Here is a 115,343-nt window from a genome sequence, read left to right as displayed (position 1 = left end):
ACAGGCCCCCATTCCACAGCGTGAGGCGAGCTTTGCAGCCTGCCAGCTTTCGGCGTTTTGCACGTCGCCACAACGAATATCCTCACAACGGCAGAGTAGCGTATCCGCGGTGGTCGCGGCTTTTAGCGACTCCGGCAGCGCAAACGTCGTATGCAACGCCTGGGCAAAACGCTGCCAGCGGGTGCGCGCGGAGATGGCGCTTTGGGCCTTTTGCGGACAATTTGCGGCGGCGTAGCCGGCAATTTCTCCCTCGGCTAACGCCAGCTCGCTGCCGCCAAAGCCGGTGCATTCTCCTGCCGCATAGATATCCTGCACGCTGGTGCGTTGCTCCGCGTCGACCCAAATAGCCTGATTTTCTGTTTTGCAGCCAAAGATTGCGGCAGGTTCTATATTCGGTACCAGCCCATAGCCAATGGCCAGCCTGTCGCAGACGATCTCCCGGGTTTGCCCCTGGTGGCGCACGGTCACTGACTGCAGACAGGTATCACCCTGCGCTTGGATGACCTGGCTTGCCGGATGATAGCGGGCTGGAAAGAGCTCGCCGAACTGACGCAATTTTTCAGGCCAGCGCCATAGCCCGGTTGCGAAACGGGCCAGTGCGCTCATCGGGGCCTGTTCGATGATGGCGACAATATTCCCGCCAGCGCGTTTCACTGTACTGGCGACCGCCAGCAGAAGAGGACCGCTGCCTGCAATGACCACGCGTTCCCCCTTGAGTTGCAGGCCATGTTTTATCTGCGCCTGCAGGCCTCCGGCCCCCGTCACATTGGGTAGCGTCCAGCCGGGAAAAGGCAGCGAGAGTTCTCTGGCGCCGCAGCATAAAATCAGCCGCTGCCAGCGGATTTCGCCGCAGTCGCCTGCGGTTTCAAAGACTACGGAATGTGGGGTGGGGCGGGCAATTAGCCGGGCACCGCTCAGCAGTGTGATGTTGGGATGTTCAGCTACCGCCTGACGAAGCCGCCTGGCGTGCCGGGGGAGCGAAACCTGCGGCCCGTCGCGCCAGATTTGCCCGCCGGGGCGCGGGTTATCATCAAGGATTATCACCAATTTTCCACAGCGTGCGGCAGCCAGTGCCGCCGACAATCCGGCAGGCCCTGCGCCAAGGATCAGGATCTCACTGTCAACGCTTTGCATGATGGCTCCTTTCAATCACCATTTCGGGCTGGCATTCCGTCTGGCAGGCCAGTACCCGGTGCCCGTTCACCGTGACGCGGCACTCCTGACACACCCCCATTCCGCAGAAGGGCGCGCGCAGTTGACCACTCACCGAACGACGGGTCACGCCGTTGCCCACCAGGACCAGTGCTGCTGCAATACTCATTCCGACGGGAACCTCACAGGTCTGGCCGTCGATAATTACGTTCAGGGTTGTCATGCGATGGCCTCCTGCTTGTGCAGGCGAGCGGGGAGCCAGGCATCCGGGGACACCGCCGGGCGCTCGCCAAGGATCTGGGCGCAAAGTAACTCGGCGGTTGCTGGCGCGGTTGTGACGCCCAGTCCTTCATGTCCCAGCGCCAGCCAGATACCCGGACGCGCAGGATGTGGGCCAATCAGCGGGTTGCCGTCAGCCGATGCCGCGCGAAAACCACTCCAGCAACGGATGATATTTAGCGTCTCCAGAGAGGGTAAAAAATGGCGCGCTCGCGCCAGCATCTGTGCCAGCAGGGGGAGGTCAACCTCGCGGTCGGTGTTATCAAACTGGCGGGAGGAGCCAATCAGCAACTGTCCGGTGGGGCGTGGCTGAATGTTAAATGCCACTGAGGTGCCGCCTGCATGGGCGCTGGCACCGTATCCCAACTCTACCAGCTGGTGGCTGAGCAAGGGGCCGTAGCGGTCGGTGATCGCCAACTGACCTTTTTTGGGTCTGAGCCAGTTTTCACCCAGCAGCGTGTTGGCACCCAGACCGCTGGCGATGACGATGGCGCGCGCGCGCAGTCGTTTGCCGCTGTGTAGGGTGACGTAAGGGGCATCAACAGTGAGGGCGCTATCCCGAAGGTGCGTTAGATCGGCATCGTTAATAAACCAGCGGGCGACGTTTGGGGCGTAAACTATCCCGTCGCCGGGGACCCACAGCCCGCCAGTGAGTCCGGTGGTGAGCAGCGGTTCGCGCGCGGCAAGCCGATCGCGGGTCTGCATTTCGCTGACAACCTGGTATTGTGCCATTCGTTGTTTTTTTTCTTCTGCCAGCGCAAGCTCTTGCGGCGTTTCCGCCAGCCACAGCGTGCCGCATCCGCGCCAGGCACAGCTTTCCGGCATCCGGGGTGTCAGTTTGCGCCAGCTTGCCAGAGACCAGGCGGAGAGTGCGAGCTCCGCAGGATCGTCATCCATGCACACCAGGTGACCCATACCCGCCGCCGTCGCGCCCGCATTGCCGTCATCGACCAGCGTGACTCTCTGTCCGCGAGCGGCCAGTTGCCAGGCGCAGGCGGCCCCGATAATCCCGGCACCGATGACGATGACGTCACTTTCGATCACAGCGAGATCCCCCAGCAGAACGGATCTTCAGGATTGAGGATCAGCTTGTTATCACCACAGACCCATGCCTCTCCGCGGATCGTCGGGACGATCTTGTCGCCATGCGGCACGAAATGCGCCGTAAATTCGCTGCCGATGATGCTCGCCTGCCGCCAGGATTCTCCGGATTTGAGTTTTCCGTCCTCTGCCAGACAGGCCAGCTTAGCGCTGGTGCCGGTGCCGCAGGGCGATCGATCCCAGGCTTTACCGGGGCAGAGTACAAAGCTGCGGCTGTCCGCGCGATCATCTTCTGCAAACAGTTCGATGTGATCGATAATGCCGTCATGTTCGCCACGGATGCCTGCACGATCTAACCCTTCACGGATTGCCCATGCGTACTCCGTCAATTCAGGGATCTTTTCCGGCGAGACCGCGAACGGATGATCGTTGACGAGGAAGAACCAGTTGCCGCCCCAGGCGATATCACCCGTTACCGTACCGTGGATGGTTTCAACCTGTACCTGCTTACGCCAGCGGTAGGCCGGCACGTTTTCGACCGAGACGCTGCCGTCTTCGTGCAGCGCGGCGGTCACATCGCCCACCGGCGTTTCAATCAGATGTTTACCGGGTTGAATGCGTCCAAGCCATGCCAGCGAGGCAATCAGCCCGATGGTGCCGTGACCGCACATGTTCAGAAAGCCGCAGTTGTTAAAGAAGATAACTCCCGCCGTGGCCTGTGGCGAAACCGGTTCACAGAGCAATGCACCGACCAGAACGTCGTTACCGCGTGGCTCAAGAATAATGGCTTTACGCCAGTCGTCGTAGTCGCGGGAAAAGCGCTCGCGACGCTCGCTCATGTTCCCCGTTCCCAGATCCGGAAAGCCGTCGATGACCAGGCGAGTGGGTTCACCGCCGGTGTGAGAATCAATCACTCTCAGTTCACTGTACTGTGCTGTCATAGGATCTCCGGAAAGTTAATATTATGTTGCTAAATGCTGACGCAAGCTTTGCATCCCTGCTTGATCGCTTTCGTCACCGTAAATGACGAAATCAGCATAATGGCCGCTGTCATCGTTAAGGCGATATCATATTTATTTGTTATTAATCATTTTGTTAGTGGTGTGGTAAACCAAAAAAGGCAACCACGCCAGTGGCTGGAAAAGGGGAAATTATAAATCTACGGCAGGATCGCAAAACGCAGTAAGGATGCTTGCTGAGTTAACGAAAAGTTAATAAATATTCAGATCACTAATCGGGAGGAAGCGTGATGTCCTGTGTGATTAATGATGTGCGGGCCCCGTCGCCGGTGCCTGAAGTGGCTGAACTTAGCCAGATATGTGAGGGGTTGGCGCGTCAGCGTCCGGACAATATCCAGACGTTGCTCCATGCGATGGCATTGATTGCGCCGCTGCTCAATGCTATTCCGAATGTGGTCTTTTTTATCAAAGATGTGCAGGCCCGCTATTTGATGGTCAATATGACCCTGGCACGTCGCTGCGGGTTTAAGACGGTGGTTTCTCTGCTGGGTAAAACCTCTGCCGATGTTTTCCCTTCAGCGCTTGGGCTGGGCTATACCGAGCAGGATATGCGGGTGCTGCGCGAAGGGGTAACGCTGCGCGATCAGCTGGAAATGCATCTCTACAACGGTCGTGAACGCGGCTGGTGTTTGACCCAGAAGCTGGCGCTGCGGGATGCGCAGGGCCAGGTCATCGGTATGGCGGGGATTTCACACGATCTGCAGGAAGCGCAGGCGCGTCACCCGGCGTGGCAGCGGCTGGCGATCGTCGACGATCATATCCGCAACCATTATCACCGTCCCATCGCGATGGAGGAGTTAACCGCCCTGAGCGGCATGTCGGTGGCGCAAATTGAGCGCTACTGTAAGCGTATTTTTCATCTCACGCCGCGCCAGATGATCCACAAAGTTCGGCTGGAAAAAGCCACCGAACTGCTGGCGGGCGATACGCCGATTACCGATATTGCGTTGCAGTGCGGTTATACCGATCACAGCGCGTTTAGCCGCCAGTTTAAGGCGATGACGGGCTCTACGCCGCGTGATTTTCGCATTACGCTTGCCGGGTAAGACACACTCACTGTGCTAATTTCGTCATCAAAGAGGAAGAAAACCACCAAGCAGTCGGTCGCCTGAAACGTCAATCTGTCAGTGAATATTCACCATTCATTCACTTTAAATTAACAAATTGACGACAAGGAACCGAACATGAGCAAGAAAGCCATTCACTGGAGCGGTGTATTCCCGGCAGTCAGCACCCAGTTTCGTAGCGATTATTCCCTGGATCTGGATGCCACCCATACGGTGATGAAAAACCTGGTCAAGGATGGTGTTTCTGGCCTGGTGGTGTGCGGCAGCGTGGGGGAGAACACCTCTCTGACCACGCAGGAAAAGCTGCAGATCATCGAAGTAGCGAAAGATGCAGCGGGCGGTCAGATCCCAGTCATTGCGGGGGTGGCCGAATTCACCACCGCGTTTGCACAGAAGATGGCGAAAGAGGCAGAGCGCGTAGGCGTCGACGGTATTATGGTGATGCCTGCGCTGGTGTATTCCTCAAAACCGCATGAAACAGCGGCCCACTTCCGCAGTGTGGCTACGGCTACCGACCTGCCTATCATGGTGTACAACAACCCGCCGATTTACAAAAACGACGTGACGCCGGATATCCTGGCGACGCTTGCCGACTGCGACAACATCGTCTGTTTCAAAGACTCCTCCGGCGATACCCGCCGTTTTATCGACCTGCGTAACTCTGTTGGCGACCGCTTTGTGCTGTTCGCTGGGCTGGATGATGTGGTGGTCGAGAGCATTGCCGTTGGGGCGGAAGGCTGGATCTCCGGAATGTCGAACGCCTTCCCGCGTGAAGGGGAGACGTTGTTCCGCCTGGCGAAACAACAGCGTTATGAGGAAGCGATGGCGCTTTACCGCTGGTTTATGCCGTTGCTGCATCTGGATGCGCGCCCGGATCTGGTGCAGTGCATCAAGCTCTGTGAAGAATTGCTGGGGCGTGGCAGCGCCATTACCCGTCCACCGCGTCTGGCGCTGGAAGGGGATACCCGTGCGCAAGTGGTGGCGATTGTTGAGAAGGCGCTGGCGACCCGTCCACAGCTGCCGGATGTTGGCCTTTAAGTAAAGGAGTGATGATGACGCGACCTCTCTCTGTTTCGGGTCAGCAGTTTATCGCCGGACGCCGCGTGGCAAGCGGTGAGGCGACGCTGCCAAGCCTGCGTGCCGCTGACGGCAAGCTGACCGGATACCATTTTTACCCGGCCTCTCATGAGGAGGCCGCCGCCGCGGCGGAGGCGGCTGACCAGGCGTTTCCTGTCTATTCACAGACAGCGCCAGACGTGCGTGCCCGCTTTCTCGACACCCTTGCCGACGAGCTGGATTTGCTCGGTGAGGATTTTTTCGCCATAGCCCACCAGGAAACGGCGCTGCCGCTGGCGCGGTTACAGGGAGAGCGCACCCGTACCAGTAATCAGCTGCGCATGTTTGCCGGGGTGCTGCGTCGGGGCGATGCCTTTGGCGTACGCATTGATACCGCACTCCCTGACCGCCAGCCGCTGCCGCGCCCGGACCTGCGTCAGTATCTGACCGCGCTTGGCCCGGTGGCGGTGTTCGGGGCCAGCAATTTTCCGCTGGCCTTTTCTACGGCGGGAGGCGATACCGCATCCGCGCTGGCGGCGGGTTGTCCGGTGGTGGTGAAAGCCCATCCCGGACATATGGCGACGGCGGAATTGACTGCCCAGGCGATTGTGCGTGCGGTCGCGGCATCTGGCCTGCCTGCGGGCGTTTTTAACATGATTTTCGGCACCGATATTGGCGCGGATCTGGTTCGCCATCCGGCGATTCAGGCGGTGGGTTTTACCGGTTCGCTGCGCGGCGGTAAGGCGCTCTGGCAGCTGGCGCAGCAGCGTCCGCAGCCGATCCCCGTCTTTGCGGAAATGTCGGCCATTAACCCGCTGATTATTCTGCCGCAGGCCGTCGCCACGCGGGCAGAAACGCTGGCCAATGAGCTGGTGTCCTCTTTCACTTTGGGATGTGGGCAGTTTTGTACCAAGCCGGGGCTGATCCTTGTCTTACGCGGCGAGGGTATGTCCCGCTTCACGCAGGCGCTGAAGGTCGCGGTTGACCAGGCACCGGCACAGATCATGCTGAATGCCCCGACGCTTGCCCATTATGAAGAGGGTATCAGCGCGCTTGAGGCACATCCGCATATTCAGCGTCTGGCTGGGTCTGATGAATCGGTTATCGGCCGCGCGCAGGCCCGGTTGTATCAGGCTCCGGCTTCGCTGCTGCTGGCACAGGATCCGCTGCTACAGCAGGAGGTGTTTGGCCCGCTGGCGGTGTTGGTCGAGGTGGCCGATGAGGCGGAGTTGCAGTCCATTTTGCGTGTGATTCCGGGCCAACTGACGGCTACTGTGCACGCTGAATCTGATGATGGGCCGCTGGCGCAGCGCCTGCTGCCAGCCCTCACTGAAAAAGCGGGACGCGTTTTGTTTAACGGTTATCCAACCGGTGTCGAGGTTTGTGATGCCATGGTGCACGGTGGTCCGTGGCCTGCCACCACCGATGCTCGCGGTACCTCGGTAGGGACGCAATCCATCGACCGTTTTTTACGCCCGGTATGCCTGCAAAATGTGCCTGCCGCGCTGCTTCCGCCTGCTGTCCAGGATGACAACCCTCTGAACCTGCTGCGCCTGATTAACGGGCAGTGGACCCGGGAAGCCATTTCCCCCTCTGTTGACTGAAGGGCATGACCATGACGATTCACTCTACGCACCAAACACAGGCCCGCGTTGCTGAGGTGGGTAAATTTAAAAAGCAGCTAACGCTAACCGACCTAACGTTTATTGGGCTTGGGGCTATCTTCGGTTCCGGCTGGCTGTTTGCCGCAAGCCATGTGGCATCGATTGCCGGACCTGCGGGCATTGCCTCGTGGGTCATCGGCGGGATTGCCGTTCTGCTGTTAGGGATTGTCTATTGTGAGCTGGGCGCGGCACTGCCTCGTGCCGGGGGGATTATCCGTTATCCGGTCTTTTCCCACGGTGAGTTGATGGGGTATCTGCTTGGATTTATTACGCTGATTGCGTTTTCAAGCCTCATCTCCATAGAGATTGTTGCTGCGCGGCAGTATGCGGCAGCATGGTTCCCGATGCTGACTCAAACTGGTTCAAGCGACCCAACGTTGCTGGGATGGGTGGTGCAGTTTTTGCTGCTGTGTTTGTTCTTCGGGCTGAATTACTACAGTGTAAAAACGTTTGCCCGTTCCAATAACATCATCAGTATTCTGAAATTTTTGGTGCCGCTAGCGGTCGTTGTGACGCTATTTACCTTTTTCAAACCTGAGAACCTGCACGTTCAGGGGATTGCACCCTTTGGTATGTCGGGCGTTGAGGCTGCGATTAGCGCCGGTGGGATCATCTTCGCCTACCTGGGGTTGACGCCAATTATTTCTGTAGCGAGTGAAGTAAAGAATCCGCAGCGTACCATCCCGGTGGCGCTGATTTTATCCGTGGTGCTGTCGACGATTATTTACGTGCTGTTGCAGCTGGCATTTCTTGGCAGTATTCCGACCGAAATGCTGGGTGGCGGCTGGGCGGAGATCAGCAAGCAATTTTCGCTGCCGTACCGGGATATCGCCATTACGCTCGGTATGGGCTGGCTGGCGTTTATGGTGGTGTGCGACGCGATTGTCTCCCCAAGTGGTACCGGCAATATCTACATGAACGCCACGCCGCGCGTGATTTATGGCTGGGCGAAAGCAGGCACCTTCTTTAAGACGTTTACTCACATCGATAAAGAGTCTGGCATTCCGCGTCCGGCGCTGTGGCTGACCTTTGCATTGTCTATCTTCTGGACATTGCCGTTCCCGTCATGGGAACAGCTGATAAGCGTGGTGTCGGCGGCGCTGGTACTGAGCTACGCCATTGCCCCGGTCACGGCGGCGGGGCTACGTCGTAATGCACCGGATTTGCCGCGCCCATTCCGCGTGCGTGCCTTCGGGATTATCGGTCCGGTGTCGTTTGTGATTTCGGCACTGATTGTATTCTGGTCTGGCTGGGGCACGCTGTCATGGCTGCTGGGACTGCAGATTGTGATGTTTGTCGTCTATGTGCTTTGCAAATCAAAAGTGCCGGTACACACCGTGAGTCTGGCGCAGCAGGTGAAATCGTCTCTGTGGCTTATCGCCTTCTACGCGCTGATTATGCTCTTCTCCTGGCTGGGTAGTTTTGGGGGCACAGGGGTGATTGGTCATCCGTGGGATACGGTGGTGGTAGCGGTGATGTCGCTGGGAATTTACTACTGGGGTGAGCGAACCTGTCTGCCGCGGGCTAACTTTACCGGTGATGAAGAAGAGTAAAGGAGTCGGTCATGGAGATGGTAAACCTCTCGTTAACAGAGGCTTATGCGCTGGCATATAAGGTGCTGCGCGGGAACGGATTCAGTGAAGCGCATGCCGTGGCGATCGCGACAAACGTGACCCACGGTGAGCGTGATGGCTGTGCCTCGCATGGTTTGTGGCGGTTGCTGGGGATTGTGGCGACGCGACGTAAAGGAAAGGTGTCACCTGACGCTGAGCCGGTTATCACCGATACCGCGCCGGCCATTGTGAAGGTGGACGCCGGTGGGGCATTTTCCCTGCTGGCATTCGAGCGCGCGCTTCCACTGCTGATAGAAAAGGCGCGCCACAGCGGTATTGCAGCCCTGGCGATTAACCGCTGTGTGCACTTTTCGGCGCTGTTTGCCGACGTTGAGCCGCTCACGGAGGCGGGGCTGGTGGCGCTGGCGACGACGCCCAGCCATGCGTGGGTTGCTCCCGCAGGCGGGACGCAGCCGCTTTTTGGCACTAACCCGATAGCATTTGGCTGGCCGCGTGAAGAAAAATCCCCGTTTATCTTCGACATGGCCACCAGTGCGGCGGCACGGGGAGAGATCCAACTCCATCAACGGGCGGGAAAAGCGGTGCCGGAAGGGTGGGGGATTGACGGTGACGGTCAGGCCACTACCGACGCGCAGGCGATTCTCGACGGCGCGATGTTGACGTTTGGCGGGCATAAAGGGTCGGCACTGGCGGCAATGGTGGAACTGCTTGCCGGACCGCTCATCGGCGATATGACCAGCGCGGAATCGCTGGCGTGGGATAAGGGGGCTGGCGGGTTGCCCTATGGTGGCGAGCTGATTCTGGCCCTGGACCCGGCCCGCTTTCTGGGACAGGAGGCTCCGCAGCATCTGGCACGTGCCGAGAGACTCTTTGCAGATATGCAGCGGCAAGGAGCGCGTTTGCCGGGCGAGCGTCGCTATCATTCCCGTACGCGTACAACTCGTGACGGTGTGGAAATAGCCCATTCGCTGTTCAAGGATATATCTGCGTTAGTGAAATAATTATTGGTATTATCGCGATAACAGGAGGGATGATGTCCCTCCTGTTATACGTTTATATAAATAGTTACTGTGATTAGCGATGCGCAGGTGTTGGCGAACCTTCGTATCGCGCTAATAAAACCCCTGTAAATTTCCCCAGTAATCTTCGGTAAGTCCAGATGTAAATAAGATGAAATAAGCGCGAATAGCATGCTTTTGGAATAAATAGAAAACGCCTTCATCCCAATAAATCCGGTATTATTCATCGTATTTATTCATTATCTTTCACGCGCCTGAATATCCCCACGCTCCAGAAAACAACGCCTGTCGGTATCAGACCAAAAATGCGATCTAACTCACTGAAGCAAATAGCAAACTCTGAAACAACGCTTAATTGTACACTTTGCTTTACACTTTTAGTGATGTGAATCACAAATTTAAACCCGCGAAGTGATCCGACTCTCACAAATTGGGGTGTACTCATTGAGCAATACATTATGAGAACAGCCTGGAAAGTTAAGTTTTCAGTATTTTCCCTCTCCAGTGATATGCAACGGTCAAGGGCAAATCAACACGCAAAAAAAACTTGTTGAATATGAACGGGTAAAAAAATGACGTGTGATTTGCATCACTCACATTTACAGCTTTTTAAATTATTGCCAGTGATTAATGTTGACCGGGCTATTTCCATAATCAATCAAATCTTGCATAGTGCCTCCACATTATTTCTCCCCCTGGCTCAGGAGGCGAATAGTTATATTTCATCAGACTTTATTGATGAACCAGGTATGATTTACTTCACATTAATACGTACATGACCACTGTTACTGGAGAAACAAAATGAATTATCCGGCAGAACCCTTCCGTATTAAAAGCGTTGAAACTGTATCTATGATCCCGCGTGATGAGCGCCTTAAGAAAATGCAGGAAGCGGGTTACAATACTTTCCTGTTAAATTCGAAAGATATTTATATTGACCTGCTGACCGACAGTGGCACCAACGCAATGAGCGACAAGCAGTGGGCCGGAATGATGATGGGTGATGAAGCGTACGCGGGCAGCGAAAACTTCTATCATCTGGAAAGAACCGTGCAGGAACTGTTCGGCTTTAAACATATTGTTCCGACTCACCAGGGCCGCGGCGCAGAAAACTTATTATCACAACTAGCTATTAAACCAGGGCAATATGTTGCCGGGAATATGTATTTCACTACCACTCGTTATCACCAGGAAAAAAATGGTGCGGTGTTTGTCGATATCGTTCGTGACGAAGCGCACGATGCCGGTCTGAATATTGCGTTTAAAGGTGATATCGATCTTAAAAAATTACAAAAACTGATTGATGAAAAAGGCGCAGAGAATATTGCGTATATCTGCCTGGCGGTGACGGTTAACCTCGCGGGCGGCCAGCCGGTCTCGATGGCGAACATGCGTGCGGTGCGTGAACTGACGGCAGCACACGGCATTAAAGTGTTCTACGACGCTACCCGCTGCGTAGAAAACGCCTATTTTATCAAAGAGCAAGAGCAGGGCTTTGAGAACAAGAGCATCGCCGAGATCGTGCATGAGATGTTCAGCTACGCCGACGGTTGTACCATGAGTGGTAAAAAAGACTGTCTGGTGAACATCGGCGGTTTCCTGTGCATGAACGATGACGAAATGTTCTCTTCTGCCAAAGAGTTAGTCGTAGTTTACGAAGGTATGCCATCCTACGGCGGCCTGGCCGGACGCGACATGGAAGCGATGGCGATTGGCCTGCGCGAAGCCATGCAGTACGAGTACATCGAGCACCGCGTGAAGCAGGTTCGCTACCTGGGCGATAAGCTGAAAGCCGCTGGCGTACCGATTGTTGAACCGGTGGGTGGTCACGCGGTATTCCTCGATGCGCGCCGCTTCTGCGAGCATCTGACGCAGGACGAGTTCCCGGCACAAAGTCTGGCCGCCAGCATCTATGTGGAAACCGGCGTACGTAGTATGGAACGCGGAATTATCTCTGCGGGCCGTAATAACGTGACCGGTGAACACCACAGACCGAAACTGGAAACCGTGCGTCTGACTATTCCACGCCGTGTTTATACCTACGCACATATGGATGTCGTGGCTGACGGTATTATTAAACTTTACCAGCACAAAGAAGATATTCGCGGGCTGAAGTTTATTTACGAGCCGAAGCAGTTGCGTTTCTTTACTGCACGCTTTGATTACATCTAAAAAATAGTTATGGCCCCATCACGTGATGGGGCTTTTTTGTATTCCTTTTCCATGAACAGGAAGCCTTTGCGGTGCCCGTTACCGTGACATAACTAAAAAAAGTAAACCCTGACTCCGACATTTTTATTATCCGCATGATGTACAAATGACAGCTGTAATTATAACGAATAGTCTACAGGAACATTTATCATGGATATTAATGCCATTGAGCGACAGAGTAGTACCCCCGGACTGATTAGCGGAACCATGTTGGTTATCGCGACCGTAGTGGGTGGCGGGATGTTCTCCCTGCCGATTGCGATGGCCGGCGTATGGTTCCCCGGTGCGTCTGTTATTCTTCTGTTTATCGCCATCATGATGTTATTAACCGGTCTGATGCTGGTTGAAGTCAACCTGCATTATGGCGCCGGTGCCAGTTTTAATACCTTTACTCAGGATTTATTAGGCCGTAAGTGGAATATCGTTGTCGGTATCGCTTTCGGCTTTGTGCTGTATATTCTGACTTATGCCTATATTTCCGGATCGTCAGCGGTGATGGCGCAAACCGTGTTCAAATACAGCGGTGTGCGCTTTCCGGCGAATATCTCGGTGGTGATCGTCAGTATGCTGGTCGGCGCGATTGCCTGGTACAGCTCCTTGCTGGTCGGACGCATCACTACCGTGTTGATTATCGGTAAGTTTATCGCGTTCTTTGCTACTTTCTCCGGGCTGGTTGGTCATATTGAAGTGGCGAAACTTGTCGACAGCGTGGCGGTGGCGCTGCCCAACTCACAGTACCTGCCTTACATTCTGATGACGCTGCCGTTCTGTATTATCTCGTTTGGTTTTCACGGTAACGTGCCGAGCCTGGTCAAGCTGTATGGCAAGAGTGGGGTCTCGAATATCACGCGTTCGATTATCATCGGTACGCTGTTTGCCCTGCTGCTGTACATCTTCTGGCTGGGCGTCACGATGGGTAACATCAGCCGTTCCGCGTTCCCGCCAATTATCGCCAAAGGCGGCAATATCGACGTGTTTGTTGAAGCCATCAGCGAGCTGTTCACCAGCAGGTATATGGATCTGATCCTGACCTTCTTCGGCAACTTCGCAGTAGCCAGTTCACTGCTGGCGGCGACGCTTGGCTTGTTCGATTATATCGCCGACCTGTTTCACTTCCCGGATGACGGCATGGGCCGCCTGAAAACCGCGCTGGTGACCTACTTCCCGCCAGCCGCAGTATGCTTCTTCTTCCCGAACGGTTTTGTGCACGCGATTGGCTACGCCGGTCTGGCCTTTACCATCTGGAGCGTGATCCTGCCGCCGTTCCTGGTGAAAGCCGCGCGGAAACGTTTTCCGACCGCCAGCTATACCGCGCCCTGTAATAACACCGTGCTTAACCTGGTGATTGTCTGTGGAGCGGTTGTCTATCTGACGGTTGTTCTGGACGTATTTGGTCTGCTGCCAACGTTTCGTTAGACGGAGTCAAAATGAAAAACGTGTTGTCTGTTCAGTCGTCAGTCGTTTATGGCTATGCCGGAAATAAAGCCGCTGTGCTGCCGATGCAGCTTTCGGGGATCGATGTCTGGCCGTTTTACACCGTACAGTTTTCCAACCACACCCAGTACGGGATGTGGCAGGGCATGGCGATGCCGCACGGCGAGCTGAGTGCCATCATCAGCGGGCTGGATGACCTGCAAAAGCTGGCGCAATGCGATGCCGTGCTGTCCGGGTATCTTGGAGATAAACGTCATTGTGAAGAGGTGAAGCACGCTGTCACCACCATTCGTCAGCGTAATCCGCAGGCGCTCTATTTTTGCGATCCGGTGATGGGCGATCCGCAAAAAGGCTGCATTGTCGCGCAGGGCGTAGAGTCCTTTTTTGTCGATGATGCCATTCAACTGGCCGACATCATGGGACCGAATCTCTATGAGCTGGGCGTGCTGACGGGCAGACAACTGCGTGGTTTTGACGAGGTGGTGGAAGCTGCGCAGCAACTGGTGTCGTGGGGTGTGAAGAAGGTGCTGGTGAAGCATCTCGGCGACTGTTCGCGGGACAAACAAGCGTTTGAAATGCTGCTGGTGACGCCGGAACAGACGTTACACATTGCCCGGCCGCTGTATACCTTTGCCAAAATGCCGGTGGGCGTTGGGGATCTGATTTGCAGCGTGATGCTGGCCTCACTGCTCAATGGTTATGAGGACAAGCAGGCGCTGGAGCGGACCACCAGTGTCGTCGATGCGGTGATGCGACTGACGAAAGAGCATGATTCGTATGAACTGCGACTGATAGATGCGCGTCACCAGATAATGGATCCGCAAATTCGCTATCGGGCAGCGGTACTGTAGCGCCACGAGGGGGCTCTATGTTTCTGACATTGCTGCGGCTTCAGCATCCTCTGGTCTACCGTTTCGCGTGGCTTCGTCTGTGGGTGGCGGTGTTAAGAGCATGCGGTCTGCGTAAGAGGAAGGGGTGAGCATTTTACGCTGCTGTCGCTGCCGGAAGCGGCTCGCGCCTTATCCGGCCTACAAATGAGCGTGAAACGCAGGCCTACAAATGAGTGTGAAACGCAGGCCTACAAATGAGTGTGAAATGTAGGCCTGATAAGCGATGCGCCATCAGGCATAAGTGCCAGGTATTACACGCGGAAGTAGCGTGGTGGAATCAACGCGGAAAAGGCGTCGAACTTCTTCACCATCTTTTTCCAGTACAACATAACAACAATCCTCGATTTGAAACATCGGCGCTATTTTAGTCAGCGCCGACAAATCGTAAAGCCTGTCGCCTTGTTCCGTTCCTGGGACGGTGTAAACCTTTTTGGTCACTGTGTCGTCAAATACGATTGCCGCGAATTTGACGGGGTTGACAATGGCTTACGCCATAAACCAGTAATAAAAGAGACCGACTTTCAGGCCGAGGATCACAATGTAGGCGCAGCAGTATTTCATGGTGCCAGACATAATCTGGTTGGCCTGACCGTCCATTTTGGTGGCAGAAACCGCGATGGCGATGCTTTGCGGCGAAATCATTTTCCCCCCCGTAGCGCCAGAGGTATTGGCCGCCGCCAGCCAGTTAGGATCGATATGCAACTTGCTGGCAGCAATGGTTTGCAGCTTGCCGAACAGAATGTTCGAGTTAGTATCGCTGCCGGTAACGAACGTGCCCAGCGCGCCAATCACCGGGGCGAGGAAGACGTACGAACTGCCGGTCAGATCGACAATCGACTGCGCCAGCGTGGAGATAATCCCGCTGAGATCCATCACCGTGGCCAGCGCGACGATCGCCATAATTGCGACGATAGAGTTTTTAAGCTGGAAAATCGTTTTGATAAATACTTCCAGCATCCCGCGTGCGGACGCCCCCTGAATAAAACCGCCGATAATGGTCGCAAAGATGATCAGCATCCCTGGTGTGGTCACCCATTCAACTTTCAGTGCCATCGTTTTGCCGTCAGCCAACGTGAAATGCAGCACCGAAGCCAGTTGGGACGCCGCGCCTTTTATTGTCGGGAACAGCGGCGAACACAGCAGGATAAACACAAAAATAAACAGATAGATAGAGCCCACGCGGAACAGCACTTTTGCCGAGCGCGGCGTGGTTTCGCGGGTATGGCTGACCTCAATGCGCCACTCTGGATCGGTTTTCCCTTTGCGCAGGCGACTGACCATCGCCACGGCAAACAGGCTGACCAGGCTACCGGCAAAAGCGGGTAATTCCGCGCCAAGATGGATGGCGACAAAATATTGCGGAATCAGCGTGGAAATGCCGCAAATCAACGTGATCAGAAATACGCCACGAATGGCTTTCAGGCCGCCGCCAATAATGCAGACAATCACAAACGGCAGCAGGATATTAAACAGCGCGAGCTGCAAAATAATGGTTCCGCCTAAGGTATAAACCGGCAGATTAACCTGTTCAGCCAGAATAGAAACCGGGATCCCGACCGCGCCGAATGCGGTGGGAACGGTATTCGCCACGAGAGAAGCAATCGCTGCTTTCAGCGGGTTGAATCCCAGCGCAATGAGAATGCCGATCGGAATAGCGACCGCCGTGCCATAGCCCGCTGCGGCTTCAAGAAATCCACCAAAACACCATGAAATCAGCAGCACCTGAATACGCTTATCTTCGCTAATGCTGGCGAGAATATCGCGCAAAATATCCAGTGCTTTGGTCGCTTGCATGACGTTATAACTGAAAATAGCGCCGAGGATCACAATCACGATCGGCCATAGTCCCTTCAGTGCGCCATAGCCTATCGCGGCTTTCAGATTTTGTACGGGCATTTCCCAGAATATTGCCGATAGTGCAGCGGTGAATATCAAAGAAATCAGTACGGAATAATGGATGGGCATTTTTAATTTCAGTATTAAAAATACCATAAGTAGTAAAGGAGATAGTGCCAGGGCAAACATAAAATATTCGTTCATTGCTATTCCTGATTGGTTCATTAAACCTGATTTATATTTATGGCGGGAAGGCTACATTGCCGTGTAAATAAAATATGTAAACTGAATCGCTTCAGTGAATAAAGTAATTATGATTTGTGGTTTTGTAACTATTGTAATCTTTTAATTAAAATTCAATGCCAGATAAATATACTTAAGAGCAAGGTAAATACCTATAAGTGGTTATTTAATAACATTTTTAATAATGGTAGTGACGAAGGTAGTAATCATTCGAAACTATTTTATAAGGTGTTAATAACACTGTCGTTTTCAATATAAAAATGTGAGCAAGTCCGAAATAAATAAACATGGGTATTGCATATGCATGTTGATTAGGGGATTATTTGATTTTGTCATACAAATGAAAATACAGACATTTGCGATTGTCCTGATATAAGAGGAGGAGAGTCGCTATCAAAGGAAAACGATCCGTGCATCATAATGAACCCAGACATTAGTAAAACAAGCAAATACAAAAACTGGGCGTGAAATACAGCTGAATCTTTGCTTGATATCGCGATATCAAGCGCAATAAACAGAAATGAAGCAATGGAGTAGTTATTGTGAATGTAAATTTCTTTGTTACCTGCATTGGTGACGCACTGAAATCACGGATGGCACGAGACTCCGTATTGCTGCTGGAAAAACTGGGTTGTCGCGTGAATTTCCCCGAGAAGCAAGGGTGTTGCGGTCAGCCAGCCATCAACAGCGGATACATCAAAGAGGCGATCCCCGGGATGAAAAACCTGATCGCCGCGCTGGAAGACAACGACTACCCGATTATCTCTCCGGCAGGCTCCTGCACCTACGCGGTAAAAAGCTACCCGACGTATCTGGCCGATGAACCGGAATGGGCTCTGCGTGCTGAAAAAGTTTCCGCGCGTATGCAGGATCTCACCTCCTTTATCGTCAACAAACTGGGCGTGGTGGACGTTGGTGCCAGCCTCCAGGGCCGCGCTGTGTATCATCCTTCCTGTAGCTTGACCCGCAAACTGGGAGTGAAGGAAGAGCCGCTTACGCTGCTGAAAAACGTGCGCGGACTGGAGCTGTTGACGTTTGCCGATCAGGATACCTGTTGCGGCTTTGGCGGGACGTTCTCGGTCAAGATGGCCGAAATATCCGGTGAGATGGTGAAAGAGAAAGTCTTACATCTGATGGATGCAAAGCCGGAATATTTGATTGGCGCAGACGTTAGCTGCCTGCTGAACATTGGCGGCCGACTGCAACGGGAAGGCCAGCCGGTCAAAGTGATGCATATTGCTGAAGTGCTGATGAGCCGCTGAGGGGAAAGAGATGTCGATAAAAACCAGCGATGTAGAATTTAAACTGCGTATTCGTCAGCAGATAGAAGATCCGATCATGCGCAAAGCCGTGGCTAATGCGCAGGAGCGTATCGGCGCGAATCGGCAAAAAATGGTCGATGAGTTAGGCCACTGGGAAGACTGGCGCGATCGTGCCAGCCAGATCCGCGATCACGTTCTGAGCAACCTCGACGCTTACCTGTACCAACTCTCCGAGAAAGTGACGGAAAACGGCGGACACGTCTATTTCGCCAAAACCAAAGAAGACGCCACTCGCTACATTTTGCAGGTCGCGCAGAGTAAAAATGCGAAGAAGGTGGTGAAGTCCAAGTCGATGGTGACCGAAGAAATCGGCGTCAACCACGTGCTGCAGGATGCCGGAATCCAGGTGATCGAAACCGATCTCGGGGAATATATTCTGCAGTTGGATCAGGATCCGCCTTCGCACGTCGTGGTTCCGGCGATTCATAAAGATCGCTACCAGATCCGCCGCGTGCTGAACGAACGTCTGGGGTATGACGGCCCGGAAACCCCGGAAGCTATGACTTTGTTCATTCGTCAGAAGATCCGCGAGGATTTCCTCAGTGCCGAAATCGGTATTACTGGCTGTAACTTTGCCGTGGCGGAAACCGGCTCGGTGTGTCTGGTGACCAACGAAGGCAACGCGCGCATGTGCACCACGCTGCCGAAAACGCACATTGCGGTGATGGGCATGGAGCGTATCGCGCCGACCTTTGCCGAGGTGGATGTGCTGATCACCATGCTGGCGCGCAGCGCCGTGGGCGCACGTCTGACGGGCTACAACACCTGGCTGACCGGCCCGCGTGAGGCGGATAACGTTGACGGACCGGAAGAGTTCCATCTGGTGATTGTCGATAACGGTCGCTCGCAGGTGCTGGGCTCAGAGTTTCGCGATGTGCTGCGCTGCATCCGCTGCGGAGCCTGTATGAATACCTGTCCGGCGTACCGCCACATCGGCGGACACGGCTATGGCTCTATCTATCCTGGACCTATCGGCGCGGTGATTTCTCCGCTGCTCGGTGGCTATAAAGATTTTAAAGACCTGCCGTACGCCTGTTCTTTATGCACGGCCTGTGACAGCGTCTGCCCGGTGCGTATTCCGTTGTCAAAACTGATCCTGCGTCATCGCCGGGTGATGGCCGAGGAGGGCATTACGCCGAAAGCCGAGCGACGGGCGATCAAGATGTTCGCCTATGCCAATAGCCATCCGGGGCTGTGGAAAGTCGGGATGATGGCGGGCGCGCATGCGGCGAGCTGGTTTATCAATGGCGGCAAAACCCCGCTCAAGGTTGGCGCGATTGGTGACTGGATGGAGGCGCGCGATCTGCCTGATGCTGACGGCGAGAGCTTCCGTAGCTGGTTTAAGAAACATCAGGCGCAGGAGAAAAAGAATGGATAACCGTACCGCGTTTTTAAACACCATCGCCCAGGCGCTGGGTCGCCCGCTGCGCTTCGAGCCGCAAGCAGATGCCGCGCCGGTTAACAACTATGCCAACGAGCGCCTGACCGAGCTTAGCCCCAAGCAGCGCTGCTCTGCGTTTATCCAGTTTGCCAGCGAAGTGATGCTGGCCCGCTGCGAACTGACCAGCGAGGACCAGGCCGCAGACGCGGCGCTGCGCCTGTGTAAAGAATTGGGTCAGCAGCCTGTGGTGCTGAGCGGCGACAGTCGGCTGGTGGATCTGGGTATCACCGAACGCTTACAGCAGGAATGCCACGCTGTGGTCTGGGACCCAGCGCGTGGTAGCGAAAATATTACTCAGGCCGAGCAGGCGAAAGTGGGCGTGGTGTATGCCGAGTATGGCCTGACCGAGTCCGGCGGCGTGGTACTGTTTTCCGCACCAGAGCGCGGGCGCTCCCTGAGCCTGTTGCCGGAGTCCTCGATTTTCGTGCTGCGTAAAAGCACCATTCTGCCGCGCGTGGCGCAGCTGGCAGAAAAACTGCATCAGAAAGCGCAGGCCGGTGAGCGTATGCCATCGTGCATTAATATCATCAGTGGACCCAGCTCGACGGCGGATATTGAGCTTATCAAGGTGGTTGGGGTGCATGGCCCGGTGAAAGCGGTGTATCTGATTATTGAGGATTGTTGAGGCAGGATGGAAAACCGCTCTGGCGCTATAGGCCAGAGCGGTATCGACGTTATGCAATCATGCTGATGATCAACACGATAATCAGGCCAACCACGGAGTTTACCAGCTCCAGCAGACCCCAGGTTTTCAGCGTATCCTTCACCGACAGGTCAAAGTAGCCTTTGAACAGCCAGAACGAAGCATCGTTGATATGGGTCAGGGTGTTGGAGCCGGCCGCTGTTGCCAGCACCAGCAACGCCGGGTCGACGCCCACCAGTTGACCGGTTGCCGGGTCGAGGATCGCTGCGCTAATAATCCCCGCCGCCGTCATGGCTGAGACCACGCCCTGACCCGTTGCCAGACGAATCAGCACGGTTATCAACCACGCCATGATGTAGGGAGAAATATTGCCGTGCGACATCAGCATGCCGATGGTATCGCCGATGCCGGTATCGATAATGGTTTGCTTCAGTACGCCGCCCGCGCCGATGATCAGGATCACCATGGCGATGCTTTTCACCGCGTTTTCAAAGGCGTTCATTACCCACTGCATGTCGTGACCGCGCGCGGTACCAAACAGCACGAAGGCGACAACCATGGCGATAAACATTGCAATCGGCGAGGAGCCTAAGAAGTTGACCACTTCCCACGCCTGCGTCCCTTTCACCAGCCAGATGTTGGCGATGGTGGTGGAGATCATGATGATCGCCGGGATCAGCGGCACCAGAATAGACACGCCGAAGGACGGCAGGTTGTTCTGGTCAACCGGTACGTCGGCCTTCATGAATGACGGCGTTGGACGATCGAGGTTGCCGAGGAATTTCGGCAGGATAAGTCCGGCGCAGATCACGCTCGGAATGGTCACCAGGATACCGTAGATGTAAACCATGCCCATGTCAGCGCCGTAGGCGTTAACCAGCGCGACCGGACCCGGCTGCGGTGGGAACAGTGAGTGGGCGGTGGTGGCGGCGGCAACCGCAGGAATCGCCAACTTAAGGAACGGGATCTTCGCTTCCGCGGCAATGACGATCACCAGCGGTGCCAGCATAATAAACGCCACTTCATAGAACATCGCCAGGCCGAAGATCAGACCAATAATGATCACCGACAGCTGCACGTAACGTAGACCGAGTCGCGCCAGCAGCGTATGGGCAATCTGATGCGCCGCCCCGGAATCAACCATCAGCTTACCGATGACTGCCCCGAATACCACGATAATCGCCAGCTCACCCAGCGTGCTGCCAAAACCGGATTTCATGGTATGCAGCAGTTCCATTAAATCCATTCCCGCCAGCATACCGACCGAGAGTGCCGCCAGCAGCAGGGCGACCATCGAGTTTATTTTGAATCTTAAATTGAGCACCAGCATCAGGCCGATGCCGAATACAACCCACAGAATATTGAGAACGTGCATATAACGTCTACCTTACTTTGGTTGAACTATTATGATTTTGGTTGAGATGTTACATATATTGGTCAACCTATGATGCGATGGATGTCACATTGCGTTACATGTTTACATTAATACTGGGTTGTATGGCCGTTCATTAGCGGTATGGTCAGCAGATATCGTGATTTGGTTAACCAATTTATTGCTTCAGGTTGACATGTAATACCAAAAGGAGGAATTTATGTGCCATATCGTCGAGTCCATAACGTAAACGAGGAATAAAACATGGAACAGACATGGCGCTGGTATGGTCCTAACGATCCGGTCACCTTAGCGGATGTGCGTCAGGCGGGTGCAACGGGCGTTGTCACTGCCTTGCACCATATCCCGAACGGGGAAGTGTGGACGGTTGATGAGATCCTGAAACGCAAAGCCATTATTGAGCAGGCGGGCCTGGTATGGTCGGTCGTCGAAAGCGTACCGATCCACGAAGACATTAAAACCCGTTCCGGCAACTATCAGCAGTGGATTGCCAACTACCAGCAAAGCCTGCGTAACCTGGCCGAGTGCGGCATTCGTACCGTGTGCTACAACTTTATGCCGGTTCTCGACTGGACCCGTACCGACCTGGAATACGTCCTGCCGGACGGCTCCAAAGCGCTGCGTTTCGATCAAATTGAATTTGCCGCCTTTGAGCTGCATATCCTTAAACGCCCGGGCGCGGAAGCGGACTACACCGCCGAAGAGATTGCGCTGGCGCATGAACGCTTCACCACTATGAGCGAAGAAGACAAAGCACGTCTGACCCGCAATATCATCGCCGGTTTGCCGGGCGCGGAAGAGGGCTACACGCTCGAACAGTTCCGCCAGCATCTTGAACGCTATAAGGATATCGATAAAGCTGCGCTGCGTGAGAATTTTGCCGTCTTCCTGAAGGCGATTATTCCGGTAGCAGAAGAGGTCGGTGTGCGTATGGCGGTACATCCTGACGATCCGCCGCGCCCAATCCTTGGCCTGCCACGCATTGTTTCCACCGTGGAAGACATGCAGTGGATGGTCGATACGGTCAACAGCATGGCGAACGGTTTCACCATGTGTACCGGCTCCTACGGCGTTCGTGCGGATAACGACCTGGTCGACATGATCAAACAGTTTGGCCCGCGCATTTACTTCACCCATTTGCGCTCCACGCTGCGTGAAGATAACCCGAAAACCTTCCATGAAGCGGCGCATCTAAATGGCGACGTTGACATGTACGAAGTGGTGAAAGCGATCGTTGAGGAAGAACAGCGCCGTAAAGCCGAGGGCAAAGAAGATCTGATCCCTATGCGCCCGGACCACGGTCACCAGATGCTTGACGACCTGAAAAAGAAAACCAACCCAGGTTACTCCGCGATTGGTCGCCTGAAAGGCCTGGCGGAAGTGCGTGGCGTTGAGATGGCTATCCAGCGCGCTTTCTTTAGCCGCTAAAGCAGTGTTGCCGGTCGCCTGTCTGGCCGGCTTTTTTCTTTTCTCTCCGTTGGTATTTCCGACGGGATCTGGAGTTCACAATGACAACGACAATTGCCAATAGCAACCTGCCGGTTGCACGCCCTGCATGGGACAGCTCTCGTCTGCAATCCCGCATTGTTCACCTGGGATGCGGCGCTTTTCACCGCGCGCATCAGGCGCTGTACACCCACCATCTGCTGGAAACCACCGACAGCGACTGGGGTATCTGTGAAGTTAACCTGATGCCGGGTAATGACTGCATACTGATTGAAAACCTGCGCAAGCAGCAATTGCTGTATACCGTGGCGGAAAAAGGCGCGGACAACACCGTGCTGAAAGTGATCGGCTCGATGAAAGAAGCGCTGCACCCGGAGCTTGACGGCTGTGATGGTATTTTACAGGCCATGGCACGCCCGCAGACGGCAATTGTCTCGCTGACGGTCACGGAAAAAGGCTACTGCACCGATGCTGCCAGCGGCCAGTTAGATCTCAATAACCCGCTGATTAAACACGATCTGGCAAATCCAGCCGCGCCGAAATCGGCGATTGGTTACATCGTACAGGCACTGCATCTGCGTCGTGAGCAGGGGCTGGCGGCCTTTACCGTGATGTCCTGCGATAACGTGCGTGAAAATGGGCATGTGGCGAAAGTCGCGGTGCTGGGCCTGGCGCAGGCGCGTGACCCGCAGCTGGCGCAGTGGATTGAAGCAAACGCCACTTTCCCGTGCACCATGGTAGACCGCATTGTTCCGGCGGCAACGCCAGAAACGTTGCAGGAGATTGCCGACCAGTTGGGCGTTTACGATCCGTGCGCTATCGCCTGCGAACCGTTCCGCCAGTGGGTGATTGAAGACAACTTTGTTAACGGTCGCCCTGACTGGGACAAAGTCGGCGCACAGTTTGTTGCCGACGTAGTACCGTTTGAAATGATGAAACTGCGCATGCTCAACGGCAGCCACTCTTTCCTCGCTTATCTGGGCTATCTCGGCGGTTATGAAACCATCGCTGACACCATGACCAATCCAGCATACCGCAAAGCGGCGTTTGCACTGATGATGCAGGAGCAAGCGCCGACGCTTTCGATGCCGGAAGGTACCGATCTCAACGCCTACGCGATGCTGCTGATCGAGCGTTTCAGCAACCCGTCTCTGCGCCACCGTACCTGGCAGATTGCGATGGACGGCAGCCAGAAGCTGCCGCAGCGCCTGCTGGATCCGGTGCGTCTGCATCTGCAAAACGGCAGCTGCTGGCGTCATCTGGCACTGGGCATCGCGGGCTGGATGCGCTACACCCACGGTGTGGATGAACAGGGGCAGGTCATTGATGTTGTCGACCCAATGCAGGCCGAATTCCAGCGCATTAACCAACAGTTCCAGGGAGCCGAACGCGTGACGGCGCTGCTGGGGTTGAGCGGCATTTTTGGTCATGATCTGGCGGAAAACGCCGACTTTGTTGCGACGGTTACCGCGGCGTATCAACAGCTGTGTGAACACGGCGCACGCGAGTGCGTTGCAGCGTTAAGCGCTGACGCATAACCTCCCAGTTATGACGGGTCAATCAAAATACTAATTTGGTTGACCCGTTTTCTGTTTTTGGCTTCCCGCAAATGCTATAGTTCAGGCGAAAAAACGTTATTGGTAGGCCGGATAAGGTGTGCGCAGTCATCCAGCCTCCGGATTCTGAATTGACGCATCTGACGGACATAACACGATGAAATCAAACACTTCTCAGCAAAGACCCTACCAGGAAGTGGGTGCAATGATCCGCGATCTGATTGTCCAGACGCCGTACCAGCCTGGTGAGCGCTTGCCGCCGGAGCGTGAAATCGCCGAGAGACTCAATGTCACTCGCACGGTGGTGCGCGAAGCGTTAATCATGCTGGAAATTAAAGGTCTGGTGGACGTGCGTCGTGGCGCCGGGATCTACGTACTCGACAATGCAGAAGCTCAGACCATCGACAGTTCGGATGTGAATCATTGCAATGATGCAGGCCCGTTTGAGCTGCTCCAGGCGCGACAGCTGCTGGAAAGCAACATCGCCGAATTTGCCGCGCTGCAGGCCACCCGCGAAGATATCGTCAAAATGCGCCAGGCGTTGCAACTGGAAGAGCGGGAGCTGGCCTCCAGCGAACCGAACGGTTCTGAAAGCGGTGACATGCAGTTCCATCTCGCTATCGCCGAGGCCACGCATAACAGCATGCTGGTGGAGCTGTTTCGCCAGTCATGGCAGTGGCGCGAGAACAACCCGATGTGGATCCAGCTTCATAGCCATCTCGATGATACCCACTATCGTAAAGAGTGGATGGGCGACCATAAACAGATCCTGGCGGCGTTAATCAAAAAGGATGCCCGCGCGGCCAAGCTGGCGATGTGGCAGCATCTGGAAAACGTCAAACAGCGCCTGCTGGAGTTTTCAAATGTTGATGACATCGACTTCGATGGCTATCTGTTTGACTCCTGGCCGCTGGATAAAGTTAACGCTTGATTTTACCACCTCTCATGCGGGCTGTTCCGGCCCGCTCGGCATTGCATAGCAACCTTTCTTTTCACGTCTTAAACCTCATGTAAAAAATGGTTTCCATAGTCTTCAGTGATCATTTTTTTCGCCGCCCTGTGTGATGTAAATTGATTTTCATCAATTAAAAACAACTTATTTTTGCTTGCGAAAAAATGCACTATTTACCTTATTTTTACCTTTTCGTGCGTATTTTTAGACAAAACTGGTCTGTATTAAGTGAGAATCAAAGTGATTTCCGCTGCGGTTAGGGCAGGGCCGCCTGGCATAGCAGCGCATAAAAACACGTGGTTTGCGTAAAAGTAGACATTAATAACGATATGTAACCTATTGGCAGCAATGATGTTTTGAATGCATGTCATTTTACATGTGAATGATTCATGCCTTTTTAATCAAATGAATAAAAACGAATATGTGTAAAGCTAACATTACACATTATTCTATAATCAAGTTATCTTTCATTTGAAATAGCGTTCCAGTTTTTCTTTGTTTATTAACAGTTTCATTACTATTGTGACTTTATTTTGCCGTTGACATGTTTTTACACTGACTGCATATTTCATCGCCATAAGCGTGTTTGCGTTCAGGAGATGACTATGCCCTCTCGAGATTACCCTGATATCCGAAAAGCCAGGGGAACCCGATCAAAAGATATGGTTCTATTAAGTGCCCGTGTCGATACTTCTCTATGGGAATATGTTCGGACGCTGGCATTTGAAACCCGTAAAAGTAAACAAGACATTATTGCCGAGGCATTAATGTTGCATCGCTCTATTAATGAGAGCGCAAGCGAAGAATCTAAGTAATTACTCTCTGTTCGGGTTTTATTTAAAACCCAAAATTGAAATAGGTCTTGCCACTTCATTATTGCCTTTATTGGTATATTTTTTCGGTGTGTTATTGGTGTTTCCCCTTATCTGGAGGGGACTTTTTTATGTGGGCATTCCGCCTTCATAACAAAGTTGATAGCAAAATTCACAATTAAAAGTGAGTAATAACATGAAAAAGTCAGTAGTGGCATTAGCTGTAATAGCATTAGGGGTAACCTCCGTTCATGCAGCGGAAATTTATAATAAAGATGGCAACAAACTGGATCTGTACGGCAAAGTCAAAGCGGTCCATTCCTGGAGTGACGGCACTAATGCCGATGGTACCTACGCGCGTCTGGGTTTTCGCGGTGAGACACAAATCAACGATCAACTGACCGGTTATGGCCAATTTGAGAGTCAGTTTGATGCCTCTAAAGCAGAAGGTTCTCAGAATGGCGTTAACACACGTCTGGCGTTTGCTGGCCTGGATTACGGCCATGACGTTAGCTTTGACTACGGTCGTAACTACGGTATCGCTTACGACGTGGGAGCTTACACTGACACTCTCTCAGAGTTCGGCGGTGACTCCTTTGAAAATACTGACCGCTTCCTTACTACACGCACTTCTGGCGTTGCAACACTCCGTACCAAAAATCTGTTTGGTGCCGTTGATGGCCTGAACGTTGGCGCGCAATATCAGGGGCAGGACGATACCAATACGGATCCGACGAAACAGCACGGCAATGGCTACGGCTTCTCCCTGGGTTATGACAATATCGCGGATTCCGGCGTATCTGCCATTGCAGCCTACACCAACAGTTCTGTGACTGCTCAGCAGAAACAAAATGGTTGGGATGGCGAAAACGCAGAATTCTGGGGTGCTGGCCTGAAATATGATGCAAACGCTATCTACGTTGCGACCATGTACGGTGAATCCCATAACCTGATTCAGGATGCGGACAAAGCTGAGCACTTTGAAGCGATGGCGGCGTATGTGTTTGATTTTGGTCTGCGTCCGAACGTGGCATACGTTCATGCACGCGACAACAACAATAACGATCTGACCGAATACGTTGCGCTGGGCACAGACTACTACTTCAACAAAAACATGGTTGCTGATGTGGGTTACAAAATTAACCTGCTCGATGGCAAAGACGGCGACAATCAGGTTGTTGCGGGTCTGACCTATCAGTTCTAAGTAGTTATACTAGTACAAAAAAGGCGTCTTGGTTAAGACGCCTTTTTTACATCTGTTGGAGTTTAAACCGGCTGACTTTCTTTCATCTGTACACCGCTAAACAGCCATTGCCAGATGCCCACTTTTACCCATGCGACCACACAGAGGATCAGATAAAAAAGCGGATTATGGGTAATGGTAACGCGCATGACTTCCATTAAATCCACATGCAAATTTCCGGCAATTGCCATATTGATAACAAAAATAGAGGCTACCGCGCTGGCCAGTAAAATAAGTATGGCATGTAACTTTGTTATCTCTGGTAACTTGCCAGAGGCCCATTGCCATAAGAATGTTGTTGATAACAGGAAGATAATAAACAATCCCAGTGCGCCAAACAGGCCAAAGTCTTTATAATCCTTTAGCGTGCCAATTAAACCCGCCAAAATAATTAACCCCAGTAGTATTTTTTTAAACCACGACATGTGCCTTTCCCGAAGATGGTGTTGATGTTGAATTAATATGTCCATTTTTACGCATTTTAAATTGAGTTTATAAATGAACAGCTGGGAATTATAAATTGTCTGGCGGGTAATTGCCGATTATTTGCGGTTTATTAAATGCTGACATTTAATTGCGGACTAATCCGAATATATCTTCTTTAGACGTTAGCCGGTTATACCCTTTTGGGCGAGGCGAAACACTGTTTGTATAATTGCGTGAGGCTGATAAGTGCCGCAATAAACAACGCGACCGCGCCGCACACCGTGGCGTTAACGATCGCCTGTGCGCCGCTTCCCAGCAGGCTGGTTAATAGCGGACCAAGTATTTGCCCAATGCCGTAAGTCAGAGTGACCAGGCCCAGCAGATTAATATTGCGCGGTACGCTTAGTTGACGGGCAAGCGGCATCACCAGTGAGGTGGTTCCCATAAACGTTGCGCCAAACCCCATGCTGCTTATCACCAGCAGCGGCAAGGAGCCGCTGGCGAGCGTCATGACCACGCAGGCGCTTTGAATCAGCAAATTCGCCGTCAGGCATTGCAATACTCCCCAGCGTCGGGCGGCCCACAGCCAGGCGAAACACCCCGGAATTATCGATATGCCGACCAGCGACCAGAGATGGGCAGTCAACAGCGGCGAACCGGCACTTTTCGCCATTAGCGGCAGGTAGGTGGCGACAATGATGTAGCCAAATCCGGCCAGCCCGTACAGTAGAGCCAGCAGCCACCAGGACATAGGCTGATGCTCTGTTTTTACCGGGGCCGCAGCGGGGAGCACGTGGTTGCGAGATGGCAGGAGTATAACCAGTAGCACGAAGAACAGAGCCGAGGCTGCCGCTGCACCCAGCCAGAGCGTGTGCGATGAAAGCGCAAAATGCAGACCGCTAATGACATATTCATTGCCCAGCAAAATACCTGCACCAACGCCGGAGAACAACGCCGCGATCACGAAGGGATGCCGGGTATGATGCAGAACGATCATTGAGCCAAAGATCATCATACCTGCACTGGCGACGCCCGCCAGAAAGCGGATCAGCATCACCAGCGCGGGCTGCGTAAAGCTGGCCATCGCCAGTATCAGTCCTGCGGTAGCGAGCGCGGACGTTAGCAACATCGGGCGTAAGCGAGAGGGAAGATGGAAGAGCCCGAAGGAGAAGAGCAGGCTTCCCGCCAGATACCCGGCGTAGTTGGCGCTGGCAATCCAGGAGAGTTGGTCAAATGTAAATTGACCTTCCGACAGCAGCACCGGCAGCATTGGCGTATACAGAAAGCGCCCAATTCCCATACCCAGTGTTAAGACCAGCATGCCAAAAAGCGCGACGCTGATGGCATGACGATTTGAATCTGGGCTTCCCTGGGACATACGGACTCTCATTTCGCGCTGTTAGCTGATAATTGTTATATTACATGTGTAAATGATAATGAAAAGTAAAATAAAAATAAGTCCCCTGGCACGTTCAGGAAGGAGGAAAAGTGGCAAGGCAGCGCCAGTCTCCGTTTTCAAGACGGTAGATAGATTCGGTATGACCCGCAATTATCCACTCATCCTCCTTGCCAGCAACACAGTCGATGTAAATGCACAGCCCGCAGCCACCGCGTAGCTCGCGGGGAATATCTGCCACCCGAAAGCACATACCCGCAGCCTGTAGCGCTTTACGCGTTTTGATGACGCCGAGGGTAGTATGAAACAAGAACAGTGTTTCCTTCACTCACGTTTCCCCTGACGCTGACCAATTAACGCGGCCCCAATCGCCCCAGCAAACTGCGCGTCGGGATGCGTGTGTACGGGAATGCCAATGTGGCCTTCAAGCATACGAGCAAAGGCGTGACAGTGGCTTACTCCCCCGGTAAATAACAGTGGAGCCTGCCCTGAAAGCCGTCCGATGAAATTCGCGCTGCGTCGGGCCATCGCGTTGATCACACCCGCTAAAATGGTCTCCGGCGCGACACCCGCAGAGCGCAGGCTGATAACCTCTGACTCGGCAAAAACCGTGCACATGCTGGTGATGGCATGTGGTTCGACGCCAGCGGTAATCGCATCTAACTGCTCTACGCTGGCGCCGAGCGTGCGTGAGATGACTTCCAGAAATCGTCCGGTCCCAGCCGCACATTTGTCGTTCATCAAGAAATCGCTGAGGTTACCATCATCATCTAGCTGGATGACTTTACTGTCCTGACCGCCGATATCAATCACTGTGCGGGTACCGGGAGCCAGAAAGCGTGCCCCCAGTCCGTGGCAGGAAATTTCAGTGACCTGTTTGTCAGCATAATCCACGAGCTGCCGTCCGTAGCCAGTGAGGGTTAAAAATGGTCTAACGTCCAGCCCCGCCTGCAGTGTTTCCCATGCCTGCGCGATTGCTTCGGCAGGGCGAAAAGGTGTTGGGCAGAGAAAGCGACGTCTGATGACGTTACTTTCCAGCAAAATACCTTTAGTCGCTGTGGAGCCGGAATCGATCCCTATTGAGTATGTCATCCCTGTTCCTCACAACATTTCAATGAACGCGGCGACACGAGTGCTAAGCTGGCCGATATCCGCGCTGGAGTAGTCAGTTTCAATGGCGATGTAGGGAATGTTGTGCTGTTGGCGGACGTGGCGTTTGATGGCGAGTGATTCAACGGCGTAAGTGTGGCAAGCCTGTAAAATGACATCGACGACGCCGTCAGCCTGGTACTCTTCAACCATTTGGCTGAGCATTTTCAGACGTTGATCGTTAGGGGAAATACATGAGCAGCCGATGGCGAGGTATTTATCGGTCAGTGCGTCGTAGACGTCGCCAGTTTCCTCCACGCACTGTTCAGTGGCTTTCGCGCCGGTGCAGTTTTCATAACCCACCACCCAACCGCCGTTTTCTTCAATGGCACGAACCACTTTTTCTGCCGCGCCGCCGATGGGGCAGCCGGTTATCAGTATGCGTGGACGCGATGCCAGACGTTTCCCGGCCTGCCATTCCTGATGTACCCGCTCGGCCATGCTATTAAGCTCGTCGATCAGTGCTGCTTTATCAAAGCGAAAGGTTGCACCGTAGACGACTTTCAGAATGTCACTGCCGCTGAGTGCGGGTGGGTTGAGCTGACCAACGCGGTAGAAGTTTGCCAGTGCACGACGTTCCTGGTTTTTTAGAATGACGGCTTCACGTAGCGCGGCTTCGGTAATCGGGGTGCCAAAACGGGCTTCGATAACATGCTGCAAACGCAGGATCTCGGCTTTCCACAGCGCCCGTGAAGCCGCATCACTGGTGCTGTTGGGCAGTTGCATCACATGTACCGCTTTAAATTCAGCCATGTACTCGTACATCTTCTTTTTACCATCGCAGGTCGTTTCGCCCACCACCAGGTCAGAGAAGTAGAAGTACGGACATTTATCCGTTTTACCAAACCCGTAGCTGCTTTTGATCAGCGGACACAGGTTACGTGGCAGATCTTTTTCGGCCTCTTCAATGGTTTCATCAGAGGTTGAGCATAGCGAAACGACGACCGCACCTGCCGCCATCGCTATCTCCTGTGGCATAAAGGTGCAATAGGTTCCAACGAGCGGGATACCCTGCTCTTTAAGATCCATTACGGTGAGAAAACCTTTCTGACGGGCGTCGGAGAATTGATTAAAAATGGCGGGTAAATCGGTGATTAGCGACATGATTTTCCTTCCCCGTAACACGGGAGACAGTAAAAAGACGTCGCATTATAACCCTGCAATTTATCTGGCTTTATTGATGTACAACAATTGCGCGCTTACAGATTACGGCTGTAGACCCGTGAGACTTCCCCCCACGGATGATAGCCCGGCCCGTCAAAGTAAAATCCCGCTTTCTCGTATAAACCTTCCAGTTCAGTACACAAATGGAGCCGCATAAAGCCTAACTGTCTGGCCTGCTGCGCAATATGTTCAATCAGGCGAAACGCCAGACCGTGACCACGATAGCGAGGATCGATATAGAGTGCGCATAGCCACGGCCACAGTTCGCCGCGACTGATAAAATCATTGGTGATCAATCCGGCGCAGCCAACAATGCTGTCGCCGTCCTGCATCCAGTACCACTGCGGTAGCGGGTTCTTTGCGCCAATACAACGATGCAGTGCATCCTCGTAAACTCTCATGGAGTCTTCTGAGGCCCATTGTTGCTGAAAGTAAGCGGTGACCTCGTGCAGTTTTTCCGGTGTTTCGCGCAGGGAAAAAATGCGGATGTTCATCGTCATTGAATTTTTCTCCTTAAAAATTCGCCAGCGTCAGCAGGGAAGAAATTTGCGACAACAGATATAACACCAGCCCAATAGAACCGCCAACCAACGTGCCGTTGACGCGGATAAACTGCAAATCTTTACCGATGTTCAGCTCGATTTGCTGCGACATATCGCGTGCATCCCAGCTTTTCACCGTGTCGCTAATGTGGCGCGTCAGGAAGGTGGCGAACTCTGGCGCTACTTTATGTGCGGCCTGCTCAAGATGCTCATTCAGTGAGGCGCGCAGGGCGCTGTCGGCTACCAGCGTTTCGCCGAACCACTGCCCGGCGCTGACGATGCGCTGCTTTACGCGGGAATCATCGGCGTTAATGTCGGTTTTCACCCACTGACGCAGGTCTGCCCACAGCTCGCCAAGATAACGGTTGAAGGCTTCATCTTCCTTCAGATAGCTTTTCAGGCTTTCGGCCCGCACGGCCATCTCCGGATCGTGTTTGAGCTTATCGATGAGCTTAAACGTGGCGCGATCGAAGGCATGGCGGATCTGATGTGCGCGATCGTGGCTGATGTCATCCAGCAAGGAGTTAACGGCATCAGACACCAGCTCGGCGCTGTGCTCGCCCAGCCATTCGGTTGGCAGGATCTTCGCTTTCAGCGGATGCTCGGTTTCCAGCCAGTGCACGACCTGTCTGGCGATAAACGCTCGCGAGCTGTCGCGCTGGAGCAGGGCGATCAGTTGGGCGATCAGCGTGTCGAGTAGCACCTGATGGCGATTGTTTTTGGTCATGCTTTCCAGCATCAGCGCACTGGTACTTGAGAGATCGACCTTGTCGATGGCCTTGTGCACCGCCCGCTTGATCAGCCGCTGAATGCGCGAGTCGTCGGTCAGTTCGAGAAAACCGCTCATGATCTGCAGCAGATGCTGGCCAATACGCTGGGCGTTTTCCGGCTGGCTGAACCAGTTGCCGATCAACAGCGCCGGTTCATGGCGGCGGATCAGCGCGACCAGCGACTGGGTATCGAGAAATTTTTCCTGGACAAATTGCCCGAGATTTTCGCCGATCCGATCCTTATTGCGCGGGATAATCGCCGTGTGCTGCGAGATAAACGGGATCGGCACCCGGCGAAAAAGCGCCACCACGGCAAACCAGTCCGACAGTGCGCCGACCATCGCCGCTTCGGCGATCGCTTTGATCCCCAGTACCCAAAAGTTAGGCGGTAGAAACAGCGTGATGACGAAGGTGGCAGCGGCAATCAGCAGCAATGAGAGTGCCAGTCGCTTGGCGCGTTTGAGTTCAGCAATTTTATTCATAGGCTTAAGGATAGAGCCAGACGGGGGGATCGCGCAAAAAATGTGGAGCGCCTCCCATTTTCAGGTGGGCTGGGCTTACTCCGGGATCCAGTTGTCCCAGGCGGGCAAGGGGCCGAGTTCCGCCACCAGAAAATCGATAAACGATCGCACCTTAGGATTGCTGTACTTGCTGGGAAAGTACAGCGCATACAGGGCGTGAGTTTCACAGGTGATAGTGCCGTCGAGCATCAGCGGCGTTATCTCTTCTTTTTGAATATGATCGCCAATCAGATAGGTGGGCAAATACGCCACTCCCTGATCTTCTAACACTGACTTCAGCAATACCAGACTGCTGTTGGCCTGGATCGGCATATGCAGTTTCAACTGATGCAGACGATCCTGTTCATCCGCCACCTTCAGCACCGGTGTGAGGCCTGGATAAACCAGACAATCATGATCCACCAGATCGCTTCGACGCTGGGGCATGCCTTTTTTGGCGAGGTAGCCGGGTGAGGCACAGTACGCCCAGCGAACAGGCACCAGCTTGCGCATCGCATAGTTTTGCGGCGGTGCGGTGGAGATGCGCAGGGCGATGTCGAAATCTGTTTCGTTCAGATTCACAAAGTTATCGTTGAGATCGATATACAGATTTACATCCGGGAACTGGGAGCGATATTTATCCACCAGGTTCACCAGCCGGGAATAACCAAACGCAATTGAGCAGGTTATTCGTAATTCACCCTGCGGGCTGTGGTAATAACCGGAAGTGGTATTCAGCGTTTCATCGAATTCTTTCAAAAGCTTATTAGCGCGGTTGAAGAGATATTGCCCGGCGTCGGTCAGGGTAATACTGCGGGTGGTGCGTTTAATTAATGTCGTGCCCAGCGTGTCTTCCATCGCGGCCAGACTTTTGCTGACCGCAGACGGCGATACGTTGAGTTGCGCCGCGGCTTCTGACAATCCTCCGCAGTCGACGATTTTAGTAAAAAACTCCAGATGCTTGAGTGAAATCGGCGTACTCATAGTTTCCTTTAATTCACAAGTGATTTGCAAAAACGGTACGAATAGGCCGTTACATTCGCGTTTTAAACATGCAACTATTGAATCACAGGAAACAACTTGCTGGCAAAATGAAAAAATAACAACTTAGGTGAGTTACGTCACAAAATAAAAGGAGGCGAAACGGAAACTCATCACATTGTGAATTTAATCTCATTAATTATTATTCTAAAGGTACCGATTATGTGGTCACGACTCGAACCCTACAAATCGTCGATTATTTTATTAGTTGCTCTGGTGATTGGCGGCTTATTAGGTATTTATGCCCCATCGTTTGCAAGTAAACTCCAGCCAATAGGCCAGATATTCTTAAACCTGTTATTTATGATTATTGTGCCGCTGGTGGGGATCAGCGTTATGTCTTCGATCGCCAGTATGACCGACCTGAAAAGGCTGGGACGCATTATGGCGATTATCTTTATTGTTTCGATCGCCATGGCCTTTATTCCAGCCGCCGGGATCGTCGCGCTGGCGCTCTGGTATAACCCGGCGCAGGGCGTCACTATCGATCTCTCGCAGTCGGTGCAGGCGGGCAGCGGTAAGATGGATTTTGTCAGTATGATCACCACCAGCGACTTTATCGGACTGTTTTCTAAGTCCAATATTCTGGCGCTGATCGTAATGGCGATCATCGCCGGTGTCGCAATTGGCCAGTCGGATCAGGCCGGTAAACGTATTGCGTCGCTGCTGGAAGACGCCAATACCGTGATCATGAAGATCGTTTCAATCATTATGAAGGTCGCGCCGATTGGTCTGGGCTGCTACTTCGCCGCCACCATGGCCAGTCAGGACTCTGCACTACTGTTAACCTTTGCCCGCGCCATCGGCCTGTTTATGGTTGCCACGCTGGTCTACTTTGTCTTTGGCTCGATTCTCTATTCGTATATTGGCGGCGGTATTCCGGCGGTCAAAGCCTTCTGGCGTAACGCAATTGAACCGTCTGCGACCGCGCTGGGTACCTGCTCTTCACTGGGGACGCTCCCGGTGACGCTGCGTGCCGGTAAGGCGATGGGGATCAACCCGGAAATCGTTGATGTCTCCATTCCGCTGCTGGTTAACCTCAACAAGGGCGGCGTGGCGATGATTGCCGCGCTAAAAATTGTCTTTATCTATTCCGTATTGGGCATGGAATTCACCACCGAAACCTTCTTCCTGACGATGCTGATTGCGGTGCTCTCCGCCATTATCGTTGGTGGCGTGCCGGGCGGGGCGTTCCTGGGTGAAATCTTTATCGTCACAACGCTCGGCCTGCCGATGGAAGCAATCCCGATGCTGGTGGTGCTGGGCACCATTACCGATGCGCCGGCCACACTGATTAACGTTATCCATGATTTGAATGCGGCGCAGATTGTTGAACGGTTCGCTGGAAAAAAGCAGACCAACACTGAAATAAACTCTACTGCTGCGGTGGTATAGGTTTCACACGGATTAAGAACAGGAGATGTTATGAAAGACGCAATGAAGCTTGAAACGCACCTGGTTGTTGCTGGTCGCGACAAACGCTACACCCAGGGAGCGGTGAATCCGGTTATCCAACGCGCCTCTTCACTGGTATTTGATACCGTGAAGGACAAGAAATTTGCCACCGCCAATCGCGCGAACGGCGAGCTGTTTTATGGTCGTCGCGGAACCTATACCCACTTTGCCTTCCAGAAGGCAATGAGCGAACTGGAGGGCGGCGTTGGCTGCGCGCTGTACCCATGTGGTGCTGCGGCGGTGACCAATGCGATTCTGGCGTTTGTTCAGGGTGGCGATCATATTCTGATGACGGGTGCGGCCTATGAACCAACCCAGGATTTTTGCAATAAGATCCTGAGTAAATTCAACGTGGAAACAACGTATTACGATCCGCTGATTGGTGCAGGTATCGTCGATCTTCTGCGTCCGGAAACAAAGGTTGTATTCCTTGAGTCACCAAGTTCTATCACCATGGAAGTCCAGGACGTGCCGGGGATGGTGAAGGCTATCCGCGCGGTGAATCCGGAGATTGTCATTATGATCGACAACACTTGGGCGGCGGGCGTGCTGTTCAAAGCGCTGGATTATGGCGTGGATATTTCCATTCAGGCGGGAACGAAGTACACCATCGGCCATTCGGACGCCATGCTGGGCACGGCGGTGTCGAACGCCCGTTGTTGGGATCGTTTACGCGAGAACTCCTATCTGATGGGGCAAACGCTGGATGCCGATACGGCCTACAACGGCAGCCGCGGATTGCGCACCCTGGCGGTACGCCTTAAGCAGCATCAGGAGAGCAGCATCCATATTGCCCGCTGGCTGTCGGCAAGGCCGGAAGTGGCACGGGTGAATCATCCGGCATTACCGGAATGTCCGGGCCATGAGTATTTTCAGCGTGATTTTATCGGAAGCTCAGGCCTGTTCTCGTTTGTGCTGAAAAAGAGACTGACCGACGAACAGATGGCGAATTTCCTCGATAACTTCTCGCTGTTCCATATGGCCTATTCGTGGGGCGGATTTGAGTCGCTCATTCTGGCGAACCAGCCGGAAGAGCTGAACAGCATTCGCCCGGCTGGAGAGGTAGATTTCAGCGGCACGCTGGTCAGGGTGCATATTGGCCTTGAGGATATCGACGACCTGATTGCCGATCTGGAAGCGGGATTTGCACGCATTGCGTAAGGTGAGGTGAGCGTAGCCGGATGGCGCTGATGCTTATCCGGCCTACGTAACCCAGTAGGCCGGATAAAACGCCTGTACGACATTCGCGATGACGCTATATTCACAATCAAATTAACTCACAAGTAGTCATTTAAGATCATTTTTTATCAAAAGTAATCTTTGTCACAATTTTCAGCATCCCTCCTGGGTAGCATAGACACTGGTTTTAAGTGTTATGGCATATAAGGGATGATGAGTTATGAAGCTGAAAGATTTATTCTCAAGGACACCGACGGAACGCCGCCATTATGGCGTTGCCGTGTTAGTCGGTATCGTTTCTGGCGTACTTTCTGCATTTGTTAAGTGGGGAGCCGAAGTTCCGCTTCCACCCAGGACATTTTCCCTGGGAAGAAATGAGTTTAATCCTCCGTACCTTTTTCTCCGAGACTATTTAGGGATTGACCCCACGCAAACGGTCTATACCTTTTCTGAACATGTGATTAATCCGGTTATGGTCACGCACATCATATTTTCATTAGTGTTTGCAGTCGGATATTGCGTTGCCGCTGAAATTTTTCCAAAAGTTAAACTTTGGCAGGGGGTACTGGCAGGTTTAATCGTGACGGTGGCAGTTCATGGCATCTTCATTCCCGCCCTTCATCTTTCGCCGCCCTTGTCTCAGCTACCATTTGATGAATATGTGTCGGAAATTATTGGACATATTTTCTGGTTTTGGGTCATTGAAATGATTCGTCGTGACCTGCGTAATCGGATCACGCATGAACCCGATGCGGAAGTTCCGTTATCTCTCGTCAGATGATTAAAAGTTGATGCACTATGATGGATTGCCCCCGACCGCTAAACACAAAACCAGTGTTCGCGAATGGGGGCGGTTCATAGGAGGTTAACTCTCTGTGACTAATGCGGTGGCCTCATGCTGACGTACGCGCTTTAGTAAGCCTGCCAGCGTGAACACGACGGCAATACCAGCCATCACCGCCAGCAGATGAAACGAAATCCTGCCGCCGTTGAACCATAACCAACGCCCAATTTCGACAGAAACCGCCATCACCGTCAGGATCACCATATTCAACGACGCCGAAACCGTACCCTTCGGTAAGTTGTTGGAAAATAGTGTAAAGCGGAATAACGTTGGGAAGATCATTCCAATGCCAAACGCATACAGGCTGGTCCCCAGCACCGACCACAGCCAGACGTGCGGCCACAGTAAATTGCCGACAATCAGCACCGCCAGCCCGCTCAGCTGTATAGGTGCGGCCCGCCAGATGAAGTGCGGTCGGGTCGGATCTTTCACGAAACGAACCACCACCATATTGGCGACGATCACTGCGCCGAACACCGGGGCCTGTGCCCAGGCAAACTCCGATGTGGTCATGCCGCCAGCATCGATCAGAATAACCGGTGAGACCGCCACCCAGCTCATCATCGGAATATAGCTTAACGACAGCGTGGCTGCGCCAAACAGGAACACCCGGTTGCGGAAAACGTCGCGGAAATCACGCACTACGCCGCGGGCACTGAACGGCACCGCGCCGCGCTGGACGGTTTCCGGCATGGCTAACATTAACCCAATCAGGGCGATAAGCCCCATGACGGCAATGATGGCAAACAGGATCTTCCAGTGTACAAAGTGCATTAGCGCCGCTCCGGAGAGCGGGCCGATAACCGGTGCAACCAACACAATGGAAGTGATTATCGCCATTAACTTAATGGCCTTCGTTTGCCCAAACGCCTCCTGCACCGTGACATAGCCAACGGTGGCGATAAAGCAGATGCTGGTGCCCTGCACAAATCGGGCTACCAGAAACTGCGTCATTGAGGTCGTGAACAGCGTGGCAGCGCAGGCGAGGGTAAAGATTAACGCCCCCGCAATCAGCACGGGTCGACGGCCAATTCGGTCGGAAAGCGGCCCCAGCAGCCATTGCAGCGCCATGCCGCCCGCCAGATAGAGGCTCACCGCAGCGGGTGCCAGGCTAACATCGGCGTTGAAATCACGTACCACATTGATGATGCCAGGCTGGATCAGGTCCGTCGACAGATAGGCGGCGAAGTCATATAAAATCAATGCGACAGGAAAAAAAAGCGTTGTGGCGCGTTGGGAGAAAAACGCGAGAATCCGTTGCATAAAACAGCTCCTTGTCGGGAGAAAACCCTCAACGGGAATAGCGAAATTCAATACCGTCTTTGAGACGTCAGACCGATGACAGAAAAAAGCAGACTGCAAATGTACTGAATTTCATGTAATCAAAAACGCTGTCTGCGCGAAGCGCAAACAGAAGATACGCTCACTGACGCTGGGTCAGAAAACGTAACGATTACAGGTAACAATCAGCACATCGCACCTCAGGAAGAGTAAGTTGAACGGGTAATAACCATCCGCAGTTTAATGCGGATTGGATATTAATTAAACGAGTTTATCCTGTTTATGTGCAGAAAATCGCCCTGCAAATCAGACTGCGATGCTCTGCAAAAACCGCAGAGCGATGGCACAACCGAAGATAATCAATACACCGCCAGCGATACGTTCTACCCATAATATCCCTCTGGATAACCGTCGCTGGATCTGCGGTAAACCGATGAACATCACGATCAGCAGATCCCAGCACAGCACTACGCTGGTCATCCAGATCCCGCTCATGGTTTGTTGCAGCAGCGTCACCGACGGGCCGAGCAGGGCGGTCATTAGCGCCAGATAGAACAGCGCATTTTTTGGGTTGAGCAGTGACGAACCCAATCCCAGCAGTAGCTGTTTGCCAAATCCTGGACAGGTAGACTGGGCGTCTGTTCCGGTCAGCGTTTGCGGGCGGCTGCGTACCAGCAGGCTGCCAATCCACAATAAATAGAGCGCGCCCAGCAGCTCAATAACCGTAAACAACAGGGGAAGCTGGCGCAGGATCCCCCAACCGATAATTGCCAGCAGAATATACAGCCCGTTGCCGAAAGCGATCCCCACGCACAACCCGGCGCTGCCGCGCATCCGGTATCGTGCGGCGTAACCGACCAGTAAAAAGAAGTCCGGCCCGGGGCTAAGCAATGCGACGAAATGCGCCAGCGCCAGCGCGGGAAAAGCAGAAGGAAAAAGTACAGAAAGCAGCGACATAGCGACCTCAGAGAATGAATCTGAGATCACCGTACGCCTGACGCAGCGCTAATTATTGTCTGATATTGATCGTCCCAACGCGTACTGGCGCGGTGTGGCGGCGGTGTAGCGCACAAAGGTGCGATGGAAATGGCTCTGGTCGGCAAACCCGCTCTGGTAGCCGACATCGGCAATTTCGTCTCCGGCCCGCAGCCGCTGGCGAGCATAGTCAATCCGTATGATGTTCAGATAACTTCCTGGCGTCAGCCCGGTGTCCTGCTTAAAGGTACGGATCAGCGTCTCTTTACGCATGTGACATTCATGTGCCAGCTCATCGAGCGAGGGCGGCGCGAGCAGGCTGGACTGCAACCGTTCGCGCAGATACTGGCTGGTTGCGCTTAGGTTTTCTGGTGTGACCGACTGTAACGGCAGCGAGTGAAGCAATGTTTGCGCGGCATCCGTTATTTGTGCGGTTTGGCGTTGCGGCATGAGCGTCACAAGGTGCATATAACGCTGGAATAATTGCGCATCGCGGATAACGGGAGCAGGCGTGCAAAGCCGCTGATTGGTGTTCTGTGCAGGCAGATTAGCAAGACACCACTTGGCATCAAGATAAAGCATATGATAGCTGCGAAACTGTCCGTTAACAGGATTACAGCTGTGAGGTGCCAGCGGCGGTATCACAATCAGATCGCCCACCTGCAGATGGTATTCCTCGCCATCGCACAGACAGCACGTTTCCCCCTCGAGAATTGCCCCAATCGAGAACTGAGAGTGGTGATGCCGCTTATAGGCCTGCTGGCTTTGCCAGGTGCTGCGCAGTTCCAGCCACGGCAACTGCTCATCACGCCAGAACGATTGTGGAATATCTCGGGTATGCGTCACATCGTGTCCTCCCTGAAAGTGATGATTTGTTATAGCACAGGCCGAGTGGTGAAAAAGTGGGAATGCGCATTGAGATGGCGATTCTGCGTGACGTGTTCCAGACAAATGCAGACGTTACATAAGGGCGTTGTTATCCCGGAAATCGCCTCGCAAAGAGAGAAAGTTGCAGGTGAGGATGTGGTTTTCCGGCGCTACAGTCATGGCATCTTATTTTCAGGTGAAGGATCGCCATGAACAAAGCTTCCGCTTCAACACCGCATGACGCGGTTTTTAAAACATTTTTACGTCACCCTGAGACTGCACGGGATTTTCTGCAAATACATCTTCCCGCTTCGCTGCGCGAGCTTTGCGATCTTCAGACGCTTAAACTCGAGTCAGACAGTTTTATCGAAGAGAATTTACGTGCGTACTATTCCGATGTGCTGTGGTCGGTGAAAACGACGGATGGGGATGGATATATTTATGTGGTGATTGAACACCAAAGCACACCGGATGCGCATATGGCATTCAGACTGATGCGCTATGCGGTAGCGGCCATGCAGAAACATTTAGATGCCGGGCATCAGCAGTTGCCGCTGGTGGTGCCGATGCTGTTTTATCACGGCGCTAAAAGCCCGTATCCTTATTCGCTGTGTTGGCTGGATGAGTTTGCCAACCCGAAGCTGGCTCGTCAGCTGTATGCTGCGGCGTTTCCGCTGGTGGATATTACGGTTATTCCGGATGACGAAATTGTGCAGCATCGACGTATGGCGCTGCTGGAGTTAATCCAAAAACATATCCGTCAACGCGATCTTATGGGGTTGGTCGAGCAAATTGTTTCCCTGCTACTTACCGGACTGACTAATGACACTCAGATAAAGACGCTGTTTAATTATATTGTACGAACTGGCGATGCACCTCGATTCAGTGAGTTTATTCGCGGGGTTGCCGAACGTTCACCGCAGCACAAGGAGCATTTGATGACGATCGCGGACAGATTACATGAGGCAGGATTTCAAAAAGGATGGCTTGAAGGCAAGCTGGAAGGTAAACAAGAAGGCAAAAAAGAAGGCAAACAGGAAGGCAAACAGGAAGGACTGATAAAGGGGCGACGTGATGAGGCACTGCGTATTGCCCGCACCATGCTGGCAGATGGCATCGATATCAGCACGGTACAAAAAATCACCCGACTTTCCGCTGAAGATATTCAGGGTTTAAGCCATTAGATATAGCTTAAACTGCCTAATTGCCTGCCCGGAAGCGCCGGGCAGCTCGATCTACTCTATTGCCGTTTTTACCGCCTCTCCGAGCTTCTGCATTACTTCCCGATGCTTGTCGTTTGGCGGCAATGCGCAGTTGATGCGCACACAGTTGCGATACTTCCCCGATGCGGAGAACAGAGAACCCGGTGCAACCTGGATTTTGAGGCGACAGAGCTGCTTAGCGACACAGACCATATCGACCTGGAGCGGCAGCTCGACCCACAGCATAAAGCCGCCTTTCGGTCGGGTGACGCAGATCCCGCAGGGGAAGTATTCCCGTACCCAGCAGGTGTAGATCTCCATATTGCGCTGATAAATCTGGCGCATACGCCGGATATGCCGATGATAATGACCTTCGCGCACAAAGGTCGCCGCCGCCAGTTGCGTAGCGGGAACGTTAGTGCCGATGACGGCGTACTTCATGTGCAGCAGCTTGTTGTAATAGCGACCGGGCACCACCCAACCCACTCGCAGTCCGGGGGCGACGGATTTGGTAAACGAACTGCAGAGTATTACCCGACCGTCGCTGTCCCAGGAGTGGATCGTGCGCGGGCGTGGGTACTCCGTTGCCAGTTCGCCATACACATCGTCTTCAAAAATAACGATGTCGTGGCGCTGGGCGAGGGCGAGCACTGCCCGCTTACGCGCATCCGGCATAATGAATCCGAGAGGGTTGTTGCAGTTGGGAACCAGCAGCACACCTTTGATCGGCCACTGATCCAGCGCCAGCTCCAGCGCTTCAACACTGATCCCGGTATCCGGATCGGTTGGGATCTCAATCACCTTGATCCCTAAGCCGCGCAGTAGCTGCATCGTGCCGTAGTAGGCCGGTGATTCAACGGCGACAATATCTCCGGGCTGGCAGACCGTCAGCAGCGCCAGCGACATTCCACTCTGACTGCCGCTGGTGATCACAATATCGTCTGCATTGACCACCGAACCGCCGTCCAGCATCAGCCGCGCAATCTGCTGACGCAGTTCACGGCATCCGGAGATTTCATCGTAGCCCAGTATCGCGCGCAGATTATGTTGTGCCACGCGGCTGAGCTCGCGCCACAGCGGCTTCAGGCTCGGTTGATTAATATCGGGCACGCCGCTGCTAAACGGGATTATCGATTTGTCCGCGTTGCCCTTTAGCATATCCAGCACCTGATCCCACTGGGTTATTTCGACCGGACGCTGTACCGGACGCGACATCGGTGGCACGGGTGGCTGCGCTTTTTGTGGCGCGACAAAATAACCGGAACGTGGCTGGGGCGTGATCAGCTGGCGCTGTTCCAGCGTCTGATACGCCTGCTGGACGGTGCTGATGCTGACCCCATGCTCCTGGCTCAGGCTGCGTACCGAGGGCAGTTTTTCGCCATGGCGATACAGCCCCTGCTCAATGCGTTCGGCCAGCAGATTGGCCAGATGTTGGTAACGCGTCATGCTGTATCCCTCATGGGTACCATACAGATTAAAAAATCAGTACAGATTGGCGTGAAAAAAGCGATGCAGAACTCTTTTTAACCAATCTGTATGTTAAATAAAAGTACTTTTTGAGTCTGTATTGTTTTGGGCCAGATCCGTGAAGATAAAGCCTCTGGCAAGGCGGGGAGGCAAGGTATGGAATTTCACGAGAATAAAGCAAAACAGCCGTTTATTGGGTTTGTACTGATCTGGCGGGCATACAAGGCGTGGCGGCTGCGAGCGCAAACGCGGCGCGTATTGCAACAGATGAGTGATGAGCGGTTGCGGGACGTCGGGCTGCGACGCGATCAGGTGGAGTGATTTTCTTTCATCGACAGAGGCTGGGGATTATCGCCCCTCCTCTTTTATATTCACGATATTTATCAATTCATGCTTCTGGTTAGTCCGTTTCTTGATACTTATCCTGATAAGTATTATTTTCTCTTCAGCGATGAGAGGAAAGTAAGATGACTGAAGATGAACTGTTTGCCCGCCGTCCGATGGGGATGCGCATGGCAATGGTGGTGCGCCAGTGGCGGGCCATTATTGATGCTGCCATCACCGATACTGGCCTGACGCAGTCCAGCTGGACGGTACTGATGCAACTGTATCAACTGGGAGACAACGTCTCAGTCAGTGAACTGGCACAAATGCAGGGCATCGAACTGCCGCCGCTGATGCGCACCCTCTCGCAGCTGGAAAAGCAGGGCTATCTGCTGCGCTCCACATCGCCCTATGACAAACGCATCCGCCTGCTGGCGCTGACCGCGCAAGGCCGCGCAAGGCTGGATGAACTCAACCGGGTGATTGAGACATACCAACATCGCGTCACCTGTACCATTCCTGAAGCAGAGCTTGCCGCCTTTAGCACGACGTTAAATCAACTCGCCTGCAATTTGCGGACAATCCGCGAAGAAGACAATCAACACTAAAAAAATATGATGACCCCAGAACAAAAATTTGCCCGTTGGGTAAGGGTGAGTATTGCCGCTTTCCTGGTAATATTCGCCTGGTTTATCGTTGCCGATATCTGGATCCCGCTGACGCCGGACTCCACGGTGATGCGCGTGGTAACGCCTGTTTCCTCACGCGTTTCCGGCTACGTCTCGCAGGTGCATGTACACAATAATAGCCAGGTGAAGAAGGGCGATTTGCTGTACGAACTGGATCCGACGCCATTTATCAATAAGGTCGAGGCTGCGCAAATTGCCCTTGAGCAGGCGAAGCTGAGTAACCAACAGCTGGATGCGCAGATCGTCTCTGCCCGCGCCAACCTGCGCACCGCGCAATTCAACGCCCGCAACGATAAGACCACCTTAGACCGCTATCAGCGCCTGAGCGCCATGCAGAATGTGTCGCAATCCGATCTCGACAAGGTGCGTACTGCCTGGCAAACCAGCGAGCAGTCGGTGGCGGCGCTGAATGCCAGTATTCAGAACCTGCTTATCCAGCGCGGCGAGCGCGATGACAAACGTAACGTAACGCTGCAAAAATACCGTAACACGCTGGAAGAGGCGCAGCTGAACCTCGGCTGGAGCAAAGTATATGCCCAGACCGACGGTACGGTGAGTAATCTCCAGCTTAGCCCAGGGCTGTACGCCACCGCGGCCACGCCGCTGCTGGCGCTGGTCAGCCATCAGACCGATATCGTGGCCGACTTTCGCGAGAAAAGTCTGCGCCACACTCGCGTGAATACCGATGCCGCCGTGGTGTTCGATGCCTTGCCGGGCAAGGTTTTCTCTGCCCGCGTCACCAGCAGCGATGCCGGTATTCTGGCGGGTCAGGAGCAGGTTAACGGCCAGCTGTCGCAGCCGGAACAGTCCACCCGCTGGGTGCGCGATGCCCAGCGTATGCGCATTCACGTCGCGCTGAACGAACCGCTCGACACGCCGTTACCGACCGGGGCGCGCGCCACGGTACAGCTGTATAACAGCGAGGGCGTGTTCGCCCGCACCTTTGCCGGGGCACAGATCCACCTCGTCAGCTGGCTGCACTATGTCTATTAACACGCTGGCCCACGTCTTTACGCCGCACGGGAACATTGTCTACACCGCCAATGATTTTCGCCAGACCCTGCGTATCTCCGTTGCCGGGACAATCGCGCTGAGTATCTCGACCTTCTACAACGTGCAGTACGGCGTATTTTTTGTGGTTTATCCGCTGATGCTACTGTCGCTGGTGCCGGTGTTCAACCGCCATGTGGCAACACAGTTCGTGTTCAGCGCGGCGGTGAACTGTGTCGAAATGGTGCTGATTGTCGGCTATCTTTCACAGTGGCCGCTGGTTATGACACTGGTAGTGTTCGGCCTGTATGTGATGCGCTTTCGTTTTATGAGCAAAGGCCCGCTGTTTCTGCTCGGTTCGATGGGCGTGGTGTGCCAGAGCACGATGCTCAACTTTATGAGCTATCCCACCACCAACTGGCATACGCTGATGTTCTCCAATATGGAAGCCTGCGTCATGGCGGTGGCGCTGAGCGCGCTGCTGCATTATCTGATCCCGGACGTGGAACCCCGCCAGCCACCGCCGCGCATTGAGAAAGATGCCGCCCGGGTGCGCCATGAATCGCTGCTTTCCGGCACGGTGGCGACGATGATTTTTGTGGTCTTCCAGATCTGCGATTTGAGTGATTCGCTGTCGGCGCTGATGGCCGGCATTTTGATCCTGTTTCCGATGCACTACCGTGGCGCGGTGATCAGCTCGATTTGGCGCGTGGTCGGCGTGGTGCTGGCCTGCCTGTATATTCTGCTGGTGCAACTGCTTATCTATGATTTCAGCAACCATATGCTGCTGATGATGCCGCTGATTGGCCTCGGGCTGGCGTTCAGTGCCCGCCTGCACGTAATGGAAAAAGTCGGGGCAGGCGTGGGGTTTGCCAGTATCACTACCATCGGCATTATGTTTGGCCAGAACCTGCACCCGGATCAGGACCTGGTATTCAGCGATCTGTACCGTATCACCTCCGTCACCGTCGCGCTGGTGGTAACGCTCACCATGGTATTTCTGGTGCACCGGGTTTTGAACTGCTTTGCCGCGACGCGGTTTGTGATTACCGAATGAGTGGGGGCAAGTGCCGGATGGCGGCTGCGCCTTATCCAGCCTACGGGAAAGTGCCATTTGTAGGCCCGGTAAGCGTAGCGCCACCGGGCAATTCAGCAGGGGATTACTTCTTCAATCCCGCAAACGCGGCTCTGATCTCGTCTTCCGGCAGGTTAATGCCGATAAACACCAGCAGGCTGTGCGGTGTTTCGTCGCCCCACGGGCGGTCCCAGTCGGCGCTGTACAGGCGCTGGACGCCCTGGAACAGCAGGCGGTTTGGCTCGCCTTCAATCCACAGCATACCTTTGTAGCGCAGCAGCTTCTCGGCGGATTCCAGCAGCAGGTTTTCCATCACTCGCGACACGTCGCTGATGTTTACCGGGTAATCCAGCTCGACGACGATCGAGGAGATATCGTTTTGCTTGTCGGCGATAAAGTGGAAGCGCGGTTTGGCGCTGACTACGTTCTCTTCCAGCATAAAACCGTTGGTATCGAACAGCAGGGAGAGGTCGATATCACCATGCGTCACGGTGTAAATCGGCGCACGGGCGTTGATGCGCGCCAGGCGCTCACGCAGTTTTTCACTTTCACCTGCGACGTCGGTTTTGGTCAGCAGGATCCGGTCTGCGTAGCCTACCTGCGACTGGGCGATGGTGAACTGGTTCATCTGCTCGTCGGCATGTACCGCGTCAACCAGCGCAATTACGCCGTCCAGCAGGTAGCGTTCGCAAATCACTTCATGGGAGAAAAAGGTCTGAATAATCGGGCCGGGGTCGGCCATGCCGGTGCACTCGATCACCAGACGGTCGAAATTGATGGCGCCTTTGTCGAGGTTGTCGAGCAGGTCTAACAATGCGTCTTCCAGTTCACTGGAGCGGGTACAGCAAATACAGCCGTTGGTCAGGGTTTTGATCTGCGTGGCGCGATCGCCAATCAGCTGATCGTCCACCGAGACTTCACCGAATTCGTTTTCGATAACGGCAATCTTGTAACCGTGCTGCTCGTTGAGAATATGGCGCAGCAGGGTGGTTTTACCCGCGCCAAGAAAACCGGTGAGTAGGGTAACTGCAATCGGGGTCATTCACTTCTCCTTCTAACAGCAACTGCTTCCGCCGCTACCGTAGCGGGCTTCCTGGCGCTCGCGGAAGAATTCTTCGTAGGTCATGTACGGCTTATCGGGATGGTTGGTCTTCATGTGCTCGACATAGTTGTCGTAGTCCGGAATGCCAATCAGCATCTTCGCCGCCTGACCGAGATATTTTTTAGCTTGCCCTAAAGTACCAAACATAAACAATCCTGATAAGCGAAAAGCCCCGCCGGAGCGGGGCTGAATACATCTTAGTGATGTGAAGAGGTCTTCACGCCGCCTTCCGGCACCGGCACATACGGTGTCTCTTTATCAGAGCGACCGTTGATGGCGCGGGCTTTCTGCCAGGTACGGAACCCGTAGAAAATGATGCTGTACACCACCACCAGGAACAGAATACTCAGACCTGCGTTGGTGTAGTTGTTGACGACGATGTGGTTCATGTTGGCAATCTGCTGAGCGGTCAGTTCGCCGCCGTTAGCAATCTTCTCTTTGTACTGATTCGCCATGAAGAAGAAGCCTTCCATCTGCGGGTTGGTGCTGAACAGTTTCAGACCCAGCGCCCAGGTGGTGCAGATAAGCAGCCATACAGCCGGAACAACGGTAACCCAGATGTATTTGGTGCGCTGCATTTTAACCAGTACCACGGTGCCCAGAACCAGTGCCACGGCAGCCAGCATCTGGTTAGAGATACCGAACAGCGGCCACAGGCTCTTAACGCCGCCCAGCGGGTCAACAACGCCTTGATACAGCAGGTAACCCCACAGGCCTACGCAGCCCGCAGTACCGATGATACCCGCAACCAGGGAGTCGGTTTTCTTCAGGAACGGCACGAAGTTACCCAGTAAATCCTGCAGCATAAAGCGGCCAGAACGGGTACCGGCATCCAGTGCGGTCAGGATGAACAGCGCTTCGAACAGAATACCGAAGTGGTACCAGAAGCCCATATCAGCCATCGGCAGCACTTTGTGGAACACGTGAGCGATACCAACAGCCAGCGTCGGTGCGCCACCTGCGCGGTTCAGAACGGACGGTTCACCGATGTCTTTCGCGGTTTGCAGGATCTGCTCAGGCGAAATGACGAAGCCCCAGGAGCTGACGGTCGCTGCCGCATGTGCGGTGACGTCTTTCAACTGCGCCATAATCAGCGGTGCGTTTTCGCCGCTCATTTCATGCAGGTTCGGCATGGTGATGCCAAGGCCCGCAGGCGGGGTGTTCATCGCGAAGTACAGACCAGGTTCGATGATAGACGCGGCAACCAGCGCCATAATTGCGACGAAGGATTCCATCAGCATCGCGCCGTAACCGATAAAGCGCGCATCGGTTTCACAGGCCAGCAGCTTCGGTGTGGTACCGGAAGCAATCAGCGCGTGGAAGCCAGATACCGCACCACACGCGATGGTGATGAACAGGAACGGGAACAGAGCGCCTTTCCACAGCGGACCGGTACCATCAACGTACTGGGTCATCGCTGGCATTTTCAGTTCCGGGTTGAGGATAACAATCCCCACCGCCAGACCGACGATAACGCCGATTTTCAGGAAGGTAGCCAGATAGTCGCGCGGGGCGAGGATCAGCCATACCGGCAGCAGCGCAGAGATAAATGCGTAGCCGATCAGGGTAAAGGTAATGGTGGTGTCTTTAAAGGTCAGCGCCGGGCCCCAGTATGGGTCGTGCGCAATCACGCCGCCGAAGTAGATAGAGGCAACCAGCAGCACAATACCAATCACAGACACTTCGCCCACGCGTCCCGGTCGCAGGAATCGCATGTAGATCCCCATGAACAACGCGATAGGTACGGTTGAGCAGACGGTGAACACACCCCACGGGCTTTCCGCCAGCGCTTTTACCACGATCAGCGCCAGTACTGCGAGGATGATGATCATGATTAAGAAGCAGCCGAACAGTGCAATGGTTCCCGGGATCGGGCCCATCTCTTCTTTGATCATCTCACCCAGAGATGCACCGTTACGGCGGGAAGAGATAAACAGTACCATGAAGTCCTGCACCGCACCGGCCAGCACGACGCCTGCCAGCAGCCACAGCGTACCAGGCAGGTAGCCCATCTGCGCAGCCAGTACCGGCCCAACCAGCGGACCAGCACCTGCGATAGCGGCAAAGTGGTGACCAAACAAGACGTTACGGTTGGTTGGAACGTAGTTCAGACCGTCATTGTTGATGACTGCCGGCGTGGCACGCGTTGGGTCAAGTTTCATCACCTTTTGGGCGATGTAAAGGCTGTAGTAACGATAGGCCACCAGATAAACAGAAACTGAGGCGACCACGATCCACAGGGCACTAATGTGTTCACCCCGACGTAATGCCACTACCGAGAGGCAGAATGCACCGATGATTCCGAGAATCACCCAGGGTATGTGCTTGAATATCTTTTTCGTATCCATAGTAAAACCTGGTTTTTTACCCGTCATACTTCAAGTTGTATGTGCGTTGGCTTCATTCGCTCACCCCAGTCACTTACTTTTGTAAGCTCCTGAGGATTCCCTCATTTGCCGCCTTCTTACAACTCGAATTATCTAGGGTACCTATTAATAATTGGCCGAAGCCGCGTGGGTTTGATCTTGTGTTTGAGGAGGTAAATTGACTGCTATGTTGGGGGGATCTTGCCAGAGAATTACGCGCGTAAAGTAAGGTAAATAAGTGAGCGGTTGTATGTCAGCTTAAGCGGTCTCAAGTGTCAGTGAGCGGTAAACTGCGGGGGGAACGGGGAAATTTATGTGATTGAGATCACTAATAAACCCGCTTAGCGCTTTGGCAGACGGCGTGGATCGACGAATCGTCGATGCTGAGATCGATTCAACTAGCACAAATTTCATAAAGTTTTCCCTTTCCAGGCCGAAAATTCTGACATCTGTCTAGCGGAAAGAGAAAACATGTTAAAACGAATGAAGATTGTTACCAGCTTACTGCTGGTATTGGCGCTATTTGGCCTTTTACAGCTCGCCTCGGGCGGCTTGTTTTTTAACTCACTTAAGAATGACAAAGAGAACTTTACCGTTCTGCAAACCATTCGCCAGCAACAGTCTGCGCTGAACGCCACCTGGGTTGAGCTGCTGCAAACGCGTAACACCCTGAACCGGGCAGGCATTCGCTACATGATGGATCAGAGCAATATTGGCAGCGGCGCGACCGTTGCCGAACTGATGCAGGTAGCCAGCACGGCGCTGAAGCTGACGGAAAAAAACTGGGCGATTTACGAGTCGCTCCCGCGCGATCCGCGCCAAAGCGAAGCCGCTTTCCAGGAGATCAACCGCACCTATGACATCTATCACGGTGCGCTGGCGGAGCTGATCCAGTTACTGGGTGACGGGAAGATCAACGCATTCTTTGATCAACCGACGCAGAGCTATCAGGATGGCTTTGAGAAACAGTACATGAGTTACATGCAGCAGAATGATCGCTTGTATGACATCGCGGTGGAAGATAACAACAGCTCTTACAGCCAGGCGATGTGGGTGCTGATCTGCGTGCTGATTACCGTACTGGCGGCGATTATTGCGGTCTGGTTTGGTATCAAGCTGACCCTTATCTCTCCTATGAACCGTCTGATCGACAGCATTCGTCATATCGCCAGCGGTGACCTGGTGAAACGTATTGAAGTGGAAGGGTCCAACGAGATTGGGCAACTGGCGGAAAGCCTGCGTCACATGCAGGGTGAGCTGATGAATACCGTGGGTGACGTGCGTAACGGTGCCAACGCGATTTACAGTGGGGCCAGCGAGATTGCGATGGGCAATAACGATCTCTCCTCGCGTACCGAGCAGCAGGCTGCATCTCTGGAAGAAACCGCAGCCAGCATGGAACAGCTGACGGCGACCGTGAAGCAGAACGCCGAAAACGCGCGTCAGGCCAGCCATCTGGCGCTGAGTGCTTCTGAAACCGCGCAGAAAGGCGGCAAAGTGGTGGATAACGTGGTGCAAACCATGCGTGACATCGCGTCCAGTTCGCAGAAAATCGCCGACATTATCAGCGTCATCGACGGCATTGCCTTCCAGACTAACATTCTGGCGCTCAACGCCGCGGTAGAAGCAGCACGTGCGGGTGAGCAGGGCCGTGGATTTGCGGTGGTTGCGGGTGAAGTGCGTAACCTGGCCCAGCGTAGTGCGCAGGCCGCGCGCGAGATCAAGAGCCTGATTGAAGACTCGGTCAGCCGCGTGGATGTCGGTTCAACCCTGGTAGAAAGCGCCGGTGAAACCATGGATGAGATCGTCAATGCGGTAACCCGCGTGACCGATATCATGGGTGAAATCGCCTCTGCTTCTGATGAACAGAGCCGCGGTATTGACCAGGTGGGTCTGGCCGTTGCCGAGATGGATCGCGTGACGCAGCAGAACGCCTCGCTGGTGGAAGAATCCGCCGCCGCCGCTGCGGCGCTGGAAGAGCAGGCTAGCCGCCTTACTCAGGCCGTTGCCGTGTTCCGTATTCAGCATGACCAACAGCGCGCGCGTGACGTTGCGGCCGCTAAACCGGTTTCAACGGCCCAGCCGCGCAAAGCCGCGGTAACGGATGCCGGGGATAACTGGGAAACGTTCTAAGCCTGTGATGCCGGATGGCGCTATCGCTTATCCGGCCTACGGGAAAGTTACGTGGTTGCCGGATGGCGCTGCCGCTTATCCGGCCTACGGGGAAAGATACGTGGTTGCCGGATGGCGCTATCGCTTATCCGGCCTACGGGGAAAGATACGTGGTTGCCGAATGGTGCTGTCGCTTATCAGGCTTACCGGAAATGTTACGTAGGCCCGATAAGGCGTAGCCGCCATCGGGCAATTAGCGCAACATCAGGCGCATGGCGCAGCGCGATTCAAATGCCAGTCCATGCGCCGCTTCCTCTTCTCTTTTCTGGCGCAACTTTGCAGGTAGCGTCTCGTCAGCCAGCATTTCAAATCCCAGTCGCGCGTACCATGGCGCATTCCACGGCACATCGCGGAAGGTGGTCAGCGTGAGCGACGTGTAACCTTTCTCGCGCGCCTGTTCGGCAACATACTCAATCAATCTGCGGCCAATTCCTTTTCCCTGCCACTCCAGATGCAGCGACAGTTCAGCAATAAAAAGCGATGACCCCAGCGTTTCGGCAACCAAAAAACCGACCGGAAGCGCATCGACCTGCGCCAGCCAGCTCATGCCTGCGGCGGCAAAAGCCTGATGCTGAGCAGCCGATAAAATCTGGTCTTCAGCAATCCACGCCAGTTCGGGGATGCGTAAAAAACGTTGCCCCGCAGATCGTTCGATGGCGGGAAGAGCGGCAGTGTCTGCCAGAGTAGTGGCGCGCAAGGTGATGTTCATACGAGGAGCATAACATGCCCGATAAACGTGGTGTTATCGGGCATCTGGAGGATTAATCTTTACGCGGATCGCTGATGGGTTGGCGAACCAGGAAGATGTAGGCGAGGGCACCCACCATGGTGACGCAGCCGCAGATGATCAGCGCCAGGCGGAAAGAGTTGGTGGTATCAACAATAAAACCGGTGACGATCGGTGCGAACGACGCGCAGATAAAGCTGGCAAAGTTCTGGATACTGCCCACGGAAGCGGTCATACGTGAGGCGACGGCGACGTGGATCAGACCCCAGCACGAGGTACCTGCGAAGTGGATACAGAACAGCGCCATACCGATCAGTAACACGGCGGCCATTGACGTTGTGGCCTGCGGCACGACGAAGGTGAAGGCTGCAGAGCAGAACATCCCGGCGATAATACAAATCTTACGGCTCTTAATCGGTGCCATACCGCCTTTCACCAGCCAGTCGGTGACAAAACCGTTAATCAGCATGCCGGCTGCGCCAAACAGGAACGGGATCGCCGCCATTAATCCGGTGCTTTTTAAATCCAGGTTGTAGGAGGTTTGCAGGTAGCCCGGCAGCCAGGCCAGGTATAGCCATGCGGTATAGTTGATGCCGCTAAAGCCCAGCATCATGCCCCACATGGTACGGTTGCGGAACAGGCTGCGCCATTCGGCAAAGCTCAGCGGATCGCGGCGGGCATTGACGCTACCGGCGTTCAGGTACGCTTGTTCCGTGGCGCTCAGCTCAATTTGCTCGCGGTTGCGATACAGCATGTACCAGCCGATGGCGAGGAAAATACCCAGCACGCCAATGGTGATGAACATCCAGCGCCAGCCCATTACCAGCATCATGGCAGCCAGAATCGGCGGGCTAATGGCAACCCCGATGGTGGAGGCGGCGTTGAATAATCCCATCGGGCGGCCGCGCTCTTTGATGTTAAACCAGTCGTTGATGACCTTTACGCCGCACGGGTTCATTGGCGCTTCGCCAATCCCCATCCCGATACGCACCAACACAAACTGGGTGAAGCTGTGCACCATGCCGGACATCGCCTGAAACAGCGACCAGAAGAACATCCCCAGTCCCAGCATAATGCGCGGACCTTTGCGATCCAGCAGCGGACCGCAGGGCAGTTGCGCAATACCGTAAGCGAGAGAGAATACCGACAGCAGCACGCCGATTTGCGTGGCGCTCAGCCCCAGTTCTTCACGAATCGTTAAGTTGGCGACCGACAGTGAGCTGCGGTCGAGGTAATTAATCACCGCAGCAAAAAATAATAAAATCATTGCTGTGGTCTGGATACGTTTAATTCGGCTACTGCGTTGCACCATGCCCTCAGGCGGAACATTAATATCCGCAGATGACGACGTGCCAAACGAAGAACTTGGGTCGAGGGTAATATTATTTTTTTCCACGCCGGACTCCTGAACCTCAATAATTTATTTTTCACACAGCAGGACTGTGCAGTATTGAAAAAATACCAGTGATGAATCAATTTGCTCATCACCGCTCACAAAAGTTTTTAATGCAGTCGACTTAGCGTGAGCATAGGCAAGAGGTATTTTTCAGGCGTTTTTATTTTTATAAAATCGTGCTCCCGGTAATGATTTGCTGTTTTTTATCGGTACTTAATGCGCGACGGTACGATCCTGGTTGATGGAGCGAATCATCGATTGTTTGGCTGAATTCAAATGGTTACAGAGCGCCAGGGTGGCATCCAGGTCGCTGCGACAGATCAGCGCGCTGAGGATGGTCATATGCTCATCAATGGCAATGATGTTACGCTGCTTGAGGTCGCTCTCATCCCACTGATAGTGGAAGTGGAAAATCACGGAAATGATTTCAAGTGATTGATTAAAAAATACATTATCGGCAGCAGAGAGTAGCAAAGCATGGAACTCACGATCTAACTGCGAGAACATGCGAAAGCTGCTGCCAATGCTGTCGCGCAGGATCCGATGGCGCTCCAGCAGCGTTTTAGCCTGCAACCAACGCGGATCATCATCGGGCAGATTGAGGAAATGCTGCAGAGAATGCGTTTCCAGCATCTCTCTGAGTTCAAACAGCTGTTCAGCATAGGCCTGATCGAATTGCTTCATGCTCCACTGACCGCGTTTTTCGTTTTTAATCAGGTTGTAACGCTCGAATTTTAAAAGATATTCCCGCACTACCACCGGGCTGACGCCTGCGGCTCTGGCAAGCTGCAGTTCGGAGAAGCTCTCGCCTGCACGCAGCTGTCGCTGGTTGATCATGGTGAAAAACGCCTGCTCAAAAATCCGGTTTTGCTCGGTCATGGAGGCGGTGGTGCAGGCAAAACCGTCGTCATGGTCGGGTTTTCGCACGATGACATAGTGGCTGCCGACCTGGGTCAGCACGCCGCACTCGCCTAAGTGGCTCAGCATATGGCGCACGGTGGTGCGGCTGATGTTGTACATCTCCGCCAGTGCGCTTTGTGAGGGGAGTGGGGAAGGGATATGACCACGCGCCATATCATCGATTATCTGGTTAATCACATTGTGGCGTAAGTTCTGCGAACGGCTCATGGCTTCTCCTTTTTATCTATTAAAACCCGATTTAAAACATTTTTATGCGCTGGAATTCACAGATTGTGTTTCTGCTTTCTCCGTCCTTTTTATTTTCGTTGATATCTGAGGCAACAAAAAAACAGGAGAGCAGAATCATGTCTACGATGAATACGTTGATTTGCCAGGAACCTAAAAAATTAGTCTGGAAAGAGCGCGAAATACCTATTCCGGGTGAGGGTGAAGCATTAATTAAAATTAAGTCGGTAGGAATTTGTGGTACCGATATTCATGCCTGGGGTGGCAATCAACCTTTTTTCAGCTACCCGCGTGTATTAGGGCATGAAATATGTGGGGAAATTGTCGGTCTGGGTAAGAATATACAGAATCTGAAAAATGGTCAGCAGGTGGCGGTTATTCCTTACGTGGCCTGCCAGCAGTGTCCGGCATGCCTGAGCGGGCGCACCAACTGCTGCGAGAAGATTTCAGTGATTGGCGTGCACCAGGATGGCGGTTTCAGTGAATATCTGTCCGTTCCGGTGACCAACCTGTTGGACGCGCAGGGGATTGACCCGCAGGCGGCGGCGCTGATTGAGCCTTACGCCATCAGCGCGCATGCGGTACGCCGGGCGGCGGTGGCTCCGGGTGAGCAGGTGCTGGTGGTCGGCGCGGGTCCGATTGGTCTGGGGGCGGCAGCGATTGCCAAAGCCGATGGCGCACAGGTGGTGGTCGCCGATACCAGTCCAGCACGCCGGGAGCACGTGTCTTCCCGGTTGGGACTCCCGGTTATCGACCCATCCGCTGAAGATTTTGATACGCAGTTGCGTGACCAGTTTGGCGGTTCGTTGGCGCAAAAGGTTATTGATGCCACGGGGAATCAGCATGCGATGAACAACACGGTGAATCTGATTCGTCATGGCGGCAGCATCGTTTTCGTTGGGCTGTTCAAAGGCGATTTGCAGTTCTCTGACCCTGAGTTCCACAAGAAAGAGACCACCATGATGGGCAGCCGCAACGCCACGCCGGAAGATTTCGCCAAAGTGGGCCGTTTGATGTCGGAAGGCAAACTTACCGCCGACATGATGCTCACGCACCGTTACGCGTTTGCCACACTGGCAGAAATCTACGAACGGGATGTGATTAACAATCGTGAACTGATTAAAGGCGTGATCACGTTCTGAGAGGGGAAATGCGATGAAGACATTGAATCGACGTGATTTTCCGGGGGCCAGCTACCCAACGCGCGTGATCCAGTTTGGTGAAGGTAACTTCCTGCGGGCGTTTGTTGACTGGCAACTGGATATCCTCAACGAGCAAACCGATCTGAACGCTGGCGTGACCATCGTTCGCCCGATCAATACCGATTTTCCGCCGTCGCTGAATACCCAGGACGGGCTGTATACCACGCTGATACGCGGGCTTAACGAGCAGGGTGAGGCAGTGAGTGAGGCACGGCTTATCCGTTCGGTGAATAACGAAATCAACCCGTATCAGGATTTCGCGGCGTATCTGGCGCTGGCGCACAATGCGGACATCCGTTTTGTGTTTTCGAATACCACCGAAGCCGGAATTAGCTATCACGCAGCGGACCGTGTGGATGATGCGCCGCCGGTGAGTTTTCCGGCCAAGCTGACACGCCTGCTGCTGGAGCGTTTTAACCACTTTGCGGGCGCGGCGGATAAGGGCTGGGTAATTATCCCGTGCGAGCTTATCGACTATAACGGTGAGGCGCTCAAAACCCTGGTGCAGCGGTATGCGCAGGAGTGGCAACTTCCTCCGGCATTTGCCGACTGGGTGGAGACGGCAAACACATTCTGTTCCACGCTGGTCGACCGTATTGTCACCGGCTATCCGCGCGAAGAAGCCGCTGCGCTGGAGGCTACGCTAGGCTATCACGATGCGTTTCTCGATACCGCGGAGCATTTTTACCTGTTTGTGATCCAGGGACCGCAGTGGCTGGCAGAGGAGCTGAAGCTGGCGCAGTGTCCGCTGAATATCCGTGTGGTGAGTGATATCAAACCGTACAAAGAGCGCAAGGTCGCTATCCTCAATGGTGCGCATACGGCTCTGGTGCCGGTCGCGTGGCTGTGCGGGCTGGAGACCGTTGGCGAGGCGATGCAGGATGCTGATGTCCGCCGCTTTGTAGAGCGGGCGATTAGTGAGGAGATTATTCCGGTGTTGGATCTCCCGGCGGACGAATTGCGTGAATTTGCCGACGCGGTGAGCGGGCGTTTTCAGAACCCCTACATTCGCCACCAGTTGCTTTCCATTGCGCTTAATGGGATGACCAAATTCCGCACCCGAATTTTGCCGCAGCTGCTGGCGGGTCAGCACAATGGGCGCTGGCCCGTGCGGTTAACGTTTGCCCTCGCTGCGCTGCTGGCGTTTTATCGTGCAGAGCGCGACGGGGAACGCTATCCAATACAGGATGATGAACAGTGGGTAAGCCTGTATGCCAGCCTGTGGCCGCGAGTAGGCAATGATTTAACGCTGCGTGAACTGGTGGATGCCGTGCTTGGCGATGCGGCGCACTGGGGAGAGGATTTGACGTTGCTACCTGGCCTTGCCGGACAGGTGACGGCCAATCTGGAGATGATTCTGGTACAGGGTATGCGCCAGACGGTGAACGGTCTGGAATAAGGTTGCCATGCAGCGCCCGGTGTGGTGTTGGGCGCTGTTTTTTTTCAGACAATACATTCGGTTCACGATAGGCCTGATAAGCAAAGCGCTATCAGGCCTTTCATGTTACGAACCCTGAGCCACTACTTTGATTTCAACCATCCCGATCCCCAGCTTACGCGGTGAGTGACCGAGAATATTGCCCTCGTTGGTGGCGACCGGATCGGGTGGAACAATTACCAGCGTATCGGCATCCGCCGGGTTATCAAAATGTAAGGTGGTGGTGCTGACATCATGGCCTAACACCAGCGTCTGCTCCTCGTTGCCAACGCGCACGGGGATCGGACGATTGGCATTGTCACCGAAGGCTTTCGCGGTAATGACCAGATCGAATTTCTTCGGTAGCGGGGCTTTGTACTCAATCGTTACTTCTTCGCTGAGCTGCGCATTGGACCAGCGTCCCCAGGATTCGGGGCGTGAAATGCCGCTAAACTGTTTGACCTCTTCCGGCGCGCCCGCCACGTTGAAAACGAAGCTATCTGCTTTGTAGCGAATGTCGTTATCGACAATTTTCAGCGTATCGACGTTACCTTTATAGCGCTCCATGTCGATTACCGTGTCTTTAAATACGGTTTTACTTTTCCACTTGGCTTTATCGACGTGCTGTACGATTTGCTGTCCGCCCAGCTGCCCCTGTGATACGCACCAATCGGTAGAGAGTGCCAGCTCCGGCGCCCACAGTTGCGCCATTTTGTAGCAGCGATCGACCCAGACGAAGTTATCGCGTGGGGCGAAATCTGCCAGTTGGAAGCGCAGCGGGGCCGAGTATTCGCTTTCCGGCAGCGGCTCGACGCGTTTGTCCGATACTCGCAGCAGCAGCGGCAGGCGGAAATGACTGCCGGAGAAAGAGATCATATTTTTGTCCTGGTCGACGGTGAACTCTTTCATCTCTTTCGGGAAATTCCACAGGCGAATGATATCGGGCTTCCACGCCAGCATTTTTTCTTTGATGTTCAGGAACACTTCCGAGACGGATTCGCTCGACAAGCTGCTGCGGCCAAGGCCGATAAAGTTATCGCCGCCGAGAATATCCAGTACCGTTGCGCCGTTATCCATCGTGTTACGCTTTACCGCCAGCGTGTCCTGTTGCGGTTGATCGCCGCGCAGTACGAAGAACAGGTTGTTGCGGTCCTGCTTGTTCAGATACTTCCATGCGGTGTTGTTCATCGCCAGATGATCGGAAGACACCACGATAACGGTATCTTTAAACCACGGCGATGCTTTGATTTTATTGATAAATTCGGCAATATTTTCCTGGCTGCAGCTGACCGCGCTGAACGATTGGTTGGCCTTCCCGTCGATGTCATAACGTTTACGGTTGCAGCTACGGGAGATAAATCCATCCGGATGATGGGTATCCACGGTCAGGGTAAACAGTGAAAAACGCTGGCCCGAGCGCGAAAGCTCTTCGAATTTTTTCCACGCTTCGTCCAGCACGGTATCGTCGTAGAAGCCCCAGTCGTTACGATAGGTCGGGTCCGCCACCACGCTTTTTAACTCTTCCGCACCATACAGATGGTCAAAGCCGTGAGATTTCAGGAACACGTCTTTGCCAGCAAAGCGCAGGTTGGCACCCTGCACAAAGTAGTTCTGATAGCCGGAGTTTTTCAGGATATCGCCCAGACAAATATTGTTAGGGAAGAAACTTGAAACCGACGCAGAGGCGTTGCCTTCAAACGGCGCAAACAGCGGAATACCGCACTGGGAGGCGACCATGCCCGCGATGGTGTAATCCGTACCCGGCAGCTGCATGGTGTTGCTGAAATCCAGACCTTCGTTTTTCAACGCGCCGAGTTCCGGGGTCAGATCCGGGAACGCGTCGTTATTAAAATAGGTGCGTTCGAGGCTCTCACCGTAGATATACACCAGGTTCAGCTTCGGATTGGGAATGGTTTTCGATGGCTCTTTATAATACGTCGGGAAATCCGGGTCGCCATCGCGTGACTGCGACTTCACCAGTTCGGTTATCTGGTGAAATGCCGGGCTAGCGTCAACGGAGGCCAGCGCCAGCAGCAGGGCCAGCAGACTGTAACCCACATGATGTGGATGATGGCGACGGCGGCGTAGGATCCAGCCGAGAGCGACAAAAACGGTCGTCAGCGCCAGCGCGATCCCAACGCCCGGCAGAATATATTTGCCGATGCCTGCGCCGGTCAGGCTGTTGGTCAGCGTATAGAGAACCGCGTCATTGATCCCGTCGCCGGTGAAATAGTCACTGGCATAAAGCGTGATATTCAAGACAATAAAAATCCCCAGCACCGTTAACGTGGCGGCAAACCACCAAGTGTTGCGACCCGCTTTCCAGGCATAAATCAGCACTGAAGCGAGAAACAGAGTGATGGAGATTAATTCTGACAACGGTCGATCCTCAGTAAACCGGGCAATTGCCTGGCAGGCTAATCATTTGGTGAGAGAACAATGTAATAGCGTTGTTACATTGCTGCAATTGTAGTGACATTAAATTACGTTGTTATTCAGAATTGGTTTAGATATGCGCGTTTTTGTGGGGAAAGACTATTTATTTGGAATGTGAATGTATTGTCGAAAACAAATAGATGCCGCGCAGGTTATACGCGGCATGTCGTGCGTCAGGAAATGAAGTTCATGCCCTGTTTTAACACCAGATCGCAGGCCTTGGTTTTTACCTGCTTCGCCAGCGAGCTGTTGCCAATTGTGTTCAGGTCCAGCTGTTGACCATCTTTGGCGTTGAGCAGCCCCTGAATACCGTCCATATAGTTGGTGTCTTGCTTCTGCTCAGGCGCGCTGAGTCCCAGTTTATCCAGTACCTGGTTTTTGACGTTTTGCGCGTCGGTGACCGAAGCCAGCTTCTGTTTCGCGCAATATTCAAGGATCCCGGCTGCGTTATTCATGCTGCTGGAGGTCAAAGACTGATTGCTGCCGTTCAGCAGGCTGGTCAGGGAAGAGAGCGACGAGCTGCTTTGCGAGCCGGAGCTTTGTTTGCTCAGCTCACTGGCCGCGCTGGAGAGCGAATCCTGCCAGGAGGCGGCGAAAACGCTGGTAGAGATGAGCGTGCTGGCGGCAAGCGCACAGCACAGCAGACGTTTGGTAGTTTTCATCATTATATGCAACTCGTGTTATGCCTTTTCAGCGCAGTATAGCGCTGGCAGTCTTAGGAGTGGTCCTAATACGTTAATACTCTTTACCGGTTACCCGACTACGGTAGCTTTCCCAGTTAAAAATGACCCACAGACTGTTGCCAAGGCGCATACGATCCATCACGCGCTCACCCAGCAGCTTGTTCATTTCATCCATATTGCTGTTAGTTAACATACCGGTCGGACGTTTTGAGGACGAACGGCGATCGACAATCTGATTAATGATCACTTTTTCATAGCGGGATTCGGTCTGCATGCCGATCTCGTCGATCACCAGCAGATCCACATTGCTCAGATCGTTGAGCAGCTGTTCTTCGCTGGTTTCACGATTACTGAACGTTTCTTTCATCGCCGACATGATATCGGCCACGGTAATGATCAATACCGACTTGCCGCGCAGCAGCAGTTCGTTGCAGATGGCGGCGGCTAAATGGTTTTTGCCGGTGCCGGGTTTGCCGGAGAAGATAAAGCTGGCGATGTTGCCGTCAAACTCTTCAACATACTGGCGGGCTTTGCTCAGGGCGTTCATCTGACCTTCGCACTCTACCCGATAGTTTTCGAACGAACAGTTCTGATGCAGCGGACGGATACCGGAGCGGTTGAATGTGCGCTGCATTTTCATAGCCCGGTTTTCGCGGGCCAGCGCTGCGGCACGAATTTCACCTTGCTCTTTTTGCCATGCCAGCAGCTCTTCGCCCGTTTTAAAGGCGGGCTCGACATTAGGTGGCATCATTTTTTGCAGACGTTTCATCAGGTCGCCAACGTTTTTCATCGTTATCCTCTAAAACCCGGTGGAATGTGGCTGTCAGGTTCACTGACGCTGTTCACATCGCGCTTTGGCATTCCGCCATTGCTGGCCCGTCCAATCTGAATGCTGCGCGCCAGTTTTTGCTGCCACTGAATATGGTGAAAGACTTTTCCTTCAGCCTGCCAGTAGGCAACAAATGAGGCCAGCTCTTCAGCAGTAACCGGCTCTTTCAACGCTACGCCCCATAAAGCAGCCTGACGCTGAAAGTCGGCATCAGGCTGCCAGGCTGCGTACATCGCAAATTTCCCCATTGGTACGGCAACGGGAGCGGCTTGTGGCTCTTCATAAAATTGATCATCCAATGTCACATCGCTTCCCGGGCGTGACAGTTTCTCCTCAAGCGCCAACAGCTCAGCCAGTCTCGCAGGCGTAACCGCGTAAAACGCTGGCGCATTGTTAGCGAATACGGCTACGGCGCCACCCGCAGACTTGGCCAGCACGGCGTGGTGATCGTGTAGTAAGGCGTCAATGCTAGTGACGTCTGGCGTCAAAATTTTGCAGGGCATAATGTTTCTCAATACTGAACAACAACCGAGAAGGGGACTGCTTTTATAGTAACACAGAGAAGAAGGAGAGCAGCAGATGAGGGGGTGATTCCCCTCTCTGCAGGGTATTAAAGAAAGTGCACCGTCAAACGCGTGGGCGTTTGCGATACAGCCATAATCCTGGCACGGATAGTCCGATGGAGAGCGCGCCGACGATCGATGAGGCTTTCAGGAAATTGGTCAGCAGGGTGATCATCAGCGCTTCGCTGTAGCCAAAATGACCGATTTTTACCGCCGAGATCATGGCGGTGTAAGCGGAGATCCCAGGGAACATCGGGATCACTGCCGCAACGGTAAAGACTTTCGGATGTGCCAGATACCAACGCGACCACTGGATCCCAATGCAGCCGACCAGCAGCGATGCCATAAAGGTCGACCATTCGATATTAAACCCTGCGCTCATCATCACCATTCGCGAACCGTGGCCGAGCGCGCCGAGTAACGCACACCAGGGGAGCGCCCGATGAGGGACATTAAATACCATGGCAAAGCCTACCGCCGGGATCGCCGACAGGATCATGTCCTGCATTAACGCCAACATGAAATCGATCACGCCCATCCGCGTAGCCCCCATAAGGTCATCGACATGACTACGCCAATGCAGGTCGCCTGTGTAAGCAAACTGGCAATTGCCCAGCGGGCGAGCCCGGTATTAATGTGTCCCTTAAACATATCCGCGACGGAGTTGATCAGCGGAAAGCCCGGAACCAGTAGCAGCACGCTGGCGGCCATGGCGATGGTCGGGGTGTGGCTAAACGTCGGTAGCGTCAGCAGCAGACCAGAAATCGTTGTCGCCACAAACGCGGTGATGCAAAAGTTAATTTGTGGGTGCAAATGCCGGGATGCCAGAATCTGACGGATATACATTGCCACCATGCTGGCGAAAAAGGTGATCACCGCACCATCCCATCCGCCGTTATTGAGTTTACAAAAGCAGGCGCAGGACAAACCGACCATGAAGGCGACCAGCCATCTTGGATAGCGTAGCGGCTTAATCTGGCTAAAGCGTTTCTCTACCCCTTTAATATCCAGCAGTTTATGTTCCGCCAAAATGACAATGTGCTGCACTTCCGTCACGACGTGCATATTAATGCCGCGATCCTGATTTTTTCGCGTTGATGTCAGGCATTGCCCGTCTTTAATGGTGGTCAGGACGATAGCGTTAGAGGAGATGGCGCTTTCTACGCTATCCATGCCAAGTGCCAGCCCGAGGCGGGTGGATAACTCGTCAACCAGAGCGCTTTCTGCCCCATGCTGAAGTAAAAAAAGTCCGCATTGAATACATAACCGTGTAACCGTTCGCTGTGACGACTGCTCTGTTTGCATGGCTCGCTCTGACTGAAAAGGATCTCTTTGAGTGACGAATGTCTTCTTTTTATCATGAAGCGTGAGCCCGCTGGCTCTGGCTAAGATCAATCTTTGTGTCGAAAAAAGACACAGGTGATACGGTTGTGGCATCTTAACGCTCCCGTTCGCTAAGTTACGAGGGGGAGACATGATTGAAATGTAGCGTTATTTTCCCGGATGGCAAATACGTAAGCCATGCTAACGATCTATTGTAGTTATTATAATTGTACAGATAATGTATTTATACGTAATTGTGCAATAATAGCTTAGAATTTGGCACTATTTGGATGGTGCCGTCAATACTTTTTGAAATAAATACCAAGGATAACAATTCACCCCGCTTATTGTTCGGAGTATTTTCCTGTGAGTTAAGATTATTAATCCACCCGGGAGAATTTAATTAAGTACGATTGCGGACTGGTGAGTGTGGAGGGGATATGTTGCCAGGACGCTGCAAAAACGCAATTATTATTAGTAAATCACCGATTATACAAACTGGGCTTAAAGGTATAATGCAGGGAAAGTTCTCCGATTACGAACTTACCTACTGTCGTTCTGTTGAAGAACTGACGTTATTACAGCTACGGTGTGCTGATTTGGTAATTGCTGATTTAACCGGAGACTGCAATCATCCACGTGCAGTTTGCGAACAATATTATTCTTTATTATCTCAATACCGTGATATTCACTGGGTATTTCTCGTATCTCGTATCTTTTATCCTCTGGCGGTTGAACTACTGATGTGTCCTGTCAGCTCGCTGCTCTCTGACGCCGAGCCGATTGAAAGTTTAGTGAATGTCATTCACGCGGGAAATACACGAGCAGAGAGGATAAGCAAGGCGCTGCTCTCTCCGCCTGCTATGCCGCAATTGTTAGACCATAGCGCACGATCTATCGTTCTCACTCTCTCTGAAAGAAAAGTATTGCGCCTCCTTGGGAAAGGATGGGGGATTAACCAGATTGCGGCGTTGCTGAAAAAAAGCAATAAAACAATCAGTGCCCAAAAGAATAGCGCTATGCGTCGCTTGTCGATAAATAGCAATGCAGAAATGTATGCCTGGATAAATAGTTCTCAAGGATCGCGAGAACTTAATTTACCTTCAGTTTATGGAGAAACCACGGAATGGAAAGCAGAATCATCAAAAGAAACGTTGCACTGGTAGAAAAGTGCACGATGAGCAGCGTGGGTATTAAGAGTTTATTTAATACCATGCCGGATGACCAATATAAACTTCATCTCTTTTCAAACCAGCCCGCTTTTAGCCAGGCAATGTTAAAGATGTCGTTTTCGGCAGTTATTTTTTCCCTCTCTGCAATCAGAACCGATCGAAGAGCAGGGTTGACCTATTTAACGGAGCTGGCGATAAATTATCCGCGGATTCGCCGTGTGGTGATTGCCGATGATGACGCTGAAGCGCGTTTAATTGGTTCCCTATCCCCCTTGCCGTTAGATGGCGTTGTGAGTAAAGCTTCTTCGTTAACGGTGTTGCAGGACGCGTTATTTACGGCGTTAAGCAGCCCTGGTCGGGGAACCGAAGGCACGAAAAACCATTGGTATATTAATCAAAGCCGTATGCTCAGCCCGACAGAACGAGAAATACTGCGCTTTATGTCGAATGGTTATTCGATGCCACAGATTGCTGTTCAGCTTGAACGGAACATCAAAACCATTCGGGCACACAAATTCAATGTGATGTCCAAACTGGGGGTCAGCTCGGATGCCGGGTTACTGGATGCCGCCGACATCCTGCTGTATCTGCGTGCTGGCGAGCCAGCGCCTTTTATGCAGGCGGTTTCGTGACGGGCAACGTTGACGTGTTTCTTGCCGGGCTTGGCAGCCGGTTTAGCGCGTGGAACATTACTGACACACGTCAACCCAGGTGGCAGAAGTCAGTTCAGCCATCCTTTCAGGCGTGATGCGAACCGCGCTGTGGATGGCACCTGCGGCAGGCAGCACTTCAGCGTAGTGTTTCAGAGAAACATCACAGTACACTGATATCGGTGTTTCTAATCCGAAGGGGCAAACGCCGCCAACGGGGTGCCCCGTCGCGTTCACGACCTCATCACTACTTAACATTCGGGCTTTGGCACCGAACGTACTCTTAAGCTTTTTATTATCCAGTCGGGCATCGCCTTTTGCCACGACCAGGATGATATCGTTCTTCACCTTTAGCGAAAGTGTTTTCGCTATTTGGCCAGGTTCAACGTTATGGGCTTTTGCTGCCAGATCAACGGTTGCTGTGCTCTGGTTTAATTCGATGATCTCGATATCTGGTGCATGTTGCGCCAGGAATTGGCGTACTGATTGCAAACTCATTCTTCTCTCCCTATCGCTTACAGATAGCCCTGCACAGCAGAAAACTGCAGGATGTAATTTGTCATAGGGGCAACCACACTGTAAATATTTTATTGTAACAACATAGCAACATTAGCAGTTTTTCGATCGTCTTCACAATCAAAGAAACCGGTTACAGTAACCGGTTGCAGAATGCTGAAATGACGATTAATACTGAAGTTGTCACTTCCTCTGTATCACATAATAAGAGCCATCTATGAAACTTAACTCGAAAAGCGGTAGCGCTGGTGTTCCTCCCGGCACGGTTGCGAAAAGTGGTAATGGGCTTTACGTGGTGGCGGTGTTGATGCCAGCACGGTTGCAGGGTTTTGCACAACGGGAGAACGGCTATGTCTACTAACCATGCTGTGTTTAACGTGATTTTCCGCTTTGTTGAAAATTACGTCAGCCCTGTTGCCGGGCGCATCTCTTCGCAACGACATGTAATGGCCATTCGCGACGGTTTTATTTCGGCGATGCCTTTTATGATTGTAGGCTCTTTTCTGCTGGTTTTTGCCTACCCGCCTTTTTCTCCGGATACCACCTGGGGATTTGCTCGCGCGTGGCTGGATCTGGCAAAACAGTTTGAAGGCCAAATCCTCACACCGTTTGATATGACGATGGGGATTATGTCGGTCTACATATGTGCGGCTATTGCTTATAACCTGGGCAAGCACTATGTGAAGTCGCATCAGTTAGATCCGTTTATGTGTGCGATGCTATCAATCATGGCTTTTTTGCTGATTGCCGCGCCAAAAACCAAAGGCACAATGCCGGTTGATAGCTTGGGAGGAACGGGGATTTTCACCGCCATCCTGGTGGCCATTTACTGTGTTGAAATGATGCGCTTCCTGAAGGCGCACAACATCGGCATCCGTTTACCCGATCAGGTGCCGCCGATGATCAAAAACTCTTTCGATCTGCTGATCCCGGTGCTGGTGGTAGTACTGACGCTGTACCCGCTGAGTCTGGTGATACAGTCGCAGTTTGACATGCTGATCCCGCAGGCCATTATGGCCATTTTTAAACCATTGGTGTCGGCTGCAGATTCTCTCCCGGCGATACTTCTGGCGGTATTGATTGGACATCTATTGTGGTTTGCGGGTATTCACGGCGCGGCAATTGTGTCGGGAATGCTGCAAATGTTCTGGCTAACTAATCTTGGGATGAACCAGTCGGCGCTGGCGCAGGGCGCGCCGTTACCGCATATCTTTATGGAAGCGTTCTGGACGTTCTTTATTGTGGTCGGAGGGTCAGGTGCAACGATGGGGTTGGTGATTTGCTATCTGCGTAGTCGTTCGGCTCATCTACGCTCGATTGGGCGTCTGAGCGTAGTCCCCAGCATTTTTAATATTAACGAACCGGTGATTTTTGGTACGCCGATTGTCATGAACCCGGTGTTTTTTATCCCCTTCCTGCTGGCCCCAATGGTGAATGCGGTACTGGCCTGGGCGGCGATGAAACTGGATTTAATTGGGCGGGTCATTTCAGTAGTTCCCTGGACAGCACCGGCACCGGTTGGCGCGGCATGGGCATTAGGCTGGGATTATCGTGCGGCTATTCTGGTGGTGCTGTTGGCGCTGGTGTCGGCCGTTATCTACTTCCCGTTCTTTAAGGTCTACGAAAAGCAGCTATTGGCGCAGGAAAAAGAAGAGGCGCAGCGTATGGAAGAGGAAAACCAGCAGGTTGCATAACTATCTGGCGAGGGGCTACGGCTCCTCGCTTACTTCAGCGTGCAGTCTCCGCATTGCTGAACGTCAGGCAGGCGATAGCGTTGGCAGCAGGTTCTGCGTACTAACAGCCCCTCACGCGGAACAACGGTTCGCCACAGAGGGTTATCCTGACCGCAGGAGAGTTGTTTCTCAAAAAAGCAGGTCTGGCGCAGCGTGGTCAGCAGTTCCTCACCTAGCAACGGCTTCATTTCCGTTAAATACCAGTGAATTAAATATCCGGTGTTGCTCCATATAAGCTTAGCGTTGATCTCGCCAGTTGCTTCCAACGCCTGCACAACCGGCGTCAGCGCTGAGAGAATCAGCGTTTCCATGCGTTGTTGAGGAGACAGGGCTGTAGCCTGGTGATCCTGATGGACGTCGATCCAGAAGCAGGCCGCACGGCCTGTTTCGTGAAACTCTACGCGCATATGTTCAGGAGAGACGTCGATAGCCTCTTTTTGCGTCAGTAGGGCCACCATTAACGGAGGCATCATCAGGCCGATATACCATTGCGCCCAAAGAGAAATCATGGGCTTATTTTCGCGGGGTAGCGTGGGCTGGTTGCGATAGATATGGTCTGAATAAACGGCCAGCAGCGAGCTAAGCGTCGCCGGTTGCGTCCATTCATGCAGCGTCATTGCACCTGGCACAGGCGTTTCGTCAAGACGAATGAAGTCCAGCAGGTGCTCGCGAGTTTTGGCTATCGTTGCGCGTACGGCTGCAGCCAGCGAGGGCATCTCTGAGGGGAGATGGCTACGCCAGATGACATCTTCAACGATCGGTGCGGAACGATAAGCCATGTCGATATAAGGATGTTAATCTTAATGATAATGATTGCTAATCCTATAATTGACATTGAGCGATGGCAAGATCTTTGTCGCCATCCCGAGCGGCAGCGCACAGAAAGCTCAGGTAGAGGGGCAGTTTACCCGCAGCTCATCGCTGACCAGGGTATTGTTACGCCCAAGATTCTTGGCCTCGTAAAGGGCTTTATCCGCTTTGGCGATAGCAGCATCAATATCCTGTTCTACCAGAGGTGCAATACCGATACTGACGGTTACGTTGGTTGCCACGCTCTCATTAAACATGTGAGGGATTTTAAGGTCGTACACTTTCTGGCGGATACGTTCGGCGGCAGCCTGGGCCTGCTGTGGATCGACCGCGGTCAGCAAAATCATAAACTCTTCACCGCCAAAACGCGCCACCACGTCCCGGGAGCGTACGGAGTCTCGGATGGCGGCAGAAACACGGATCAACGCCTGGTCGCCCATCATATGTCCGTAATGATCGTTATAGGATTTGAAATGGTCGATATCCAGCAGCAGAACGAAGTGCCTCGAATTACTCAGAGCCAACAGTGTATCGAGCCGATGTTGCAGCCCCCGGCGATTATACAAACCGGTTAGCGGGTCGAGCATGCTGAGCCCGTTCAGGGTTTCCCTTTCCTCCAGCAGTTTGTACATCAGTTGCTGAGCGAATCCATCGTAGCGCTTTTGTATCACATGCTGAATGGCGATACCGGCCATAGGCAGCGCCATAAAATAGAAAATCCGCAAACCATGTTCGCTGCCGTTAAGCCATAAACAAACGGCGACGGAGGGGAGTGAGTGGAGCGTAAACGCGATGATATTATTGGCAAAAGCGATAGAGCCAATAAACAGTACGCTGAGCAGCGCTATTAACAGGAAATAATAATCATTCTGACCTAGAGCATTATATTTCAAGAATATATGTAACGCCCATAACAAGCCAAAAACGATTGAAATAAAAGGGAGATTAATTCTTTTATCCGCGTATTTCCCATGCCATACCAGCAGCAGTGTACTCATCACCAGCATCAGCAACGCCGGTACTGATAAGGCTTTGACCGCAAACAGTGGGAAAAAAAGCGTAAACAGCGCGGAGACTGCGTTGAGCAGCAGAAACAGTCGTAAAGAGAGTTGGTATTTTTTTGTGCGCAGAGTTCGCCAGGATTGTACTGTCATAGGTAAATATTGTTAGTTATCTGCAATGTACGAAGGTGTGTTGGTAAATAAAACAAATAACGAACGGGGTATCATTCGCAGAGGTTTTTATTGTTTTTAGTTGAAGAGCTAACCGGTGAGCAATTTATCACCTTGGATTATTCATGTCATCAATCGTTAAGTAAAACTCATATAATTGATAGTGCTTCACGGCTGACAAATGAGAAATTTTATCATATGATATTGGTTATCATTATCAATGTCATAGGTGAAATCATGTTGCAACGTACGCTGGGCAGTGGATGGGGTGTTCTGCTGCCGGGAATGCTGATTGCCGGGATGGCATATAGCGACCTGTCGGTCTACGTATGGAAGGTGATGATTGTATTAGGATTACTGCTGACTTCGCTCATGCTGTACCACAAACGTTTACGGCACTTTGTTTTGTTACCTTCATGCGCGGCACTGATTGGTGGCATTGTTTTGGTAATGATGAACTGGAATCAGGGATGAACAAAACAGAGAAGGAAATCGAGAGGGAAAGAAATAAGATAATTGGTGCGAGGGGGGGGACTCGAACCCCCACATCCTAAGGACACTAACACCTGAAGCTAGCGCGTCTACCAATTCCGCCACCTTCGCACAGTCATCTTATTTTTTTGATATCGCCTCGTTGGTGCGAGGGGGGGGACTCGAACCCCCACATCCTAAGGACACTAACACCTGAAGCTAGCGCGTCTACCAATTCCGCCACCTTCGCCCAGTGCGAGCAATATCAACGTGGATTATGGTGCGAGGGGGGGGACTTGAACCCCCACGTCCGAAAGGACACTAACACCTGAAGCTAGCGCGTCTACCAATTCCGCCACCTTCGCATACCATCGACACTCAAAAAGTATCGTTACCACGGGGGCGAATTCTAGAGATTTTATGCAGGGCGTCAACAGTTAATTTTCGAACTTAACGTGATTGCCGAAAAAAAAGGCGTTTCTTCGGTTTTTGGCGTTTTATGCAGGCCGGATAAGCGATAGCGCCATCCGGCGTTGCTCGGTGTCACGCCGGATGGCAGCGTAAACGCCTTATCTGGCCTGGAGCAGTTAAGCTTTCTTCGCCTGGCGCGTCATCACGGTGCGATAGACCTTGAAGCGTCCGGTCTGCGCGATAACTTCGTGGAAGCCAAACACTTCATCCAGAACCTTCGGATAAGGCAGGAAGGCGTTTGCCACGATACGCAGTTCACCACCGCTGTTGAGATGACGCACTGCGCCACGAATCAGCGTTTGTGCGGCATCAAGGCTGGTCTGCATTCCGTCGTGGAACGGCGGGTTGGAGATGATCATATCAAATCGACCCGTCACGTCAGAAAAGACGTTACTGGCGATGACGTCACCTTCAATGCCGTTAGCTGCAAGCGTTGCGCGGCTGGCTTCAACGGCGGCTGCGCTAACATCGCACAGGGTTAAGCGCACTTTCGGCGAGTGGCTGGCTAAGGCGACGGAGAGAACGCCTGCGCCACAGCCGACATCCAGCACTTTGCCTTTGGTGTGCGGCGTCAGCGTGGAGAGCAGCAGTTGGCTGCCAACATCCAGACCGTCACGGCTGAAGACGCCCGGCAGCGTTTTGATGGTCAGATTTTCTGTCTGGTATTCATCCCAGTATTTTTCTGCATCAAAGACCGGCTGTTTTTCCAGACGACCGTGGTACAGGCCACAGCGACGTGCGCTGTCGACTTTGTTTAACGGTGCGTATTCGGCCAGCATCTGCTCTGCGCTACGTACGCCGCTGCGATTCTCGCCGACAACAAAAATATCGGTGCCCACCGGTAACAGCGACAGAATGTTCATCAACTGGAACTGGGCTTCCGGCTTATTCTTCGGCCAGTAGTAGATCAGCGTATCGCTATCGGCAACGTCATCGGCCTGCGCGACGAGGCTGAAGCGGACGTTGTCGCCCATCTGGCGGTTAAGCACCTGCCAGTGGTGAAGTTGCTGGGTGTGCGCACGGCTTGCGGCGCTTTCAAAATGGGCAGGCAGGTCATCCTGCAAATCACCGGCAAACAGAATACGGCTTTGTTCGAAATCATCACTGTGGCGCAGCAAGACTTCACTTGCCGGGGTAAAAGCAGACATGGAATGCTCCTTAAATTGTACAGCGGGGGATTATAGTTGTTTGATGGCACGGATTCGACAAATTTGCTATATTTGCGCCCCTGATAGACAGGAGTGTTTCGCTATGACATCCCGACGAGACTGGCAGTTACAGCAACTGGGCATTACGCAGTGGTCGTTGCGTCGTCCTGGCGCACTGCAGGGCGAGATCGCGATTTCCATTCCTGCGCATGTCCGTTTGGTGATGGTTGCTGCACAGTTACCCGCGCTAACCGAACCGTTGATCAGCGATATTTTACGCGCATTAACCGTTAGCCCGGATCAGGTTTTACAACTGACGCCTGACCGTGTCGCCATGCTGCCGCAAGGCAGTCGCTGTAATAGCTGGCGGCTGGGAACCGAAGAGCCGCTGCTGCTGGAGGGCGCTCAGGTCGAGAGTCCTGCGTTTAATGAATTACGGGAAAACCCAGCGGCACGCGCCGCGTTATGGCAACAAATCTGCGCATATGAACACGATTTCTTCCCTCGAGCCGACTGATTTACCCGCAGCATTTCAGATTGAAAAACGCGCCCACGCTTTTCCGTGGAGTGAAAAAACATTTGCCAGCAACCAGGGCGATCGCTACCTCAATTTTCAGTTGAGGGTTGACGACGTGATGGCCGCCTTTGCAATTACGCAGGTCGTACTGGATGAAGCGACGTTGTTCAATATCGCTGTCGATCCTGACTTTCAGCGCCGGGGCCTGGGGCGTGAGCTGCTGGAGCATCTGATCGATGAGCTGGAAAAGCGTGGCATTTTGACCCTGTGGCTTGAAGTGCGCGCCTCGAATGCGGCCGCTATCGCGCTGTACGAAAGCTTAGGCTTTAACGAGGCGACGATCCGTCGCAACTACTATCCAACGGCCGATGGACACGAAGACGCCATCATCATGGCGTTGCCAATCAGCATGTAAGATAAGGTGTAATGATGAAGAAGTGGGACTGGATTTTCTTTGATGCCGACGAAACGCTGTTTACGTTTGACTCGTTTACCGGCTTACAGCGGATGTTTCTCGACTATAGCATTACCTTTACCGCTGAAGATTTTCAGGACTACCAGGCTGTAAATAAACCGTTATGGGTGGATTATCAAAACGGCGCGATTACGTCATTACAACTGCAGCATGCCCGTTTCCAGAGCTGGGCTGAACGCCTGAAAGTTGAGCCAGGCCAGCTTAATGACGCATTCATCAATGCGATGGCGGAGATCTGCTCACCGTTGCCGGGGGCAGTTTCTCTGCTCAATGCGATTCGCGATAAAACGAAAATCGGCATCATTACTAACGGCTTTACCGCGTTGCAGCAAATCCGCCTTGAGCGGACGGGGCTGCGCGACTATTTCGACCTGCTGGTGATTTCTGAGCAGGTTGGGGTGGCAAAACCCGACCCCCGTATTTTTGACCATGCGCTGGAGCAGGCGGGTAATCCGGACCGTTCTCGCGTGCTGATGGTGGGTGACACCGCAGAGTCCGATATTCTTGGCGGCATTAACGCCGGGCTATCCACCTGCTGGCTAAATACGCACCACCGCGAGCAGCCAGCGGGCATTCAGCCGACCTGGACCGTAGCGTCATTAAGCGAACTGGAGCAGCTCCTGTGTAAACACTGATTGCCTCCCCCCCGTTGATGGGTAAAATAGCCGCAATTTTTCGTATTCAACTTGCCCGGCCCGTTGCCGTGCTTACCTAAGAAGATTTGACTATGACGTTGTCTCCTTATTTGCAAGAGGTGGCCAAACGCCGCACTTTTGCCATTATTTCTCACCCGGATGCCGGTAAAACGACAATTACTGAAAAGGTACTGTTATTCGGACAGGCCATTCAGACCGCCGGTACGGTAAAAGGCCGTGGCTCCAGCCAGCATGCAAAATCTGACTGGATGGAAATGGAAAAGCAGCGTGGTATCTCCATTACCACCTCTGTGATGCAGTTTCCGTATCATGACTGCCTGGTGAACCTGCTGGACACCCCGGGGCACGAAGACTTCTCCGAAGATACCTATCGTACTCTGACGGCGGTGGACTGCTGCCTGATGGTTATCGATGCTGCAAAAGGCGTCGAGGATCGTACCCGTAAGCTGATGGAAGTTACCCGTCTGCGCGATACGCCGATCCTGACCTTTATGAACAAACTCGACCGTGACATCCGCGATCCGATGGAGCTGCTGGATGAAGTCGAGAACGAACTGAAAATCGGCTGTGCGCCAATCACCTGGCCGATTGGCTGCGGTAAGTTGTTCAAAGGTGTCTATCACCTTTATAAAGATGAAACTTACCTGTATCAGACCGGTAAAGGACACACCATTCAGGAAGTGCGTGTTGTTAAAGGTCTGAACAACCCGGAACTTGATGCTGCCGTGGGTGAAGACCTGGCACAGCAGCTGCGCGACGAGCTGGAGCTGGTGCAGGGCGCATCCAATGAGTTCGACCATGAGCTGTTCCTCGCGGGCGAAATCACCCCTGTCTTCTTCGGTACCGCGCTGGGTAACTTCGGCGTTGACCATATGCTGGACGGCTTAGTGGAGTGGGCGCCTGCGCCGATGCCGCGTAAAACCGACACCCGCGTCGTCGAAGCCTCAGAAGAGAAGTTCACCGGTTTCGTGTTTAAAATTCAGGCCAACATGGACCCGAAACACCGTGACCGCGTGGCGTTCATGCGTGTGGTATCCGGCAAGTATGAGAAAGGCATGAAAATGCGCCAGGTGCGCATTGGTAAAGACGTGGTGATCTCCGACGCACTCACCTTTATGGCCGGTGACCGTTCTCATGTGGAAGAAGCGTATCCGGGCGATATTCTCGGTCTGCATAACCACGGCACTATCCAGATCGGCGATACCTTTACCCAGGGCGAAATGATGAAGTTCACCGGTATTCCGAACTTCGCACCGGAGCTGTTCCGTCGTATTCGCCTGAAGGATCCATTGAAGCAGAAACAGCTGCTGAAAGGACTGGTTCAACTGTCAGAAGAGGGCGCTGTGCAGGTATTCCGTCCGATCGCCAATAACGATTTGATCGTGGGCGCGGTGGGTGTGCTGCAGTTTGACGTGGTGGTTTCACGTCTGAAGAGCGAGTACAACGTTGAAGCGATTTATGAATCTGTCAACGTGGCGACTGCGCGCTGGGTAGAATGTTCTGACGTGAAGAAATTCGAAGAATTTAAGCGTAAGAACGAAATTCAGCTGGCGCTGGATGGCGGCGATAACCTCACCTATATCGCACCAACCATGGTTAACCTGAATCTCACCCAGGAACGTTACCCGGACGTTCAGTTCCGTAAAACACGCGAACACTAATCGACCTTCCAGGGCACGGTATCCGCCGTGTCCTGCAACTTTTCCTGTCTTTTAAATCCCTTGCGGAATGTTCTTAAAACCTCGCGTTTTTCTTTTGTTTGCCTGTTTTTTAATCAATTCTGACTGCGATCACGAAATCGTGAACTATATTTAACAATGTGATGACATAAATATCGGCGTTAAATGCTTTTTAGGCTGCCTGTTGCAGCGTCTATTGCTGATATTTATTCCACTTACAAGATTAGTTGCTGGTTCAGGCCGTGTAACGGCAGAGCATAGCTTTTAGCAAAACATACAGGAATACATCGATGACAATGACAGGACTTAAGATTTCTAAAACGCTGCTGGCCGTGATGCTGACCTCCGCTGTTGCAACGGGTTCTGCTTATGCAGAAAACGCCACGATGGATAAAGCGCAATCCGGCGTCGAAAGTGCGGGGCAGAAAGTCGATAGCTCTATGAACAAAGTCGGTAATTTCATGGATGACAGCACCATCACCGCGAAAGTAAAAGCCGCGCTGGTGGACCACGAAAGTATTAAGAGCACCGATATTTCCGTCAAAACAGATCAAAAGGTGGTGACACTAAGCGGGTTTGTTGAAAGCCAGGCACAGGCCGAAGAAGCGGTGAAAGTGGCGAAAGGCGTTGAGGGTGTGACCTCCGTTAGCGACAAACTGCACGTGCGCGATAGCAAAGACACCTCTGTAAAAGGTTATGCGGGCGATACGGCAATCACCAGTGAGGTAAAAGCCAAGCTGCTGGCCGATGATATCGTCCCTTCCCGCAAGGTGAAAGTTGAGACCACCGATGGCGTTGTGCAACTTTCAGGCACCGTCGATTCACAGGCTCAAAGCGATCGTGCTGAGAGCATCGCCAAAGCGATTGATGGCGTGAAAAGCGTCAAAAACGATCTCAAAACTCAGTAATTAGACTTAATTCGTCCTCCTGACGTTTGTCGGGAGGCGTGTTGTGCACCACACTGAAAATATCGCCGATGGGCAGCCTGAGCGCTCATATCAAGCGGTGAAATTAACTATGGTAAAGGAGAAGCATATGTTTCGATGGGGCATCATATTTCTGGTTATCGCGTTAATTGCCGCCGCACTCGGTTTTGGTGGACTGGCGGGTACTGCAGCCGGCGCAGCGAAAATTGTGTTTGTGGTGGGGATCATTCTGTTTTTGGTCAGCCTGTTTACCGGGCGTAAACGACCCTAGCCCATAGCCGTAAAGAAAAATTGCTACTAAGCCAGTCCATTGGACTGGCTTTTACGGTTTTAGCGTCAGGCAATTTGCGTTACTTTGTTGCTCTATTACAAAAACAACAGGAAGGCAGAGGTGGGGCAGAGAATACCCGTCACGCTCGGTAATATTGCGCCGTTATCGTTACGTCCGTTTCAACCAGGCAATATGGCGCTGGTGTGCGAGGGTGGGGGACAAAGAGGTATCTTTACCGCTGGCGTACTGGATGAATTCATGCGCGCGCAGTTTAATCCTTTTGAGCTCTTCTACGGGACGTCCGCTGGCGCGCAAAACCTTTCAGCCTATCTCTGTAACCAGCCCGGTTACGGCCGCAAAGTTATTATGCGATACACTACCCGACGCGAATTTTTTGACCCGGTGCGCTTTGTGCGCGGGGGAAACTTAATCGATCTCGACTGGCTGGTGGATTCGACTGCGTCCCAGATGCCGCTGGCAATGGATAACGCCGAGCGTCTGTTTGCCGCAGGGAAAGCGTTTTATATGTGCGCCTGTCGGGGCGATGATTACACGCCCGGCTATTTTTCGCCGAACCGGCAAAACTGGCTCGACCTCATTCGAGCCTCCAGCGCGATTCCCGGGTTCTACCGCACAGGGGTTGTATTGGACGGCGTGAACTATCTGGATGGAGGAGTTAGTGATGCCATACCTGTGCAGGAGGCAGCGAAGCAGGGGGCAAAAACGTTGGTAGTGATTCGCACTGTGCCTTCGCAAATGTACTACACCCCGCAGTGGTTCAAACGTATGGAGCGCTGGTTGGGTGAAAGTAGCCTGCAACCGTTTCTGAATCTGGTGCAGCATCATGAGACCAGCTATCGTGCTATCCAGAGTTTTATTGAGAAGCCGCCGGGCAAGCTGCGTATTTTTGAGATCTATCCGCCAAAACCACTCCATAGCATGGCGTTGGGCAGCCGTATTCCGGCACTGAGGGAAGATTACAAAACCGGACGCCTGTGCGGTCGTTACTTTCTGGCGACAGTCGGCAAACTGCTGGCGAAAAATGCGCCGCTGCCTCGTCAGACGCCGAAGATTGTGGTGCCGGGGCCGGTGGTAGTTCCTCCCGCGCCGGTGGCCAACGATGCCCATGTGCCAGTGGTGACCGATGCGCCTCAGGCGAACGACACGACGTTTGATAATGAGGATTTGGCGTGAGTTATCGTTTTATCGATACGCATTGTCACTTTGATTTCCCGCCGTTTACCGGCGATGAATCTGCCAGCATTCAGCGCGCGGCGGAGGTTGGTGTACAGAGCATTATCGTTCCGGCCACCCAGGCGGCGAATTTTCCCCGCGTACTGGCGTTAGCGGAAAATTATCCTCCATTGTTTGCCGCGCTTGGTCTGCATCCCATTGTTATTGAACAACATAGCGATGACTGCCTGGACCAGTTGCAACAGGAGCTGGATAAGCGCCCACAAAAGCTGGTGGCGCTAGGCGAGATTGGATTGGATCTGTATCGGGACGATCCGCAATTCGAAAAGCAAGAGCGGGTGCTGGAAGCGCAGCTAAAGCTGGCGAAGCGGTATGAATTGCCGGTGATCCTGCATTCGCGGCGCACCCATGACAAGCTGGCGATGCACCTGAAACGTCATACTTTGCCACGAACTGGCGTGGTGCATGGTTTTTCCGGGAGCGTGCAGCAGGCAGAGCGCTTTGTGCAACTGGGATACAAAATTGGCGTGGGAGGCACCATTACCTATCCGCGCGCCAGTAAAACCCGCGAGGTAATGGCGCAACTGCCGCTGGAATCGCTGTTGCTGGAAACCGACGCGCCGGATATGCCGCTCAACGGCTTTCAGGGGCAGCCCAATCGCCCGGAGCAGGTAGTCAGAGTCTTTGACGTCTTATGCGAACTGCGCCCGGAACCTGCGGACGTGATCGCTGACGCGCTGTATCGTAATACCACGGCGTTGTTTAACATGTGATTGGATGGCGTACCCAGCCTACAAAAGTGTCCGCTTCGTAGGCCTGATAAGCAAAGCGCATCAGGCATATCTTTGCCGGATGGCGGCTGCGCCTTATCCGGCCTACAAAAGTATGCGCTCCGTAGGCCTGATAAGCGAAGCGCATCAGGCATAACTTCGCCGGATCGCGGCTGCGTCTTATCCGGCCTACAAAAGTATGCGCTCCGTAGGCCTGATAAGCGAAGCGCATCAGGCATATCTTTGCCGGATGGCGGCTGCGCCTTATCCGGCCTACAAAAGTATGCGCTCCGTAGGCCTGATAAGCGAAGCGCATCAGGCATAACTTCGTCGGATGGCGGCTGCGCCTTATCCGGCCTACAAAAGTGTGCGCTTCGTAGGCCTGATAAGCAAAGCGCATCAGGCATAACTTCGCCGGATCGCGGCTGCGTCTTATCCGGCCTACAAATGATGTAGCCGCATCCGGCAATCACAGGTACAGCGCCGGGAAGATCAAATTATCCACCCTGCGCTCGCGCAATCTTTGCGCCAGGTGTTCCACATCCTTCGGCGTGGCGCTCGGCCAGTCCTTCGCTTCGCCATACACCCCGTGCGCATGAAAGGCATTCAGCCGTACCGGTACGTCACCGGTGCGTTTGATAAACGCCGCCAGCGCATCGATATGCTGTAGATAATCTTCCTGACCAGGAATAACCAGCAGGCGGAGTTCCGCCAGTTTTCTCTGCCCGGACAAAAAGGTAATGCTTTGTTTAATCAGCGTGTTATCGCGGCCGGTAAGCTGCCGATGACACGTGCTGTCCCAGGCTTTTAAATCCAGCATTACGCCGTCGCACACCGGCAGCAGCTTCTGCCAGCCGGTTTCGCTCAGCATGCCGTTGCTGTCGACCATGCAGGTCAGGTGTTGCAACTGCGGATCGGTTTTTATCGCGGTAAATAGCGCCACAATAAAGGGGAGCTGGGTAGTCGCTTCACCGCCACTAACGGTTATCCCTTCGATAAACAGTGACGCTTTACGAATATGTTGCAGCACTTCATCAACGCTCATACTCTGCGCCATCGGCGTGGCCTGCTGGGGGCACATATGCAGGCAGGTGTCACACTGCTGACACACATCGGACTGCCACCACACTTTCCCTGCGCTCAGGCTCAGCGCCTCATGCGGGCAATGCAGCACACACTCCCCGCAGTCGTTGCAGCGTCCCATCGTCCACGGATTGTGGCAATTTTTACAGCGCAGATTACATCCTTGCAGAAACAGAGCCAGACGACTGCCCGGCCCATCGACGCAGGAGAAAGGAATCAGCCTACTGACTAAAGCGCATCTGCTGTTCATGGCTAATCACGCGAGGTTGTCGTTCCAGAATGCGCGTATTGCGCGCGGCTTCTTCGCCAAGCCAGGTGGTGTTGGTTCGTGACCCTTCGGCGCGATACTTTTCCAGATCTGACAGGCGCACCATGTAACCCGTAACGCGAACCAGATCGTTGCCGCTCACGTTGGCGGTAAACTCGCGCATTCCGGCTTTAAACGCCCCGAGGCACAACTGCACCAGCGCCTGAGGATTACGCTTGATGGTTTCATCCAGAGTGAGAATGTCGCTGATCCCGGCGTGATAAAACGCGTGATGTGGCGCGACGGTTTGCAGATGGGTGATCGGGTCCGGCTCATCGCCGTAAGGCAGGCGTGCCCCTGGCGTGGTGCCGATGTCAGAACTGATGCCCGACTGTGCATGCAGCATCGCGCGCTGCTTCCAGCTATATTTCACCGGGGTGTTTTCGACAAACTCAGCCAGGTAGGAGCTAATACGATAGCCGAGCTGATTGGCGAACTCATCTTTCCCATAGCGCGCATTCTGTCCCGCCTTATCGCACAGCAGGTTAACCGCCTCCGCCAGACCATACATCCCGAACATAGGCACAAAACGTTCGGGATCAATCAACCCTTCCTGCACGAGGAAGCTATTCTCAAAGAAATGTGATTTCTCATAGAGGAATTCACATCGTGAATCAATGATGGCGATTTGCTGCTGGCAGTAGTGCGGTAGGGTGCGCGTAAAGAAGTCATCGACAGAGGTGCTGCGCTCTGCGATGGCTTTCAGATTAAGCCTGACCAGCGTGCTTCCACCCCCGGCGAGCGGCAAAGAGTTGTAACAACTGACGACGCCATACTGACCTTTTGTGAAAATTTTATCATTTTCAGGGCCGTTGGAAATATGCGGCTTACTGCACTCGCAGATATTTTGCGCCACGTTGAGCAGCAGATCGTCAGGTGTGATTTGCGGGTCATAAATGAATGTCAGATTAGGCGAAACCTGCTTTAACTCTGCGTCTGCGCGTAAAATTGCACGGGTGACTGGTGTATCGGCGGGGCCGATATTGGCATGCATAAACGCGTCTGGCAGGGTTCTGTCGAGATAACGCCAGAAACGTTTTATTCGAATATCGATCTCGTCTTGTGTTAGAATTCTAACATACGGTTGCAGCAGGGCATCGAGCTGACCGAGATAAACCGGCATAGACGTCACTGACGGAACATGGTGGTAAAGAATAGTGAGTAAGGATAACGCGTCATCAAGATCCCTGGCGCCTTCCAGCTCCAGCCACGATGAGCCATTGGCCAGAAAACGCGCGTAATCGGGTAAAACATAGCGCGGTTTGAACGGGGCATGACCTTCGTACATATCGCAGATTACCCCATCATCCAGCGCCTGACGTGCCTGTGCAGGCAGTTGCGGGTAAGGCAGCGCGTTTTCAGCTTCCAGCGCCAGAAAGTGGCGTTTCTGCTCAGGGCTGAGCACTGGGCTGGTCACGATTTGTTGGCAACGCTGTTGCAGCGCGAGTTCGCTTGAAGTGGGCATCGTTGATTCCTTTTTATCCCGAAGGTGTAACGCCATTGTAGAAAGCAACGCCGCCGCAACCTTTGATCCGGATGCGCCTGATGCCACCGCATCCCTTTAGAAAAGGTGATTTATTTGAAGTAGATCTCATTAGAGTAATGCAAATCTGTATGTGGTTTTCATTAACTGTGATGTATATCGAAGTGTAATAGCGAGCGGATGTTAGAATACTAACAAACTCGCAAGGTGAAATTTTATACGGCGATGCCGTTGGAGAATGTTATGACCGATTTAACAGCAAGCAGCCTGCGTGCACTGAAACTGATGGACCTGACCACCCTGAATGACGACGACACCAATGAAAAAGTGATCGCGCTGTGTCATCAGGCGAAGACCCCGGTTGGCAACACTGCCGCAATCTGTATCTATCCGCGTTTCATCCCTATTGCGCGTAAGACCCTGAAAGAGCAGGGCACGCCGGACATCCGCATTGCAACCGTAACCAACTTCCCGCATGGCAACGACGACATCGAGATTGCGCTGGCTGAAACCCGCGCGGCGATTGCTTACGGCGCAGATGAAGTTGACGTGGTGTTCCCGTACCGTGCGCTGATCGCCGGTAACGAGCAGATTGGTTTCGATCTGGTTAAAGCCTGTAAAGACGCGTGTGCGGCGGCAAACGTGCTGCTGAAAGTCATCATCGAAACCGGTGAGCTGAAAGAAGAAGCACTGATTCGCAAAGCGTCTGAAATCTCCATCAAAGCCGGTGCTGATTTCATCAAAACTTCTACCGGTAAAGTGCCGGTCAATGCGACGCCGGAAAGCGCACGCATCATGATGGAAGTGATCCGCGACATGGGTGTTTCTAAAACTGTAGGTTTCAAACCGGCTGGTGGCGTGCGCACTGCAGAAGATGCACAGCAGTTCCTGGCGATTGCCGATGAACTGTTTGGCGCTGACTGGGCTGATTCTCGTCACTACCGTTTTGGCGCATCCAGCCTGCTGGCGAGCCTGCTGAAAGCGCTGGGTCACGGCGACGGCAAGAGCGCAAGCAGCTACTAAGCCTTATATTGCCGGAGCTGTAGCGACGTAGGCCGGATAAGGCGTAGCCGCCATCCGGCATTAAGACGACTGCCGGGTGGCGCGTTGCTTACCCGGCCTACAACGGCCTTCTACTCTTTTCCCCTGGGGGTTACCGTGTTTCTCGCACAAGAAATTATTCGTAAAAAACGTGATGGTCATGCGCTGAGCGATGAAGAAATTCGTTTCTTTATCAATGGTATTCGCGACAACACCATCTCTGAAGGGCAAATCGCCGCCCTGGCGATGACCATTTTCTTCCACGATATGACAATGCCTGAGCGAGTTTCGCTGACCATGGCAATGCGTGATTCAGGAACCGTGCTGGACTGGAAAAGCCTGCAGCTGAACGGCCCGATTGTGGATAAACACTCTACCGGCGGTGTAGGTGACGTAACGTCACTGATGTTAGGCCCGATGGTCGCAGCGTGCGGCGGCTATATTCCGATGATCTCCGGGCGTGGCCTGGGGCATACCGGCGGTACACTCGATAAACTGGAAGCGATTCCTGGATTTGACATCTTCCCGGACGACGCGCGCTTCCGTGAAATTATTAAAGACGTGGGTGTGGCGATTATTGGGCAAACCAGCTCGCTCGCACCGGCGGATAAACGTTTTTATGCCACCCGCGATATTACCGCGACGGTGGATTCCATCCCGTTGATTACCGGTTCCATTCTGGCGAAAAAACTGGCGGAAGGGCTGGATGCGTTGGTGATGGATGTGAAAGTGGGCAGCGGCGCCTTTATGCCGACCTACGAGCTTTCTGAAGCTCTTGCTGAAGCGATTGTCGGTGTGGCAAACGGTGCGGGTGTACGCACCACTGCGCTGTTAACCGATATGAATCAGGTGCTGGCCTCCAGCGCAGGTAACGCGGTCGAAGTTCGCGAAGCGGTGCAGTTCCTGACCGGTGAATACCGCAATCCACGTCTGTTAGACGTCACCATGGCGCTGTGCGTGGAAATGCTGATCTCCGGCAATCTGGCGAAAGATGACGCCGAAGCCCGTGCGAAATTGCAGGCGGTGCTGGACAACGGTAAAGCGGCAGAGATTTTTGGCCGCATGGTTGCGGCGCAAAAAGGCCCGACCGATTTCGTCGAAAATTATGCGAAGTATCTGCCGACGGCAATGCTCAGCAAAGCGGTATATGCTGATACCGAAGGCTTTGTCAGCGCGATGGATACCCGCGCGCTGGGGATGGCGGTCGTTTCCATGGGTGGCGGTCGTCGTCAGGCTTCGGACACCATTGATTACAGCGTTGGCTTTAGCGATATGGCGCGTCTGGGCGACAGCGTAGACGGACAACGCCCGCTGGCGGTGATCCACGCGAAAGATGAAGCCAGCTGGCAGGAAGCGGCGAAAGCGGTCAAAGCGGCAATTAGCCTTGACGATAAAGCGCCAGAAATTACACCGACAGTCTATCGTCGTATTACCGAATAACTGTATACTGATCTGATCGCTTTTTTGCGGCGCAGATGTATGGAGAACAAGATGAAACGTGCATTTATTATGGTGCTGGACTCCTTTGGTATTGGTGCGACTGAAGATGCGGATCGCTTTGGCGACGTAGGTTCAGACACTATGGGACACATTGCAGAAGCCTGTGCGAAAGGTGAAGCTGACAATGGTCGCAAAGGTCCACTGAATCTGCCTAACCTGACCCGTCTGGGCCTGGTGAAAGCTCACGAAGGTTCTACCGGTAAAATTGCTGCTGGTATGGACGGTAATGCGGAAGTGATTGGTGCCTACGCATGGGCGCATGAACTTTCTTCCGGGAAAGACACGCCGTCTGGCCACTGGGAAATCGCGGGTGTCCCGGTTCTGTTTGATTGGGGTTATTTCTCCGATCATGAAAACAGCTTCCCGCAGGAACTGCTGGATAAACTGGTAAAACGTGCCAACCTGCCAGGCTACCTCGGCAACTGCCACTCTTCCGGTACCGTGATCCTGGATCAACTGGGTGAAGAGCATATGAAAACCGGCAAGCCGATTTTCTATACCTCCGCTGACTCCGTGTTCCAGATTGCCTGCCACGAAGAGACGTTTGGCCTGGATAAACTCTACGAGCTGTGCGAAATCGCACGTGAAGAGCTGACCGAAGGTGGTTACAACATCGGTCGTGTTATCGCACGTCCGTTCATCGGTGATAAAGCCGGTAACTTCCAGCGTACCGGTAACCGTCACGACCTGGCCGTTGAGCCGCCAGCACCGACCGTGCTGCAGAAACTGGTCGACGAAAAAGACGGTCACGTGGTTTCCGTCGGTAAAATTGCGGATATCTACGCTAACTGCGGCATCACCAAAAAAGTGAAAGCCACCGGTCTGGACGCGCTGTTCGACGCCACCATCAAAGAGATGAAAGAAGCAGGTGATAAGACCATCGTCTTCACCAACTTCGTTGATTTCGACTCTTCCTGGGGACATCGTCGCGATATCGCCGGTTATGCTGCGGGCCTGGAACTGTTCGACCGCCGTCTGCCTGAGCTGATGGAGCTGGTGGGTGAAGATGACATTCTGATCCTGACCGCTGACCACGGCTGCGACCCAAGCTGGACCGGCACTGACCACACCCGTGAACACATCCCGGTACTGGTCTACGGCCCGAAAGTGAAACCAGGTTCTTTAGGTCACCGTGAAACCTTCGCGGATATCGGTCAGACGCTGGCGAGCTACTTTGGTACGTCACCGATGGACTACGGTAAAAACATGCTGTAATACCCGTTGTCTTTCGCGCTGTAGATGCGTTGACTTCATTCGCTCACCCCGGTCACATAGTGAATCTATGCTCCCGGGGATTCACGAATTCGTCGCCTTCCTACAACGCGAAATCCTTAGGGTATTTCACTGTTTTGCATACGTTTTGTAGGCCTGATAAGGCGTAGCCGCCATCAGGCAATAACAACGAAATAAGGACAAAAAATGGCAACTCCACATATTAATGCAGAAATGGGTGATTTCGCTGACGTCGTATTGATGCCGGGCGACCCGCTGCGTGCAAAGCATATTGCTGAAACTTTCCTCGAAGATGTTCGTGAAGTGAACAACGTTCGCGGCATGTTAGGTTTTACCGGTACTTACAAAGGCCGTAAGATCTCCGTTATGGGTCACGGTATGGGTATCCCGTCCTGCTCCATCTACACCAAAGAGCTGATCACCGATTTCGGCGTGAAGAAAATCATTCGCGTAGGCTCCTGCGGCGCTGTGCGTATGGACGTTAAACTGCGTGACGTGGTTATCGGTATGGGCGCTTGCACCGACTCCAAAGTTAACCGTATCCGTTTTAAAGATCATGACTTCGCTGCTATTGCTGACTTCGACATGGTGCGTAACGCGGTTGATGCGGCAAAAGCACTGGGTGTAGACGCGCGCGTGGGCAACCTGTTCTCTGCTGACCTGTTCTACTCTCCGGACGGTGAAATGTTCGACGTGATGGAAAAATACGGCGTGCTGGGCGTGGAAATGGAAGCGGCGGGCATCTACGGTGTTGCTGCGGAATTTGGTGCAAAAGCGCTGACCATCTGCACCGTTTCCGACCATATCCGTACTCACGAGCAGACCACTGCCGCTGAACGTCAGACGACCTTCAACGACATGATCAAAATCGCGCTGGAATCCGTTCTGCTGGGCGATAAAGAGTAAGGGTTGTTGTGGCCCGGTGGCGCTTCGCTTACCGGGCCTACGGGAATGCCGCTATTAATGTCTGATGGCGCTTCGCTTGTCAGGCCTACAGGAGCGGTCTTGTAGGCCGGATAAGGCGTAGCCGCCATCCGGCAATTCGCCACTAATCGCTTAACGCACGGCCTTCGCCACCCACGCTGCCAGTTCACGCAGCTCGTTTTCCTGATCCGCATATTCCGTAACCAGCGCTTCGCAAGTCTGCTGTAAAACATCGGCGCGATACTGGCAGCCCTGTAGCCGCTCCGCCAGCGCTTCTAACGGCGCGGGATTGAGACTGTCGGTAAACACCTGTGTGCGCGTGATATGACCTTTTTCGACGTCGAAATGCAGCTCAACACCGCCCCAGGTGAAACGCTCGTCCAGCAGATGCGAGAAAGCAGGTGCCTGACCAAAATTCCATTCCCAACTGCTCTGGCGGGCAAAGGTTTCGGCAAAATTTGGCAGGTCCGGCGTTTTATCTGGTGAGATCACTTCCGCTTCAACGCGTTCGCCATAATGAGCAAAAAAGGCTTCCGTGATGGCCTGACAGACCTGTTCATGGGTGATGCCCGGTAACAGCTCCGTCAAATTCGCCACCCGTGAACGGACAGAGGTGATCCCCTTTGCCGCGAGTTTCTTTTTGTCGGGATTGAGATAATTTGCCAGGCGGCTGAGATCGGCATTTAGCAGCAGCGTGCCGTGGTGGAATCCGCGATCTTTCGTTTCCCGATAAGCAGAGCCTGAAACTTTGCGATCGCCGTCTGGCGTTTTCACAACCAGATCGTTACGCCCGGAGGCGTCTGCCGTTACACCCAGAGAATTCAATGCGTTGAGGACAATCGCGGTGGAAATGGTTTTGTCGTATTCCGGTTTACCGGCCATAAAGGTAAAGCAGGTATTGCCTAAGTCATGGAACACCGCGCCGCCGCCGCTGCTACGGCGGGCGAGCCGCACGTTGTCTCCCTCCATACGGCGGGTATTACACTCTTTCCACGGGTTTTGCGCCCGGCCAATCACCACCGTATCGGCGTTACGCCACAAGAACAGGACGCGCTGCGTGGCGGGCATCTGGCGAAAAATGCACTCTTCGACCGCGAGGTTAAACCACGGATCGTAAGAGTCTGAGATAAGCAGGCGTAGTGTAGTCATGGTTGATTTCCCTTCTGTTTTACAGTTTTTACTGCTTTTACTCTTTTTTCTCGTTGTCTTCTTCCTGCACCGGTTTGTTGGCGGTCAGCAGGAAAGGTGATTGCTGCCAGCGGGTACGCTTGCCTTGCAATAAGGTACGGGTGAGCACGACGCCAATCGCCAGCGCCAGCAGCAGCATCAGGCGTAAGATATTGGTGGTGTTATCTACCTGCTTCGCCTCGGTGGCGAGGGTGTGGGTATCCAGCGTCAGACGCAAATAGCCCAGCGGACCATTTTTCCCCTGAATGGGTTCGACAATCTGCTGGTTAAAATAACCCCCGGCTTTTTTGCCGTCGAGCGCCAGTCGGTCACGAACGTTGACGCTCTCGCCGGTGCGCGTAATCAGGTCTCCCTGTTCATCGTATACGCCAGCGTCCAGAATACGGCTACTTTCCGTCAGCTGTGTGAGTACCGCTTTGATGCGTTTTTCATCCGGCGTTTCGGTACGCATTAGCGGAGCAACATTTAGCGCCACCTGGCGGGCCAGCGTACGGGCCAGCTCTTCGAGCTGCGGATTACGCTGCTGCTGGTGACTTTGACTAAACCAGGATGCGCCCTGCATCAGGGCGACGAGCAGCGCAAGACAGAACAATACAATCACTGCACGATGAAGTCGGAATTTCAGTTTTGCGCGAGCCATATTCCACCTGCTGAAAATTTGAGACTTAATGTTGCCAGAAGCGCTGGTTACAGGGTAGCCTCATGCGTTATTTTCCCCTGATGATTCCGACCCGAACGATTTTACAGGAGCTTTAATGCCTAACATAACCTGGTGCGATCTACCTGAAGATGTTTCTCTGTGGCCAGGTCTGCCTCTCTCTTTAAGTGGCGATGAAGTCATGCCGCTGGACTACCACGCGGGCCGCAGTGGCTGGCTGCTGTACGGTCGTGGTCTGGATAAACAACGTTTAACGCAATACCAGAGCAAACTGGGTGCAGCGATGGTGATTGTTGCTGCCTGGTGCGTCGAGGATTATCAGGTGATTCGCCTGGCGGGTTCGTTAACGCCGCGCGCGGCAAAACTGGCGCATGATGCCAAACTGGATGTTGCCCCGTTAGGCAAAATTCCGCATCTGCGCACACCGGGTTTACTGGTGATGGACATGGACTCAACGGCAATCCAGATCGAATGCATTGATGAAATTGCTAAACTGGCTGGAACCGGTGAAATGGTTGCGGAAGTCACGGAACGCGCAATGCGCGGCGAACTGGACTTTACCGCCAGCCTGCGTAGTCGCGTGGCGACGCTGAAGGGTGCTGATGCCAATATTCTGCACCAGGTGCGCGAAACGCTACCGCTGATGCCAGGCCTGACACAGCTGGTGTTAAAACTGGAAACGCTCGGCTGGAAAGTGGCTATTGCCTCTGGCGGCTTTACCTTCTTTGCCGATTACCTGCGTAATAAACTGCGTCTGACGGCGGCTGTAGCAAACGAGCTGGAGATCATGGACGGTAAATTTACCGGCAACGTGATCGGCGATATCGTCGATGCCCAGTACAAAGCCAATACTCTGACCCGCCTGGCACAAGAATATGAGATCCCGATGGCGCAGACGGTGGCGATCGGCGACGGTGCTAACGATCTGCCGATGATCAAAACGGCCGGGCTGGGTATTGCGTATCATGCTAAACCGAAAGTGAATGAAAAGACGGAGATTACTATCCGCCACGCTGACCTGATGGGCGTGTTCTGCATTCTCTCCGGCAGCATGAACCAGAAATGATTAAATTGCCCGATGGCAAGGTGTCCGTAGGCCGGATAAGCGCCTGCGCCATCCGGCAAAAGCGTTAACGAAAGAGGTAAAACGTGGCCAAAGCTCCAAAACGCGCCTTTGTTTGTAATGAATGCGGGGCCGATTACCCGCGCTGGCAGGGGCAATGCAGCGCCTGTCAGGCCTGGAATACCATTACCGAGGTGCGCCTTGCCGCATCGCCAACGGTGGCGCGTAACGAGCGGCTCAGTGGCTATGCCGGGAATGCGGGCGTGGCAAAAGTGCAGAAGCTGTCTGACATCAGCCTTGAAGAACTGCCGCGTTTTTCCACTGGATTTAAAGAGTTTGACCGCGTGCTGGGCGGCGGTGTGGTACCCGGCAGCGCTATTCTGATTGGCGGTAACCCCGGCGCGGGGAAATCAACGCTGCTGCTGCAAACGCTGTGCAAGCTCGCTGAGCAGATGAAAACTCTGTACGTCACCGGTGAAGAGTCACTGCAGCAAGTGGCGATGCGCGCGCACCGGCTTGGCTTGCCGACCGCGAATCTGAATATGCTGTCGGAAACCAGTATTGAACAAATTTGCCTGATTGCCGAAGAAGAACAGCCGAAGCTGATGGTGATCGACTCCATTCAGGTAATGCACATGGCGGATATTCAGTCTTCGCCGGGCAGTGTGGCGCAGGTGCGCGAAACGGCGGCTTACCTGACGCGTTTTGCCAAAACGCGCGGCGTGGCGATTGTGATGGTCGGCCACGTCACCAAAGACGGCTCGCTGGCTGGGCCGAAGGTGCTCGAACACTGTATTGACTGTTCGGTACTGCTCGACGGTGACTCCGATTCTCGTTTCCGTACTCTGCGTAGCCATAAAAACCGTTTTGGTGCGGTGAATGAGCTGGGCGTCTTTGCCATGACCGAACAGGGCCTGCGTGAAGTCAGCAACCCTTCCGCTATCTTCTTAAGCCGTGGCGATGAGGTCACCTCCGGCAGTTCGGTGATGGTGGTCTGGGAAGGTACGCGCCCGCTGCTGGTAGAGATTCAGGCGCTGGTCGATCACTCAATGATGGCGAACCCGCGTCGCGTGGCGGTCGGTCTGGAACAGAACCGTCTGGCGATTCTGCTGGCGGTGCTGCATCGTCACGGTGGCTTGCAGATGGCGGATCAGGACGTGTTTGTTAACGTAGTCGGCGGCGTAAAAGTCACCGAAACCAGCGCCGACCTGGCGTTGCTGCTGGCAATGGTCTCCAGCCTGCGTGACAGACCGCTGCCACAGGATTTAGTTGTCTTTGGCGAAGTGGGGTTGGCGGGCGAAATCCGTCCGGTACCCAGCGGGCAGGAGCGTATTTCGGAAGCGGCGAAGCACGGCTTTCGCCGGGCGATTGTCCCTGCCGCTAACGTACCGAAAAAAGTACCGGAAGGCATGCAGGTCTTTGGCGTTAAGAAGCTTGCGGATGCGTTAAGCGTGTTTGACGACCTATAATCAAATACCTGTACGTACCGATTTTGTAGGCCTGATAAGCGAAGCGCCATCAGGCAGTGTTACGCGATTTTTCCAGCAGGAGGCTCTTGTGTCATTTGAATATCTGAAAACCGCCATAAAGCAAAAGGGCTGTACCCTGCAACAGGTGGCGGATGCCAGTGGCATGACCAAGGGATACCTAAGCCAACTGCTGAATGCCAAAATCAAAAGCCCCAGCGCGCAGAAGCTGGAGGCGTTGCACCGCTTTCTCGGTCTGGAGTTTCCGCGCCAGCAGAAAAATATCGGTGTGGTATTCGGCAAGTTTTATCCGCTGCACACCGGCCATATCTATCTTATCCAGCGCGCCTGTAGCCAGGTCGATGAACTGCATATCATCATGGGCTATGACGACACGCGCGATCGCAGCCTGTTTGAAGACAGTGCCATGTCGCAACAGCCTACGGTGCCCGATCGTTTACGCTGGCTGCTGCAAACCTTTAAGTATCAGAAAAATATCCGTATTCATGCCTTCAACGAAGAAGGCATGGAGCCGTATCCGCACGGCTGGGACGTGTGGAGCAACGGGATCAAAACGTTTATGCAGGAGAAAGGGATCCAGCCAAACTGGATCTACACCTCTGAAGAATCAGATGCCCCGCAGTATCTCGAACATTTGGGGATCGAAACCGTGCTGGTGGATCCTAAGCGGACGTTCATGAGCATCAGCGGCGGGCAAATCCGTGAAAACCCGTTTCGCTACTGGGAGTATATTCCGACCGAAGTGAAGCCGTTTTTCGTGCGCACCGTGGCGATCCTCGGCGGGGAGTCGAGCGGTAAATCGACGCTGGTGAACAAGCTCGCCAATATTTTTAATACCACCAGTGCGTGGGAATACGGGCGTGATTATGTCTTCTCCCATTTGGGCGGCGATGAGATGGCGTTGCAGTATTCTGACTACGATAAAATCGCCTTAGGACAAGCGCAATACATTGATTTTGCTGTTAAGTACGCCAATAAAGTGGCGTTCATCGACACCGATTTCGTGACCACTCAGGCCTTCTGTAAAAAGTATGAAGGGCGTGAACACCCGTTTGTGCAAGCGCTTATTGATGAGTATCGCTTCGACCTTGTGATCCTGCTGGAAAACAACACCCCGTGGGTGGCGGATGGCTTACGCAGCCTTGGAAGCTCAGTTGACAGAAAAGCGTTTCAGACGCTGCTGGTCGAGATGCTGCAGGAAAACAATATCAATTTCGTGCACGTTCAGGAGCCTGACTACGACGGTCGCTTCCTGCGCTGCGTGGAGCTGGTGAAAGAGTTGATGGGCGAGCAGAGGTAGATTTTAATGCCGGATGCGCTGCGCTTATCCGGCCTACAAGTCGCACTAACCTCATAGACAGGAGGCGCTGCGCTTATCCGACCTACAAGTCGCACTAACCTCGTAGGCCGGATAAGGCGTAACGCCGCCATCCGGCACTTAACGCTAATTACTTAGAAATACGCTTGTACTTAATACGTTTCGGCTCCAGCGCATCGGCGCCCAGCGTACGTTTCTTGTACTCTTCGTATTCGGTAAAGTTACCTTCGAAGAACTCAACCTTACCTTCATCCTGGTAATCCAGAATGTGGGTGGCGATACGGTCGAGGAACCAACGGTCGTGCGAGATAACCATCGCGCAGCCCGGGAATTCCAGCAGGGCGTTTTCCAGCGCGCGCAGGGTCTCGATATCCAGGTCGTTGGTTGGTTCATCGAGCAGCAGCATGTTGCCGCCAACCTGCAGCAGCTTCGCCAGGTGCAGACGACCACGCTCACCACCGGACAGCTCGCCGACGCGTTTGCCCTGATCCACACCTTTGAAGTTGAAGCGGCCCACGTAGGCACGGCTTGGCATCTCGGTGTTGCCGATTCGCATGATATCCAGCCCGCCGGAAACTTCTTCCCACACGGTTTTGCTGTTGTCCATGGCGTCACGGAACTGGTCAACGGAGGCCAGTTTGACGGTTTCACCCAGCGTGATGGTGCCGCTGTCAGGCTGTTCCTGACCGGACATCATACGGAACAGGGTAGATTTACCCGCGCCGTTCGGACCGATGATGCCGACAATTGCGCCTTTCGGTACGGAGAAACTCAGATCGTCGATCAGAACGCGATCGCCGTAGGATTTACGCAGATTGGTGACTTCAACGACTTTATCGCCCAGACGTGCTCCAGGTGGAATAAACAGTTCGTTGGTTTCGTTACGTTTCTGGTATTCGGTGTTGTTCAGCTCTTCAAAGCGTGCCAGACGGGCTTTACCCTTAGACTGACGGCCTTTAGCGCCCTGACGTACCCACTCCAGCTCTTTCTCAATGGATTTACGGCGAGCCGCTTCCTGAGAGGCTTCTTGGGCCAGACGCTGATCTTTCTGCTCCAGCCAGGAAGAGTAGTTACCTTCCCACGGAATACCTTCACCACGGTCCAGCTCCAGGATCCAGCCCGCAACGTTGTCGAGGAAGTAACGGTCGTGGGTAATCGCCACTACGGTGCCTTCGAAGTCGTGCAGGAAGCGTTCCAGCCACGCGACGGATTCCGCATCCAGGTGGTTGGTCGGTTCGTCGAGCAGCAGCATGTCTGGTTTTTCCAGCAGCAGGCGGCATAGCGCAACGCGGCGGCGTTCACCACCGGAGAGATTCTCAATTTTAGCGTCCCAATCCGGCAGACGCAGGGCGTCAGCGGCACGCTCAAGCTGCACGTTCAGGTTATGGCCGTCGTGCGCCTGGATAATTTCTTCAAACTTGCCCTGTTGTGCGGCCAGTTTATCGAAGTCGGCGTCCGGCTCGGCGTACTTAGCGTAAACTTCATCCAGACCTTTCAGTGCACTAACCACTTCGGCAACCGCTTCTTCAACGGATTCACGAACGGTATGTTCCGGGTTCAGTTTTGGTTCCTGCGGCAGGTAACCGATTTTAATGCCTGGCTGTGGGCGAGCTTCACCTTCGATATCGGTATCAATACCGGCCATGATGCGCAGCAGGGTAGATTTACCCGCACCGTTCAGACCGAGAACACCGATTTTGGCGCCAGGGAAGAAGCTCAGTGAGATGTTTTTAAGAATATGACGTTTCGGCGGAACGACCTTGCCGACACGATGCATGGTATAAACGAATTGGGCCACGTTGGACTCGCCTCTATGTTTATCCCGTCATACTTCAAGCCGCAGATGCGTTGGCTGTGTCGTTCACCCCAGTCACGTACTTTTGTACGCTCAGGGGATTCACTTCCTCGCCGCCTTGCTGCAACTTGAATTATTTAGGGCTAATTATTGGTAAATAGTTATCAAAGGCGAAGTGTAGCCTTTTTCATTGCCCAATCCCAGCCAGCAGATCCCACTCGCAACAAAAGTAAAAAAGTGTCCGTGACGTGGCGCATTCTGCAATGTCTGGTTAGCATGAATTAATTAAGCGGCATGATGCTGCACAGACGTAACATGAGAAGAGGAAGAGCTTGTGGACAAAGCCAATCAATTTACCTGGCGCCTGCTGGCAGCCAGCGTATGTCTGCTGACGGTCAGTCAGGTGGCGCGAGCCGACTCCCTGGATGAGCAGCGCAATCGCTATGCGCAAATTAAGCAGGCCTGGGATAACCGACAGATGGATGTCGTAGAGCAGATGATGCCCGGCCTGAAGAACTATCCTCTGTATCCCTATCTGGAATATCGTCAGATCACTGACGATCTGATGAATCAGCCGACCATTACCGTCACCAATTTTGTGCGCGCCAACCCGACGCTGCCCCCGGCGCGTACTCTGCAATCGCGTTTTGTGAATGAACTGGCGCGCCGCGAAGACTGGCGTGGACTGCTGGCGTTTAGCCCGGAAAAACCGGGCACCACGGAAGCGCAATGCAACTATTACTTCGCGAAATGGAGTACCGGGCAAACCGAAGAAGCCTGGCAGGGCGCGAAAGATCTGTGGCTGACCGGGAAAAGTCAGCCGAACGCCTGTGACAAATTATTCGGCGTGTGGCGCGCCTCAGGTACTCAGGATCCGCTAGCGTATCTGGAGCGTATTCGTCTGGCGATGAAAGCCGGGAATACCGGTCTGGTGACGGCGCTGGCCGGACAGATGCCCGCACAATACCAAACCATTGCCTCTGCGATCATCTCGCTGGCCAACGATCCGAATTCGGTGATGACTTTTGCTCGCACCACTGGTGCCACGGATTTCACCCGACAGATGGCGGCGGTCGCCTTTGCCAGCGTGGCGCGTCAGGATGTGGAAAACGCCCGCCTGATGATCCCGTCCCTGGTACAGGCGCAACAGCTTAATGACGAGCAAACCCAGGAGCTACGCGACATTGTTGCCTGGCGTCTGATGGGCAATGACGTCACCGACGAGCAGGCCAAATGGCGTGATGATGCGATTATGCGCTCCAATTCCACCTCGCTTGTGGAGCGCCGCGTGCGCATGGCGCTGGGAACCGGCGATCGTCGTGGCCTGAATACCTGGCTGGCACGTCTGCCAATGGAAGCAAAAGAAAAAGACGAGTGGCGCTACTGGCAGGCTGATCTGCTGCTGGAGCGCGGACGTGATGCGGAAGCCAAAGAGATCCTGCACCAGCTCATGCAGCAGCGTGGTTTCTATCCGATGGTGGCGGCACAGCGCCTGGGCGAAGAGTACGAGCTGAAAGTGGATAAAGCGCCAGCGAACGTTGATTCTGCGCTGACTCAGGGGCCAGAAATGGCACGCGTACGCGAGCTAATGTACTGGAACATGGATAATACCGCGCGCAGTGAATGGGCGAATCTGGTTACCAGCCGTACCAAGTCCGAGCAGGCTCAGTTGGCACGTTACGCGTTCAACAATCACTGGTGGGATCTGAGCGTTCAGGCGACGATCGCCGGTAAGCTGTGGGATCATCTGGAAGAGCGCTTCCCATTGGCCTATAAAGATCTGTTTACCCGTTACACCAGCGACAAAGATATTCAGCCAAGTTATGCGATGGCGATAGCGCGTCAGGAAAGCGCCTGGAACCCGAAAGTGAAATCACCGGTCGGCGCCAGCGGGCTGATGCAGATTATGCCGGGCACGGCGACGCATACGGTGAAAATGTTCTCGATTCCAGGTTACAGCAGTCCGAGCCAGCTACTGGATCCTGATACCAACATCAACATTGGTACCAGCTATTTGCAGTACGTATATCAGCAATTCGGCAATAACCGCATCTTTGCGTCGGCAGCCTATAACGCCGGTCCGGGACGCGTTCGCACCTGGCTTGGCAATAGCGCTGGCCGCATTGATGCTGTGGCGTTTGTCGAAAGTATTCCATTCTCAGAGACGCGTGGTTACGTGAAGAATGTGCTGGCTTATGATGCGTACTATCGCTATTTCCTCGGCGATAAACCGGAGTTGATGAGCGACGCAGAATGGCAACGTCGTTACTGATCGTGTCGATTGTGTTATGCTATCGTACTCGTTAAAGAGTACAAAAGGGGGAAGCAAGCACGCTTCCCCCGCAACGATGGCGATATCTTATGACTCAGCAATCACCCTATTCAGCAGAGATGGCAGAACAACGTCACCAGGAGTGGTTACGTTTTGTCGATCTACTTAAACACGCCTACGAACAAGATTTACACCTGCCACTGCTCAATTTGATGTTAACGCCGGATGAGCGTGAAGCGTTGGGCACGCGTGTGCGTATCATTGAAGAGCTGCTGCGCGGCGAGATGAGCCAGCGTGAGCTTAAAAACGAGCTCGGGGCGGGGATTGCCACTATTACGCGGGGGTCGAACAGCCTCAAATCCGCACCGGTGGATTTGCGTCAGTGGCTGGAGCAGGTGTTGCTCGGGAAACATTGATCCGCCGGATGCGGCTTTGCCTTATCCGGCCTACGATTGAACATCCGGCACAATGCTATAAATACACCGCGTTATGAAACGGGCTGAGCGCCAGAATCACCGCCTGGTGATAGACGCTTGAGCGCGTCAGCTTGCCCGCGGTAAAAACGCCGATTGCGCCTTCTTTACGGCCAATTTCATCAATACCCGTATAGTCCGACATCACCGGGCCGAGTGCTTCACCTTTGCGGACTCTGTCGAGAATGACAGTCGGCAATGGCAGCGTGGCTGAACGGGCTTCACCGCGCTGAATGCCGTTATCAATCACCACCCAACTAAAGGTGGCATCGTCGTCAATTCCTGCTTCAATGGCGACCCAGAAATCAGCCTGCGGGTGCAGGCGGCGAGCGTTATCAACGCGATTTCGTGCGCCAGTGCGCGTTTCCTGGTTTCCGAAAGGTTGTTCCGGCACGCCACTCTCGACGGCGACGGGTTCAATATGGCAGGATCCTTCCCCGAAAATCTCTTCAAATGCCCGCAGAATTGCCTGAATTTTGGCAGGATTGGTGGTCGCAGAGATAACCTTGTGCATAATTAAGCTCAGTTTGAAAATTCATCGCAGAGTCTACTCAAAGTATGACGAGTATATAACGGAAAAAAAGCATGTTACAGGTATACCTTGTTCGCCATGGCGAAACGCAGTGGAACGCCGAGCGACGTATTCAAGGCCAGTCAGACAGCCCACTAACCGCTAAAGGTGAACAACAAGCCATGCAGGTGGGAGAACGCGCCCGCTCGTTTGGTATTACGCATGTCATCAGTAGCGATCTTGGTCGTACACGACGCACCGCAGAAATCATCGCCCAGGCCTGCGGCTGTGATATCACCTATGATTCTCGTCTGCGTGAGCTGAATATGGGGGTGCTGGAAAAACGTCACATCGATACGCTGACGCCAGAGGAAGAGGGCTGGCGTCGCCAGTTGGTGAACGGCACGGTGGATGGTCGTATTCCGGAAGGGGAATCGATGCAGGAGCTGAGCGATCGCGTCAATGCGGCGCTGGCATCCTGTCTGGAGCTGCCGCCGGGAAGTCGTCCACTGCTGGTCAGCCACGGTATCGCGCTGGGTTGCCTGGTGAGCACAATTCTGGGATTACCGGCATGGGCTGAACGTCGCTTGCGTCTGCGCAACTGTTCTATTTCTCGCGTTGATTACCAGGAAAGCTTATGGCTGGCGCCGGGATGGGTCGTTGAAACTGCAGGGGACATCTCACATCTGGACGCCCCTGCGTTGGATGAACTACAGCGCTAGCGGCGAATCGGAATCAGGAATTCGCAGCGCAGGTTGATCGGGCGATCTCCCGCTTTGGCATCTTCTGCCGGGTAGTATCGCTCGATATCCTGTCCTTTACGGCGCGTCAGGTTCAGCATCGGCATGCATGTGCCGTAAACCGTCAGGATAAACTCTTGCACGCCGGTTCCCAGCCCTTCGTAGGTAAACATCACGTACTCGCCACCCTGTAACAGGATAGGCTGCGCCGACGGCACATAGCCATTGGCCTGTTCCGGCGTCAGTGCTGTGGTGTAAAACACTTCCTGTTCGTCGTCTTTTTCAATGCTCGGACGCGTTTCGTTAAGCCCGTACAGCACTGGCGGGATCGCCGGAGCCTGAGCAAGGAAGTCGCGCCAGAACTGAATACGCATTTCATGACGGAAATCTGAAATCTGTTCCAGCGAGCAGGAATAGCTTTGTGTGGTGCCGAGCAGCTGCGTATCTTCCAGGGTGACAAACTCGTGTGCAGGCATCGTAAATTCACCCAGTCGCATTGGCGGGCGAATACCAAACGCACTCCATTCCGGTGAACGGCGATACAGCGCTGGTGTCTGCGAAAATTGTTTCTTGAATGCGCGAGTAAAAGTTTGTTGAGAGTCGAAGCGATATTGCAGCGCAATATCCAAAATTGGACGCGCAGTCAGGCGCAGCGCCACTGCGGATTTCGATAAACGACGGGCACGGATATAGGCGCCAATAGCATGGCCCGTCACGTCCTTAAACATTCTCTGCAGGTGCCACTTGGAATAGCCCGCTTTTGCCGCCACATTGTCAAGCGACAAAGGCTGATCCAGATGACCTTCCAGCCAGATTAATAGGTCGCGAATAATGCCAGCCTGATCCATAAAATATCCTCATCCTTTCAACAACGAGTACCTGACGTCAGGTATGAGGATAATAGCATTTTTTGCTGTTTTAGCATTCAGTGTTTTTTTTGCTCATAAGTGCTTTTTTCGGACATACGAAAGCGTGATTATTGTAATCCTGTGATCTGTATACATTTTATCTTAGAATGTTTAATAATTACGCAGAACAACTTTTAAGAATGGTAACAATATGAAATATAAGAGCTTAGTCATTTCCTCAATTCTGCTGATGTTGGCGCAGGTCGCCCATGCGGAGCAGATTGGATCTGTCGATACGGTGTTCAAAATGTTTGGGCCGGATCATAAAATTGTGGTCGAAGCGTTTGACGATCCGGATGTTACCAATGTGACCTGTTACGTGAGTCGTGCGAAGACCGGCGGCATCAAAGGTGGACTGGGGCTGGCGGAAGATACCTCCGATGCCGCCATCTCTTGCCAGCAGGTTGGGCCGGTAGAACTGAGCGACAGAATCAAGAACGGTAAAGCTCAGGGCGAAGTGGTATTTAAGAAACGTACCTCGCTGGTGTTTAAATCTTTACAGGTCGTGCGTTTTTACGATGCGAAACGTAATGCGCTGGCCTATCTGGCGTATTCAGATAAAGTTGTCGATGGATCGCCCAAAAATGCCATCAGTGCGGTACCCATCATGCCGTGGCGGCAATAACAAGGAAGCACAATGCAACAGCCGTTGATCTGGTTGGTTGAGGATGAGCAGGGAATCGCTGATACGCTTATCTACATGCTGCAACAAGAAGGGTTTAGCGTAGAGGCGTTTGAGCGCGGATTTCCCGTGCTGGAGAAATCTCGCCAGCAATGCCCTGATGCCATCATTCTGGATGTCGGGCTACCGGATATCAGCGGTTTTGAACTGTGCCGACGTTTACTGGAACGCCACCCGGCGTTGCCGATCCTCTTTCTGACCGCGCGCAGCGATGAAGTGGATCGCCTGTTGGGGCTGGAAATTGGTGCAGATGACTATGTTGCCAAGCCTTTCTCGCCGCGCGAGGTGTGCGCTCGTGTGCGTACGCTGCTGCGGCGGGTGCAAAAATTCTCCACGCCTTCATCGATGACACGCTGTGGGGATTTTGAACTTAATGAGCTGGCCGCGCAGATTACCTGGTTCAGCATGCCGTTGAACCTGACGCGTTATGAATTCCTGCTGCTGAAAACATTGCTGATGTCGCCGGGACGTATTTACTCTCGCCAGCAGCTGATGGATTTAGTCTGGGCAGACGCGCAGGATACCTTTGACAGAACGGTTGATACTCACATCAAAACGCTGCGCGCCAAGCTGCGGGCTATCAATCCGGAGCTTTCCCCCATCAATACACATCGCGGTATGGGATACAGCCTGAGGAACTGCTGATGCGCATTGGAATGCGTTTGCTGCTCGGCTATTTTCTGATTGTCGCGGTCGCCGCCTGGTTTGTTCTGTCGATCTTTGTGCAGGAAATTAAGCCAGGCGTTCGTCGGGCGACCGAAGGTACTTTAATTGATACCGCCACGCTGCTGGCTGCACTGGCGCGTGATGACGTGCTCTCTGACTCACCGGCTAACGGCAAGCTGGCGCAGGCATTTGCGCAGCTGCATAACCGCCCATTTAACGCCAACATCAGCGGCATTAACAAAGTGCGTAATGAATACCATGTCTATATGACGGACGCGCAGGGCAAGGTGTTGTTTGATTCAGCTAACCAGGCCGTCGGTCAGGACTACTCCCGCTGGAACGATGTGTGGTTAACGCTGCGTGGGCAGTATGGCGCCCGAAGCACGCCGCAAAACCCGAACGATCCGGAAAGCTCGGTGATGTACGTTGCCGCGCCGATCGTAGACGGTGGGCGTATTATCGGCGTGCTCAGTGTCGGCAAACCAAATGCGGCGATGGCACCGGTGATTAAACGCAGTGAACGGCGAATGCTGTGGGCCAGCGCCGTATTGCTGGGCATTGCCCTGGTGATTGGCTTCGGGATGGTATGGTGGATAAACCGATCCATTGCCCGGCTGGCGCGTTATGCCGACTCCGTTACCGAGAATCGCCCCGTCCCACTGCCTGATTTAGGCAGCAGCGAGTTACGCAAACTGGCGCAGGCGCTGGAAAGTATGCGTCTGAAGCTCGAAGGCAAGAACTACATTGAGCAGTATGTCTACGCGTTAACGCATGAGCTGAAAAGTCCGCTGGCGGCCATTCGTGGCGCGGCAGAGATATTGCGCGAAGGCCCGCCGCCAAACGTGGTAGCGCGTTTTACCGATAATATTCTGACGCAAAATGCGCGCATGCAGGCGCTGGTCGAAACTTTGCTGCGCCAGGCGCGACTGGAGAATCGACAGGACATTACGTTGACGGCGGTGGAGGTAGATACGCTTTTTGCTCAGCTCAAAGAGGCGCGTAGCGTGCAGCTGGCGGCAAAAAACATTACGCTGACCATTCTGCCTTCATCGCTTAGCGTCGCTGCCGATCCCGCGTTACTGGAGCAGGCATTGGGGAACTTGCTCGACAACGCTATCGACTTCACGCCACAGGGCGGAACGATTACGTTGAGCGCGCATCAGCAGGAGGATCTGGTCACATTGCAGGTTACCGACAGCGGTAGCGGGATCCCTGATTTTGCGTTGCCGCGTATTTTTGAGCGCTTCTACTCGCTGCCCCGCGAGAATGGACACAAGAGCAGCGGTTTGGGGCTGGCGTTTGTCAGTGAAGTTGCACGACTGCATGAAGGTACGGTGACATTATCTAACCGACCAGAGGGCGGTGCACAGGCCTCGTTTACGCTTCACCGTCACTTCACATAACTTCAAATTCTCCGCACATAGCTGTTCTACCTTGCTGATATTGCAAAGGAGAACGCTATGTTTAAATCACCCCTGTTTTGGAAAATCGTCACCTTAGGCGGCGCAATATTACTGCTGTTAATTCCACTGACGATGGTCAGGCAGATAATCGTTGAGCGATCGGATTATCGTGATGAAGTCGAAGATGCTATTCGTCAGAGCACCAGCGGGCCGCAAAAGATGGTCGGGCCGCTGATTGCCGTCCCGGTGACGGAACTGTATATCGAGCTGGAAGGCGACAAACAGATCCAGCGTAAGCGCAGCTATATCCATTTCTGGCTCCCGGAGTCGATGGTGGTTGAGGGGAATCAGAACGTTGAAGCGCGTAAAATCGGTATTTACGAAGGCCAGGTCTGGCACAATGATCTCTCGGTGAAGGCCGAGTTTAACGCTGAACGCTTGCGTGATTTAAACCATCCCAACGTCAGCGTCGGCAAACCGTTTATCGTGGTTGGCGTGGGGGATGCGCGCGGGATCGGCGTGGTGCAAGCGCTGCAGGTCAATGGGGAATCGCTGGCCGTTGAGCCAGGGACGGGGCTGGATGGAGGAGCTCAAGGGATCCACATTCCGCTACCTGACGCGAGCTGGGCGGAGCAAAACCTGAGCATGGTGCTGTCGTTGAATTTGAGCGGAACCGGAGATTTCTCCGTTGTTCCGGTTGGCCGTAACAGTGAAATGACTTTAACCAGCAACTGGCCGCATCCCAACTTTCTTGGGGATTTCCTCCCGGCGAAGCGCGAAATCAGCGAATCAGGATTTAAGGCCCAGTGGCAAAGCAGCTGGTTCGCGAATAACCTCGGCGAACGCTTTGATGGCGAAAAGATTGGCTGGAAGGGAATGCCTGCATTTAGCGTTGCCGTCGCCACGCCAGCGGATCAGTATCAGTTAACGGACAGGGCTACCAAGTATGCCATCCTGCTGATTGTACTGACCTTTATGTCTTTCTTCGTGCTTGAAAGTATGACCAGCCTGCGTCTGCACCCGATGCAGTATCTGCTGGTGGGGCTATCGCTGGTGATGTTTTATCTGCTGCTGCTGGCATTGTCTGAGCACATTGGGTTTACGGCGGCGTGGATTACGGCAAGCCTGGTAGGCGCGTTAATGAACGGGGTGTATCTGCAGGCGATATTACAGAGTTGGCGGAACAGTATTTTATTCACCGTGGCGCTGCTGGGGTTGGATGGGGTGATGTGGGTGCTGCTACGTTCACAGGACAGCTCTTTACTGCTGGGAACCGGCGTGCTGTTGGTCGCGTTGTGTGGCGTGATGTTCCTGACTCGTCATCTTGACTGGCACTCGCTGGCACAGCCAAAACCAAAGCCGACAGAAATTCCGGAGCCTCTGCCTGCGCAGAGTGACGAGTTTCGCCTATGGAAATAGGGCGGTGGGGAAATGAAAAACGGCGCATAATGCGCCGTTTTTTTACCTGTAAGGATTGAATTAATCCTGCAGGTCGCCGCAGAAACGGTAGCCTTCACCGTGAATGGTGGCGATGATTTCTGGCGTATCCGGCGTAGATTCGAAATGTTTACGAATGCGGCGGATAGTCACGTCAACGGTACGGTCATGCGGCTTCAGTTCGCGACCGGTCATTTTTTTCAGCAGTTCTGCGCGAGACTGGATTTTGCCCGGATTCTCACAGAAGTGAAGCATTGCACGGAATTCGCTGCGTGGCAGTTTATACTGCTCGCCGTCAGGACCAATCAGAGAGCGGCTGTTGATGTCCAGCTCCCAGCCGTTGAACTTGTAGCTTTCGACGCTACGGCGTTCTTCGCTGACAGTACCCAGGTTCATGGTACGGGACAGCAGGTTACGAGCACGGATAGTCAGTTCGCGCGGGTTAAACGGCTTGGTGATGTAATCGTCTGCGCCGATTTCGAGGCCGAGAATTTTATCGACTTCGTTATCACGGCCCGTCAGGAACATCAGCGCAACGTTAGCTTGTTCGCGAAGTTCGCGCGCTAACAGTAGGCCATTTTTCCCAGGCAGATTGATATCCATAATCACAAGGTTGATGTCATATTCAGAGAGAATCTGATGCATTTCCGCGCCATCTGTCGCTTCGAATACATCATAGCCTTCTGCTTCGAAAATGCTTTTCAACGTGTTGCGTGTTACTAACTCGTCTTCAACGATAAGAATGTGCGGGGTCTGCATGTTTGCTACCTAAATTGCCAACTAAATCGAAACAGGAAGTACAAAAGTCCCTGACCTGCCTGATGCATGCCGTAAATTAACATGATCGGCGTAACATGACTAAAGTACGTAATTGCGTTCTTGATGCACTTTCCATCAACGTCAACAACATCATTAGCTTGGTCGTGGGTAGTTTCCCTCTGGACCCGACAGTGTCAAAAACGGCTGTCATCCTAACCATTTTAACAGCAACATAACAGGCTAAGACATGCCGGACACCCAATAAAACTACGCTTCGTTGACATATATCAAGTTCAATTGTAGCACGTTAACAGTTTGATGAAATCAACGTATCCAAATGTTTGCTTTCATCACAAAATTGCAATATTACAACTAGTTGCACGAGCTAATTAATAAATGTAATGAATCCAACCAATGCGATCCATTTTAAAATAAATTATCATGGATAAACAGAGGGATATACAACTTTTGTTAACATAAAAAGCAATAGTACAGTTTGGAAATAGTTTAGCATTTTTTACCGGATGCGAAATCCTTTTTCAGTGACTTCTGTTAAAAAAATGTAAATTTGCGCTGCGTAATATGTTGACGTGCGTCACATTATTACTTGCAGACTGACCAAAAAGAGTATCGAAATGCGTTTAACAATTATTCTGGTTGCCCCTGCCAGAGCGGAAAATATTGGCGCGGCTGCCCGTGCGATGAAGACCATGGGATTCACTCAATTACGTATCGTTGACAGCGAGGCGCACCTGGAACCCGCCACGCGATGGGTCGCGCATGGATCGGGCGACATTATTGATAATATTAACGTTTTTCCAACGTTAGCCGATGCGCTTCACGACGTTGATTTTACCGTTGCGACCACCGCGCGTAGCCGGGCGAAGTTCCATTATTACGCCACCCCGGTCGAACTGGTTCCCCTGTTACAGGAGAAATCCACGTGGATGGAACATGCAGCGCTGGTGTTTGGTCGTGAAGATTCGGGGCTGACCAATGAAGAATTAGCGCTGGCAGATGTACTCACTGGTGTACCGATGGTCGCTGACTATCCTTCACTCAATTTGGGGCAGGCGGTGATGGTGTATTGCTATCAATTAGCAGGTTTAATACAACAACCAGCCAAAAACGTTGAGGTGACGGATGAACTTCAGCTGCAGGCATTGCGTGCACGCGTTTTGCGTTTATTAGCCACGCTGAACGTTTCTGACGACATCAAGCTGACGGACTGGTTGCAACAGCGAATGGGTCTGTTGGGGCAGCGAGACACGGCAATGTTGCACCGTTTTTTACATGATATTGAAAAAAACATCACAAAATAAAATGTCGAACAATTTTTGTTGTGTAGTGTTTTGTTCTTGGTTCAAGTGGGCTCAACATGCTGTATTAGTTGAAAGTAAAAGGGCAAGCAGTCGCTCATGAACAAGTTTCGGAATGTGATCAATTTAAAAATTTATTGACTTAGGTCAGCAGATACTTTAACCCTAAAAGAATACAGGACAGATAATAAATAATTACAGAGCACACAACATCATGAAACGCATCAGCATCACCATTACTACAACCATCACCATTACCACAGGTAACGGTGCGGGCTGACGCGTACAGGAAACACAAGAAAAAGCCCGCACCTAAACAGTGCGGGCTTTTTTTTCGACCAAAGGCAATGAGGTAAACCATGCGAGTGTTGAAGTTCGGCGGTACATCAGTGGCAAATGCAGAGCGCTTTCTGCGGGTTGCCGATATTCTGGAAAGCAATGCCAGACAGGGGCAGGTCGCAACCGTTCTCTCTGCCCCCGCAAAAATTACCAACCATCTGGTGGCAATGATTGAGAAGACCATCGGTGGTCAGGATGCTTTAGCTAATATCAGCGACGCCGAACGCATTTTCTCCGAGCTGCTGGTGGGTCTTGCCGCCGAGCAACCAGGTTTTCCGCTGGCGCAGCTCAAAGCCTTTGTTGAACAAGAATTTGCCCAGATTAAGCACGTCCTGCACGGCATCAGCCTGCTGGGACAGTGCCCGGACAGTATCAATGCCGCGCTTATCTGCCGTGGTGAAAAAATGTCGATTGCTATCATGGCCGGCCTGCTGGAAGCACGCGGGCATAACGTAACGGTCATCGACCCGGTGGAGAAATTGCTGGCTGTCGGCCATTACCTCGAATCTACCGTTGATATCGCCGAATCTACGCGCCGCATCGCCGCCAGCCGTATTCCTGCGGACCACATGATTCTGATGGCAGGGTTTACCGCTGGAAATGAAAAAGGTGAGTTAGTGGTGTTGGGGCGTAATGGCTCTGACTACTCTGCCGCCGTACTGGCCGCCTGTTTGCGTGCCGATTGTTGTGAAATCTGGACCGATGTCGACGGTGTATATACTTGCGATCCGCGTCAGGTACCCGACGCCCGACTGCTTAAGTCGATGTCTTATCAGGAAGCGATGGAGCTTTCTTACTTCGGCGCTAAAGTGCTGCACCCGCGCACCATTACCCCTATTGCCCAGTTCCAGATCCCGTGCCTGATTAAAAATACCGGCAATCCGCAAGCGCCCGGTACGCTGATCGGTGCCAGCAGTGATGACGATGATTTGCCGGTAAAAGGTATTTCTAACCTCAATAACATGGCGATGTTTAGCGTTTCCGGCCCTGGAATGAAAGGCATGGTGGGCATGGCGGCGCGCGTTTTTGCCGCAATGTCGCGTGCGGGCATCTCGGTAGTGCTGATCACCCAATCCTCTTCTGAATACAGCATCAGCTTCTGCGTCCCGCAGGGCGACTGCGCGCGTGCACAACGCGCTATGCAGGATGAATTCTACCTCGAGCTGAAAGAAGGCCTGCTGGAGCCGCTGGCGGTGACTGAGCGTCTGGCCATCATCTCTGTTGTTGGCGATGGTATGCGCACCCTGCGCGGCATCTCGGCGAAGTTCTTTGCCGCGCTGGCTCGGGCGAACATCAATATTGTAGCGATCGCCCAGGGCTCGTCTGAGCGTTCTATTTCGGTGGTGGTGAATAACGATGACGCGACCACCGGCGTACGCGTGACCCATCAGATGCTGTTCAACACCGACCAGGTGATTGAAGTGTTTGTGATTGGCGTAGGCGGCGTGGGCGGTGCGCTGCTGGAGCAGCTTAAACGTCAGCAAACCTGGCTCAAAAAGAAGCATATCGATCTGCGCGTGTGCGGTGTGGCGAACTCGAAGGCCCTGCTGACCAACGTCCACGGTCTGAATCTGGAAAACTGGCAGTCGGAGCTGGAGAGCGCGAAAGAGCCTTTCAACCTTGGGCGCTTAATTCGTCTGGTGAAAGAATACCATCTGCTCAATCCGGTGATTGTCGACTGTACGTCAAGCCAGGCGGTAGCGGATCAATATGCCGACTTCTTGCGTGAAGGCTTCCACGTGGTTACGCCGAACAAAAAGGCCAACACGTCGTCGATGGATTACTATCATCAGCTGCGTTTTGCCGCCGCGAAGTCTCGTCGTAAATTCCTGTACGACACCAACGTGGGCGCGGGCTTGCCGGTTATTGAAAACCTGCAAAATCTGCTCAGCGCAGGTGATGAACTGCAACGTTTTTCAGGCATCCTTTCTGGCTCACTGTCGTTTATTTTCGGCAAGCTGGATGAAGGCATGAGCTTCTCGCAGGCCACCACCCTGGCGCGTGAGATGGGCTATACCGAACCCGATCCGCGTGACGATCTTTCCGGTACGGACGTGGCGCGTAAGCTGCTGATCCTGGCCCGTGAAACTGGTCGTGAGCTGGAGCTTTCTGACATTGTCATTGAGCCGGTCCTGCCAAAAGAGTTTGATGACTCCGGTGATGTTTCCGCGTTTATGGCGAAATTGTCGCAGCTGGATGACGTCTTTGCCGCGCGCGTGGCGAAAGCCCGTGATGAGGGAAAAGTATTGCGCTATGTTGGCAATATCGAAGAGGACGGTGTTTGTCGCGTGAAAATTGATGCAGTAGACGGCAACGATCCGCTGTTTAAAGTGAAAAACGGTGAAAACGCGCTGGCGTTCTATAGCCACTATTATCAGCCGTTACCGTTGGTTCTGCGCGGATATGGCGCAGGTAACGATGTGACGGCGGCGGGCGTCTTTGCCGACCTGCTACGCACCCTTTCATGGAAGTTAGGAGTCTGACATGGTGAGAGTTTATGCCCCGGCTTCCAGTGCCAATATGAGCGTCGGGTTTGATGTACTCGGTGCGGCGGTAACTCCGGTGGACGGTTCGCTGTTGGGTGATGTGGTGTCCGTTGAGGCGGCTGACCAGTTCAGCCTGAACAACCTTGGGCGCTTTGCCAACAAACTGCCGTCCGAGCCACGTGAAAATATTGTCTACCAGTGTTGGGAGCGATTCTGCCAGGAGCTGGGTAAAACCGTTCCGGTGGCGATGACGCTGGAAAAAAATATGCCGATTGGCTCCGGGTTAGGCTCCAGCGCCTGTTCCGTCGTGGCGGCGTTAGTCGCTATGAACGAACATTGCGGTAAGCCGCTCAACGATACGCGCCTGTTAGCGATAATGGGCGAACTTGAAGGGCGTATCTCCGGCAGCATTCATTACGATAACGTCGCTCCGTGCTTTTTGGGCGGTATGCAGTTAATGATTGAAGAAAACGGCATTATTAGCCAGCAGGTGCCAGGCTTTGATGAGTGGCTGTGGGTACTGGCGTATCCAGGGATTAAAGTGTCGACGGCTGAAGCGCGGGCGATTCTCCCAGCGCAGTATCGCCGTCAGGACTGTATCGCTCACGGGCGGCATCTGGCTGGATTCATCCATGCCTGCTATTCCCGTCAGCCTCTTCTGGCCGCGAAGCTGATGAAAGATGTCATTGCTGAGCCGTATCGTACCCGCTTGCTGCCAGGCTTTAGCCAGGCGCGTCAGGCGGTCGCAGAAATTGGCGCGCTGGCCAGCGGTATATCTGGGTCTGGGCCGACGCTGTTCGCTTTGTGCGATAAGCCGGATACGGCACAGCGCGTAGCAGATTGGCTGGGTAAAAATTACCTGCAAAATCAGGAAGGCTTTGTTCATATTTGCCGGCTGGACACGGCGGGCGCACGGGTACTGGGATAATCAATGAAACTGTATAATCTGAAAGATCACAACGAACAGGTCAGCTTTGCACAGGCTGTTACGCAAGGACTGGGCAAGAATCAGGGATTGTTTTTTCCGCACGATCTACCGGAATTCAATCTGACAGAAGTGGATGAGATGCTGAACCAGGACTTCGTTAGCCGCAGCGCGAAGATCCTGTCCGCATTTATTGGTGATGAGATCCCTCAGGAAATTCTGGAAGAGCGCGTGCGTGCGGCATTTGCCTTTCCGGCTCCGGTTGCCCAGGTTGCCGCGGATGTCGGCTGTCTGGAACTGTTCCACGGCCCTACGCTTGCATTTAAAGACTTTGGCGGGCGCTTTATGGCGCAGATGCTGACGCACATCAGTGGCGACAAACCGGTAACGATTCTGACGGCGACCTCCGGAGACACCGGGGCGGCGGTTGCGCATGCCTTTTATGGCCTGAAAAATGTGCGCGTGGTGATCCTCTACCCGAACGGCAAGATCAGCCCATTACAGGAAAAACTGTTCTGTACGCTGGGCGGTAACATTGAAACTGTGGCGATTGATGGCGATTTTGATGCCTGCCAGGCGCTGGTGAAACAGGCGTTTGATGACGAAGAGCTGAAGGTGGCTCTGGGACTGAACTCGGCTAACTCAATTAACATCAGCCGTCTGTTGGCGCAAATCTGTTACTACTTTGAGGCTGTGGCCCAACTGCCGCAAGAGGCGCGTAATCAACTGGTGATTTCCGTTCCCAGCGGTAACTTTGGCGATCTGACCGCCGGGCTGCTGGCGAAATCACTGGGCTTGCCGGTGAAGCGTTTTATCGCGGCGACGAACGTTAACGATACGGTTCCGCGTTTCCTTGCAGAAGGTGAGTGGGCGCCGAAAGCGACCCAGGCAACGTTGTCGAATGCGATGGATGTCAGCCAGCCGAACAACTGGCCGCGCGTGGAAGAACTGTTCCGCCGTAAAATCTGGCGTCTGAATGAGCTGGGTTATGCCGCTGTTGACGATGCGACGACTCAGGACACGATGCGTGAGTTACATGAGATAGGCTACACCTCAGAACCGCATGCGGCGGTGGCTTACCGAGCGCTGCGTGACCAACTGAATCCTGGCGAGTACGGCCTGTTCCTTGGTACTGCGCATCCGGCGAAGTTTAAAGAAAGCGTTGAAGAGATTCTTGACCTGACGCTGGCGTTGCCAAAAGAACTGGCGGAACGCGCGGACCTGCCGCTGCTTTCTCATCACCTGCCAGCTGATTTTGCTGAACTGCGCAAGCTGATGATGACCCGCGGTTAACGGTTGCGCCCGCTGGCGCTTTGCATAGCGGGCCGACAAAACCTGTAGGCCGGATAAGGCGTTAGCCGTCATCCGGCCTTTTTACTATTGCTCGTGGCGTTTAAACACCAGTTCGCCGTTTCCTGATGCTTCTTCATCAAAGAAGTAGCCTTCGCTGTTAAATGCGGTCAGCTGTTCCGGTTGCGTTAAGCGGTTCTCAATAATGTAGCGACTCATCAGGCCGCGCGCTTTTTTGGCATAGAAGCTGATGACTTTAAACTTGCCGTTCTTCTCGTCGAGGAAGACCGGTTTGATAAGCTCAGCGTTGAGTTTTTTCGGCTTCACGGATTTAAAATACTCATCCGAGGCGAGGTTGATCACCACGCTGTCGCCTTGCGCTTCCAGCGCTTCGTTAAGTTTATCGGTGATGGTATCTCCCCAGAACTGGTAGAGATCTTTACCCTTCGCATTGGCCAGACGAATGCCCATCTCCAGACGGTATGGCTGCATCAAATCCAGCGGACGCAAAACGCCGTACAACCCGGACAGCATCCGTAAATGCTGTTGAGCGAAGTCGAAATCCGCCTCGCTGAAGGTTTCAGCCTGCAACCCTGTATAGACGTCGCCTTTAAACGCCAGAATGGCCTGACGTGCATTGTCCGGCGTGAAGTCAGGCTGCCAGTCATGGAAACGGGTGGCGTTCAGATCCGCCAGCTTGTCGCTAATCCCCATGAGCTTGCCAATCTGCGGTGCAGAGAGTTGGCGTGCCACGTGAATAAGCTGCTGAGAGTGATCCAGCAACTCGGGCAGCGTATGACGTGTCGTTGCCAGCGGGCTTTGGTAGTCGAGCGTTTTTGCAGGTGAAATCAGAATCAGCATATCCAGTCCTTGCAGGAAATTTACTGCGACTTTAGCAAAAAAAACGACTGAATTGATCGATGGTTGCGATTGCCGCGCTATTCGCGCGGCGTTTCATCCCAGCTATCGGGCGCAAGCTGTTGTCTGATATCAGGATAACGGCGCGGATCGAATTCCGGGCGCACCCCGAGTTTTCGCTGGCGCAGATAGTCGCTGGCGATGGTATGTACAACCGGAGAAAGCAGCAGAATCGCCGTCAGGTTAGTAATGGCCATACAAGCCATGATGATGTCGGCAAGTTGCCAGACCAGCGGAAAACTGATTAACGTACCACCAATGACGGTGCAAACGGTGGCGATTCGTAATAGCCAGATAACCCGGATGTTGTCCAGTTTCAGGAATATGAGGTTGTTTTCCGCATAAATGTAGTTGGCGACGATAGAGCTAAAGGCAAACAGAATCACTATTAAGGCAACGAATCCGGCCCCCCATTCACCCGTCAGCGAGACCATGGCTCGTTGCAGCAACTGGATGCCTTCCATTGGCACATAAGTGGTGCCATTACCCGCCAGTAAAATGATCATTGCGCTGGCCGTACAAAGAATTAGCGTATCGCCCAATACACCAATCATTTGCACAATGCCTTGTGCTGCAGGGTGTGGCGGCCAGGATGCTGCCGAGGCGGCTGCGTTCGGGGTAGAGCCCATTCCGGCTTCATTAGAGAACATACCGCGCTGAAAACCGCTGGCAATGGCCTGGCTTAGCGTATATCCGGCGGCACCGGCCGCGGCTTCCTGCCAGCCAAAGGCGCTTTTTATGATGGTCATGATAATGCCGGGGAGCTGTCCGAAATGCCAAAGGCAGATGACGAGGCTACAACCGATCCACAGCAGCGCCATCATCGGAACAAACCATTGCATCAGGCGGGCGACGCCTTTAATGCCGCCGACGATGACCAGTAATGACACTATTGCCAGTGCGATACCAGAGAAGAGGGGTGGGATGTCAAAAGCAAAGGTCAACGCACGAGAGACTGAGTTTGCCTGCACGCTGTTAAAAATCAGGCCATAGGCAATGAGTAAAAAGATGGCAAACAGCACGCCCATCCAGCGCATGCCCAATCCACGGGCCATATACCATGCAGGACCGCCGCGAAACTGTCCCTTGCTGTCGCGCTCTTTATACAGCTGGGCAAGGGAACATTCGGCGAATGAGGTTGCCATACCAATGACCGCCGAGACCCACATCCAGAAAATGGCTCCCGCGCCGCCGGCAGCGATCGCCAACGCCACACCCGCCAGATTTCCGCTACCGACGCGCGCGGCAAGACTGGTGCACAGAGCCTGAAAAGAAGTTAAACCGCCCGGCTGCGGGCTGATGCTGTTTTTAAGACTTTTGCCAAACTGGCGAATATAGCGGAACTGCACGAACCCTGTACGCCAGGTGAACCAACATCCTGCGCCAAGCAGGAGGTAGATCATCACCGATCCCCAGAGTATTTCATTAATAAATGAGAAAAAATCAGGCATTAACATCCCTCTTGTTGATGCCGGTAAGCGCGAATAATCCCGTGTAAGCGCTACCAATTATCGACCAGTATATACCTTATAAGGTGATTGATTGCGGGAGTTTACCATAACAATAGGTATATCCTTAATTGCGCATCACGAGCTGTGAGATGCGTAATCAGGGCTGAGCGGCGGGTCGGACAATCCAGGCGGTTGCGCTGAGAGTGCGTCGTGCTATCATCAGGGAAGATCGGTTACATCCCCCTAACAAGCTGTTTAAAGAGAATCGCTATCATGACGGACAAATTGACCTCCCTTCGTCAGTTCACCACAGTAGTGGCCGACACCGGAGACATCGCGGCAATGAAGCTGTATCAGCCTCAGGATGCCACAACTAACCCTTCTCTCATTCTTAACGCAGCGCAGATCCCAGAATACCGCAAGCTGATTGATGACGCTGTAGCCTGGGCTAAGCAGCAGAGCAACGACCGCGCACAGCAGATCGTCGACGCGACCGACAAACTGGCAGTAAATATCGGTCTGGAGATCCTGAAACTGGTCCCGGGCCGTATCTCTACTGAAGTTGACGCTCGTCTGTCTTACGATACCGACGCGTCCATCGCGAAAGCAAAACGTCTGATCAAAATGTACAACGATGCTGGCATCAGCAACGATCGCATTCTGATCAAACTGGCTTCAACCTGGCAGGGCATCCGTGCCGCTGAGCAGCTGGAAAAAGAAGGTATCAACTGTAACCTGACTCTGCTGTTCTCCTTCGCGCAGGCGCGCGCATGTGCAGAAGCTGGCGTATACCTGATTTCTCCGTTTGTTGGTCGTATTCTGGACTGGTACAAAGCCAACACTGACAAGAAAGAGTATGCACCGGCAGAAGATCCGGGTGTGGTTTCCGTAACGGAAATCTATGAGTACTACAAACAGCACGGTTACGAAACCGTGGTGATGGGTGCGAGCTTCCGTAACGTCGGCGAAATCATTGAGCTGGCAGGCTGCGATCGTCTGACTATTGCACCGGCACTGCTGAAAGAACTGGCGGAAAGCGAAGGCACTATCGAACGTAAACTGTCCTTCTCTGGCGAAGTGAAAGCGCGCCCTGCACGCATCACCGAAGCTGAGTTCCTGTGGCAGCACAACCAGGATCCGATGGCTGTAGACAAACTGGCGGACGGTATCCGTAAGTTTGCTGTAGACCAGGGTAAACTGGAAAAAATGATCGGCGATCTGCTGTAATCATTAATGCGTGGCCCTGATATGGGTCACGCTACCTCTTCTGAAACCTGTCTGTCCTTCCCTTCGCAGTGTATCATTCTGTTTAACGAGACTGTTTAAACGGAATAATCATGAATACTTTACGCATTGGCCTGGTTTCCATTTCTGACCGTGCTTCCAGCGGCGTTTACCAGGATAAAGGTATCCCGGCCCTTGAAGAGTGGCTGGCATCTGCCCTTACCACCCCTTTTGAGCTGCAAACTCGACTGATCCCGGATGAACAGGCGATCATCGAACAGACCTTATGTGAGCTGGTGGATGAAATGAGCTGTCATCTGGTGCTGACTACCGGCGGAACGGGTCCGGCCCGCCGCGATGTAACGCCTGATGCCACGCTGGCCGTAGCCGACCGCCAGATGCCGGGCTTTGGCGAGCAGATGCGCCAGATAAGCCTGCACTTTGTGCCAACGGCTATTCTCTCCCGCCAGGTTGGTGTGATTCGCAAACAGGCGTTGATTCTGAATCTGCCAGGGCAGCCGAAATCGATCAAAGAAACGCTGGAAGGCGTGAAAGATGCCGACGGTAAGGTTATCGTGCCGGGTATTTTTGCAAGTGTACCGTATTGTATACAGTTACTGGATGGGCCGTATGTGGAAACCGCACCGGCTGTTGTAGCATCTTTTCGTCCTAAAAGCGCAATCCGCGATATAAACGCCTGAAAGTAGCCCGATCGTGACATAAGTGCCAATGACAGTGGAGTATTGAATTGTTTACGATATAGTAATTTTTGCTTTACATATATCGACAGACAGATTCAATAACTCCACTGACTCATGGTTTGCTATGTCACAACACACTCGACCGCTGAATCGCCAGGATTATAAAACTCTTACGCTTGCTGCCCTCGGCGGTGCGCTTGAGTTTTATGATTTCATTATCTTCGTCTTCTTTGCCGCTGTTGTTGGCGAACTCTTCTTCCCGGCAGACATTCCTGAATGGCTACGTCAGGTGCAAACCTTCGGCATTTTTGCCGCCGGATATCTGGCGCGTCCGCTGGGGGGCATCATCATGGCGCACTTTGGCGATCTGGTCGGGCGTAAGAAAATGTTCACCCTGAGCATTTTGCTGATGGCGATACCGACGCTGGCGATTGGTCTTTTGCCTATCTACGCCTCAATGGGGATCCTCGCGCCGCTGCTGTTACTGCTGATGCGTATTTTGCAAGGCGCTGCCATCGGCGGAGAAGTGCCCGGCGCGTGGGTGTTCGTTGCGGAGCACGTACCGGAGCGCCGCATCGGCATTGCCTGTGGCACGCTGACCGCTGGGCTGACGGTGGGGATTCTGCTGGGATCGGTGGTTGCGACGTTGGTGAATACCAGCCTGACGCAGCAGGCGGTGCATGACTACGGCTGGCGTATCCCGTTCCTGCTGGGGGGCGTGTTTGGGCTGGTGGCGATGTACCTGCGTCGCTGGTTGCAGGAAACGCCCATTTTCCTCGAAATGCAGCAGCGTAAAGCGCTGGCGCAAGAGCTACCGGTGAAGTCGGTGGTGAGCAAACATAAAAAAGCGGTGGTTATTTCCATGCTGCTGACCTGGCTGTTATCGGCCGGGATTGTGGTGGTGATCCTGATGTCGCCAGTCTGGTTGCAGAAGCAGTATGGTTTTGCACCGGCGTTGACGTTACAAGCCAACAGTGTCGCGACCATTATGCTGTGCGTCGGCTGTCTGCTGGCCGGGTTTATTGTCGACCGGGTCGGCGCCAGCAAAACCTTTATTGTCGGCAGCCTGCTGCTGGCCTGTTCAAGCTGGTTTTTCTATCATCTGACCGGCAGCCATCCTCAGCACTTGTTCTTGCT

General features: G+C 53.4%; 108 protein-coding genes, 3 tRNA genes and 1 other annotated feature (2 of these 112 cut by a window edge). Of the genes, 63 read left to right on the top strand and 48 right to left on the bottom strand.

Translation table 11 applies throughout. The features are described 5' to 3' along the window. The 4 genes in view from BZK40_RS07965 to BZK40_RS07950 are tightly spaced (each overlapping or abutting the next) and all read right to left on the bottom strand, a layout consistent with a single transcriptional unit that may run on beyond the window. On the bottom strand, positions 1 to 1,134 hold the 5' portion of the coding sequence (locus BZK40_RS07965) for an NAD(P)/FAD-dependent oxidoreductase (protein WP_079934448.1). The gene continues 123 nt to the left of window position 1, outside the view; only the first 1,134 of its 1,257 coding nucleotides appear in the window; its start codon is at positions 1,132 to 1,134; its stop codon lies off the left edge, out of view. Then, positions 1,121 to 1,375 (bottom strand): (2Fe-2S)-binding protein, encoded by a 255-nt coding sequence (locus BZK40_RS07960; RefSeq protein WP_048227173.1) that lies wholly within the window; start codon positions 1,373 to 1,375, stop codon positions 1,121 to 1,123. Before BZK40_RS07960 ends, BZK40_RS07965 begins: the two co-directional genes overlap by 14 nt. Continuing rightward, positions 1,372 to 2,475, bottom strand: coding sequence for an NAD(P)/FAD-dependent oxidoreductase (locus tag BZK40_RS07955; RefSeq protein ID WP_079934447.1), 1,104 nt, complete (start codon positions 2,473 to 2,475; stop codon positions 1,372 to 1,374). The genes BZK40_RS07960 and BZK40_RS07955 overlap by 4 nt, the downstream gene beginning before the upstream one ends. Beyond that, positions 2,472 to 3,413 (bottom strand): 4-hydroxyproline epimerase, encoded by a 942-nt coding sequence (locus BZK40_RS07950; RefSeq protein WP_079934446.1) that lies wholly within the window; start codon positions 3,411 to 3,413, stop codon positions 2,472 to 2,474. Before BZK40_RS07950 ends, BZK40_RS07955 begins: the two co-directional genes overlap by 4 nt. Before the next feature lie 308 nt (positions 3,414 to 3,721). Between BZK40_RS07950 and BZK40_RS07940 the strand changes: the two genes are divergently transcribed. The 8 genes from BZK40_RS07940 (at position 3,722) to pdxY (ending at position 14,367) form a co-directional block, all read left to right on the top strand. Then, positions 3,722 to 4,537: an AraC family transcriptional regulator gene (locus tag BZK40_RS07940; protein WP_008786078.1), complete on the top strand. Its 816-nt coding sequence runs from the start codon at positions 3,722 to 3,724 to the stop codon at positions 4,535 to 4,537. A gap of 138 nt (positions 4,538 to 4,675) precedes the next feature. After that, complete coding sequence (locus tag BZK40_RS07935; RefSeq protein ID WP_003830108.1) at positions 4,676 to 5,596, top strand: dihydrodipicolinate synthase family protein; 921 nt, start codon at positions 4,676 to 4,678, stop codon at positions 5,594 to 5,596. 14 nt (positions 5,597 to 5,610) lie between these two features. After that, positions 5,611 to 7,218, top strand: a complete 1,608-nt coding sequence (locus BZK40_RS07930) for an aldehyde dehydrogenase (NADP(+)) (RefSeq protein ID WP_079934444.1) — start codon at positions 5,611 to 5,613, stop codon at positions 7,216 to 7,218. Positions 7,219 to 7,229: 11 nt separating this feature from the next. Continuing rightward, the gene (locus BZK40_RS07925; protein ID WP_079934443.1) at positions 7,230 to 8,831 is read left to right on the top strand and encodes an APC family permease; all 1,602 of its coding nucleotides are present in this window, start codon (positions 7,230 to 7,232) and stop codon (positions 8,829 to 8,831) included. Between the two features lie 11 nt (positions 8,832 to 8,842). Then, positions 8,843 to 9,853 carry an Ldh family oxidoreductase gene (locus BZK40_RS07920; protein WP_079934442.1) on the top strand — a complete coding sequence of 337 codons (1,011 nt, stop codon included), beginning with the start codon at positions 8,843 to 8,845 and terminating at the stop codon, positions 9,851 to 9,853. Between the two features lie 819 nt (positions 9,854 to 10,672). Further along, a complete protein-coding gene (locus tag BZK40_RS07915; protein WP_016155590.1) occupies positions 10,673 to 12,043 on the top strand; it encodes a tyrosine phenol-lyase in 1,371 nt (456 codons plus the stop codon). A gap of 189 nt (positions 12,044 to 12,232) precedes the next feature. Beyond that, complete coding sequence (locus BZK40_RS07910) at positions 12,233 to 13,498, top strand: aromatic amino acid transporter (protein WP_032942280.1); 1,266 nt, start codon at positions 12,233 to 12,235, stop codon at positions 13,496 to 13,498. Between the two features lie 11 nt (positions 13,499 to 13,509). Further along, positions 13,510 to 14,367, top strand: coding sequence for a pyridoxal kinase PdxY (gene pdxY / locus BZK40_RS07905; protein WP_060682807.1), 858 nt, complete (start codon positions 13,510 to 13,512; stop codon positions 14,365 to 14,367). A gap of 525 nt (positions 14,368 to 14,892) precedes the next feature. On the opposite strand, the gene BZK40_RS07900 is transcribed toward pdxY, so the two are convergent. Continuing rightward, positions 14,893 to 16,446 carry an L-lactate permease gene (locus BZK40_RS07900; protein WP_079934441.1) on the bottom strand — a complete coding sequence of 518 codons (1,554 nt, stop codon included), beginning with the start codon at positions 16,444 to 16,446 and terminating at the stop codon, positions 14,893 to 14,895. A gap of 581 nt (positions 16,447 to 17,027) precedes the next feature. On the opposite strand from BZK40_RS07900, the gene BZK40_RS07895 reads away from it, so the two are divergent. The 3 genes from BZK40_RS07895 to BZK40_RS07885 are packed head-to-tail and all read left to right on the top strand — an operon-like array spanning position 17,028 to position 19,873. After that, the gene (locus BZK40_RS07895; RefSeq protein ID WP_079934440.1) at positions 17,028 to 17,747 is read left to right on the top strand and encodes a (Fe-S)-binding protein; all 720 of its coding nucleotides are present in this window, start codon (positions 17,028 to 17,030) and stop codon (positions 17,745 to 17,747) included. 10 nt (positions 17,748 to 17,757) lie between these two features. Beyond that, complete coding sequence (locus BZK40_RS07890; protein WP_008786085.1) at positions 17,758 to 19,185, top strand: LutB/LldF family L-lactate oxidation iron-sulfur protein; 1,428 nt, start codon at positions 17,758 to 17,760, stop codon at positions 19,183 to 19,185. Then, a complete protein-coding gene (locus BZK40_RS07885) occupies positions 19,178 to 19,873 on the top strand; it encodes a LutC/YkgG family protein (RefSeq protein WP_079934439.1) in 696 nt (231 codons plus the stop codon). The genes BZK40_RS07890 and BZK40_RS07885 overlap by 8 nt, the downstream gene beginning before the upstream one ends. Before the next feature lie 49 nt (positions 19,874 to 19,922). On the opposite strand, the gene gntP is transcribed toward BZK40_RS07885, so the two are convergent. Continuing rightward, complete coding sequence (gene gntP / locus BZK40_RS07880; RefSeq protein WP_003033260.1) at positions 19,923 to 21,266, bottom strand: gluconate permease GntP; 1,344 nt, start codon at positions 21,264 to 21,266, stop codon at positions 19,923 to 19,925. Positions 21,267 to 21,527: 261 nt separating this feature from the next. Here gntP and uxuA point away from each other — a divergent pair, with 261 nt between their 5' ends. From uxuA to BZK40_RS07855, 5 genes are all read left to right on the top strand, one after another. Further along, entirely contained in the window at positions 21,528 to 22,712 is a 1,185-nt protein-coding gene (gene uxuA / locus BZK40_RS07875; RefSeq protein ID WP_079934438.1) for a mannonate dehydratase, read from the top strand. Between the two features lie 80 nt (positions 22,713 to 22,792). Further along, the gene (locus BZK40_RS07870) at positions 22,793 to 24,268 is read left to right on the top strand and encodes a fructuronate reductase (RefSeq protein WP_079934437.1); all 1,476 of its coding nucleotides are present in this window, start codon (positions 22,793 to 22,795) and stop codon (positions 24,266 to 24,268) included. Positions 24,269 to 24,443: 175 nt separating this feature from the next. Further along, positions 24,444 to 25,217: a Uxu operon transcriptional regulator gene (gene uxuR, locus BZK40_RS07865; RefSeq protein ID WP_008786090.1), complete on the top strand. Its 774-nt coding sequence runs from the start codon at positions 24,444 to 24,446 to the stop codon at positions 25,215 to 25,217. Between the two features lie 626 nt (positions 25,218 to 25,843). Then, positions 25,844 to 26,053, top strand: a complete 210-nt coding sequence (locus tag BZK40_RS07860; protein ID WP_079934436.1) for a hypothetical protein — start codon at positions 25,844 to 25,846, stop codon at positions 26,051 to 26,053. Positions 26,054 to 26,246: 193 nt separating this feature from the next. Further along, positions 26,247 to 27,254 carry a porin gene (locus BZK40_RS07855; RefSeq protein ID WP_079934435.1) on the top strand — a complete coding sequence of 336 codons (1,008 nt, stop codon included), beginning with the start codon at positions 26,247 to 26,249 and terminating at the stop codon, positions 27,252 to 27,254. Between the two features lie 62 nt (positions 27,255 to 27,316). Here BZK40_RS07855 and BZK40_RS07850 read toward each other — a convergent pair whose 3' ends face one another. The 8 genes from BZK40_RS07850 to BZK40_RS07815 form a co-directional block, all read right to left on the bottom strand. After that, positions 27,317 to 27,718, bottom strand: coding sequence for a hypothetical protein (locus tag BZK40_RS07850; RefSeq protein ID WP_032942287.1), 402 nt, complete (start codon positions 27,716 to 27,718; stop codon positions 27,317 to 27,319). Positions 27,719 to 27,909: 191 nt separating this feature from the next. Next, positions 27,910 to 29,097, bottom strand: coding sequence for an MFS transporter (locus BZK40_RS07845; RefSeq protein WP_079934434.1), 1,188 nt, complete (start codon positions 29,095 to 29,097; stop codon positions 27,910 to 27,912). A 94-nt stretch (positions 29,098 to 29,191) separates the two neighbouring features. Beyond that, positions 29,192 to 29,443 (bottom strand): putative Se/S carrier protein, encoded by a 252-nt coding sequence (locus BZK40_RS07840; protein ID WP_057067059.1) that lies wholly within the window; start codon positions 29,441 to 29,443, stop codon positions 29,192 to 29,194. Beyond that, positions 29,440 to 30,207 (bottom strand): putative 2-hydroxyacyl-CoA dehydratase activator YjiL, encoded by a 768-nt coding sequence (gene yjiL / locus BZK40_RS07835; protein WP_079934433.1) that lies wholly within the window; start codon positions 30,205 to 30,207, stop codon positions 29,440 to 29,442. The genes BZK40_RS07840 and yjiL overlap by 4 nt, the downstream gene beginning before the upstream one ends. 9 nt (positions 30,208 to 30,216) lie before the next feature. Continuing rightward, the gene (locus BZK40_RS07830) at positions 30,217 to 31,368 is read right to left on the bottom strand and encodes a double-cubane-cluster-containing anaerobic reductase (RefSeq protein ID WP_079934432.1); all 1,152 of its coding nucleotides are present in this window, start codon (positions 31,366 to 31,368) and stop codon (positions 30,217 to 30,219) included. Positions 31,369 to 31,463: 95 nt separating this feature from the next. Continuing rightward, positions 31,464 to 31,928, bottom strand: coding sequence for a GNAT family N-acetyltransferase (locus BZK40_RS07825; protein ID WP_079934431.1), 465 nt, complete (start codon positions 31,926 to 31,928; stop codon positions 31,464 to 31,466). A 13-nt stretch (positions 31,929 to 31,941) separates the two neighbouring features. Beyond that, positions 31,942 to 33,222, bottom strand: a complete 1,281-nt coding sequence (locus tag BZK40_RS07820) for a DUF445 domain-containing protein (RefSeq protein ID WP_079934430.1) — start codon at positions 33,220 to 33,222, stop codon at positions 31,942 to 31,944. A 75-nt stretch (positions 33,223 to 33,297) separates the two neighbouring features. Beyond that, complete coding sequence (locus tag BZK40_RS07815) at positions 33,298 to 34,224, bottom strand: LysR family transcriptional regulator (protein WP_003845596.1); 927 nt, start codon at positions 34,222 to 34,224, stop codon at positions 33,298 to 33,300. 219 nt (positions 34,225 to 34,443) lie between these two features. Between BZK40_RS07815 and BZK40_RS07810 the strand changes: the two genes are divergently transcribed. The 3 genes from BZK40_RS07810 to BZK40_RS07800 all read left to right on the top strand — a co-directional run bounded on the left by BZK40_RS07810 (position 34,444) and on the right by BZK40_RS07800 (position 37,696). Further along, entirely contained in the window at positions 34,444 to 35,676 is a 1,233-nt protein-coding gene (locus tag BZK40_RS07810; protein ID WP_003830065.1) for a dicarboxylate/amino acid:cation symporter, read from the top strand. Positions 35,677 to 35,706: 30 nt separating this feature from the next. Further along, a complete protein-coding gene (gene metC, locus BZK40_RS07805; protein WP_008786099.1) occupies positions 35,707 to 36,897 on the top strand; it encodes a cystathionine beta-lyase in 1,191 nt (396 codons plus the stop codon). 238 nt (positions 36,898 to 37,135) lie between these two features. Then, positions 37,136 to 37,696: a YagU family protein gene (locus BZK40_RS07800; protein ID WP_079934429.1), complete on the top strand. Its 561-nt coding sequence runs from the start codon at positions 37,136 to 37,138 to the stop codon at positions 37,694 to 37,696. Positions 37,697 to 37,780: 84 nt separating this feature from the next. Here the strand turns inward: BZK40_RS07800 and mdtM are convergent, their stop codons facing one another. From mdtM to BZK40_RS07785, 3 genes are all read right to left on the bottom strand, one after another. Further along, entirely contained in the window at positions 37,781 to 39,022 is a 1,242-nt protein-coding gene (mdtM, locus tag BZK40_RS07795) for a multidrug efflux MFS transporter MdtM (RefSeq protein ID WP_079934428.1), read from the bottom strand. A 324-nt stretch (positions 39,023 to 39,346) separates the two neighbouring features. Then, entirely contained in the window at positions 39,347 to 39,997 is a 651-nt protein-coding gene (locus BZK40_RS07790; protein WP_079934427.1) for a LysE family translocator, read from the bottom strand. Positions 39,998 to 40,045: 48 nt separating this feature from the next. Next, positions 40,046 to 40,861, bottom strand: coding sequence for an AraC family transcriptional regulator (locus BZK40_RS07785; RefSeq protein WP_079934426.1), 816 nt, complete (start codon positions 40,859 to 40,861; stop codon positions 40,046 to 40,048). A gap of 230 nt (positions 40,862 to 41,091) precedes the next feature. Here BZK40_RS07785 and BZK40_RS07775 point away from each other — a divergent pair, with 230 nt between their 5' ends. After that, the gene (locus BZK40_RS07775; protein WP_079934425.1) at positions 41,092 to 42,066 is read left to right on the top strand and encodes an Rpn family recombination-promoting nuclease/putative transposase; all 975 of its coding nucleotides are present in this window, start codon (positions 41,092 to 41,094) and stop codon (positions 42,064 to 42,066) included. 51 nt (positions 42,067 to 42,117) lie between these two features. Here the strand turns inward: BZK40_RS07775 and BZK40_RS07770 are convergent, their stop codons facing one another. After that, the gene (locus BZK40_RS07770; protein ID WP_079934424.1) at positions 42,118 to 43,530 is read right to left on the bottom strand and encodes an aminotransferase-like domain-containing protein; all 1,413 of its coding nucleotides are present in this window, start codon (positions 43,528 to 43,530) and stop codon (positions 42,118 to 42,120) included. A gap of 177 nt (positions 43,531 to 43,707) precedes the next feature. Between BZK40_RS07770 and BZK40_RS07765 the strand changes: the two genes are divergently transcribed. The 4 genes from BZK40_RS07765 (at position 43,708) to BZK40_RS07750 (ending at position 46,611) form a co-directional block, all read left to right on the top strand. Further along, entirely contained in the window at positions 43,708 to 43,872 is a 165-nt protein-coding gene (locus tag BZK40_RS07765) for a DUF1127 domain-containing protein (protein WP_008786105.1), read from the top strand. 146 nt (positions 43,873 to 44,018) lie between these two features. After that, positions 44,019 to 44,483 carry a MarR family winged helix-turn-helix transcriptional regulator gene (locus tag BZK40_RS07760; protein WP_079934423.1) on the top strand — a complete coding sequence of 155 codons (465 nt, stop codon included), beginning with the start codon at positions 44,019 to 44,021 and terminating at the stop codon, positions 44,481 to 44,483. A 6-nt stretch (positions 44,484 to 44,489) separates the two neighbouring features. Next, positions 44,490 to 45,557, top strand: a complete 1,068-nt coding sequence (locus BZK40_RS07755) for an HlyD family secretion protein (RefSeq protein ID WP_079934422.1) — start codon at positions 44,490 to 44,492, stop codon at positions 45,555 to 45,557. Continuing rightward, a complete protein-coding gene (locus tag BZK40_RS07750) occupies positions 45,547 to 46,611 on the top strand; it encodes a DUF2955 domain-containing protein (RefSeq protein ID WP_079934421.1) in 1,065 nt (354 codons plus the stop codon). The genes BZK40_RS07755 and BZK40_RS07750 overlap by 11 nt, the downstream gene beginning before the upstream one ends. Positions 46,612 to 46,714: 103 nt before the next feature. On the opposite strand, the gene yjiA is transcribed toward BZK40_RS07750, so the two are convergent. Genes yjiA through btsT form a run of 3 tightly spaced genes read right to left on the bottom strand, consistent with a single transcriptional unit; the run spans position 46,715 to position 50,079 of the window. After that, on the bottom strand, positions 46,715 to 47,671 hold the full coding sequence (gene yjiA, locus BZK40_RS07745; RefSeq protein ID WP_060682792.1) for a GTPase: 957 nt from the start codon (positions 47,669 to 47,671) through the stop codon (positions 46,715 to 46,717). 12 nt (positions 47,672 to 47,683) lie between these two features. Further along, on the bottom strand, positions 47,684 to 47,878 hold the full coding sequence (locus BZK40_RS07740) for a YbdD/YjiX family protein (protein WP_003830038.1): 195 nt from the start codon (positions 47,876 to 47,878) through the stop codon (positions 47,684 to 47,686). Between the two features lie 50 nt (positions 47,879 to 47,928). Continuing rightward, on the bottom strand, positions 47,929 to 50,079 hold the full coding sequence (gene btsT / locus BZK40_RS07735; protein ID WP_003830033.1) for a pyruvate/proton symporter BtsT: 2,151 nt from the start codon (positions 50,077 to 50,079) through the stop codon (positions 47,929 to 47,931). 489 nt (positions 50,080 to 50,568) lie between these two features. On the opposite strand from btsT, the gene tsr reads away from it, so the two are divergent. Beyond that, a complete protein-coding gene (tsr, locus tag BZK40_RS07725; protein WP_043018314.1) occupies positions 50,569 to 52,230 on the top strand; it encodes a methyl-accepting chemotaxis protein in 1,662 nt (553 codons plus the stop codon). Between the two features lie 232 nt (positions 52,231 to 52,462). Here the strand turns inward: tsr and BZK40_RS07720 are convergent, their stop codons facing one another. From BZK40_RS07720 to BZK40_RS07710, 3 genes are all read right to left on the bottom strand, one after another. Next, positions 52,463 to 52,978, bottom strand: coding sequence for a GNAT family N-acetyltransferase (locus BZK40_RS07720; protein ID WP_079934420.1), 516 nt, complete (start codon positions 52,976 to 52,978; stop codon positions 52,463 to 52,465). Positions 52,979 to 53,030: 52 nt separating this feature from the next. Next, positions 53,031 to 54,392: an MFS transporter gene (locus tag BZK40_RS07715; protein ID WP_003845612.1), complete on the bottom strand. Its 1,362-nt coding sequence runs from the start codon at positions 54,390 to 54,392 to the stop codon at positions 53,031 to 53,033. Between the two features lie 213 nt (positions 54,393 to 54,605). Then, positions 54,606 to 55,520 (bottom strand): GntR family transcriptional regulator, encoded by a 915-nt coding sequence (locus BZK40_RS07710; protein WP_048236185.1) that lies wholly within the window; start codon positions 55,518 to 55,520, stop codon positions 54,606 to 54,608. Between the two features lie 137 nt (positions 55,521 to 55,657). Between BZK40_RS07710 and BZK40_RS07705 the strand changes: the two genes are divergently transcribed. Together BZK40_RS07705 and BZK40_RS07700 are read left to right on the top strand one after the other, a co-directional pair. Continuing rightward, positions 55,658 to 56,680, top strand: coding sequence for a zinc-binding alcohol dehydrogenase family protein (locus BZK40_RS07705; RefSeq protein WP_048215005.1), 1,023 nt, complete (start codon positions 55,658 to 55,660; stop codon positions 56,678 to 56,680). A 13-nt stretch (positions 56,681 to 56,693) separates the two neighbouring features. Continuing rightward, on the top strand, positions 56,694 to 58,139 hold the full coding sequence (locus BZK40_RS07700) for a tagaturonate reductase (RefSeq protein WP_079934419.1): 1,446 nt from the start codon (positions 56,694 to 56,696) through the stop codon (positions 58,137 to 58,139). A gap of 105 nt (positions 58,140 to 58,244) precedes the next feature. Here BZK40_RS07700 and opgB read toward each other — a convergent pair whose 3' ends face one another. The 6 genes from opgB to BZK40_RS07670 all read right to left on the bottom strand — a co-directional run bounded on the left by opgB (position 58,245) and on the right by BZK40_RS07670 (position 63,973). After that, positions 58,245 to 60,536 (bottom strand): phosphatidylglycerol--membrane-oligosaccharide glycerophosphotransferase, encoded by a 2,292-nt coding sequence (gene opgB / locus BZK40_RS07695; RefSeq protein ID WP_008786114.1) that lies wholly within the window; start codon positions 60,534 to 60,536, stop codon positions 58,245 to 58,247. 230 nt (positions 60,537 to 60,766) lie between these two features. Beyond that, positions 60,767 to 61,258, bottom strand: a complete 492-nt coding sequence (locus BZK40_RS07690) for a YjjA family protein (RefSeq protein WP_008786115.1) — start codon at positions 61,256 to 61,258, stop codon at positions 60,767 to 60,769. A 70-nt stretch (positions 61,259 to 61,328) separates the two neighbouring features. Further along, positions 61,329 to 62,066: a replicative helicase loader DnaC gene (gene dnaC / locus BZK40_RS07685; protein WP_003019133.1), complete on the bottom strand. Its 738-nt coding sequence runs from the start codon at positions 62,064 to 62,066 to the stop codon at positions 61,329 to 61,331. Between the two features lie 2 nt (positions 62,067 to 62,068). After that, positions 62,069 to 62,608: a primosomal protein DnaT gene (dnaT, locus tag BZK40_RS07680; RefSeq protein ID WP_060682790.1), complete on the bottom strand. Its 540-nt coding sequence runs from the start codon at positions 62,606 to 62,608 to the stop codon at positions 62,069 to 62,071. 124 nt (positions 62,609 to 62,732) lie between these two features. Next, positions 62,733 to 63,206, bottom strand: coding sequence for a threonine/serine exporter (locus BZK40_RS07675; RefSeq protein ID WP_057067025.1), 474 nt, complete (start codon positions 63,204 to 63,206; stop codon positions 62,733 to 62,735). Then, positions 63,197 to 63,973, bottom strand: a complete 777-nt coding sequence (locus BZK40_RS07670; RefSeq protein ID WP_079934418.1) for a threonine/serine exporter family protein — start codon at positions 63,971 to 63,973, stop codon at positions 63,197 to 63,199. The genes BZK40_RS07675 and BZK40_RS07670 overlap by 10 nt, the downstream gene beginning before the upstream one ends. A 458-nt stretch (positions 63,974 to 64,431) precedes the next feature. On the opposite strand from BZK40_RS07670, the gene BZK40_RS07665 reads away from it, so the two are divergent. Together BZK40_RS07665 and bglJ are read left to right on the top strand one after the other, a co-directional pair. After that, the gene (locus tag BZK40_RS07665; RefSeq protein WP_008786119.1) at positions 64,432 to 65,157 is read left to right on the top strand and encodes a helix-turn-helix transcriptional regulator; all 726 of its coding nucleotides are present in this window, start codon (positions 64,432 to 64,434) and stop codon (positions 65,155 to 65,157) included. After that, on the top strand, positions 65,118 to 65,795 hold the full coding sequence (bglJ, locus tag BZK40_RS07660; RefSeq protein ID WP_008786120.1) for a DNA-binding transcriptional activator BglJ: 678 nt from the start codon (positions 65,118 to 65,120) through the stop codon (positions 65,793 to 65,795). Before BZK40_RS07665 ends, bglJ begins: the two co-directional genes overlap by 40 nt. A gap of 57 nt (positions 65,796 to 65,852) precedes the next feature. Here bglJ and BZK40_RS07655 read toward each other — a convergent pair whose 3' ends face one another. Then, entirely contained in the window at positions 65,853 to 66,311 is a 459-nt protein-coding gene (locus BZK40_RS07655; protein WP_003830001.1) for a YbaK/EbsC family protein, read from the bottom strand. 235 nt (positions 66,312 to 66,546) lie between these two features. Here BZK40_RS07655 and BZK40_RS24630 point away from each other — a divergent pair, with 235 nt between their 5' ends. Both BZK40_RS24630 and BZK40_RS07650 read left to right on the top strand, forming a co-directional pair. Beyond that, the gene (locus tag BZK40_RS24630; protein WP_020996240.1) at positions 66,547 to 66,690 is read left to right on the top strand and encodes a hypothetical protein; all 144 of its coding nucleotides are present in this window, start codon (positions 66,547 to 66,549) and stop codon (positions 66,688 to 66,690) included. Beyond that, positions 66,680 to 68,023, top strand: coding sequence for a PTS cellobiose transporter subunit IIC (locus BZK40_RS07650; protein WP_003829998.1), 1,344 nt, complete (start codon positions 66,680 to 66,682; stop codon positions 68,021 to 68,023). The genes BZK40_RS24630 and BZK40_RS07650 overlap by 11 nt, the downstream gene beginning before the upstream one ends. A gap of 29 nt (positions 68,024 to 68,052) precedes the next feature. Here the strand turns inward: BZK40_RS07650 and fhuF are convergent, their stop codons facing one another. Further along, positions 68,053 to 68,841 (bottom strand): siderophore-iron reductase FhuF, encoded by a 789-nt coding sequence (fhuF, locus tag BZK40_RS07645; protein WP_079934417.1) that lies wholly within the window; start codon positions 68,839 to 68,841, stop codon positions 68,053 to 68,055. 108 nt (positions 68,842 to 68,949) lie between these two features. After that, entirely contained in the window at positions 68,950 to 70,026 is a 1,077-nt protein-coding gene (locus BZK40_RS07640) for a GGDEF domain-containing protein (RefSeq protein WP_003829994.1), read from the bottom strand. Positions 70,027 to 70,281: 255 nt separating this feature from the next. Here BZK40_RS07640 and BZK40_RS07635 point away from each other — a divergent pair, with 255 nt between their 5' ends. Then, positions 70,282 to 70,518: a DUF1435 domain-containing protein gene (locus BZK40_RS07635; protein WP_003019100.1), complete on the top strand. Its 237-nt coding sequence runs from the start codon at positions 70,282 to 70,284 to the stop codon at positions 70,516 to 70,518. Positions 70,519 to 70,561: 43 nt separating this feature from the next. Here BZK40_RS07635 and BZK40_RS07630 read toward each other — a convergent pair. The 4 genes from BZK40_RS07630 to rsmC form a co-directional block, all read right to left on the bottom strand. Then, a tRNA-Leu gene (locus BZK40_RS07630) sits at positions 70,562 to 70,647 on the bottom strand. Positions 70,648 to 70,679: 32 nt separating this feature from the next. Continuing rightward, a tRNA-Leu gene (locus BZK40_RS07625) sits at positions 70,680 to 70,765 on the bottom strand. A gap of 28 nt (positions 70,766 to 70,793) precedes the next feature. Then, positions 70,794 to 70,880, bottom strand: a tRNA-Leu gene (locus BZK40_RS07620). A gap of 222 nt (positions 70,881 to 71,102) precedes the next feature. After that, a complete protein-coding gene (gene rsmC, locus BZK40_RS07615) occupies positions 71,103 to 72,134 on the bottom strand; it encodes a 16S rRNA (guanine(1207)-N(2))-methyltransferase RsmC (protein WP_008786123.1) in 1,032 nt (343 codons plus the stop codon). Positions 72,135 to 72,237: 103 nt separating this feature from the next. On the opposite strand from rsmC, the gene holD reads away from it, so the two are divergent. The 8 genes from holD (at position 72,238) to BZK40_RS07575 (ending at position 78,625) form a co-directional block, all read left to right on the top strand. Beyond that, on the top strand, positions 72,238 to 72,651 hold the full coding sequence (holD, locus tag BZK40_RS07610; protein ID WP_003829988.1) for a DNA polymerase III subunit psi: 414 nt from the start codon (positions 72,238 to 72,240) through the stop codon (positions 72,649 to 72,651). Continuing rightward, a complete protein-coding gene (gene rimI, locus BZK40_RS07605) occupies positions 72,620 to 73,066 on the top strand; it encodes a ribosomal protein S18-alanine N-acetyltransferase (RefSeq protein ID WP_003829985.1) in 447 nt (148 codons plus the stop codon). The genes holD and rimI overlap by 32 nt, the downstream gene beginning before the upstream one ends. Before the next feature lie 14 nt (positions 73,067 to 73,080). Beyond that, complete coding sequence (gene yjjG / locus BZK40_RS07600; RefSeq protein WP_008786125.1) at positions 73,081 to 73,761, top strand: pyrimidine 5'-nucleotidase; 681 nt, start codon at positions 73,081 to 73,083, stop codon at positions 73,759 to 73,761. A 92-nt stretch (positions 73,762 to 73,853) separates the two neighbouring features. Continuing rightward, entirely contained in the window at positions 73,854 to 75,443 is a 1,590-nt protein-coding gene (gene prfC / locus BZK40_RS07595; protein ID WP_003829982.1) for a peptide chain release factor 3, read from the top strand. Positions 75,444 to 75,751: 308 nt separating this feature from the next. Beyond that, positions 75,752 to 76,369: a molecular chaperone OsmY gene (gene osmY / locus BZK40_RS07590; protein WP_071446017.1), complete on the top strand. Its 618-nt coding sequence runs from the start codon at positions 75,752 to 75,754 to the stop codon at positions 76,367 to 76,369. A gap of 127 nt (positions 76,370 to 76,496) precedes the next feature. After that, positions 76,497 to 76,658: a DUF1328 domain-containing protein gene (locus BZK40_RS07585; RefSeq protein ID WP_003019081.1), complete on the top strand. Its 162-nt coding sequence runs from the start codon at positions 76,497 to 76,499 to the stop codon at positions 76,656 to 76,658. Between the two features lie 120 nt (positions 76,659 to 76,778). Beyond that, positions 76,779 to 77,852 carry a patatin-like phospholipase family protein gene (locus tag BZK40_RS07580; protein ID WP_008786128.1) on the top strand — a complete coding sequence of 358 codons (1,074 nt, stop codon included), beginning with the start codon at positions 76,779 to 76,781 and terminating at the stop codon, positions 77,850 to 77,852. Further along, complete coding sequence (locus BZK40_RS07575; RefSeq protein WP_079934416.1) at positions 77,849 to 78,625, top strand: metal-dependent hydrolase; 777 nt, start codon at positions 77,849 to 77,851, stop codon at positions 78,623 to 78,625. The genes BZK40_RS07580 and BZK40_RS07575 overlap by 4 nt, the downstream gene beginning before the upstream one ends. Here the strand turns inward: BZK40_RS07575 and BZK40_RS24400 are convergent. The 3 genes from BZK40_RS24400 to BZK40_RS07565 all read right to left on the bottom strand — a co-directional run bounded on the left by BZK40_RS24400 (position 78,615) and on the right by BZK40_RS07565 (position 81,477). Further along, positions 78,615 to 79,022 carry a hypothetical protein gene (locus tag BZK40_RS24400; RefSeq protein WP_139762111.1) on the bottom strand — a complete coding sequence of 136 codons (408 nt, stop codon included), beginning with the start codon at positions 79,020 to 79,022 and terminating at the stop codon, positions 78,615 to 78,617. The two genes, BZK40_RS07575 and BZK40_RS24400, sit on opposite strands and share 11 nt — an antisense overlap. A 69-nt stretch (positions 79,023 to 79,091) precedes the next feature. Next, the gene (locus BZK40_RS07570; protein WP_071446020.1) at positions 79,092 to 79,955 is read right to left on the bottom strand and encodes a YjjW family glycine radical enzyme activase; all 864 of its coding nucleotides are present in this window, start codon (positions 79,953 to 79,955) and stop codon (positions 79,092 to 79,094) included. Then, positions 79,927 to 81,477, bottom strand: coding sequence for a YjjI family glycine radical enzyme (locus tag BZK40_RS07565; RefSeq protein ID WP_079934415.1), 1,551 nt, complete (start codon positions 81,475 to 81,477; stop codon positions 79,927 to 79,929). The genes BZK40_RS07570 and BZK40_RS07565 overlap by 29 nt, the downstream gene beginning before the upstream one ends. A gap of 261 nt (positions 81,478 to 81,738) precedes the next feature. Between BZK40_RS07565 and deoC the strand changes: the two genes are divergently transcribed. The 4 genes from deoC to deoD all read left to right on the top strand — a co-directional run bounded on the left by deoC (position 81,739) and on the right by deoD (position 86,175). Next, the gene (deoC, locus tag BZK40_RS07560; RefSeq protein ID WP_003019042.1) at positions 81,739 to 82,518 is read left to right on the top strand and encodes a deoxyribose-phosphate aldolase; all 780 of its coding nucleotides are present in this window, start codon (positions 81,739 to 81,741) and stop codon (positions 82,516 to 82,518) included. Between the two features lie 135 nt (positions 82,519 to 82,653). Beyond that, positions 82,654 to 83,976 carry a thymidine phosphorylase gene (deoA, locus tag BZK40_RS07555; protein ID WP_016151609.1) on the top strand — a complete coding sequence of 441 codons (1,323 nt, stop codon included), beginning with the start codon at positions 82,654 to 82,656 and terminating at the stop codon, positions 83,974 to 83,976. A gap of 51 nt (positions 83,977 to 84,027) precedes the next feature. Continuing rightward, on the top strand, positions 84,028 to 85,251 hold the full coding sequence (gene deoB, locus BZK40_RS07550) for a phosphopentomutase (RefSeq protein ID WP_003019037.1): 1,224 nt from the start codon (positions 84,028 to 84,030) through the stop codon (positions 85,249 to 85,251). 204 nt (positions 85,252 to 85,455) lie between these two features. Then, on the top strand, positions 85,456 to 86,175 hold the full coding sequence (gene deoD, locus BZK40_RS07545) for a purine-nucleoside phosphorylase (RefSeq protein WP_000224864.1): 720 nt from the start codon (positions 85,456 to 85,458) through the stop codon (positions 86,173 to 86,175). A gap of 150 nt (positions 86,176 to 86,325) precedes the next feature. Here the strand turns inward: deoD and lplA are convergent, their stop codons facing one another. Next, positions 86,326 to 87,342: a lipoate--protein ligase gene (lplA, locus tag BZK40_RS07540; RefSeq protein ID WP_079934414.1), complete on the bottom strand. Its 1,017-nt coding sequence runs from the start codon at positions 87,340 to 87,342 to the stop codon at positions 86,326 to 86,328. Between the two features lie 37 nt (positions 87,343 to 87,379). Further along, on the bottom strand, positions 87,380 to 88,021 hold the full coding sequence (locus tag BZK40_RS07535) for a YtjB family periplasmic protein (RefSeq protein ID WP_003829948.1): 642 nt from the start codon (positions 88,019 to 88,021) through the stop codon (positions 87,380 to 87,382). A 115-nt stretch (positions 88,022 to 88,136) separates the two neighbouring features. On the opposite strand from BZK40_RS07535, the gene serB reads away from it, so the two are divergent. The 3 genes from serB to nadR all read left to right on the top strand — a co-directional run bounded on the left by serB (position 88,137) and on the right by nadR (position 91,889). Further along, on the top strand, positions 88,137 to 89,105 hold the full coding sequence (gene serB, locus BZK40_RS07525; RefSeq protein ID WP_003829946.1) for a phosphoserine phosphatase: 969 nt from the start codon (positions 88,137 to 88,139) through the stop codon (positions 89,103 to 89,105). A gap of 83 nt (positions 89,106 to 89,188) precedes the next feature. After that, positions 89,189 to 90,571 carry a DNA repair protein RadA gene (radA, locus tag BZK40_RS07520; protein ID WP_079934413.1) on the top strand — a complete coding sequence of 461 codons (1,383 nt, stop codon included), beginning with the start codon at positions 89,189 to 89,191 and terminating at the stop codon, positions 90,569 to 90,571. A gap of 88 nt (positions 90,572 to 90,659) precedes the next feature. Further along, entirely contained in the window at positions 90,660 to 91,889 is a 1,230-nt protein-coding gene (gene nadR / locus BZK40_RS07515; RefSeq protein ID WP_003829942.1) for a multifunctional transcriptional regulator/nicotinamide-nucleotide adenylyltransferase/ribosylnicotinamide kinase NadR, read from the top strand. A 148-nt stretch (positions 91,890 to 92,037) separates the two neighbouring features. Here the strand turns inward: nadR and ettA are convergent, their stop codons facing one another. After that, positions 92,038 to 93,705 (bottom strand): energy-dependent translational throttle protein EttA, encoded by a 1,668-nt coding sequence (ettA, locus tag BZK40_RS07510; protein WP_003829940.1) that lies wholly within the window; start codon positions 93,703 to 93,705, stop codon positions 92,038 to 92,040. 331 nt (positions 93,706 to 94,036) lie between these two features. On the opposite strand from ettA, the gene sltY reads away from it, so the two are divergent. Both sltY and trpR read left to right on the top strand, forming a co-directional pair. Continuing rightward, positions 94,037 to 95,974 (top strand): murein transglycosylase, encoded by a 1,938-nt coding sequence (sltY, locus tag BZK40_RS07505; RefSeq protein ID WP_079934412.1) that lies wholly within the window; start codon positions 94,037 to 94,039, stop codon positions 95,972 to 95,974. An 89-nt stretch (positions 95,975 to 96,063) separates the two neighbouring features. Continuing rightward, positions 96,064 to 96,390 (top strand): trp operon repressor, encoded by a 327-nt coding sequence (trpR, locus tag BZK40_RS07500; RefSeq protein ID WP_008786138.1) that lies wholly within the window; start codon positions 96,064 to 96,066, stop codon positions 96,388 to 96,390. A 55-nt stretch (positions 96,391 to 96,445) separates the two neighbouring features. Here trpR and yjjX read toward each other — a convergent pair whose 3' ends face one another. Continuing rightward, on the bottom strand, positions 96,446 to 96,961 hold the full coding sequence (gene yjjX / locus BZK40_RS07495; protein WP_008786139.1) for an inosine/xanthosine triphosphatase: 516 nt from the start codon (positions 96,959 to 96,961) through the stop codon (positions 96,446 to 96,448). Between the two features lie 71 nt (positions 96,962 to 97,032). Between yjjX and gpmB the strand changes: the two genes are divergently transcribed. Then, entirely contained in the window at positions 97,033 to 97,680 is a 648-nt protein-coding gene (gene gpmB / locus BZK40_RS07490; protein WP_003019006.1) for a 2,3-diphosphoglycerate-dependent phosphoglycerate mutase GpmB, read from the top strand. Here the strand turns inward: gpmB and robA are convergent. Next, entirely contained in the window at positions 97,677 to 98,546 is an 870-nt protein-coding gene (robA, locus tag BZK40_RS07485) for an MDR efflux pump AcrAB transcriptional activator RobA (RefSeq protein ID WP_003829933.1), read from the bottom strand. The genes gpmB and robA overlap by 4 nt on opposite strands. Positions 98,547 to 98,757: 211 nt before the next feature. Here robA and creA point away from each other — a divergent pair, with 211 nt between their 5' ends. From creA to creD, 4 genes are read left to right on the top strand one after another with little or no spacing between them, the layout of a single operon-like run. Then, entirely contained in the window at positions 98,758 to 99,231 is a 474-nt protein-coding gene (creA, locus tag BZK40_RS07480) for a protein CreA (protein ID WP_003018998.1), read from the top strand. Between the two features lie 12 nt (positions 99,232 to 99,243). Next, entirely contained in the window at positions 99,244 to 99,933 is a 690-nt protein-coding gene (gene creB / locus BZK40_RS07475) for a two-component system response regulator CreB (RefSeq protein ID WP_003829928.1), read from the top strand. Continuing rightward, positions 99,933 to 101,357 carry a two-component system sensor histidine kinase CreC gene (gene creC / locus BZK40_RS07470; RefSeq protein WP_079934411.1) on the top strand — a complete coding sequence of 475 codons (1,425 nt, stop codon included), beginning with the start codon at positions 99,933 to 99,935 and terminating at the stop codon, positions 101,355 to 101,357. Before creB ends, creC begins: the two co-directional genes overlap by 1 nt. A 57-nt stretch (positions 101,358 to 101,414) precedes the next feature. After that, positions 101,415 to 102,776, top strand: a complete 1,362-nt coding sequence (gene creD / locus BZK40_RS07465; RefSeq protein WP_079934410.1) for a cell envelope integrity protein CreD — start codon at positions 101,415 to 101,417, stop codon at positions 102,774 to 102,776. 60 nt (positions 102,777 to 102,836) lie between these two features. Here creD and arcA read toward each other — a convergent pair whose 3' ends face one another. Continuing rightward, complete coding sequence (arcA, locus tag BZK40_RS07460) at positions 102,837 to 103,553, bottom strand: two-component system response regulator ArcA (RefSeq protein WP_001194359.1); 717 nt, start codon at positions 103,551 to 103,553, stop codon at positions 102,837 to 102,839. 95 nt (positions 103,554 to 103,648) lie between these two features. Here arcA and yjjY point away from each other — a divergent pair, with 95 nt between their 5' ends. From yjjY to thrC, 6 genes are all read left to right on the top strand, one after another. Next, positions 103,649 to 103,789 carry a YjjY family protein gene (gene yjjY, locus BZK40_RS24170; RefSeq protein WP_042998021.1) on the top strand — a complete coding sequence of 47 codons (141 nt, stop codon included), beginning with the start codon at positions 103,649 to 103,651 and terminating at the stop codon, positions 103,787 to 103,789. A gap of 399 nt (positions 103,790 to 104,188) precedes the next feature. Next, positions 104,189 to 104,875 carry a tRNA/rRNA methyltransferase gene (locus tag BZK40_RS07455; RefSeq protein ID WP_003829762.1) on the top strand — a complete coding sequence of 229 codons (687 nt, stop codon included), beginning with the start codon at positions 104,189 to 104,191 and terminating at the stop codon, positions 104,873 to 104,875. Between the two features lie 206 nt (positions 104,876 to 105,081). After that, positions 105,082 to 105,208: a sequence feature (Thr leader region), on the top strand. Beyond that, the gene (gene thrL / locus BZK40_RS07450) at positions 105,087 to 105,152 is read left to right on the top strand and encodes a thr operon leader peptide (protein ID WP_032337689.1); all 66 of its coding nucleotides are present in this window, start codon (positions 105,087 to 105,089) and stop codon (positions 105,150 to 105,152) included. It overlaps the preceding feature by 66 nt. A 23-nt stretch (positions 105,209 to 105,231) precedes the next feature. Beyond that, the gene (gene thrA, locus BZK40_RS07445) at positions 105,232 to 107,694 is read left to right on the top strand and encodes a bifunctional aspartate kinase/homoserine dehydrogenase I (RefSeq protein ID WP_003829761.1); all 2,463 of its coding nucleotides are present in this window, start codon (positions 105,232 to 105,234) and stop codon (positions 107,692 to 107,694) included. Position 107,695: 1 nt separating this feature from the next. Next, on the top strand, positions 107,696 to 108,625 hold the full coding sequence (gene thrB, locus BZK40_RS07440; protein ID WP_008786144.1) for a homoserine kinase: 930 nt from the start codon (positions 107,696 to 107,698) through the stop codon (positions 108,623 to 108,625). Positions 108,626 to 108,628: 3 nt separating this feature from the next. Beyond that, positions 108,629 to 109,915, top strand: coding sequence for a threonine synthase (gene thrC, locus BZK40_RS07435; RefSeq protein ID WP_008786145.1), 1,287 nt, complete (start codon positions 108,629 to 108,631; stop codon positions 109,913 to 109,915). Between the two features lie 84 nt (positions 109,916 to 109,999). Here thrC and yaaA read toward each other — a convergent pair whose 3' ends face one another. Beyond that, entirely contained in the window at positions 110,000 to 110,773 is a 774-nt protein-coding gene (gene yaaA, locus BZK40_RS07430) for a peroxide stress protein YaaA (RefSeq protein WP_032942329.1), read from the bottom strand. A gap of 77 nt (positions 110,774 to 110,850) precedes the next feature. Next, positions 110,851 to 112,281 (bottom strand): alanine/glycine:cation symporter family protein, encoded by a 1,431-nt coding sequence (locus BZK40_RS07425; RefSeq protein WP_020996236.1) that lies wholly within the window; start codon positions 112,279 to 112,281, stop codon positions 110,851 to 110,853. Between the two features lie 273 nt (positions 112,282 to 112,554). Here BZK40_RS07425 and tal point away from each other — a divergent pair, with 273 nt between their 5' ends. The 3 genes from tal to BZK40_RS07410 all read left to right on the top strand — a co-directional run. Further along, complete coding sequence (tal, locus tag BZK40_RS07420; protein ID WP_003829752.1) at positions 112,555 to 113,508, top strand: transaldolase; 954 nt, start codon at positions 112,555 to 112,557, stop codon at positions 113,506 to 113,508. A gap of 110 nt (positions 113,509 to 113,618) precedes the next feature. Next, positions 113,619 to 114,206, top strand: coding sequence for a molybdopterin adenylyltransferase (gene mog, locus BZK40_RS07415; protein WP_003829749.1), 588 nt, complete (start codon positions 113,619 to 113,621; stop codon positions 114,204 to 114,206). Between the two features lie 124 nt (positions 114,207 to 114,330). Continuing rightward, on the top strand, positions 114,331 to 115,343 hold the 5' portion of the coding sequence (locus BZK40_RS07410) for an MFS transporter (RefSeq protein WP_079934409.1). The gene runs 295 nt beyond the window's last position; only the first 1,013 of its 1,308 coding nucleotides appear in the window; the start codon lies at positions 114,331 to 114,333; its stop codon lies beyond the right edge, outside the window.

This window comes from Citrobacter portucalensis, assembly GCF_002042885.1.
In the GTDB taxonomy this organism is placed as follows: Bacteria; Pseudomonadota; Gammaproteobacteria; order Enterobacterales; family Enterobacteriaceae; genus Citrobacter; species Citrobacter portucalensis.
The sequence above is the reverse complement of the archived record's forward strand: the minus strand, read 5'-3'. Positions and strand labels throughout refer to the sequence as shown.

Bases quoted from the DNA above. Each gene is read 5' to 3' on its own strand.
- BZK40_RS07960 (WP_048227173.1), bottom strand. From the start codon at position 1,375: ATGACAACCCTGAACGTAATTATCGACGGCCAGACCTGTGAGGTTCCC.
- BZK40_RS07950 (WP_079934446.1), bottom strand. From the start codon at position 3,413: ATGACAGCACAGTACAGTGAACTGAGAGTGATTGATTCTCACACCGGC.
- BZK40_RS07940 (WP_008786078.1), top strand. From the start codon at position 3,722: ATGTCCTGTGTGATTAATGATGTGCGGGCCCCGTCGCCGGTGCCTGAA.
- BZK40_RS07935 (WP_003830108.1), top strand. From the start codon at position 4,676: ATGAGCAAGAAAGCCATTCACTGGAGCGGTGTATTCCCGGCAGTCAGC.
- BZK40_RS07930 (WP_079934444.1), top strand. From the start codon at position 5,611: ATGACGCGACCTCTCTCTGTTTCGGGTCAGCAGTTTATCGCCGGACGC.
- BZK40_RS07925 (WP_079934443.1), top strand. From the start codon at position 7,230: ATGACGATTCACTCTACGCACCAAACACAGGCCCGCGTTGCTGAGGTG.
- BZK40_RS07920 (WP_079934442.1), top strand. From the start codon at position 8,843: ATGGAGATGGTAAACCTCTCGTTAACAGAGGCTTATGCGCTGGCATAT.
- BZK40_RS07915 (WP_016155590.1), top strand. From the start codon at position 10,673: ATGAATTATCCGGCAGAACCCTTCCGTATTAAAAGCGTTGAAACTGTA.
- BZK40_RS07910 (WP_032942280.1), top strand. From the start codon at position 12,233: ATGGATATTAATGCCATTGAGCGACAGAGTAGTACCCCCGGACTGATT.
- pdxY (WP_060682807.1), top strand. From the start codon at position 13,510: ATGAAAAACGTGTTGTCTGTTCAGTCGTCAGTCGTTTATGGCTATGCC.
- BZK40_RS07900 (WP_079934441.1), bottom strand. From the start codon at position 16,446: ATGAACGAATATTTTATGTTTGCCCTGGCACTATCTCCTTTACTACTT.
- BZK40_RS07890 (WP_008786085.1), top strand. From the start codon at position 17,758: ATGTCGATAAAAACCAGCGATGTAGAATTTAAACTGCGTATTCGTCAG.
- BZK40_RS07885 (WP_079934439.1), top strand. From the start codon at position 19,178: ATGGATAACCGTACCGCGTTTTTAAACACCATCGCCCAGGCGCTGGGT.
- gntP (WP_003033260.1), bottom strand. From the start codon at position 21,266: ATGCACGTTCTCAATATTCTGTGGGTTGTATTCGGCATCGGCCTGATG.
- uxuA (WP_079934438.1), top strand. From the start codon at position 21,528: ATGGAACAGACATGGCGCTGGTATGGTCCTAACGATCCGGTCACCTTA.
- BZK40_RS07870 (WP_079934437.1), top strand. From the start codon at position 22,793: ATGACAACGACAATTGCCAATAGCAACCTGCCGGTTGCACGCCCTGCA.
- uxuR (WP_008786090.1), top strand. From the start codon at position 24,444: ATGAAATCAAACACTTCTCAGCAAAGACCCTACCAGGAAGTGGGTGCA.
- BZK40_RS07860 (WP_079934436.1), top strand. From the start codon at position 25,844: ATGCCCTCTCGAGATTACCCTGATATCCGAAAAGCCAGGGGAACCCGA.
- BZK40_RS07855 (WP_079934435.1), top strand. From the start codon at position 26,247: ATGAAAAAGTCAGTAGTGGCATTAGCTGTAATAGCATTAGGGGTAACC.
- BZK40_RS07850 (WP_032942287.1), bottom strand. From the start codon at position 27,718: ATGTCGTGGTTTAAAAAAATACTACTGGGGTTAATTATTTTGGCGGGT.
- BZK40_RS07845 (WP_079934434.1), bottom strand. From the start codon at position 29,097: ATGTCCCAGGGAAGCCCAGATTCAAATCGTCATGCCATCAGCGTCGCG.
- yjiL (WP_079934433.1), bottom strand. From the start codon at position 30,207: ATGACATACTCAATAGGGATCGATTCCGGCTCCACAGCGACTAAAGGT.
- BZK40_RS07830 (WP_079934432.1), bottom strand. From the start codon at position 31,368: ATGTCGCTAATCACCGATTTACCCGCCATTTTTAATCAATTCTCCGAC.
- BZK40_RS07825 (WP_079934431.1), bottom strand. From the start codon at position 31,928: ATGACGATGAACATCCGCATTTTTTCCCTGCGCGAAACACCGGAAAAA.
- BZK40_RS07820 (WP_079934430.1), bottom strand. From the start codon at position 33,222: ATGAATAAAATTGCTGAACTCAAACGCGCCAAGCGACTGGCACTCTCA.
- BZK40_RS07815 (WP_003845596.1), bottom strand. From the start codon at position 34,224: ATGAGTACGCCGATTTCACTCAAGCATCTGGAGTTTTTTACTAAAATC.
- BZK40_RS07810 (WP_003830065.1), top strand. From the start codon at position 34,444: ATGTGGTCACGACTCGAACCCTACAAATCGTCGATTATTTTATTAGTT.
- metC (WP_008786099.1), top strand. From the start codon at position 35,707: ATGAAAGACGCAATGAAGCTTGAAACGCACCTGGTTGTTGCTGGTCGC.
- BZK40_RS07800 (WP_079934429.1), top strand. From the start codon at position 37,136: ATGAAGCTGAAAGATTTATTCTCAAGGACACCGACGGAACGCCGCCAT.
- mdtM (WP_079934428.1), bottom strand. From the start codon at position 39,022: ATGCAACGGATTCTCGCGTTTTTCTCCCAACGCGCCACAACGCTTTTT.
- BZK40_RS07790 (WP_079934427.1), bottom strand. From the start codon at position 39,997: ATGTCGCTGCTTTCTGTACTTTTTCCTTCTGCTTTTCCCGCGCTGGCG.
- BZK40_RS07775 (WP_079934425.1), top strand. From the start codon at position 41,092: ATGAACAAAGCTTCCGCTTCAACACCGCATGACGCGGTTTTTAAAACA.
- BZK40_RS07770 (WP_079934424.1), bottom strand. From the start codon at position 43,530: ATGACGCGTTACCAACATCTGGCCAATCTGCTGGCCGAACGCATTGAG.
- BZK40_RS07765 (WP_008786105.1), top strand. From the start codon at position 43,708: ATGGAATTTCACGAGAATAAAGCAAAACAGCCGTTTATTGGGTTTGTA.
- BZK40_RS07760 (WP_079934423.1), top strand. From the start codon at position 44,019: ATGACTGAAGATGAACTGTTTGCCCGCCGTCCGATGGGGATGCGCATG.
- BZK40_RS07755 (WP_079934422.1), top strand. From the start codon at position 44,490: ATGATGACCCCAGAACAAAAATTTGCCCGTTGGGTAAGGGTGAGTATT.
- BZK40_RS07750 (WP_079934421.1), top strand. From the start codon at position 45,547: ATGTCTATTAACACGCTGGCCCACGTCTTTACGCCGCACGGGAACATT.
- yjiA (WP_060682792.1), bottom strand. From the start codon at position 47,671: ATGACCCCGATTGCAGTTACCCTACTCACCGGTTTTCTTGGCGCGGGT.
- BZK40_RS07740 (WP_003830038.1), bottom strand. From the start codon at position 47,878: ATGTTTGGTACTTTAGGGCAAGCTAAAAAATATCTCGGTCAGGCGGCG.
- btsT (WP_003830033.1), bottom strand. From the start codon at position 50,079: ATGGATACGAAAAAGATATTCAAGCACATACCCTGGGTGATTCTCGGA.
- tsr (WP_043018314.1), top strand. From the start codon at position 50,569: ATGTTAAAACGAATGAAGATTGTTACCAGCTTACTGCTGGTATTGGCG.
- BZK40_RS07720 (WP_079934420.1), bottom strand. From the start codon at position 52,978: ATGAACATCACCTTGCGCGCCACTACTCTGGCAGACACTGCCGCTCTT.
- BZK40_RS07710 (WP_048236185.1), bottom strand. From the start codon at position 55,520: ATGAGCCGTTCGCAGAACTTACGCCACAATGTGATTAACCAGATAATC.
- BZK40_RS07705 (WP_048215005.1), top strand. From the start codon at position 55,658: ATGTCTACGATGAATACGTTGATTTGCCAGGAACCTAAAAAATTAGTC.
- BZK40_RS07700 (WP_079934419.1), top strand. From the start codon at position 56,694: ATGAAGACATTGAATCGACGTGATTTTCCGGGGGCCAGCTACCCAACG.
- BZK40_RS07690 (WP_008786115.1), bottom strand. From the start codon at position 61,258: ATGATGAAAACTACCAAACGTCTGCTGTGCTGTGCGCTTGCCGCCAGC.
- dnaC (WP_003019133.1), bottom strand. From the start codon at position 62,066: ATGAAAAACGTTGGCGACCTGATGAAACGTCTGCAAAAAATGATGCCA.
- dnaT (WP_060682790.1), bottom strand. From the start codon at position 62,608: ATGCCCTGCAAAATTTTGACGCCAGACGTCACTAGCATTGACGCCTTA.
- BZK40_RS07675 (WP_057067025.1), bottom strand. From the start codon at position 63,206: ATGGGCGTGATCGATTTCATGTTGGCGTTAATGCAGGACATGATCCTG.
- BZK40_RS07670 (WP_079934418.1), bottom strand. From the start codon at position 63,973: ATGCAAACAGAGCAGTCGTCACAGCGAACGGTTACACGGTTATGTATT.
- BZK40_RS07665 (WP_008786119.1), top strand. From the start codon at position 64,432: ATGTTGCCAGGACGCTGCAAAAACGCAATTATTATTAGTAAATCACCG.
- bglJ (WP_008786120.1), top strand. From the start codon at position 65,118: ATGGAAAGCAGAATCATCAAAAGAAACGTTGCACTGGTAGAAAAGTGC.
- BZK40_RS07655 (WP_003830001.1), bottom strand. From the start codon at position 66,311: ATGAGTTTGCAATCAGTACGCCAATTCCTGGCGCAACATGCACCAGAT.
- BZK40_RS24630 (WP_020996240.1), top strand. From the start codon at position 66,547: ATGAAACTTAACTCGAAAAGCGGTAGCGCTGGTGTTCCTCCCGGCACG.
- BZK40_RS07650 (WP_003829998.1), top strand. From the start codon at position 66,680: ATGTCTACTAACCATGCTGTGTTTAACGTGATTTTCCGCTTTGTTGAA.
- fhuF (WP_079934417.1), bottom strand. From the start codon at position 68,841: ATGGCTTATCGTTCCGCACCGATCGTTGAAGATGTCATCTGGCGTAGC.
- BZK40_RS07640 (WP_003829994.1), bottom strand. From the start codon at position 70,026: ATGACAGTACAATCCTGGCGAACTCTGCGCACAAAAAAATACCAACTC.
- BZK40_RS07635 (WP_003019100.1), top strand. From the start codon at position 70,282: ATGTTGCAACGTACGCTGGGCAGTGGATGGGGTGTTCTGCTGCCGGGA.
- rsmC (WP_008786123.1), bottom strand. From the start codon at position 72,134: ATGTCTGCTTTTACCCCGGCAAGTGAAGTCTTGCTGCGCCACAGTGAT.
- holD (WP_003829988.1), top strand. From the start codon at position 72,238: ATGACATCCCGACGAGACTGGCAGTTACAGCAACTGGGCATTACGCAG.
- rimI (WP_003829985.1), top strand. From the start codon at position 72,620: ATGAACACGATTTCTTCCCTCGAGCCGACTGATTTACCCGCAGCATTT.
- yjjG (WP_008786125.1), top strand. From the start codon at position 73,081: ATGAAGAAGTGGGACTGGATTTTCTTTGATGCCGACGAAACGCTGTTT.
- prfC (WP_003829982.1), top strand. From the start codon at position 73,854: ATGACGTTGTCTCCTTATTTGCAAGAGGTGGCCAAACGCCGCACTTTT.
- osmY (WP_071446017.1), top strand. From the start codon at position 75,752: ATGACAATGACAGGACTTAAGATTTCTAAAACGCTGCTGGCCGTGATG.
- BZK40_RS07585 (WP_003019081.1), top strand. From the start codon at position 76,497: ATGTTTCGATGGGGCATCATATTTCTGGTTATCGCGTTAATTGCCGCC.
- BZK40_RS24400 (WP_139762111.1), bottom strand. From the start codon at position 79,022: ATGCGCTTTGCTTATCAGGCCTACGAAGCGCACACTTTTGTAGGCCGG.
- BZK40_RS07570 (WP_071446020.1), bottom strand. From the start codon at position 79,955: ATGAACAGCAGATGCGCTTTAGTCAGTAGGCTGATTCCTTTCTCCTGC.
- BZK40_RS07565 (WP_079934415.1), bottom strand. From the start codon at position 81,477: ATGCCCACTTCAAGCGAACTCGCGCTGCAACAGCGTTGCCAACAAATC.
- deoC (WP_003019042.1), top strand. From the start codon at position 81,739: ATGACCGATTTAACAGCAAGCAGCCTGCGTGCACTGAAACTGATGGAC.
- deoB (WP_003019037.1), top strand. From the start codon at position 84,028: ATGAAACGTGCATTTATTATGGTGCTGGACTCCTTTGGTATTGGTGCG.
- deoD (WP_000224864.1), top strand. From the start codon at position 85,456: ATGGCAACTCCACATATTAATGCAGAAATGGGTGATTTCGCTGACGTC.
- lplA (WP_079934414.1), bottom strand. From the start codon at position 87,342: ATGACTACACTACGCCTGCTTATCTCAGACTCTTACGATCCGTGGTTT.
- BZK40_RS07535 (WP_003829948.1), bottom strand. From the start codon at position 88,021: ATGGCTCGCGCAAAACTGAAATTCCGACTTCATCGTGCAGTGATTGTA.
- serB (WP_003829946.1), top strand. From the start codon at position 88,137: ATGCCTAACATAACCTGGTGCGATCTACCTGAAGATGTTTCTCTGTGG.
- trpR (WP_008786138.1), top strand. From the start codon at position 96,064: ATGACTCAGCAATCACCCTATTCAGCAGAGATGGCAGAACAACGTCAC.
- yjjX (WP_008786139.1), bottom strand. From the start codon at position 96,961: ATGCACAAGGTTATCTCTGCGACCACCAATCCTGCCAAAATTCAGGCA.
- gpmB (WP_003019006.1), top strand. From the start codon at position 97,033: ATGTTACAGGTATACCTTGTTCGCCATGGCGAAACGCAGTGGAACGCC.
- robA (WP_003829933.1), bottom strand. From the start codon at position 98,546: ATGGATCAGGCTGGCATTATTCGCGACCTATTAATCTGGCTGGAAGGT.
- creA (WP_003018998.1), top strand. From the start codon at position 98,758: ATGAAATATAAGAGCTTAGTCATTTCCTCAATTCTGCTGATGTTGGCG.
- creB (WP_003829928.1), top strand. From the start codon at position 99,244: ATGCAACAGCCGTTGATCTGGTTGGTTGAGGATGAGCAGGGAATCGCT.
- creC (WP_079934411.1), top strand. From the start codon at position 99,933: ATGCGCATTGGAATGCGTTTGCTGCTCGGCTATTTTCTGATTGTCGCG.
- creD (WP_079934410.1), top strand. From the start codon at position 101,415: ATGTTTAAATCACCCCTGTTTTGGAAAATCGTCACCTTAGGCGGCGCA.
- arcA (WP_001194359.1), bottom strand. From the start codon at position 103,553: ATGCAGACCCCGCACATTCTTATCGTTGAAGACGAGTTAGTAACACGC.
- yjjY (WP_042998021.1), top strand. From the start codon at position 103,649: ATGACTAAAGTACGTAATTGCGTTCTTGATGCACTTTCCATCAACGTC.
- BZK40_RS07455 (WP_003829762.1), top strand. From the start codon at position 104,189: ATGCGTTTAACAATTATTCTGGTTGCCCCTGCCAGAGCGGAAAATATT.
- thrA (WP_003829761.1), top strand. From the start codon at position 105,232: ATGCGAGTGTTGAAGTTCGGCGGTACATCAGTGGCAAATGCAGAGCGC.
- thrB (WP_008786144.1), top strand. From the start codon at position 107,696: ATGGTGAGAGTTTATGCCCCGGCTTCCAGTGCCAATATGAGCGTCGGG.
- thrC (WP_008786145.1), top strand. From the start codon at position 108,629: ATGAAACTGTATAATCTGAAAGATCACAACGAACAGGTCAGCTTTGCA.
- yaaA (WP_032942329.1), bottom strand. From the start codon at position 110,773: ATGCTGATTCTGATTTCACCTGCAAAAACGCTCGACTACCAAAGCCCG.
- BZK40_RS07425 (WP_020996236.1), bottom strand. From the start codon at position 112,281: ATGCCTGATTTTTTCTCATTTATTAATGAAATACTCTGGGGATCGGTG.
- tal (WP_003829752.1), top strand. From the start codon at position 112,555: ATGACGGACAAATTGACCTCCCTTCGTCAGTTCACCACAGTAGTGGCC.
- mog (WP_003829749.1), top strand. From the start codon at position 113,619: ATGAATACTTTACGCATTGGCCTGGTTTCCATTTCTGACCGTGCTTCC.